Genomic DNA, 115343 nt, shown 5'->3' with positions numbered 1-115343 from the left:
GCAGGGTCTTGCTCGTCTTCTTCATACATGTCAGCAAAGGCTAGCGGGCTGGCCATCAGACCGAAAGATACACCGAGGATGCCTAGCTTCTTGAGAGATTCCGTTTTCATCATGATACTGCCTCCTGTTTGGCTTCATTTTCTGTTAAGAACGTCAGGCCTTCCTGCCCGTCCGTTCTTACCTGAATATCTGCAGCCAACATGCCAGCATTATCTAAAAACGAAAATATTATTTAAGGTCAATATTTTATAAGATATAATATCATGCCAATGGCGGTTTATTTTACGTCTGCAACCGCTTGATGGCTGTTTAACTGCGGCACATGCGCCCAAGTGAACAGAGATACATACTGCCAAAAGGGTTTCGTTTGAGAGCGAAGCTAACAGCAGACACACCCACCCTATCACTGGCCATAAAAGCAAGAAGCTCCTTCGCAAACTAAAGGCGATGACTCAACCAATGCCGGAGGCCATGCCCGTCACCAACATGTGCTTAGCGGCCAGCCTGGCGGTCATCACCTTTCCTTTTAGTTAATCAGTGCGAGTGACGCGGCACCTCCGCCCCCCGGCAGCCGACCAGGAAGTCGAAATCACAGCCTTCGTCCGCTTGCAGCACGCGTTCGATATACAGCTGCCGGTACCCGCCCTGGCTGGCGATCAGTGTCGAGGCGGCAGTGGGGTCGCTTTCGGCCAGGCGCGTGGCGAGTTCTTCGTCGCTGATATCCAGGTGCAGTCGCCCGCTTGCGCAGTCGAGCTCGATCCAGTCGCCGTTGCGTACCGCGGCTAGCGGGCCGCCCGCGGCGGCTTCCGGGGCGACGTGCAGCACCACGGTGCCGTAGGCGGTGCCGCTCATGCGCGCATCGGAGATTCGCACCATGTCGGTAATCCCCTGGGCGAGGATCTTGGGCGGTAGGCCCATATTGCCTACCTCCGCCATACCGTGGTAGCCCCGGGGGCCGCAGTGCTTCATGACCAGAATGTCGTTGGCTTCCACGTCCAGGTCCGGGTCGTTGATGCGCGCCTTGTAGTCGTCGAAGTCTTCGAAGACCACCGCGCGGCCGCGGTGCTGCATGAGTTCGGCTTTCGCCGCCGAGGGCTTGAGCACCGCGCCGTTGGGGGCGAGATTGCCGCGCACCACGCAGATGCCGCCGTCGGCGGTGAGGGGGTTGTCCAGCGGGCGGATCACCTCATCGTTGTAGTGCGGCGCGTCTTTGACGTTCTCCCACAGGGTCTTGCCGTTAACGGTGAGCGCGTCCTTGAACGGCAATCGGTCGGCCTCGCCGAGGCGCCTGAGTACCGCGGGCAGGCCACCAGCGTAGTAGAACTCCTCCATCAGAAAACGCCCCGAGGGCTGCAGATCCACCACCGTGGGCGTGCCGCGCCCGACCCGGCTCCAGTCATCCAGGGTGAGATCCACGCCGATGCGTCCGGCAATAGCTTTGAGGTGGATCACCGCGTTGGTGGAGCCGCCGATAGCGGCGTTGGTGCGGATGGCGTTATCGAGGGCTTCCTTGGTGAGGATTTTGGAGAGCTTGAGGTCTTCATTGACCATCTCGACAATCCGGTTACCCGAAAGGTGGGCCAGCACGTAGCGGCGGGAGTCCACCGCGGGAATCGCCGCATTGTGCGGCAACGAGGTGCCTAGCGATTCCGCCATGCAGGCCATGGTGGAGGCGGTGCCCATGGTGTTGCAGGTGCCTGCCGAGCGGGACATGCCCGCCTCCGCGGCCATGAAGTCGTGCATCGATATCTCACCCGCCTTGACCTGCTCGGAGAGCTGCCACACCACGGTGCCCGAGCCAATATCCTTGCCCTTGTGCTTGCCGTTGAGCATCGGCCCGCCGGTGACCACGATGGTGGGAATATCACAGCTTGCCGCGCCCATCAGCAGCGCCGGGGTGGTCTTGTCGCAGCCCACCAGCAGCACCACGCCATCCATGGGGTTGCCGCGAATGGCTTCTTCCACGTCCATGCTGGCCAGGTTGCGGGTGAACATGGCCGTGGGGCGCAGGTTGGACTCGCCGTTGGAGAACACCGGAAACTCCACCGGGTAGCCGCCCGCTTCCAGGATGCCCTGCTTGACGTGGTCCGCCAGCTTGCGGAAGTGGGCGTTGCAGGGCGTCAGCTCCGACCAGGTGTTGCAGATCCCGATAATCGGCTTGCCCTGGAACTCATGGTCAGGAATGCCCTGATTCTTCATCCAGCTGCGGTACATGAAGCCATTTTTATCGGCGGTGCCGAACCACTGGGCAGAGCGTAGGGGCGGCTTGCGATCAGACATGGGAGACTCTCCGTAAAAATCGGTGAAAAGGTCGTGGCTAGAAGGAATCGGAAAGTTAGCGTCAGGCTCGCTGACGGCGCGTGTGTTTCCAACGATCGAACATCACCGCCAGCAGCAGAATCGCGCCGCGCACCAGGTACTGGTAGAAGGTCGGCACGTTGAGCAGGCCCATGGCGTTCTGCACGCAACCCATGATCATCACCCCGACCAGCACGCCGGTGATCGTGGCGACGCCGCCCGATAGCGCCACGCCGCCCAGCACACAGGCAGAAATTACCGCCAGTTCCAGCCCCATTGAGGTATTCGGATCACCCAGCCCCATGCGCGATGCCAGCAATACACCAACCACGCCCGCAACGACGCCCTGGAGGCCGAAAACGATAATCTTCAGGCGACGGACGTTGACCCCGGCCAGCGCGGCGGCTTCGGCGTTACCGCCGGTAGCCAGCACGTTGCGGCCAAAAGATGTCATATTGAGTATCACGCCAAAGATCACGAAGCAGGCCAGCATGGTCCATACCGGCAGGGTCAGGCCCAGAAAGGAGGCACTACCCAGGTCAAAGAAGCTCGGCACGGTAATCATCACGGCATCGCCGCCGGAGGTGATGTAGGCCAGCCCACGCACAAACTCCATCGCCGCCAGGGTGGCAATCAGTGAGTTGATGCCGAACTTGGCAATCACCAGGCCGTTGAAGGCCCCTACCGCACCACCGGCGACAATGCCGCCCATCACGCCGATAAATACGCTACCGGTGTTGGTCGTCACCACCGCTGCCACCACCCCGGCAAAGGCCACGGTGGAAGCCACCGAAAGGTCCACCTCGCCCAGCGCCAATACCAGCATCATGGTGGTGGCCAGGCTACCGATCAGAGTGACCGAAAGCAGCAGCCCGACCATATTGCGCCCGGTGAGAAAGTCAGGGATAAGTACGGCAAGGGCCACAAACAGCAGCAAGAAAATGGCAATCAGCCCGGAAGTATCCAGCAGCGTGCGAAGCGGCTTGATAAGCCCCTGGCGCCCCGCCGGACGGGCAGGTGCATTCTCACCTTGGGTTACGTTGTCGGTTGTCATGGTGTTTGTCCTGAGCTTGTGTTTTGAAGAGCTTGAGTCCTGAAAAACATCTGCTCTGAAATTTGTGGTCTAAAAAGTAGGCATCAGGCAGGCAGTGCCAGCCCCAGTAGCCGTTCGGGGGTGGCTGATTCGCGTGGCACCACTTCCACCAGCTCGCCGTCGCGCATCACGGCAATGCGGTCACAAATGGAACTGACTTCCGCCAGGTCACTGGAAATCACCACCACGCTTTTGCCCTGCTCGGCCAGGTCGTAAAGCAGCGAGTAAATATCTCGGCGAGCGCCCACATCGATACCCCGCGTCGGCTCGTCCATTACAAACAGGTCGATTTCTTCGGCGAGCCAGCGGGCCAGAATCACCTTCTGCTGATTGCCCCCGGAGAGTTTGCCAATAGGCGATCGCGGGCCCGGGGTCTTGACGCTGAGCTGCTGGATATACGACTCGGCGTTGCGCCGCTCACGCCCGGGGTGGCGGAAGAGCCCCCAGCGTTTGAAAAAACGCCGACAGCTGATATTGAGGTTGTCGGAGACGCTTGCCACCGGGAAGATTCCCTGGGATTTGCGATCTTCCGGGCACATGGCAATGCCAGCACGAATCGCTTCGCCAGGACTCTTGAAACGCCGCGACTCGCCGTTAAAGGTGACGCTACCGGCTTTGGGGGATTCAACGCCGCACACCAGCCGAAGTAACTCACTGCGACCGGCGCCCACCAGGCCAAACAGCCCGAATACCTCACCGCGCTTGACGGAAAAGCTCACCGGTGCCTGGAGGCCGCGTCCTTCGATACCCTCGACGCTCAAGACCACGTCACCCTGTTCCCGTGGGCGATAGCCATACACATCGTCAATATCGCGACCGACCATTTCGCTCACCAGAAGGTCATGATTCAGGGACGACATATCCTCATGGGTACGAATATGCTGACCGTCGCGGAAGATGGTGACCGCATCGCACATCTCGAACACCGCCTCCATACGATGGGTCACGTAGAGCACGACGCGCCCTTCGTCACGCAGTCGTTGGACGATGCGCTTGAGTTGGCGGGTTTCCTGAATAGAGAGACTGCTGGTCGGCTCATCAAAGGCGATTACCTTAGCGTCGCGCAGCAACGCACGACCAATTTCAATCATTTGCTGCTGGCCGATGGAAAGCTCGCGTACCTTGGTCGAGGGATGAATCTCCCCCTCGCCCAGGTCGGCCAGGATCGCCATGGCTTTTTCCTTCAACTGACGGCGGTTCACGAACCCCTGCCGCGTGGGCAACTGGCCCAGCAACAGGTTCTCGGCCACCGACATATTCGGCGAGAGCGTCAACTCTTGATAGATGATGGCGATGCCTTCGCGCAACGCCTCCCGCGTGTTGCTGAAAACATGACGCTTGCCATCAATCCACAGCGCGCCTTCGGCAACGTGGTTAACGCCACTCAGCACCTTGAGAAGGGTCGATTTACCCGCGCCGTTTTCGCCCATCAACGCATGCACCTGGCCGGCGTGAGCATCAAAGCTCACGCCATCCAGCGCACGCACGCCAGGAAAAACGACACTGATACCATCGAAACGTAAATAAGCATCAGACATGCGAAAGCACTCCAGCAGACAATCTGTTACAGACCCAGCTCTTCGCGAACTTCCTGCCAGTTATCACGGGTCATCAAGGTGCCGGAGGTCTCGGTATTCGCCTGTGGCTTTTCATCCTCGGTAATCCAGCGATAGAGGTCTTCCGCCGTCTGACGGCCGTGCATGGTGGAGCTCACCGCTACGGTGCCGTGAAAGCCGGTCGGGTTTTCACGGGAGAACTCGGCAAAGGCCGCACCTGAACCGTTGATCCCAACCCCGATAACATCCTCAGCGGGTATGCCGTACTGTTCGGTCGCCCTGACCCCGCCAAGTACGCTCTCCTCATTGAGGGCATAGATCACCCAGTGCTCGTAATCGCCGTGCTGGGCGAGCACCGGTGAGGCGGCCGAGAAAGCGCTGGAGGTATCGGTATTTTGCTGGGGGGCGTCGAAGATGTTGTCTTCGGAGAAGCCCGATTCCAGCAGCGCCTCGGTGGCACCATCGGTGCGTTCAACGGCGGTGGGCAGTTCATTATTGGTAATACGCAGCGCGGCAACCTCTTCAGGGTTCCAGCCGCGGGCTTCCATTTCGTCGGCAATCGCATTGCCTACCTGCTGGCCGATCTTATAGCCGGACATGCCCAGATGAGGGACGCCCTCCATCGGCTCACCGCTGGAATTGACAAACTGATCATCGACGGTGATCACTTTCATGTCGTACTGCTCAGCACGGTTCATGATGGCTGGCCCCAGACGCACATCCGGCGGGCAGATGACAAACCCTTCAGCGCCCTGGGAATTGAGGTTATCAATGGCACTAAGCACTTCCTGGCCGTCTTCACCACCCAGCCGTACCACGTCGAAACCGAGTTCTTCACCGACTTCGGTAGCCGCCCGCTGTTCATTGATAAACCACGCCTGTTCCGGCTTCTTGACGATAAAGCCGATCTTCACCTCGTCATCCTGCGCCTGCGCAGTGCCCAGAGACGCCAGCATAACGGCGCTACCGAGGGCTAACCGGGTAAAAGTCGTGGTCAGGTTTGTTGTTAATTGCATGGTCGTACTCCTGATGTGTTAGCGAATCTTGTTGTTGATTGTGATGATGGCTGTTGATGTCTCAGGTTGCCGGGGCAAGCCACGACAGGTTACGAATCAAACGCTTCCTGAGCAGAAAAGCGATATACCGTGCGTGAGCGATACGTTTCGTCGGGCTCCAGGATCGTGCTGGGAAACGCCTCCTGGTTGGGGGAATCAGGATAATGCTGGGTTTCCAGGGCAAAGCCGGAACGGTGCCCGTAAGGCTCGCCCCGCTTGCCGGTCAGGTTGCCGTCGAGAAAATTGCCTGAATAGAACTGGATGCCTGGCTCCGTGGTTTCGATTTCCACCATGCGTCCGCTTTGCGGCTCCCATACCTTGGCAGCCAAGACAAGCTCATCCGACGCTGCGTTGTCGCGATCCAGCACGAAGTTGTGGTCATAGCCACCGCCAAAACCCAACTGCTCGTTGTCCTGATCAATCCGCTCACCGATCGGCGTCGGCTGGGTAAAGTCGAACGGTGTGCCGTCTACCGAGCGGATTTCGCCGGTGGGAATCAGGCTGTCGTTGACCGGTGTAAATTCAGAAGCGTTGATCAGCAAATGGTGATCAAGAATAGTGTCGCTGCCTTCGCCCTTCAGGTTGAAGTAGCTGTGCTGGGTCAGGTTGACCGGCGTGGCTTTATCAGTGGTGGCGCGATAATCCACCATCAGCTCATCGTTATCGGTCAGGGTGTAGGTGACTTGCGTCTCCAGCCTCCCCGGATAGCCCTCTTCGCCATCCTCGCTGGTATAGCGCAGCACAAGCCCCGTGCCCGACGCGTTATCGAACGGCTCGGCCTGCCACAAGACCTTATCGAAGCCCTGAGCGCCGCCGTGTAGATGATTGTTGCCATCATTGGTGGCCAGTGAGTAGGTCTCGCCATCGAGCGAAAACTGACCACCCGCGATGCGGTTGCCGTAGCGCCCGATGATGGCACCGAAATAGGGATTGGCCTGGCGGTATTCGTCGGAAAGATAGGCCTCAAGCGAGTCGAAACCCAGCGCGATATCATCAAACTCACCGTCTACATCGGGCGTCTTCAATGACAGGATGATGCCGCCGTAGTTGGTGACCTGAAGTTCGATACCATTAGCATTGGTAAACCGATAAACATCGACCTGACGGCCATCCGGCAATTGACCAAATACCGATTTATCAATGCTGCGTTCCGCGCCATTTCCAGCGGTGGTTTCTTCGCCTTGTGCCTGAGTAGCACCAAGCAATAGCATCGCGATACCGGCACTCAACAACAGGCTGGGCCTTGCGCTGGCCCTATGAGCGTACATGAGAGGCATGATATTGCTCCTTGAATTTTTGTTATTAGGGCGACGTTAGCGTCGCATATACAAGCGTTACAGTAGACACCTCTGCCATAACCAACCAATATACGAACATGGCAACTTTGATATGCTTATTGCTATTAATAACAACAAAAGGCTTATTCCATGGGCGTTCTCAGCGAGAACTGGTTTTTGGACGTGCGACTAAAGTTGCGCCATTTACAGCTTTTTTTAGCGCTCGACGAGCAGCGTAACCTTCACCGTGCGGCCGCTCAGTTACATATGAGCCAGCCCGCAGCCTCAAAGTTACTCAGCGATCTGGAAACCAACCTGGGCACTCGTTTATTCGACCGCCACCCCCGCGGACTGACGCCTAACTGGTACGGCGAGATAATGATTCGCCACGCGCACAGTATGTTATCGACACTGCGCCAAACGGGTGAGGAGTTGAATGCATTAGGTGAAGGCAATGCAGGTACGGTGGCCGTCGGCACGGTAATGGCCCCGGCGGTGACGCTACTGACCAGCGCTATCGAACGAGTACACAGAGACCGGCCGGGACTCAAAATCAGTGTCGATGTGGATGTCAGCAAGGCCCTGGTGCCACGCTTGCTTGAAGGCGAACTGGACTTCGCGATTACGCGGATTCCGGCGGGCTTTGACGTGGAGCGCTTTGTATTTGAAGAGATTGGCGAAGAGGAACTGTGTTTTGTCTGCCGCCAAAATCACCCGTTAGCCGATAAAACCACACTTAGCCTGTGCGACATGGCGGACTACCCGTGGTCGTTACAGCCCATTGGGGCGCTGATGCGTCAGCGGGTCGACAGCCTGTTTTTGCATCATCAGGTAACGCCGCCACGCCAAATCGTCGATACTGCGGATTTAATGGTGTCCCTCGCGCTGGTCGATAAATCCGACACCATCACAGTGACCACCCGCGAAGCCGCCAACCTGCTATGCAACCCGCAGCGCTTCCATCTTCTGCCCTTCAGCGAGACGCTCAACGTTCAACCCTATGGGCTGGTAAGTTTGCGCCACCAGCGGCTCTCCCCCGGCGCTGCGGCGCTGATGAGCACGCTAAGGGAGATTATTGTCCAGTCCGGTTAATGCGAGTGACGGGGCACATCAGAGCCCCGGCAGCCGACCAGGAAGTCAAAATCACAGCCTTCGTCCGCTTGCAGCACGCGTTCGATATACAGCTGCCGGTACCCGCCCTGGCTGGCGATCAGTGTCGAGGCGGCAGTGGGGTCGCTTTCGGCCAGGCGCGTGGCGAGTTCTTCGTCGCTGATATCCAGGTGCAGTCGCCCGCTTGCGCAGTCGAGCTCGATCCAGTCGCCGTTGCGTACCGCGGCTAGCGGGCCGCCCGCGGCGGCTTCCGGGGCGACGTGCAGCACCACGGTGCCGTAGGCGGTGCCGCTCATGCGCGCATCGGAGATTCGCACCATGTCGGTAATCCCCTGGGCGAGGATCTTGGGCGGTAGGCCCATATTGCCTACCTCCGCCATACCGTGGTAGCCCCGGGGGCCGCAGTGCTTCATGACCAGAATGTCGTTGGCTTCCACGTCCAGGTCCGGGTCGTTGATGCGCGCCTTGTAGTCGTCGAAGTCTTCGAAGACCACCGCGCGGCCGCGGTGCTGCATGAGTTCGGCTTTCGCCGCCGAGGGCTTGAGCACCGCGCCGTTGGGGGCGAGATTGCCGCGCACCACGCAGATGCCGCCGTCGGCGGTGAGGGGGTTGTCCAGCGGGCGGATCACCTCATCGTTGTAGTGCGGCGCGTCTTTGACGTTCTCCCACAGGGTCTTGCCGTTAACGGTGAGCGCGTCCTTGAACGGCAATCGGTCGGCCTCGCCGAGGCGCCTGAGTACCGCGGGCAGGCCACCAGCGTAGTAGAACTCCTCCATCAGAAAACGCCCCGAGGGCTGCAGATCCACCACCGTGGGCGTGCCGCGCCCGACCCGGCTCCAGTCATCCAGGGTGAGATCCACGCCGATGCGTCCGGCAATAGCTTTGAGGTGGATCACCGCGTTGGTGGAGCCGCCGATAGCGGCGTTGGTGCGGATGGCGTTATCGAGGGCTTCCTTGGTGAGGATTTTGGAGAGCTTGAGGTCTTCATTGACCATCTCGACAATCCGGTTACCCGAAAGGTGGGCCAGCACGTAGCGGCGGGAGTCCACCGCGGGAATCGCCGCATTGTGCGGCAACGAGGTGCCTAGCGATTCCGCCATGCAGGCCATGGTGGAGGCGGTGCCCATGGTGTTGCAGGTGCCTGCCGAGCGGGACATGCCCGCCTCCGCGGCCATGAAGTCGTGCATCGATATCTCACCCGCCTTGACCTGCTCGGAGAGCTGCCACACCACGGTGCCCGAGCCAATATCCTTGCCCTTGTGCTTGCCGTTGAGCATCGGCCCGCCGGTGACCACGATGGTGGGAATATCACAGCTTGCCGCGCCCATCAGCAGCGCCGGGGTGGTCTTGTCGCAGCCCACCAGCAGCACCACGCCATCCATGGGGTTGCCGCGAATGGCTTCTTCCACGTCCATGCTGGCCAGGTTGCGGGTGAACATGGCCGTGGGGCGCAGGTTGGACTCGCCGTTGGAGAACACCGGAAACTCCACCGGGTAGCCGCCCGCTTCCAGGATGCCCTGCTTGACGTGGTCCGCCAGCTTGCGGAAGTGGGCGTTGCAGGGCGTCAGCTCCGACCAGGTGTTGCAGATCCCGATAATCGGCTTGCCCTGGAACTCATGGTCAGGAATGCCCTGATTCTTCATCCAGCTGCGGTACATGAAGCCATTTTTATCGGCGGTGCCGAACCACTCTGCGCTACGCAGCGGACGTTGACGTTTGACCATGAGGTTAACTCCTTGTTTTGAATCAGTGACGGCTGAAGACCTGAGAGCGCCTGCGCCGAATGTGCAAAACCCTAAACTACCCACCCATACTGGTCGACCATACAAAAGTATATGTTGAACAATTTCATTTAATGTTCAACATTACCCTCGCACGAACTATCAAATAGTCGCTTCACAACAACAAAGGTGAGGAATTCGAGCCATGCTCAAAACGAAATACAGCTCGCTACTGACCGGCTCAGTGCTCCTGTTGGGTCTCTCCACGGCTCAAGCAGCCGAGTACGAATGGAAATTTCAGGCATCAGAAACCTCGGGCGAGCCCAGCTTCAAGATCAAACAGGAGTGGGCCGACAAGATCACGACAATGACCGACGGCCGGGTTGAGATCGAGGTCATGCCGATCAACTCCGTGGTGGGGCCGACCGAGACGCTGACCGCGGTTAGTTCGGGTATCCTTCAGGGCCATATGACCGACCCCAGCTACTTCTCCGGCCAGGATCCCGCTTTCGGCATGCTCGGCAACCTTGTCGGCGCCTGGCAGAACCCCTATGACTTCCTGGAATACATGAAGTATGGCGGCGGTGAAGAGCTCTACAACGAACTGGTCGAGCCCTATGGTACCCACCTGATAGCCGCCGCCACCTTCCCGTTAGAGTCGGTGCCTTCCACGGTTCCCATTGAGTCGATCGAGGATTTTGAGGGCCTCAAGATCCGTGCACCGCAAGGCATGGTGTACAACATCTTTGAGCGCATCGGTGCCACGCCGGTCAACCTGCCGGGTTCTGAGGTGTATACCGGGCTGGAGAAAGGCGTGATCGACGCCGCAGACTCCACGGTGCTCTCGAATAACGATGCCATGGGCCTGCACGCCTTCGCCCCTTACCCGCTGTATCCAGGCTTCCACTCCATGCCGATGATCGCCGTGTCGATCAATAAGGATATCTGGGATGGCCTCCCCGAAGAGTTGCAGACGACGTTACAAACGGCCTTTGACGGCATGGCCTATGACCTGATTGCCCGCCTCAAGGAGCAGGATATCGAGACACTGCAACGGCTTCAGGAAGACCCTGAGGTTCACCCCTTCAACTTGCCGGAAGAGGAACGCCAGAAGTTCCGTACCGCGGCAGAGCAGGAGTGGCAAGAGTGGGCTGGCGAGAATGAAATGACCCAAAAGATCTATGACTCAGCCACCGCCTTTTTGCGCTCGCGCAATCTGCTTTAACTCAGCGTCATTTAACTAACCATCGCATCGCTCGGGGAAGTCATCGACCCGAGCGATGTGCGTAGAGTCGCGCCATGTCTCAAAAAACTCCTGACAATCAATACCGCTCTCCTCCCACTCACGATCTTCCCGAGATCCTCGAAACAGAGGAGGTACCCCCCGAGCGTAACGCGCTTGACCGTCTGATCGTACGTGGTGGCCGGGCGATTTCCTGGCTGGTGCTGGTGGCGATGGGCATTAGCGTCGTGGAAGTTTTCATGCGTTACGGTTTTAACAATCCCACCTCCTGGGTACACGAAACCGTGGTATTCCTGATCGCCGTTATTTTCGTGCTGGGCGGCCCAGCAGCCATGGCGCGCAATAGCCATATTCGCGTCAAGGTGCTCTACGACAGCGCAGGGCCAACATTGAAGTGCTGGATGGATCGCTTTAATGACCTGCTGACGCTGATTTTTTGCATGTCGATGAGCTATGCCGCTTTTTATATGTTCTGGGGTGCAACGCATAACCCGCTCGGCGAATGGTCGCTGGAACGCTCCGGCACCTCCTGGAATCCGCCCTTTCCTGCCATGGTCAAGGGCATGATTTTCTTTGCTCTGACACTGATGACACTGCAGGCCTTGCTGCATCTATGGCAATCGATTAAGGCGAAGCCCCGTACCGGCACCGAGGAGACGCGCTGATGGATATTTCAACCGCAACGATCCTCATGGTGGGGGCTATTTTCGCGCTGTTGGTTACCGGTCTTCCATTGGCGTTTATCACCGGCTTGGTGGCCATGGCCTTTACCTTTGGCTGGTTTGGCGAGGCGGCGCTGCCGCTGGTCACCAGCCGTGTTTATGGGTTTATCACCGAGTATTCGCTGGTGGCAGTGCCCATGTTCGTGTTGATGGCATCACTCTTGGATCGGTCCGGCATCGCCAAGGATCTGTTTAACGCCATGCGCGTTTTTGCCGGCCGTCTCCCGGGTGGCGTCGCGGTGCAGACCATCGTGGTGGCCTTCTTCCTGGCCGCCCTTTCGGGCATTATCGGCGGGGAGATCGTCCTACTAGGGATTCTGGCGCTGCCGCAGATGCTGCGCCTGGGCTATGACAAGCGCCTCTCCATTGGCGTGGTGTGTGCCGGGGGCGCCCTGGGCACCATGATGCCACCGTCCATCGTGCTGATTATCTATGGCCTGATCGCCAGTGTATCGATTGCCGACCTGTTCGCCGCGGCCGTTACGCCCGCCATCATCCTGATGGGCTCCTATATCGCCTACGTGCTGGTGCGCTGCCTGAAGAATCCCGCGCTGGGCCCGCCGCTGGATAAAGACACCCAGGACAATCCTTTCGCCAGTAAGCTTGACGCGGTCAAAGCCATTCTGCTGCCAGGGCTAATTGCCTTTCTCGTGCTGGGCACTATCTACGGCGGTATCGCCTCGGTCACCGAGGCGGCGGCCATGGGCGTTTTCGGCGTACTGCTCGCCACCATTGTGCGCGGCGAGTTCACCCCCAGCATGCTGCATCATAGCCTCGGCCAGACCATGAACACCTGCGGCATGATCATCTGGATCGGCATCGGTGCCGCCGCCCTGGTAGGCGTCTACAACCTGATGGGGGGCAACCGCTTTGTGTCGAGCTTGATTCTCGGGCTCGACGTCGCGCCGATTGTGATCATCCTGGTGATGATGGCGATCATGCTGGTACTCGGGCTATTTCTCGACTGGATCGGGATCGCCATGCTGGCCCTGCCGATCTTTCTGCCCATCGTCACTCAACTGGGTTTCGACCCGATCTGGTTCGGTATTCTGTTCGCCGTCAATATGCAGGTGTCGTTCCTGTCACCGCCCTTCGGGCCCGCCGCCTTCTACCTTAAAAGCGTGGCACCGCCGGATATCAGCCTGAAGGATATCTATCTTTCCGTACTGCCCTTTATGGCCATTCAGCTGTGCATACTCGCGGCGCTATTGATGTGGCCGCAACTGGCCATTTGGCCACTATGATAACCGCCCCCTGCATGAGGAGAACGCCATGCGATTGATTCAATGTGACCACCAGGGCCAGGTTCGCGCCGCCCTGGTCGAGAGCGACGAGCAGGTCAGACTGCTCGACGGCGACACCTACACCCTGGCCAACCGGGCGATTAGCGCCGGTAAGCCGCTCAGCGAGATAGTGACAGAAGCGCTGACCGACACCCGCCTTGATTACCAGGCGCTGGTCGACGATAAGCGCCTGCTGCCACCGCTGACGCATACCGACCCGGCGCACTGCCTGGTGACCGGCACTGGCCTCACCCACCTGGGCAGTGCCGATACCCGCTCGGCGATGCACGCCAAAGCGCAAGCGGCTGAAGAGGATATGACCGATTCAATGCGCATGTTCAAGCTGGGCGTGGAAGGCGGCAAACCCGATGCAGGCCAGCTTGGTGCCCAGCCGGAGTGGTTCTACAAGGGCGATGGCCAGTGCGTGGTGGCGCCGGAAGCCGAGATCCCCTCCCCGGCCTTCGCCGAGGATGCGGGGGAGGAGCCTGAGCTGGCGGGCCTTTACGTGATTGGCAACGATGGCCAACCCTGGCGCGTCGGCTATGCTTTGGGTAACGAGTTTTCTGATCACGTCACGGAGCGCTTCAACTACCTGTGGCTGGCCCACTCCAAGCTACGCGCCTGCAGCTTTGGGCCCGAGCTGTTGATTGGCGAGCTGCCCGCGCACCTGGAGGGCACCAGCCGTATCCAGCGCAGTGGCGAAACCGTGTGGGAGAAACCCTTTTTAACCGGCGAGGCCAATATGGCCCACAGCTTGGCCAACCTGGAGTATCACCACTTTAAATACCCGGGTTTCCGCCGCCCCGGCGATGTGCATGTGCATTTTTTCGGCACCGCAACGCTAAGCTTCGCCGACGGCATCAAGGTGCGCGAAGGCGATCGCTTCGAGATCAATATCCATGAATTTGGCCGCGCCCTGCGCAACCCGCTTCGGGTTGAAGCAGACGCACCGGCCATCAGCGTGAAACCGCTTTAACAACTGAATTTTCACACCAGCAGGAGGCTGTATGACTCTGGAAGGCAAACTACTTATTGGCCAGCAGGCCATCAGCGGTAAACAGGCGGACATTCAAGCCGTCAATCCCGCCACTGGCGAGACACTAGACCCTGTCTACCCCGGCGGCGGCAAAGCGGAAGTGGAGCAGGCGTGTGAACTTGCCGAAGCGGCGTACGCCACTTACCGCGAAACCTCGCTTGAAGACCGCGCCGTGTTCCTGGAGACCATCGCCAGCGAGATCGAGGCAATCGGCGAAGAACTGACCGAGCGTGGCGTCGCCGAAACCGGACTCCCCGAAGCGCGCCTGCAGGGCGAACGTGGCCGCACCTGCGGCCAGCTACGCTTGTTCGCCAACGTGGTACGGGCTGGCGAGTGGCTCGATGTGCGCATTGACCCCGCGCTACCCGACCGCGAACCGATGCCGCGTGTCGACCTGCGCCAGCGGCATATTGGCCTGGGCCCGGTGGCCGTGTTTGGCGCCAGCAACTTCCCGCTGGCTTTCAGCGTGGCCGGTGGCGACACTGCCTCGGCATTGGCCGCTGGCTGCCCGGTAGTGGTCAAGGGCCACTCCGCCCACCCCGGCACCTCGGAGTTGGTCGGCCGCGCCATTCAGCGCGCCGTCGCCAAATGCAACCTGCCTGAAGGCGTCTTCTCGCTGCTGTTTGGTTCCGGAAAGGAGATCGGTCAGGCGCTGGTCGCCGACCCGCGCATTCAGGCGGTGGGCTTCACCGGCTCACGCAGTGGCGGTACGGCATTAATGGCCACCGCCCAGGCGCGGCCGCAGCCGATCCCGGTCTACGCCGAGATGAGTTCCATCAACCCGGTGTTCCTGCTGCCGGAAGCGCTCAAGGCACGCGCCAAAGCCATCGCCGAAGGCTTCGTCGGTTCCCTCAACATGGGCGCCGGTCAGTTCTGCACCAACCCTGGCCTGGTGATCGGGGTGAAGGGTGCCGATCTTGATGCCTTCATCGACACCGCTGGTGAAGGCGTCAAAGGTAGTGCCGCCCAGACCATGCTCACACCGGGCGTTCATGGTGCCTACAACGATGGCATCGGTGCCCTGGCTAATCATCCCAACGTTCGCAACGTCGCCCGTGGTCAGGCTGGCGAAGGCCCGAATGCTTGCCAAAGCGGGCTATTTGTCGCTAGTGCGACCGACTTCCTGGCGGATGAGGCTCTGCAAGCCGAAGTATTCGGTGCCAGCTCACTGGTCATTGAATGCGCCGACATCGACGAAATGCAGCGGGTCGCTTCCCAGGTCGAAGGACAGCTCACCATTTCGCTACACATGGATGACGGCGACCTGGCGACCGCCAAGCAACTGCTGCCCACCCTGGAACGCAAGGCGGGCCGGATTCTGGCCAATGGCTGGCCAACCGGGGTGGAAGTATGCCACGCCATGGTGCACGGCGGCCCTTATCCGGCGACGTCGGACTCCCGCACCACCTCAGTAGGCAGCGCGGCGATTTTCCGCTTCCTGCGCCCGGTGTGCTACCAGGCATTGCCGGAAGGGTTACTGCCCGAGGCGCTCCGTGACGGCAACCCCTATGGGGTATCCCGTTTGGTCGATGGCAAGCGTGAATAAACGAGCGTCACTTGAGACGTTACTCGATAAAGGCGTCGGTGGTTTCACGATGACCGTATAGAAACGCATCGGCAACCTGGCGCAGCGGGGCAATATCCACCTCGCTGCGTTTTTTTGCGATCAACTCGCCAAACCGCGCGTAGAGACCTTGATATTCGCGCTCTTCAGCGTCGATGAGGACGTCGCCGTCAATCACTAGACGGCAGCCGCCCTGAGTAAGGCTCAGGCGGCTTCCATCACTGTCGATATGCATATCCCAGGTGGGCGGGCCGGGCTGACGAAAGTCAAAATCAGCCTCAATCGCCGCGCCTTCTGGATCGGTGAAGGAGAGCTCCGCTGCAATGGGGGTTTGCGCATTACTGGGTACCTGCAGCCGTGCTTTTTGCAGGAAAAATGGCTGCGGCAATATAGCAGTGGCAATCGACAGCGCGTTAATACCTGGGTCAAATACGCCCATGCCACCGACCTCCCATATCCACGCTTGGCCTGGGTGCCATACCCGCACGTCTTCCTTCCATTCGATCTCTACCCGCTGCACATGACGCTCACTCAACCACTGCCGGGCCTGTGCCACGCCGGGGGCAAACCGCGAATGCCAGGCGGCAAACAGGCTAACACCCTGCCGGGAAGCGGTGGCAATCAGGTCCTCCACTTCGCTTAGCGTTGCCCCTGGCGGCTTTTCCAGCAGCACGTTCTTGCCGCGCAAGAGCGCCGCCCGCGCCTGGGAGTAGCGCAGGTGGGTTGGCGTACAGATCGCGACGGCGTCGATATCCGGATGGGCATCCAGCATCGCTTCCAGGCCTTGATAGCCAGGTAAATCCGGCAATGAAGCATAAGGATCCGCCGTGGCGACAAGCTGGCAATTTGGGGTGGCGGCTATCGCCGGCAGGTGCTGGTCGCGGACGATCTTGCCCACGCCAACCAGGCCAAGGGTGAAGTCAGACATACGCTTACCTCAATTGAAATGCTCACTCTAGAACAGCGATCGGGGGTCAGTGTGCGGTATGGAGCAGCTCAACAGAGCGCCCTAATGAGCTGGCGCTATGTTCAAGCCCCAGCGCCTCCGCGGTCCCCGCCAACACCGCTTGGGAAGCTAAAAAAGCCTCACGGGGTCGGCGCAACCGAATGCTCTCCATGAGATGTCGATGGCGCTCCAGGCTCTCTTCAGGGTCGGAGGCACTCTCGTTGGACATGGATATCAGCATATAGATGGAGGGCCGCAGGATATGCGATAGCTGCGCCCAGACAATATTGTGGGTCGCCCTGAAAATCGCTTCGTGAAAGGCGATATCGCATTCGCTATGCAGCCGTCGCTCTTCTTCGCAAGTCGCATTGCGCAGGTTCTGCCCCAGGCCTTCGAAGGCTTCCTCGATGGCAACCAGATCCCGCGCCTTGGCACGCTTGGCGGCGGTCATCGCCACATAGGGTTCAACGTCCAGACGAAAGGCGAGGATTTCGCGCTGAATATCCGGGTTGGGCGCCGCATAGCGGGTCAACCAGTCGGTCACCTGGGCATCGAGAATATGCCACTCCGAGTATTCACGCACCTTGGAGCCATGGCCGGAGATACGCTCGATAATGCCCGCATCCACCAACTGGCGCAGGTCGCTGCGCACCGCTGAGCGATTGATCGCGAAGCGTTCGCACAAATCCAGTTCACGGGGGACAAAATCGCCAGGATGATAACGTCCTCCAAAAATCTCCTCGGCGAGATGTTCGGCGATACTGGGGCGAGCGGCGGGTTTCCTTATAGATGAAGTCAATGCGGTAGGCCCCTGTTTCAATTCCTGTCAATCATAACGTATTTGAACGGTCGACTGTCACTGAAATGGCATCAAGCCCGGCTCGCTGTCTCAGCTCCAGCCGCCGTTCATAGAGGCCTTTAGCGCTCAACGTACCCAGTACCAGAACGCCGCCAACCATGGCCACCGGTGCTGGCTGTTCGGCCAGAATCCACCAGGCCAGCAGCGTGCCTATCACCACTTCCAGAAGTAACAGCAAACCGACTTCAGCGGACGGGAGATACAGCGGCCCGCGCTGCAGCAGCGTCACGCCGCAAGGCACAATAATCAGACAGAGCAGGATCACCACGGCTAGCTGGTTGGTGGCTGGCAGGGACGGTTCGCTCCCCGCCAGCCAAAACAGCCCGGCAATGCTACCCACGACGATACCGTTAAACACCAGCATGGGGCTCATATCCACCCCTGGGCGCGTCCGGCATAGGGTGAAGTTGATCGCCAGAGTTGTCGCCGCCATCAAGGCGAAAGCGTTACCCAACCAGGAACCAGCGCCCGCGTCATCAAGAGCGATCATGGCGATACCCAGCATGCAAACAAAGATGGCTAACCAGGTACGTCTGGGCAGACGCTCCTTGAGGATGATCCAGGAGAGTACCGCCGCCATTAACGGTGAACTGGCCAGTATCATCAGTACGTTGCCCGCTTTCGTGTACTGGTTGCCCAACACGAAGCCGCAGGTGGTCAGGCTGAACAGCAGCGCTACGGCGATGCCCGTCCAGCCACAGCGACGGTAGGCCGCCAGGGTGCCTCGCCCGTAGCGCAGCAGGGCGATCAGTAGAAAACCCAACCCTGAAAGAAAGCCACGCCACATCAAAATTTCTGCATCGGGCAGGTCGGCCACTTTGATCAGCAGGGCGTCAGGCGCCATGATGATCGCGCCACCCGCGGTCAACAGCAGGCCCTGCTGACGATGCGACAAGGTACTCAAATGACTCATTCTGGTGCTTGCCCTTTTAGTGCTAACGGCCTTTAGTGACCGCCCCTCTAATGATTGTCCCTGGGCGGATGCTGGCGGGCCACATCGCGATACTTGCTTGCTGTCTCCAGCGTCATACCACGATCCAGCGGCTCCACCATGCTGCGCTGGATCTCTTGCCAGGGCGTCTGGTGACCGGGGTAGCGATAGCCCCCCTGCTGGGCCAAGCGCTCCCGGCGCGCTTCCAGTTCACCGGCATCAATCAACAGCTTCACTTCGCCGCGCTTGAGATCGACCCGCAGCCGGTCGCCTCTTTCCAGCAGCGCCAAGCCGCCGCCGGTAGCCGCTTCCGGTGAGGCATTGAGAATCGATGGCGAACCGGAAGTGCCCGACTGGCGACCATCGCCGAGGCATGGCAGGGACTCGATACCTTGTTTGATCAGCGCTTCCGGCGGCTGCATATTGACCACTTCGGCACCACCGGGGTGGCCGACGGGACCTGCGCCACGCATCACCAGGATGGTGCGCGCGTCGATGTTGAGCGCCGGGTCATCAATACGCGCGTGATAATCCTCGGAGCCATCGAATACCACCACCTTGCCTTCAAAGGCATCGGGGTCGTTGGGGTCATTCAGGAAGCGTTCGCGGAAATCACGGGAGATCACGCTGGTCTTCATCAACGCCGAGTCGAATAGATTGCCCTTGAGATTGAGGAAGCCCGCGTGCTCGACAAGCGGGTCGGCATAGCGACAAATCACATCGGCGTCACGGGTTTCGCGGCCTTCCAGATTATCGCCAATGGAGCGGCCATTGACCGTCAGCGCATCGCCGTGCAGCTTACCGGCGGTATGTAGCTCATGGAGGATCGCCGGAACGCCCCCGGCGCGATGGAACTCTTCGCACAGGAAGGCACCCGCCGGCATGACGTTGGCCAGCAGTGGAATCTCATGGCCCAGCCGCTGCCAATCATCGTTATCCAGTTCAATGCCCGCATGACGGGCAATGGCATTAATGTGCACCGGCGCGTTTGAAGAACCGCCCAACGCCGAACACGCCACGATGGCGTTCTCAAACGCTTCCCGGGTCAGGATATCCAGCGGCCTGACATCTTCCCAGACCATATCGACGATTCGCGTGCCGGTATCGTAGGACACCATGGCACGCTCCTTGTAAGGCGCAGGAATGACCGCAGAGCCTGGCAGGCTCATGCCCAGCACCTCAGCCATGGAGTTCATGGTGGAGGCGGTGCCCATGGTATTGCAGTGGCCAATTGAAGGCGCCGAGTCGCTGGCCCGGGAAAGAAACTCGGCGTAGTCGATATCCCCCGCCGCCAGACGCTTGCGAAGCTCCCAGATAATCGTGCCCGAACCGACCCGCTCGGCACCGCGCCAGCCATTCAGCATCGGCCCACCGGACAGCACAATGGCCGGGATATTCACCGTTGCCGCCGCCATCAATGCCGCTGGCGTGGTTTTATCACAGCCAGTGGTCAATACCACGCCGTCCAACGGGTAGCCATGCAACACCTCCACGATGCCTAAGTAGGCGAGATTACGATCCAGCGCAGCGGTGGGCCGCCGGACATTTTCGTGGATAGGATGCATGGGGAATTCGAACGGCACCCCCCCGGCCGCGCGAATACCGTCTTTGACCCGCTTGACCAGCTCAATATGATGACGGTTGCATGGGGTCAAATCGGACCCCGACTGACAAATACCAATAATCGGCTTACCGCTGGTCAGCTCATCCAGCGTAATGCCGTAATTGAGGTAGCGCTCGATGCATAGCGCCGTGGTGCCGGGATGATCAGGGTTGTCGAACCAATAGCGTGACCGTAACTGCTCAGGGGTTATGCGTTGAAAATTGGCCATGGTGTCGCTCCACGCCTAGAGTGAATATAGAAGTTAGTAAGCAAGGTACGCTTTCTTCACTTCCAGGTCGACACATACAAAAGTATATGTTGAACATACAGTAGAAACGTTAGACATTAGCCTAGGGATTGCGGTGCTTACCTATCAGAGGCCACGCCGCTGACATACAACTACAACAGACACCACGCTGCAGTTCGCTCGCAAAATACCCTCAGTGAAGTGTTCTGCGGCACGCCAGGAGAGTAACAATGCATTATCTTTGGAAACGCACCCTGTTAATGACCGGTGCCACGCTGCTCAGTTCAGGCATGGCTTACGCGCAAACGCCTGATCTTTCCGACCCGCCCGAGATTGATGGCGAGAAGGTGGGTGACCATGGCAGCGTTACCTTACGCATGGGGCTTGGCTTGGCCGAAAGCTCGCCCCAGTACATCTCCAGCGAGTACTTCGCCGATATTCTTGACCAGCGTAGCGACGGTCGCATTACGGTTAACGTCTTCCCCAACAGCCAGCTCGGTGACGACGTGCAGATGATGGAAATGCTGCAAACCGGCACGCTGGATATGACCTATCCTTCCTCGTCTCCCGCAACGAGCTACGTCGAGGAACTGGCGGTATTTGACCTGCCCTTCTTGCTGCCCACCCGAGAAGCAGCTGTTGCGGCGATGCGCAGCGAAGCCGCCCAGGAGATGCTCGATGCCTTTGACGGTACTGGCATCAAAGCCCTCGCGTTCTCTGAAAATGGTTTCCGTCAGCTATCCAATAGCGCCCGGGAAGTCTCCTCGCCAGAGGATGTCGCAGGCCTGGACGTTCGCGGCTTGGCAATTCGCACCATGGAAAACCCGGTACATCTGGATATCTGGGAAGCGCTGGGCGCCAACCCCACGCCCATGGCCTTTGGGGAACTGTTCTCGGCCATGGAACAGGGCGTTGTTGACGGCCAGGAAAACCCCTGGAGCACTATCCTGACTTCCAATTTCTACGAGGTTCAGGAATTCGGTTCGGAAACCCGCCACGTCTACACGCCTTTTATCAAGATGATTTCCGAACGCACTTGGGACGATTTAGATCCTGAGTACCAAGCGCTTATTCAAGAAGCCGCGCTGAAAGCAGCCGATTACGAAATCCAGCTTTCTGCCGAGTACGACGACTGGTCGCGTAATCAGCTTGAAGAACGCGGTATGAAGATCACCCGCCTTGATGACGAGCAAATTGCCGCCTTCCAGGAAGCGGTACAGCCCGTTTATGAAGAGTGGGCACCCCGCATCGGCGAAGACCTGGTAGAGGAATTCCAGCAGATCGCCGAATCGTCCATGACGGAATAAGCGTCGCGTTACTTTCGCTCTGTTAGCCAAGACAAGGGGCACTGGCCCCTTGTCTTGTCGTTATTCGCCTCTGCGGAGAGCTTATGGACTTCCCCGATACGCAAATTCCAGATACGGCGGCCTTTCTCGACGACCCACAGCGCCAACCGTTGGAAATAGACCCCGAGCAGCGCCAGGGGCCCGCGTTGTTTCGCTGGCTGACGCTGGCCATGGAACACGTGATTGCAGCATTGCTGTTAGCGTTAATCATCTCGGTATCGGTCAATGTGGTGGGTCGCGCCGTGTTCAACAATTCCGTGCCCTGGGCCGATGAGCTGGCCCGCATGCTGTTCATCTGGCTGATTTTCCTCGGCGCGGCGGCGGCCTTTGCGCGCTTTGAGCACATCGCCGTGGATATCCTGGTTCGTCGGCTACAGCCGCGCGCCGCCCATATGCTGTATCTGCTCCAGCACGTCATTATCATTATCTTGATGGGTGTCATCATCTGGGGTGGCTTTCTGGTGATGTCGCGCGCATCCGGTCAAACGGCCATCCTGAATGTGCCCTGGAATCTCGTTAACGTCTCATTCGTGCTTTGCGCATGCTTTATTGGTGCAGTGTCTATCTGGCGCGCCTGGAAGAGCATCCAACAAATACGTTCCCCCAACGCAACGCCGAACGCCGATGGAGGCTGCTAAACCATGCTATGGATTTTTCTCGGCATCCTGTTTGTTTCGTTAGCTTTGGGCCTGCCGATTGCATTTGGCTTGGGCATCGCCGCCGTGGTGATGGCGGTGCTCTCTGATATACCACTCTCGATCCTGATCGAGCAGTCGATTCGTGGCGTAAACAGCTTTCCCCTGCTGGCCATTCCGTTCTTTATCATGGTCGGTGAAGTCATGAGCAACGGCGGCATCGCCCGTCGCCTCATGGAGCTGGCCGGTGCCCTGGTGGGTTTCGTGCGCGGCGGCCTGGGCCAGGTGGCGATTACCGGCTCGATGTTCTTCGGTGGGATTAGTGGCTCGGCCGTCGCCGATACCGCCGCCACCGGGGCGATGATGATCCCCTCGATGACCAAACAGGGGTACACAGCGCCACAGGCCACCGCCATCAACACCGTCTCGTCGGTCATCGGCATCATTATTCCACCCTCTATTCCGCTGATTCTGTTTGGCATTGTCACCGAGACGTCGATCAGCCGCCTGTTCATCGCGGGCATTGTGCCGGGGATACTGATCGGTTTCGGGCTCATGACGACCACCTTCATCATGGCCACCATCGGCCACGCAGGGCAGACCCGTAAATTCCGTTTTGATGTGTTATGGCAAGCCTTCAAAGCCGCATGGCTGGCGTTGGTACTGCCAGTGCTCGTCATCGGCGGCATCATCGGCGGTATCTTCACCGCCACCGAGGCGGCCGTTGCCGCCCTGCTTTACTCGCTGTTCATATCGCTGGTGGTCTACCGCGAATTCAAGATTACAGCGCTCTGGGGCATGCTGATCCGTACTGCCCGCTTGACCGGTATGGTCCTGCTATTGCTGGCCTTCGCCACCGTCATTGCCTGGTTTTTAACCATCAATATGGTGCCACAAACGCTGGTCACACAGGTCCAGGCGATCACCCAGGACCCCTTCCTGCTGTTGTTGATCGTTGCCGGGTTGCTGCTGCTGGTGGGGTTTGTCATGGACCTGACCCCCGCGATGGTCATCATGGCGCCGATGCTCACCCCCATTGTCGAGTCCGTTGGCATCGACCCGGTGTATTTCGGCGTACTGATGGCATTTATCCTCGGCATCGGCCTTTTGACACCCCCGGTAGGCACCTGCCTTTACGTCGGTTGCGGTGTCGGCAAGGTCTCCATGGAGCAGCTCGTCAAAGCCATGCTGCCCTACTACGCCACACTGTTGGTGGTGCTGGTCATTCTGATCGCTTTCCCGGGCATTGTGACCTGGTTGCCTGACCTCACCGCTGTTCGCGGTAACTGATAACTGAGTCTCTATATGGATAAGGCATGCAAACGATGATAAGTCCACACGAACTACTGCCGACTGACCTGGACAAAGCCTTGTTAGTTGGCCGCGTATGGCAGGAGGGCCCACGCCCTGGGCCCGCGCTGGTCGCGGTGCGCGATAGCCAGGTTATCGATATTTCCCAGTCGGGGCCGACCATGGCCGACCTGTTGGAACGTGACGATGTGCTGGATGTCGTGCGTAAAGCGGAAGGGCCGAGCCTTTGCAGCCTTGATACGCTACTCACCAACTCCCAACAGTCACCGCCACAGGCGCCTTACCTGCTCGCCCCCTGCGACGTGCAGGCCGTTAAGGCCTGCGGCGTGACCTTTGCTGTCAGCCTGCTGGAACGGGTGATCGAGGAGCAGGCGGGCGGCGATTCGGCCAGGGCGGCCGAGTTGCGCAGCGACTTACAGGCACTCATAGGCAAAGACCTTTCCAAGATCAAGCCTGGTTCCGAGGAGGCGATGTCGCTTAAAAAAGCGCTCCAGGAACGTGGCGGCTGGTCGCAATACATGGAAGTCGGCATCGGGCCCGATGCCGAGGTGTTTACCAAAGCGCAGCCGCTGTCCTCGGTGGGCTTTGGCACGACGGTAGGCCTGCACCCGGCCTCCCAGTGGAATAACCCCGAGCCGGAAATTGTCCTGGCCGTGGATAGCCGCGGCCAGGTGCGCGGCGCTACCCTGGGTAACGACGTCAACCTGCGTGACGTCGAAGGCCGCAGCGCCCTGCTGCTCGGCAAGGCGAAGGATAATAACGCCTCCTGCTCACTGGGGCCGTTCATTCGCCTGTTTGACGACCACTTCGATATCGACAGCGTGCGCAATTGCCAGGTATCGCTGTGTATCGAGGGTGAGGACGACGACTTCCTGCTCCAGGGCGAAAGCGATATGCGCGAAATCAGCCGCGACCCGCTGGACCTGGTCAGCCAGACCATCGGCGACCATCACCAATACCCCGATGGCTTCATGCTGTTTCTGGGCACCATGTTCTCGCCGATTCAGGACCGTGACGGTGAAGGTCAGGGCTTTACCCATCACCTTGGCGACCGCGTCACCATCGCCACTCCAGCCCTGGGCGCTCTGGTCAACCCGGTGGGCAGAAGCGATCAGTTGCCGCCCTGGACCTACGGCATTCGCGAACTGATGCGCCATCTGGCCTAACATCCCTATCATCAAAGAGTCGACAGATGGCAATGACGAACGACGACTTTCTTGACGAACTCAAAGCACTGCTTGGCGACAGCGGTGTATTGCGTCACCCCAATGATATAGCACGCTATGTCAGCGATTGGGCGGGGGACACGCTCGGTACACCGCTTGCCGTTGCCCGCCCGGCGAATACCGAGCAAGTCGCCGAGGTGGTCAGGCGCTGCTATGAACACGACATTGCGATGACGCCCCAGGGTGGCCACAGCGGCCTAGTCGCCGGGGCATTGCCCGCCGCAAATGGCCAGGAACTGGTGATCAGCCTGGAGCGTTTGAATCGCGTGCGCGCCATTGACCCGGTCAACTTCACCATCACCGTAGACGCAGGCTGCATTCTCGAAAACGTCAAACTTGCCGCCGCGGAACATGACTGCGACTTCCCGCTATCACTGGGCGCCCAGGGTAGCTGTCAGATTGGGGGGAATATCGCCACCAATGCCGGCGGGCTTAACGTGCTGCGCTACGGCATGATGCGCGAGCTGGTGCTGGGGCTTGAAGTGGTCCTCCCCGACGGCCGCGTCTGGGAAGGCCTTGACGCCCTACATAAGGACAACCGCGGTTACGACCTTCAACAGCTGTTTCTGGGCAGCGAGGGCACGCTGGGCATCGTCACCGGCGCGGCACTTAAACTCTCCCCACGCCTTACCCAGAATCGCACCGCGCTGCTCGGCCTGCCATCGGTACAGGCGGTGATCGATCTGTACGGTCTGGCACGCCGCGACTGTTGCGACCTGCTGACCGCCTTCGAGCTGATTCCCCGCCGCTGCATCGAGTTGGCCATCGAAGCCACACCTGAGCTGCGCGACCCGCTGGAAAGCGCCTATCCCTGGTATGTGTTGATGGAAGTCGCCGCCACAGGCCCGATCGACCTAAGCGCTATGCTTGAACAGCTGCTTGAAACAGGCATGGAGCGGGAGTGGGTACTTGATGGCGCCCTGGCATCAAGCGATACCCAATCCGCCCAGCTTTGGCAGTTCCGCGAAAGTATGCTGGAAGGCCAGCGACGGCGCGGTGAGCACCTGCGCACCGATATTTCCGTGCCCATCTCGGCACTTCCCGACTTCGTTACCCAGGCGAGCGAAACAGTGATGGCCGCTTCGCCCGAGTGCGAGATCATTGCCTACGGGCATGTCGGCGACGGCAACCTGCACTTCAATATCCTGCCGCCCATGGCCATGGCCGACAGTGAGAAAAAAGCCCACCTCCACGACCTTGAAGAACGACTGTTTGACGTGCTCGACGACTTCCATGGCAGCATCAGCGCCGAACACGGCATTGGTCGCACCAAGCAAGCGCCCTATCTGGCGCGCTTATCGCCACTTGAGCAAGAGTTGGTCCAGGGGGTTAAAACTTTGTTCGACCCCAAGGGATTGATGAACCCAGGCAGGATTTTGCCGGCAGATGACTAGCAAGCGGCCCGCCTGACATTGTCAGCGGGCGCTTTAGGTAAGAGCTAGGCAGGCCCCACCACATGCTTCACTTCCAGGTACGCACTGAGCCCCCAAGGGCCGAGTTCGCGGCCGATGCCGCTGCGCTTGAAGCCGCCCCAGCCGGTCTCGGGGAGTACCAGTTGCTCGCTGTTGTACCAGATGCTGCCGGCTTTGAGCTGTCGGCCAATGCGTTTGGCGCGCTCGGGGTCGCCGCTGATGACGGTGGCCGCCAGGCCGTAGTCGCTGTCGTTGGCGAGTTGGATGGCTTCAGCTTCGCTGACGACACTTCGTGCACAGAGCACCGGGCCAAAAATTTCTTCTTTCCACAGGCGGCTGTCCACCGGCACATCGCGGTAGAGCGTAGGCGCCAGGAAGTAGCCTTTTTCTGGCAGCGTGCGGTGTTTTACATCGCGCACTGCCTTCAGGCCTTCCTGTTCAGCCAGGTCCAGATAGCCCTGGACCGCGTCGCGCTGCCTGGCGCTGGTCATCGGGCCTAAGTCGGTGCCTTCCGCCAGCGGGTCGCCCAATGTCAGCGCATCCATCCGTTCGGCAAGGGCGGCGTAGAGCGCTTCCGCTATATCTTTGTGCACCAATAAACGCGAGGTCGCGGAACAGATTTGCCCGGCGTTGAAGTAGATGCCTGCCATCACCCAATCAGCGGCCTGAGCGGGGTCAGCGTCTTCCATCACCAGAACGGGGGATTTACCCCCCAGTTCCAGCGATACGTTGGCGGAGCGACTGGCCGCGGCTTTCATGACGGCTTCACCGACACGGTTGCTGCCCGTAAAGGAAATTTTGTCCACATCGGGATGGTGGGTCAGCGGCGCGCCAATGCCTTCGCCGTCGCCGTTGAGAATATTCAGCACGCCCGCGGGCAGACCGATTTCCAGAGCAATTTCTGCCTGCACCCGCTCGGGGAGCGGCGTCACTTCTGAGGGTTTGAGCACGGCCGTACAGCCCGCGGCCAAAGCGGGGGCCAGCTTCCAGGCGCTGGTCACCAGTGGGAAGTTCCACGGGGCAATCAGCCCTACCACGCCGACAGGGTCGTGGTAACAGCGGGCTTCAACACCCTCCATTTCCACGCTGACCAACTCGCCCTGGCGGGCATCCAGCGCCCTGGCCTGCCCGGCGTAGTAGCGATAGCAGGCAATCGCATCGTCAAGATCAATGCCCGCTTCCGCCAGCGGTTTACCGTTGTTGGTCGCTGAAAGCGTGAGGATCGAACCCCGGCGGGCTTCCAGCGCGTCGGCGAACTTTTCCAGGAACGCCGCCCGTGCGGCACCGCCGAGCGCCTGCCAGCCGGGCTGCGCCTGCTGGGCGGCGTTGACGGCGGCATCGACATCCGCCGTATCCCCAGCGGTCACCTGGGCAATGCGTTCTTCGCGGTAAGGGTTCATCACGTCGAGCAGACGGGTACCCTGGGAGACGACCCATTGGTTGTTGATGAATTGGTGATCAAGAATCTGGCTATCTGGCAGCGAAGCGTGTTCCGCGCTTGAAAACGTAGACACCGGGTGACTCCTTTAAAGGTCGTGTTGGCGTAGCCAATCATCGATAAGTTGCTTGAGATGCTGGCCGCTAAAACTGGGGAAGTGTCCGCCATGCACCGTGCGCACCGGCAGCTCTCTAAGCCGTCGCATACTGGCGGCATAGTCGGTGAGGTCGCTGTGCCACAGGTCTTCAATCAACGGACCATCGTAAATCAGGTCGCCCGAGATCAAGGTTTGCGTCGCGGATTCCCATAGCGCAATACCGCCGGGAGAATGCCCTGGGGTATGAATCACTTCCCACTGTCGATTGCCTAAATCCAACACCTCACCATCCTCTAATGGGCACACCATTTGCGGCGCGGTAATGCGGTAGCGTTCGTGGGAATAGGGCGCTGGCGGCAACGCTTCGAACATGTCGTCGCTGAGAAACTGCGCTGCCAGGGTGCGTGTATTATCCGGCGAATTCAGAATGTCTGCCTCAGCCCGATGCACATGGCAGCAATCAAATTCATGGGCCGCACCAATATGGTCAAAGTGGGTATGGCTGGCCACTGCCAAGATGTCACGCTGGCTAAGCAGCGCAACGTGTTGGCGCAGCGGTATGGCACCCAGAGCAAAATCCACCACCATACCGCGCTCGCTGCCCTGGACATGCCAGATATTGCAGCGATAAAACGGCTTGATCCACGGCTCGTCGATCAAGGTAATACCGTCCGCCTTGGCGGCGGTACGGTACCACTGGTGTTCGTCAATACGCGTCAAGTTCATGCTGTCGCTCGCCTGGTGATGGCTACTTTGCTGACAACGTAATAGAGCCCGCCGGTAATCACAAACACGGGCAGCGAAGCACCAAAGTCCAGCGGTGCCACCCAGTTCCAGTAATACGCCAAAAGCGCCCCTACCGCATAGCTGCCCAACGCCAGCCAGTTAAATGCAGGCAGGCTATCGGCCTGTTGAATCAGTTGCGCCGAGGTGTAGCGCTGGCGACCCAGCAGGAAGTAATCGACGATCATCAGCGAAAAGGCGGGAATAAAGACGCTGCCAATAATCAGTAGAAACGTCTGGAACTGATCGAGAATACCGGGGATCAGTGCACCGATCACGGACACGACGCCAATGATCAACGCTGGCTTCCAGAACGGCACCTTGGGGCGCACGCTCATGAATGAAAGCGTCGCGCTGTAGACACACATGACGTTCGTCGTCAGTACTGAAAAGAAAATCACCAGCGCCGCCGGCAGCCCAAACCCGAAACCGCTCAGCAGGGCGGTGGGATCGTAGGTCTGCTCCATGCCTTCGGCGATGGATAGCGCCGAGACCGTGGCGCCCAGCCCCATGGCAATCAAGGTGGCCGTCACATAGCCGCCCCAGGTACCGACGACCGCTGCCTTCAACGTACGGCAGTGGCGATTATAGTCCGCCGCGAGCGGTATCCAGGAAAAAGCAGTGGCCACGACGATATCGAAGATCACGCCGCCGCCCAGCACGCCTTCCGGCTCCAGTTGGGTAATGCTTGGCAGGTCGTAATGGCGATTGAGCGCAAACAGCACCACCGCCGATAGCCCCACCATTAACAGCGCTGCGATTTTCTCGACCTTTTCGATACCCAAGTGTCCGCGAAGGGCGATCAGCACCACCAGGGATTCGCACAACACCGTAAACAGCGCCACATTGGAATAGCCCGTCAGGCTCTCCACCGCGTAGTCGAGGCTCATGCCTGCCAAGAGCGCCTGAATCCAGCTCCACGCAATCAGCGCCAGCAGGTTCACCCAGGCAGGAAAGTTGGCGCCTTTTCTACCGAAGGTACCCCGCGCCAGCACCATGGTCGTCATCCCGGTTCGCTGGCCCATGACCCCGATCAACACCAGCGGGATAATGCCGATCGCCGAGCCTACCGCGATCAGCAGCATGGCATGCTGAAAAGTGAGATCCGGCACCAAGAACATACCGGTCAATATGGTGGTAACAACGACGTTGGCGCCCAACCACAGCGCGAAGGTTCCAGGCAGACCGAGACTGTGTTCCACGTCGTCTGCCGACAGCGTATCCTGGCCTAATACATGATTATTCTTCATTGTTGTCTCCTGTTTCGATCAGGTTTGTTTGCCATGCGGCGGCGTTTATCTCGATCAGTAACGGCCCGTTCGCTTCGTGGTTGGTGAGCGCTTTAGCCAACTCGGCGGGGCTTTCTACGAGCACCCCCGGGCAACCAAAGCCTTCGGCCAGAGTGAGAAAGTTCGGCGCCTGAAGGTCCACGCCCAGGCGGGCAACGCCGTTGGCATCCATATAGCGGCGAATCTCTTCGTAACCGGCGTTGTGCCACAGCACGATCACCACCGGCAGACGCTCCTCTACCGCTGTTGCTATCTCAGCGAGGGTAAACATCACCCCACCATCGCCTACCAAGGCCACCACCGGTAGATCAGGGCGACCCAACTGAGCGCCCAGCGCCGCCGGCAGCCCATAGCCCAAGGTGCCGTAGCCCGTTGAGGCGTTGAAATAACGCCTCGGCGCTGGCTGGCTAACCAGGTGATTGCCGGCATACACCGGCGCGGTGGAATCACCTACCAATATCGCCCCAGGCAGATGCTCGGCCAGGGTGTCGTAGAGCGGGACAAAGTCGCTGAAGGCAGGATCGTTTTCTAGATTCAGCGCGCTCAAGGCGTTAGCCGTTCGCTCAATGCCATTACGCTGCATTGCGTCTGGGAAATGCGCCAACAGACGTTCAAGACTGCGTCCGGCGTCCCCCACCAGCCCCAATGTCGTTCGCTGATTGCGCACCAGTTGCTCAGGGTCGAGATCGATCCGGATCAGCGCACCATTAAGATGAAAGCCACCATCAAACACCACGTCATAATCGGTCTCACCAAGCTCGGTACCCACCGCCAGAATCACATCGGCATTGACCGCCAGTTCACGCACCGCGGGTAGCGCGGCGTTAGCCCCCAGATCCAGCGGATGGTCACGGCCCAGCAGGCCTTTGGCATTGATGGTCGTGACCGTGGGCGCATCCAGCTGTTCTACCAGTGCTCGCGCCGCCTCTGGCGCTGCCACGCAGCCACCGCCCAACAGTACCAAGGGTTGCTTCGCTGCATGCAACAAACGGGCGGCTTCGGCAAGCCCTTCCGGGTCGGGAGCAGCACGATAGAGCGTAGGTGCCTGCCAACTGGCCGGTTCATTTACCGGCGCATTAAACAAGTCGATGGGGATTTCGATATGCACCGGGCCAGGGCGTGCGCCATTAAAGACCGCAAAGGCACGGGCCAGCACCTCGGGCAGCGTGTTGGCGTCCAGCAGCGTATGGCTGAATCGCGCCACACCACTGATCATCTGCTGCTGGCTAGGCAGCTCGTGGAGCCGCCCCTGGCCCAAACCCAGCGTATCGCGGCGATTGACGCTGGAGATCACCAGCATGGGAATGGAGTCCGCCAGGGCCTGGCCCATGGCGGTGGCCATATTGGTCATTCCTGGCCCGGTGATAATCAGGCAAACGCCCGGCTTGCCGCTGGCCCGGGCATAGCCGTCGGCCATAAACCCCGCACCCTGCTCATGGCGCGGAGTGATGTGCTGCACATCGCTGCCTTCCAGCCCGCGATAAAGCTCCACGGTATGCACGCCGGGAATGCCGAACAGTGTGCTGACACCGTAGGTATCGCGCAGCAAATGAACCAGCAGCTCGGCACAGCTTATGGTGGATTGATTGCTCGTTACGCTAGTGTTCATTGCAGGCCCCTTAGAAGAAAAACGTATGGGCCATAAAGGCAATGATCGGCAGCGTAATGGCGGTCCGCAGCAGGAAGATCGCCACCAGTTCCCAGAGCTTGATCGGGATCTTCGACTTGAGCAGCAGCGCGCCGATTTCCGACATGTAAATCAACTGAGTGAGCGACAGGCAGGCAATCACAAAGCGGGTCAGCTCGCTTTCGATATTGGTCGCCAGTACCGCCGGCAGAAACATGTCGGCAAAGCCCACCAGCGTCGCGGGCGCTGCCGCTTCTGCCTCGGGAATTCGCAGCAGCTCCAGCACCGGGACCATGGGATAGGAAAGCCAGGTAAACAGCGGGGTAAATTCGGCGAGAATCAGCGCTACCGTGCCAATGGCAAACACCAGCGGCAGCAGTGCGAGGAAAATATCCATGACGTTCAGCAGCGCCAGCTTTGCCAGCTCCCTTGGCCCCGGCGCACCGGCGGCGCGACGCGTGGCTTGCAGCAAGCTGTAACGCAACAGACCTATTTTAGCGGTGGGTTTTTCGCTGATCTGGCACCCTACCGGCTCATAGTAGTCATTGGCTTTGCGCGACAGTGGCGGCAAACGCGGCACGATCACCGCGGCGATCAACCCCGCCACGACCACCGTGAAATAAAACTGCACAAACAGGTGGTTAATATCCACAAAGCTGGTCACGAGCAGCGCAAAGGCAATCGAGACCACCGAAAAGTTGGAGGCAATCACCGAGGCTTCGCGGCCGTTATAGTAGCCCTGCTCATACTGTTGCGTGGTAATCAGTACGCCGACGGTACCCGACCCCATCCACGACGCGGTGGCATCGATAGCACTGCGACCCGGCAGGTTGAAAATCACCCGAAACGGCTTGCGCACCAGGCTGCCGATAAACTCCATGAAGCCGAACTCGACCAGAAACGGCAGCAGCAGCGCAGCAAAGAAGAAGAAGGTCAGTAGCACCGGCGCCAGATCGTTAAGCATCACGCCACCGGTAAACGATGCGGTGACGAATTCGGGGCCTACCTGAAAAAACGTCATCAAGGCAAACAGCGCGCCCAGGATGCGCATACCCAGCCATACAGGCCCGACGTGAAACATTTCGTTCAGCACGCCCGATTTCGCCCAGGAAGGGTTCACCAGTTTGGCGTACAGCGTGGCGACGACCGAGAAGCACAATACCACCGTGGCGATAGCAGGCAGCGCCGCTCCCAGCAGGTTTTGCAACCCATCGGCCATCAGGCCCATGCCGATGTTAATGGTGTCGCCTACCTGAAAGGGCACCAAGAACAACAGCACCCCAATCAGGGAGGGAATTAAGAATTTAATGAGATGGCGCCGCTGGATCGGTTCATCGGCGCTTGGCTCGTCTAACTGCACATGCGAGGACATGGGTTCACCTGTATTGAAGGTTTATTGGAGGTGAGCTGGCGATTTCTGAAGCGGCGGACAACACCGCTTCTTAACTTGCATCGTTATCGTCTACGCCTTGTTAAGTCGGCGCTTTTTATCGCAATTATCGAATTAACTGCCGGTCTTCACGCCCGGCAGTACGCAGAGCATTTCATACAGCAGCGTGGCCCCCATTAATGCCGTGTTGCCGCTTGTGTCATAGGGGGGAGAGACTTCCACCAGATCACCGCCGACAATGTTCAAGCCTGACGCGCCCCGGACGATCTCGAGCCCCTGGGAAGACGTCAGGCCGCCCATTTCCACCGTGCCGGTGCCAGGGGCAACCGACGGATCCAGGGAGTCGATATCAAAGCTGATGTATACCGGGATATCGCCCATCTGTTCGCGCACTTCCTTCATCAACGGCGCCAGCGAGCGGTACCAGCACTCTTCGGCGGGCACAACGCGGAAGCCCTGCTCACGACACCAGTCGAAATCTTCCGCGGCGTATCCCGTCCCCCGCAGGCCTATCTGCACGACCTTGTTGGCGGCCAGCAGCCCCTCTTCCTGGGCACGGCGAAACGGCGTGCCATGGGCAATCGGCTCGCCAAACATGTGCTCATTCACATCGGCGTGGGCATCGACGTGGATCAGCCCCACCGGGCCATGTTTCTTGGCAATGGAGCGCAGTATCGGCAGTGTCAGCGTGTGTTCGCCGCCAAGGGTCAGCGGAATGCAGTCATGCTTGAGCACCTCGTCGTAAAACGCGGTAATGATGTCGACGCTTTTCGGCAGGTGAAAGGTATTGATGGGTACGTCGCCGATGTCTGCCACCTGCAGGCTTTCAAAGGGGGCCGCGCGGGTCGCCATGTTGTAGGGGCGCAGCATGCGCGACTCATCGCGGATCTGGCGCGGCCCAAGGCGTGTGCCCGGGCGGTTTGACGTGCCAATATCCATGGGAATGCCGATAAAGGCGGCGTCCAACCCCTGAGCCGTCTCCTGCGTAGGCAGGCGCATCATGGTCGCGGGGCCGGCAAAGCGTGGCATGCTGTTGCCGCCCATCGGCTGATTAAAGTCCGACATACTCATCTCCAGCTTGTTATTGATTGAGCCATATCCGGCCTGACTACTGTTGAATACTGCAGGTACCGTGCCAACTTCCATTTCGCGCACAGACCGCCATTGAGCGTCGTTAAAAAGCTCTTGTGATGCAAAAATGCATTGAAAATAGGGCCGCTTGATTCAAGAATGCATTATCGATTCAGAAACGCATCAAAGGAGCCCCTGGTGAGCGACATCGATAGCTGCGTCCTGCAAACCATCGTGGAAACAGCCAACGACCATTTCTTCATCGTTGGTGGCGACGGCCGCGTGCTGGATATCAGCCCAGGCGCCGAAGCGGTTTACGGGTTATCACGGGAGGAACTGCTTGCCAGCAGCGTTCAACAGCTACAGGCCGCTGGGGTACTGAAGCCGTCGATTACGCTGGAAGTGATGCGCACGCGCCAACCTGCGCAGCTTATGCAGGTCACCGGGACAGGCCGACGCGTCATTGCTGAAGCCTACCCCGTCTTTGTGGAGGGTAAACTTGAGCGCGTCATCAGCCGCTCCCGGGATCTTACCGACCTGCAACTGCTGCAAGATGAATACGCCCTGCTGCAAAAACGCTTCAGCGAACACTTGAAGCGCAGCCATGCCGCCCCCGATGCCGAAGAACAGGCGCTGGATGACGCCCTGGATGACCTCCAGGTCAGAAGCAACGTCATGCGGGAAATTGCCCTGCTGCTCAAGCGCGTGGCGCCCTCGGATGCCAATGTGCTGATGCTGGGGGAGTCCGGCGTGGGGAAAACCGCCTTCGCCAGACAATTGCACCGCTGGAGCCAGCGCTGTGACGGCCCCTTTATCGACGTCAACTGCTCGGCCATCCCCGAGAACCTCTTCGAGTCGGAGATGTTCGGCTACCAGCCAGGCGCTTTCAGCGGCGCCGCGCGGCAGGGCAAAGCGGGCCTATTGGAGCAGGCCGAAGGCGGCACGCTGTTTCTGGATGAGATCGGCGAGCTGCCGCTACTGATGCAGACCAAACTGCTCAAGGTGATCCAGGATGGCAGCCTGACCCGCTTGGGCGATACCCGCCCAAGGCGGGTGAATTTCCGTTTGGTCGTCGCCACCAACCAGGACCTGGCCAAGCAGGTCGAAGCCGGGCACTTTCGGCTGGACCTTTACTACCGTCTTAATGTCATCCCCGTCACCCTGCCCCCGCTGCGAGACCGCCGCGAGGATATACCCGACTTGGTAGAGGCCTGTCTGAACCGGCTGAACCAGCGCTATGGGCGGCAGAAAATCCTGGGCAATCAGGTATGGTCGACTCTGATGGGCAGTGAATGGCCCGGCAACGTCCGCGAGCTGGAGAACTGGCTGGAAAGAGCCTGGCTTTCAAGCCCCACCGATCAAATCGAAACGCCGACCGTTCATCCCCAAGCGGAACACCCCGCCACGAATCTGGCAAACGCACCAACTTCCTCCAAGACGTCACCCATCGAGCCCCATGAAACCCTCAAACAGTATCTCGCGCGGCTGGAGCGGGAAACCTTTGAAGAATTAAGCACCACGCTGCCCAGCACCTACGCCATCGCCGAACGGCTGGGCATCAGCCAATCCAGCGTGGTACGCAGGCTCCAGCGTTATGGCATTAAAGTCGCCAAGTGATCTTCTGCTTGACACGACGGCTGTCATCAACCATCCATGTAAGTGTCATGCAACTGCAACACCTTCAACACAAGCTGGATCAATAACAACCAACAGCCGGTGATGAGTGTTATGGAGCAATCGCGTATCCGCCTGGAACGCGTTACCAAACGTTGGGACGCGACACCCGCCGTCGACGGTATCTCCTTCGATGTCACGCCCGGGCAATTTGTCATTCTGCTCGGCCCCTCGGGCTGCGGTAAATCAACCACCTTGCGCATGATCGCAGGCCTGGAAGAGGCCAGCGACGGACGTATTTATATCGGCGATCGCGACGTCACCCGCCTGCCGCCGGGGGATCGCGGGCTGAGCATGGTGTTCCAGTCCTACGCGCTGTTTCCGCACTTGAGTGTGGCCGACAACATCGTGTTTGGCCTGCGCAGCCGCAAGGTACCCAAAGCCGAGCAGCGCGAGCGGCTGGCCAAGGTCGCCGAACTCGTTGACCTCACCGACCACCTGAACCGCAAACCCGCCCAGCTTTCCGGCGGCCAGCGCCAGCGGGTGGCACTGGCCCGCTCGGTGATTTCCGAACATCCCATCTGCCTGATGGACGAGCCGCTATCCAACCTGGACGCCCGGCTGCGCAGCGATATGCGCCGGGAAATCAAGGCGTTGCAAAGCCGTCTGAACATGACGGTGATCTACGTCACCCATGACCAGGTCGAGGCCATGAGCATGGGCGACCGTGTGATTCTGATGCAGCACGGCAAGATCGTGCAGGACGGCACCCCTGACGAGCTTTACAACCGCCCGGCCAGTGCCTTCGCCGCCAGCTTTATCGGCAGCCCTGCCATGAACCTGCTGCCACTGGTGGCTGGCGAACACGGCGCTGTGATTGATAGCGAATCCGACATGCCGGTTGCCCCGCTGGAAGCGGCCAACGGTCAGTTGGGCATCCGCCCGGAAGATATCGAGCTACGCCCTGAATCAGCCTCCGGCGTACCGGCAAAGGTGCTCAGCGACGAATACCTGGGGGCCGACACCATCGCCCATCTGGCGGTCGGCCAACATACCCTGCGGATCCGGCTGCGCGGCCGCCATGCGATTACCGGCCAGCACTGCCGGATCGGCTGGCCTGCGTCCGCCGCGCACCTCTTCGCCGAGGATGGCCTGCGTCGTGACGACCTGACCGCTTACTCACTGATGCCCACTGCTCCGACGGAAAGCGAGTTACCCATCGGTTCATCGCAAGACGAAACCCGCCACTCCCAGCTCCAATCCCAACGTTGAGGTGTTCCCCATGCGTGCCCGTATCCCCTTTGCTCTTTCTGCCCTAACCGCTGGTCTGCTAAGCGCCGGTCAGGCCGCTGCCAACGACCCGGTCGAATTGACCATGTACTACCCGGTCGCCGTCGGCGGTGCGTTAACCGATGTAGTCGATGGCTTGGTAGAGGATTTCGAAAATGAGCATCCTGATATCGACGTCGAAGCCATCTACGCCGGCAACTACGACGACACCCGGGTGAGGGCGATGTCGGCGATGGAAGCGGGTGATACGCCACAGCTGTCGGTGATGTTCTCCATCGACCTCTACGAACTGCTGGAGCAAGATGCCATTGTGGCCTTCGACGACCTGGTCGAAAGCGACGCAGAACGCGAATGGCTCGACAGCTTCTACCCCGGCCTGATGGAAAACGGCCGATTGGACGGCAAGACCTACGGCATTCCCTTCCAGCGCTCCACCATCGTGCTGTTCTGGAACAAGGACGCCTTTGAAGCCGCCGGACTCGACCCTGAGACGCCCCCCGAAAACTGGGAACAGATGGCCGAAATGGCCGCCACCGTGCGCGAGGCTTCCGATGGCGAACAGTGGGGCGTCATGGTGCCCTCCACCGGTTATCCCTATTGGATGTTCCAGGCCTTCGCCTTCCAGAACGGCCACCGGCTGATGAGCGAAGACGGCACCGAGGTCTATTTTGATGACCCTGCCGCCATTGAAGCGCTTGAATACTGGGTATCGCTGGCCGATGAGCACGATGCCATGCCTGACGACACCATTGAATGGGGCACGCTGCGCCAGAACTTTATCGAAGAGTCCACCGCGATGATGTGGCACACCACGGGCAACCTGAGCGCCGTGCGTAGCGACGCCGATTTTGATTTCGGCGTCGCCATGCTGCCCATGAAAACCCAGCGTGGCAGCCCCACCGGCGGTGGCAACTTCTACGTCTTCAAGGATACGACGGAAGAAGAGCAGCGCGCGGCCATGACCTTCATCCGCTGGATGACCGCCCCGGAACGCGCCGCTGCCTGGTCGATCGAGACCGGCTATATGGGCGTCAGCCCCGCTGCCTACGAGACCGAGGCGCTGCGCGATTATGTTGAAGACTTCGCCCCCGCCGCCGTCGCCCGGGATCAGCTGGAGCACAGCACGGCGGAGCTCTCCACCTACCAGGGTGGCCGCGTGCGCCGCGCCCTGGACAACGCCGTGCAAGCCGCCCTGACCGGACAGATGAGCCCTGAAGAAGCCCTTACCCAGGCGCAGCAGGAAGCCGAAGCAGTGCTACGCCGCTACGCCCGCTAAGGCGCATTAGAAGAAAACAGGACGCTTCCATGTTCGCCGGGGTTCGCCCCGGCTTTTCCGACTCGCGGTGATCCGCCATGCCCCTAACCGCCCACGGTAAATTACAGCTGTACGGCGCGCTGCTGTTACTGCCCGCTGCCGTACTCCTGGCTGCCTTTGCCTACTTGCCTACCATCATGACCGTCATCAACAGTCTTTTTCTTCCCGGCTTTCGCGGCGAGCCCGCAGCGTTTGTCGGGGTCGAGAACTATCAGGTGCTGTTCGACGACCCAACCTTCTGGCAGGTAGCGCGTAACAACCTGCTCTATGCGCTAGGCACCATCCCCACCTCCATCGCCCTGGCACTGGGCATGGCGCTGTTCGTCAACGGCAAGCTGCCGGGTCGCGGCTTCGTGCGTATGGCCTATTTCACGCCGACCATCCTGCCGATGATCGCCGCCGCCAATATCTGGATGTTTTTCTATGCACCGCAGATCGGCCTGTTCAATAGCCTGCTGGAAACATTGGGATTTTCCGGCGTGAATTGGCTGGGCGATCCAAGCGTGGCCCTCGGCTCGGTGATCGTCATGTCGGTGTGGAAGGAAGCCGGTTTCTTCATGATTTTCTACCTGGCCGCGCTACAGAGTATTCCACCGGAACTCAAGGAAGCCGCTGACCTTGAAGGGACCGGCCGCTGGAGCTTCTTCTGGCGGGTTACCTTTCCGCTACTGATGCCCACCACACTCTTTGTATTGATCAATGCGCTGATCAACGCGGTACGCGTGGTGGATCACCTGTTTATCCTGACCAAGGGTGGGCCCAACAACGCCACCAACCTGCTGCTTTATTACGTCTACGAAAATGCCTTCTCGTTCTTCGACCGCACCACGGCGGCGACCATTACGGTAGTGATTCTTCTGGTGCTCGCCGTGGTCGCAACGCTGAAGTTCACGATCCTTGATCGCAGGACGCACTACCAATGAACACCACAACGACCACTGCGCCCCGCTCTCGTTATGTCTCCATTCCGTCGCTTGAAACGGTGGCCGCATGGCTGCTGGCGGTTATCTGGGTCTTTCCGCTGCTGTATGCGTTCTGGGCCGCCTTTCATCCCAGCGAATTCATGGTGAATTTTGAAATATTCGCCCCGCTGACGCTGGAAAACTTCACCGATGCCTGGTCACAGGCGCCCTTTGCCCGCTACTACCTGAACACCTTTGCACTGGTGACCGGCGTGGTATTCGCCCAGTTTGTGGTCTGTACCCTGGCGGCATTCGCGTTTGCCCGTTTTCCGGTGCCCGGCAAGAACGTCCTGTTCATGCTGGTGCTGATTCAGCTGTTCGTGTTTCCCGAAGTACTGATCGTCGAGAACTACCGTATCGCCAGCGGGCTGGGCTTGATCGACACCATCACCGGGATCGGCCTGCCCTACGTGGCCAGTGCTTTCGGGATTTTCCTGTTGCGCCAGACGTTCAAGACCATCCCCCGGGAGTTGGAGGACGCTGCGCGCATCGAAGGCTGCAACTGGCTGGAAATTTTGTGGAAGGTCTATGTACCGCTGGCCAAGCCCACCTACCTGGCTTACGGCCTGGTCTCGATCAGCCACCACTGGAACAATTTCCTGTGGCCACTCGTCGTCACCAACTCGGTAGAGAGCCGTCCGTTAACCGTCGGGCTGGGCGTCTTTTCGGCACCAGAAACCGGCGTTAACTGGGCGACGGTGAGTGCCGCCACCCTGTTGAGTATCGCCCCTCTACTGGTCGCCTTCCTGCTCTTCCAGCGCCAGTTCGTGCAGTCGTTTTTACGGGCGGGGATTCGCTAGGCAGACGCCCCTCGGGTTTTTCGTGCGACAATTCTCTCTCAGGCACGAGACAAGGAGAGCATTGATGCACGGCGACCCTCACCCGGCAGCCCTCAAGGTACTGCAGGAGGTATTTGGCTACGACAGCTTTCGCGGCCCGCAGCAGGCGATCATTGAGCATGTGATCGCCGGTGGCGATGCGCTGGTGCTGATGCCCACCGGCGGAGGCAAGTCGCTGTGCTATCAGATCCCGGCGCTACTCCGCGAAGGCACCGCCATTGTGGTTTCGCCGCTGATCGCGTTGATGCAGGATCAGGTAGCGGCACTTCAACAGAACGGGGTCAGGGCGGCTTACCTTAACTCCAGCCTCGATTATCACGAGGCGGTCGAGGTTGAGAACCGCCTGCGAGCGGGGGAACTGGATCTTTTGTATGTCGCGCCCGAGCGGCTGGCCACGCCGCGTATGCAGATGCTACTGGAGCAGACCCGGATTGCGCTGTTCGCCATTGATGAGGCCCACTGTGTCTCCCAGTGGGGCCACGATTTCCGCCCCGAGTATCGCCAGCTTTCCCAGCTTCATCAGCGTTTCCCCCACGTGCCGCGCATCGCCCTCACCGCCACCGCCGATGTGCCCACCCGGGGCGATATCATGGAGCATCTGCAGCTTCAGGAAGCGGCGCTTTACAACAGCGGCTTTGACCGGCCCAACATTCGCTACCATATCGCCGAGAATCAGGGTAACGCCAAGGAGCAGTTGCTGCGCTTTATTCGTGAGCACCACGACGGCGAGGCGGGTATCGTCTACTGCCTTTCCCGGCGCAAGGTGGAGGAAACCGCCGCCTGGCTGGAGCGCCAGGGGCTGACGGCACTGCCCTACCATGCGGGGCTTCCCCCCGAGCAGCGCCAGTACCACCAGACCCGCTTTCTGCGCGAAGAGGGTGTGGTCGTCGTGGCCACCATCGCCTTTGGCATGGGCATCGACAAGCCGGACGTGCGCTTCGTCGCCCACCTCAACCTTCCCAAGAGCATCGAAGCCTACTACCAGGAGACCGGCCGGGCCGGGCGCGACGGCCTGGCCGCCGATGCCTGGATGGCCTACGGGCTTCAGGACGTGATCACGCTGCGCCAGATGCAGCAGGACTCCAGCGCCGCTGACCATCAAAAGCGCATTGAGCAGCAGAAGCTCGACGCCATGCTGGGACTGTGCGAGATCATCAGCTGCCGCCGCCAGGCGCTGTTGAACTATTTTGGCGATCACCTGGACGCCCCCTGCGGCAATTGCGACAACTGCCTGACGCCACCCGAGACATGGGAGGCCACCGTGGCGGCGCAAAAGGCGCTCTCCTGTGTCTACCGCACCGAACAGCGCTTCGGCGTGACCTACCTCGTGGATGTCCTGCTAGGCAAAAGCAACGAGCGTATCACCCGCTTTGGCCACGACCGCCTCAGCACCTTCGGCATTGGTAAAGACCTCGCGGCCAGCGAATGGAAAGCGCTCTTTCGCCAACTGATTGCCAGCGGCTTTTTGAGCGTGGATATGGAGGGGCACGGCGGCATCAAGCTAACTGCCAATGCCAAGCCGGTGCTGCGCGGCGAGCAGACCCTCACCCTGCGCAAACCAAGCAAAGCCAAGGCAACTCGACGGGGAAGCAAAAGCACCTCTGTGCCGCAGGGCCACGGCCCGCTGTGGGAAGCCCTGCGTCAGCACCGCCGTGAACTGGCTGAAGCCCAGGGCGTACCTGCCTATGTGATTTTCCACGACGCCACCCTGGCCGAGATGGTCGAGCAGACCCCTCAGAGCCTGGCGGCACTGGGCGCCATCTCCGGCATCGGCGCGCGCAAGCTGACGGACTACGGCGAGGGCTTTCTGAACGTTATCCTGACGCATCAGGAAACCGAGCAAAGCAGCTGAACCCGCGTGTCCTCAGGCCATGGCATTGCTGATAGGCGCTACCGTGCTGATCTACATAAGTCACCAGCAGCGTCATCGGCGTTTGGTAAATCAACCGGGTTAGCCACCCAGATACGATTACGGCCCCAGCGCTTGGCTTGATAAAGGGCCTGATCGGCGTGGGAGAGTATATCGTCAGCGGTCATGTTTGCCTCTGGGGGCAGCACCGCCACGCCCACGCTGACCGTGACAACCGCCTGAGGCGAGACCCCGGCATTGGCTATCTGCAGGGCTTCGACGCCGCGACGGATACGCTCGGCCGCGGGCTCGGCAGCTTCCGGCGACGCTTCCGCCATGAGCACAACGAATTCCTCACCGCCAAACCGCACTACCAGATCGGCGCTGCGGCTATTCAGCTGCATAGCCCTGGCCACCTGACGCAAACAGTCATCACCCTGAAGGTGCCCATAACGGTCGTTGTAGGCTTTAAAGTGGTCGATATCGATCACCATGAGCCCTAGCCAGGCGTTTTTATCAACGGCCTCACGCCAGCGCGTCGCAAATTCCATATCGAGTTGGCGACGGTTGGCCAGGTTCGTCAGCGGATCGGTCAGCGACAGTTGGGAGAGCATTTCATTGTTTTTCAGGTAATGACCTGCGCGCAGCTTTTCCCGCAACACATGCAGATAGGCAAGCCGTTCGCTGCGCTCGAGACGATAGTTGGCCACCAGCGTGAAGGCCCCATTGGCCAGAAGGGTAAAGATGGCCAGTCGCTTGATTTCCAGCGGCATTGGGGCGTAGTTAATCACAAACGCCACGATAATCAGAACGCTGAGCACTGAGGACGCCAGCGCATAGCCGAAACGCAACGAATAGACGATATTACCCACCACCAGAATGAGCCCGAAGGAGAACACATCCAGGTAGGAGTAGCGCGCGGTGGACGAGACAAGAATCATGCAGGAGATTAGCGTGGCACAGATCACCGTGCTGGCCATCAGAAATTCGCGAGTTCGAGGCGAAACCCCGCGATATACCCACCAGAGGATAGTCAGCCCGACGGGCAGCATTACCCCCGCCCGCAACGCCACCGCGGTGGTAAACGCATCGGGACGAAAACTGAAGTCGTTGATCAGGAAGAGATTATAGATAAACGCCGCTATCAGCCCTGCCACCACCATGTTTCGGCTGCGCTGACGCTGCGTATCGGCCTCGAAATGCGCTTCTACATGGTCGGCAAAGCGTAATCGCCAGGAACCTCGTCCAAGCTCGTCTTCGACGTCTTTGAGCAACACGTCATTGACCATGCCTCACCCCTATGACCCAACCAGCTCACCTTTCGCATCAATGCCGCGTTAGTGGGCACAGTACTTTACTTTGAAGACGGTTATGCAAAGCCACGATAGCATCAAGTTATAATGGATACGCCGACGCTGATTAAACGCGTGTGACACTTTTGTATGAGGCGCTCATCAGCCTCTCGGCGAAAGCATCCGCTATTGATTAAGGAGAAAAGGCATGCAGCGCGAACAGGACCCCAAGACACGCGACTGGACGTTCACACTCGGACACAGGGAATTGGTGGTGCACCAACGCTATGAAGCGCTGAGCATTCTGAATGATTTCATGTTGGGGATCTGGTTCACCATCGGCAGCGTCTGCTTTTTCTACGAAGGCAGCCTCAGAACACTGGGCGTCTGGCTGTTCGTGATCGGCAGCGTGCAGCTGCTGTTACGCCCGGCGATTCGCCTGCATCGCTATATCTACTTCAAGCAACTGCCGGACACCAATCACGATGCCTAGCCGACTAGGAAGACCACTCAGCGCAGCTGGCTATCCTTGCTGCCTCGACGGTTATAGCCGCTGACGCTTGCCTGCTTCTTGTCCACGGCCGCCTGGCAGTCCACGCACAGCCGAACGCCAGGAATGGCCTTGCGGCGGGGCTCGGGGATCGGCTCGCCACATTCTTCGCAGGTGTCCAGGCTTTCGCCCCGGGGCAATTGGCTGCGGGCTCGCTGCACCGCGTCTTCCAAGGTGCTTTCTATCTGCGCTTGTTCAGCGCCGTCTTTTGCCCATCCACCGGCCATGGCCGCGCTCCTCGCTAGGTTAAAACCTCTTTCAGCATAGCAGCTAGGACGGGTCGTGTTGCTCGACGCCCTCGAACACCTCGGGGTATTTGCGCTTGGCGCGCGCCAGCCGAATGATGGTAATGATATTGGTGATCACGATCAGGGCTTCGGCAAGCGTGCCGCCAATCGTGCCGATCAGCAGGTTGTTGAGCATCCATGCCAGGGCCGCCAGCCCCAGGAAGACGCGCATGGCGATGCCGCGCAGCAGGAACATGCCCAGCGTGCCCAGCACCATGGCCGCTAGGGGCAAGACGTCGATCCAGCTCTGCCAGGTAAGCCATGCCGCGATACCGCTGACCGCCAGTACTCCCGCCATGACCGGCTTGCTGCCCAGAAAGCGCCGAGCCAGCACGATGCGTACGATCACCAGCACCGTCAGCGCAGCGGCGGTCCAGCTCCCGAAGAACACAAACTGCAGCGCAAAGGCCACGTTGGCCGAGATCAGCAGCACCAGCAGGCGGTCATCGTGCTTGCTTGAAAATGCCACCAGGCAAATCACCAGGGCGACCAGGCCAAAGAACTGACCAGCCAGGACGCTGTGGCTGAATGTTTCAAGCATAACGACAGGGCTCCTAGGTCGGCTTTGCCCCAGGCTACCACGTCGTTACCGTCACTGCCTCTGGCCAATGGCGGCCATTGGCAACAGCTAGAGCGGTGACCAACCCAAGCCTAAACGCTATTTGTTGAGTTTTTTGCGCCGCTGTTCGGCCCGCTTGATGGCGGATAGTTTTTCGGGCCGCTTCATCGACTTCCAGTGGCGGATCTCTTCAATACTGCGCCCACAGCCAGTGCACATGCCTCCTTTCAACTGGCAAGCCGAGATGCAGGGACTGTCGATTTTCTTGGCCATCAGTGCCTCGCGGCACGGGAGCGCAACCGGCGCTGCCAGTCGCCACCGTGAGTGTGCTGGCACGACTGCTCACTATCGAAATCGATATGCTGGCTAACGCTGTCGACTGCCACGCCCGCATCAACCAGGGCATTGGCCGTAAGGTCATGAAGGCGCTGCTTGTCGCCTCCTTTCAGCGCTGAAGCCAGGTGTGCATCAGTATCAAATACCCAGATAACGACAAGGCTTGCGGGGAAGTTCTGATAGTCAACGCAGTGGGTCAGCCAGACAAACCCAACCACCTCCGCTTTGGCCTGTTCGCAGGCATCGGTCAGCGCAGCAATTAGCTGGCGCTCCAGTTTGCCGCGTTCCCGTTTGGCAATCATGAGTGTTCCTGCTCGTTCGTGTGTGTAGAGAAGTAATCCGAACCGCTGGCCGACTGCCGGGAGACACCCGGCAACGCCTGCATCCCCGTGCCAAGCACCAGTCCGTTGCCATTCCCAACAGCTCGCCAAGCGCCTTGACGATCACCGCGTGGCATTTGCCAACCGGGCTCGGTACTGCCACACCAGCACCATCACGGGCACCAGCGCGACAGGCATCAACAGCAGGTTTAGCATTGCCCAGCCCAGGCTGCTGACCAATGGCCCCGCCATCAGAGCAGTGGTAGCGGCGGTGCCAAACACCAGAAACTCGTTGGCGGCCTGAGTACGGGCTTTATCCACCGGCCGGTAGCTTTCGGTGAGCAGCCCGGTGGCGGGCAGGAACGTAAAGTTCCACCCCAGGCCCAGCAGCATCAGCGCCACGTTGAAACCGGCGAGACTGATACCCAACTGAGCGACCAGTGCGCTTGCCACCAATAGCAGGCAGCCTACCACGATGATCCGTTTGGCACCGAAGCGAGTGGCCAAGTGACCCGTAAAGAACGAAGGCAAGAACATGGCCACCACGTGCCACTGAATGGTCATCGAGACGTGGTTGAAATCGTGCCCCGCTCCCGCCATGGCGAGCGGCGTTGCGGTCATGGCCAGATTCATCACGCCGTAACCGACCATCGCCGCGCTCACCGCCACAATAAACCCGGGCTGGCGGACTATCCTGCCCATCGGCAAGGCGGTGCCTTCACCGTGGGTGCGCGAAGAGGGCGGTAATTGCGTCAGGATCAGCACCACCAACGCCAGGGCGTAGATGGCAGCCAGACCGGCAAAGCTGCCCAGAAACGGCACCTCACCCAGTTCCCGGCTGACTCTTGCCAGCCACGGCCCGGCAAACGCGGCCAGGACACCGCCGCCCATCACCAAGCCAATCGCCCGATCACGCAGGTGCGCAGGCGCCGCCTCCACGGCGGCAAAGCGATACAGCTGACCAAAGCCAATGCCGATGCCGATCAACCAGGTCGCCAGCAGGAACAGCCCAAAACGTTCGCTCATCAACGCCTGAACGGCCACCAGCGCGCCCACCAATCCCACTATGTTGCCCAGCATGAACCCGCGCTTGCGGCCCAGCCTGGCCATGATCAGCGAGGCGGGAATGGTGGCGCACATCAATCCCAGCCACTGGGTGGCAACCGGTGCAGTGGACAATGACGCGCTGGGCGCCAGAGAGGCCCCGATCAACGGCGAAACGGCAATCAGCAGGACATTACCGGTGACCAGCAGCGCCTGGCAGAGCGATAACAGAGTGACGGTTAAAGGCATGAGTGATGCTCCAGGGTGGAATCCGCATGGGAAGACGCAAAGCGTTGGCGATAGACGGAGGGGGATACCCCGTAGTAGCGCTGGAACTGTCGGCGCAGCTGCTCGGCACCGCCCAGCCGCCAGCGCGCTGCTAACCGCTCCAACGCGACGGGCTGATGCGTGTCGAGTAAGGCAAGGCGAGCTTGTTCGAGCCGCAACTGCGTCAGATAAGCGCCCGGTGTGGTGTTCAGATACCGCCTGAACAACCGCGACAGATGGCGCGGCGTAACGGCCATGAAAGCCGCCATTTGATCCACGGCATGTTCGCCAGCGGGGTCGGCATGCAAGTGGTCAAGCAGGCGGCGCAGCGGGCCCGCGGATTGCTGGCCGCGCAGTATCTCGCTGAACTGGGATTGCCCGCCAGGGCGATGCAAGAACACCACCAGCTCGCGGGCCACGCGCCCGGCAAGCTCGGCGCCGTGATCGGCTTCCAACAACGAGAGTGCCAGATCGATCCCCGCCGTTACGCCAGCACTGGTGTAGCGTCCGCCGCTTTCAACGTAGAGTGCGTCCGGTGCTACCTTGAGTGACGGGTAGGCGTTGGCCAGCGCGTCGGCGTATCGCCAATGGGTGGTCACGCGCAGGCCGTCCAGAAGCCCAGCCGCCGCCAGCAAAAAAGCGCCACTGCAGATAGATCCCAGGCGTCGCACCTGCGGGGCGAGCGCGCGCAGCGTCGCCAGCATCTCGGGCGTCTCGCATTGACGGGCCACGCCGCTGCCGCCCGCCACCAGCAGGGTATCCAGCGGCGGTAACGCTGCCAGCTGGTCGAGGGAATGACTGGCATCAAGCGCCAAACCGCCATTGGTCATCAACTTGCCAGGCACATCGGCAGCAAGCGTCAATTGATAGAGCGGACGTTGGCTCAGTTCATTAGCCGTGGCAAATACCTGCCAGGGGCCGCTCACATCGAGCAGTTGGCAGTCGGGATAAGCGATTAGCGCAATATGGCGTGACACGGTGGTTCTCCCTTCAGCAGATAGAAGAGAGTGTCACCGTTTGGCAGAATGTCGGCAAGGACGATTACCCCACCGATTAAGACATTGGCCGATTAGCCCGTTTGGCTGACGGGCGCGCCTTCCATCCGGCGCACGCTGGACACAAAGTCGCTGAAGCGCTCGCCCTGGATCAATACGTGATAGCTGAGCGCCTGCTGGGCACGTACCGCATCGCCGCATTCGATGGCATCGAAAATAGCCTGGTGCTCGCTGAGCGAGTTGTGCACGCGCTGGCGAACCTGCAGTTGCAACCGTCGATACGGCTTCAGGCGCTGCTTGAGCTGGCGTGCCTCGCTGGCGAGAAAGGTGTTGTGGCTCGCCGTGTAGATACAGTCGTGAAAACCTTCGTTCTCGTAGTAATACTCATCGGTGTCCCCCGCCAGCGCTGCCGCTTCGCAGCGTTGATGCGCCTCACGCAGGGCAGACAACTCCTGATCGGTAATGCGCCGTGCGGCCAGCCGACCGCACATACCCTCCAGCTCGGCCATGACCTCAAACATCTCGATCAGTTGGTCGATGCCTACCCTGGCAACGAAGGTGCCCTTTTTGGGGGAGACCGTCACCAAACCACTGGCCACCAGTTGCTGAATCGCCTCTCGAACCGGGGTGCGTGAGACGTTGAACTCCGCCCCCAGGGTTTCCGGATCAAGCCGCTCGCCGGGCGAACGGCGTCCGTTAATGATGTCGTCTTCCAGTGAATCCTTGAGCCGCTGGGCGTTGGAGCGTTTCGAGCCTGGCATGCGTCACCCCCTTTATTGGCAGCGCTAAATTGTACATAAAGAATATGTCATAAAGTTGACATTAGCATACGTAGCGCCTATTGATGTATATATCAGCTCGGCTGATGAATACATAAAAGCCAATCCAAGACCACAACAACAACCGTTGGAGACGCCACATGCAACGTAACCACCTAGTCACTGCCGCCGCTTTAGGACTGGCAATCGCCGCTTCGCACGCCTCAGCCAATACCGTACTGCGCGCATCCCACCAGTTTCCTGGTGGCCAGGGCGATGTGCGCGACGAAATGGTCCAGATGATGGCCGAGGAAGTGGCCAACGCTGACGTCGGCCTTGAAATAGAAGTCTATCCTGGCCAATCACTGTTCAAGGCGCGCGAGCAATGGGGCGCGCTGGCGCGGGGACGGCTGGATATCACCTCACTGCCGCTCGACTATGCCAGCGGCCGTCACCCGGAGTTTTCCGCCACGCTGATGCCCGGGCTGGTGCGCAACCACGAGCACGCCCAGCGTCTTAATGATTCGGAATACATGGACATGATCAAGGATGTCATTCAGGAAGGCGGTGCGCGCGTGCTGGCCGATGCCTGGCTGTCCGGCGGCTTTGCCTCCAGCGAGCAGTGCATCACCTCGCCCGACACCGTGGACGGTCAGGTTTTCCGTGCAGCGGGGCCGGCATTTGAAGAAATGCTCGAGGCCGCCGGGGCGTCCATCGCCTCAATGCCGTCATCGGAAATCTACACCGCCATGCAAACCGGCGTACTCGACGCCGCCAACACCTCTTCCATGTCGTTTGTGTCCTATCGTCTTTACGAACAGGTCGAGTGCCTGACCGAGCCCGGCGATTTTGCCCTCTGGTTCATGTACGAACCCATCCTGATCTCCGAGCAAGTCTGGCAGGACCTCAACGATGAGCAGCAGGCGGCGTTGATGGACGCTGGCGAAAAAGCCGAGGCGTTCTTTGCCGAAGAGGCCGCCGCCATTGACCAGCAGATGGTCGACGTCTACGAGGAAAACGGCGTTGAGGTCGTCAAGATGACCGAAGAGGATTACAACGCCTGGCTCGAGATCGCCCGTGAAACCTCGTATAAAAACTTCGCCGAAAACGTCCCTAACGGCCAAGCCATCATCGATGCGGCGCTAGCCGTCGAATAAGTCACTCAGCATTCAACCTGTCCGACCATCCTGCGGGATGGTCGGCATGATTGACGACTTGCCCGATCTGATGACCCCGCTTGATGACACCGCTTGATGAGGGACGTATGGCAACAACAACGCACACTCCGGCAACACGCAGCGGCCTGATAGGTGGCTACATCCGGACAATGGACCAGCTTTCTCGCTTTTCAGCCTACATCGCCTGCGCCCTGTTTATCGCCGGGGTGCTGGCCATCTGTCACATGGTGTTCACGCGCTACGTGCTCGGCTGGAGCACCAGTTGGCAAACCGAATTTACGATTTTTTCCGTGACTGGGGCGATGCTGATGGGCAGCCCCTATGTACTCATGACCGGAGGCCACGTGGCCATCACCATCTTACCCGATGCCATTGGCGGCCTGGGCCGCAAGATCATGCTTACCATCGCCTCGCTGTTTGGCTTCGCGTTCTGCGCCGCGCTTGCCTACGCCAGTTGGGTCTACCTCTTCGAAGCGCTCCACGGCGAATGGACAACCGGCTCGGTGTGGAACCCACCGCTTTGGCCGGCGCTGCTTCCTGTGGCGGTCGGTACGACCTTGCTGGCGTTACAGTACGTCGCCGACATTCTGCGCGGGGAGGGCTGACCATGGATCCGATTACGCTGGGTATTATCGTGGCCGTGGGCCTGATCGTGCTGATGGCCATCGGCACGCCGATTGCCTTTGCCCTGGGCGGTGTCTCGCTGATGGCGCTGCTCTATGACCGCGGCCTGCCCGAACTGACTTACTTCGGGGAAACGTTTTTCGACCGTATTGCCGAATTCGGCTTTGTGGCGATCCCCATGTTCATTCTGATGGGCGCGGCCGTGGCGTCCTCGCCCACCGGGCGCGATCTGTATCGCTCGCTGGATTTGTGGATGGGACGGCTACCGGCGGGGCTTGCGGTATCCAATATTGGTGCTTGCTCGATTTTTGCCGCGCTGTCCGGCTCCTCCCCCGCCACCTGTGCGGCCATCGGCAAGATGGGTATTCCTGAAATGCGCACGCGAGGCTACCCCGACGGCGTCGCCGCCGGCTGTATTGCCGCTGGTGGCACGCTGGGGATACTGATTCCGCCTTCCGTGACCATGATTATCTACGGCATTTCCACCGAAACCTCCATCGGCCGTCTGTTTATCGCCGGCGTTGTGCCGGGCTTCATGCTGGCTGGGCTGTTCATGATCTGGACGATCATCGCCTGCAAGCTGGCGGGCGGCTACGCCAATCCTCTGGCGGCCTCCGCGGAAAAGCTCAAGAACACCGTCCAGCAGAATGTCGACAGCAACATGAAAGCCGTGGTGCGTGTCCTGCCCTTCCTCGGGGTGGTGGCCGGTATTCTGTTCGCACTGTACGGCGGCGTCGCGACACCGTCCGAAGCGGCGGGCGTCGGCGCCTTCCTGTGTCTGATGCTGGCTATCCTGATCTACCGCATGTGGCAGATCGGTCCGATCAAGCTGATCATGCGCGACTCCCTGCGCGAAAGCGTGATGATCATGCTGGTTATCGCCTGCGCCGAGGTGTTCGCCTATGCGCTGTCGTCGATGTTCATTACTCAGACCGTCGCCGCAGCAATCGCCGACCTGGAGGTCAATCGCTGGGTGCTGATGGGGGTCATCAACGTCTTCCTGCTGGTCGCGGGTTTCTTCCTGCCGCCAGTGGCCGTGATCGTGATGACCGCGCCGATTTTGCTGCCGATCATCCTGGCGGCAAACTTCGATCCTTACTGGTTCGCGGTGGTACTCACCATCAACCTGGAAATCGGCCTTATCACCCCGCCGGTCGGGCTCAACCTGTTCATCATCAAGGGCATTGCACCGGATATCTCGCTGCGCGACATCCTGATGGGCAGCCTGCCGTATGCGCTGTGCATGGTGCTGGCCATTCTATTGCTGTGCCTGTTCCCCGGCCTAGCTCTATGGCTGCCCAACCTGATCATGGGCTGAAAGGAGTACGATCATGAACATGATGTTTCTTCAGGAACTGTTCAACAACATTACCCAGCGCGACGCACTGTTGCGGCGGCGTCAGTCTGTCGCCTCCGCGGTGGACCATACGCATCTGGTCAAGGCCTGCCAGGCGCTACTAGAGAGCGACGGCGAAGCCTCCAGCATTGCCCTGGCCAGCCGCGCCCTGGCGATCTACCGGCGCCTTTCCGAAGAAGAAAAGCAGCGTTTCTTCAAACGCCTCGCCGAGGACTTCGCCGCCGAGCCCGAGCAGATTGACAGCGCCTACGAAGCCTACCGCGACGCGCGGGACAACCGCTCCCTGCAGACGCTGTTCGAAGCCTGCGAGCCGCTTCGCCAGGAGCTTTTCCGGCGGCTCAACTTCGCCAGCGACGGCACCTACGAACTGGTCAACATGCGTCGGGATTTATTGGGTATGCTGCGCGATCAGCCCGACCTTGCGCCCATCGACGACGACTTTGCGCACCTGTTCGGCTCCTGGTTCAACCGCGGCTTTTTGATGCTCAAGCGCATCGACTGGAACACGCCCGCATCGATTCTCGAGAAAATCATTCGTTACGAAGCGGTACACGAAATTCAGGATTGGGACGACTTGCGGCGCCGCCTGGACGCCCGTGATCGCCGATGCTTTGCGTTCTTTCACCCTGCCATCGGCGATGAACCGCTCATCTTTGTAGAAGTCGCCCTTCATAAAGGTCTGCCAAGCCGCATTCAGCCCATCCTTTCCGGGCAGGATGGCGTGGATGACCCCGACGATGCCGACAGTGCCGCCTTCTTTGGCATCAGCAACTGCCAAACCGGCTTGCGTGGTATTTCGTTTGGTAACTTCCTGATCAAGCAGGTGGTACAGGAGCTTTCCCAGGAGCTTCCCCAGTTGAAGTACTTCGTGACGCTTTCACCGGTACCCGGGTTTGCTCAATGGCTCAGCGAACAGCGCCAAAACGACCACTGGCCGTCCAGCGTCCGTGACACCCTGGCAGAGCTCGATACGCCGGGATGGCATCAGGATACACAGCGTCAGGAACGTCTCAAAGCAACGCTACAACCGCTCGCTGCCCACTATCTGGCCGACGAAAAAAACCGCCATGGTTTGCCCCTAAACCCCGTTGCCCGCTTTCACCTGGGCAATGGCGCCAAGCTTCAGCGTATCAACTGGCTTGGCGATATTTCCGAAAAAGGCCTAAAGCAGGCCGCCGGCCTGATGGTCAACTACCTCTATGTGCTCGACGACATCGAGCGTAACCACGAAAACTATACCGCCAAGGGCACCATTGCCTGCTCGAGCGACGTGCGCGACCTCGCCAAGCGGGCGCGCAAGCTGGCCAAGGGAGAACCTGCCAAATGAACCACAATCTGTTTGCCACCTTTGCCACTCAGATGCGCAAGCGCGGGGACGCCGACTTTATCACCACCCGCGAAGGCCGCCGCTATTCCTACGCCGATGCGCTGAGCCAAAGCGCCCGCCTTGCCGGCGCTCTGACCGCTCTTGGCGTACGCCAGGGGGATCGTGTGGCGGTCCAGGTGGACAAAAGCCCCGAAGCCATTTTGCTATACCTTGCCTGCCTGCGGATGGGCGGTGTCTATTTGCCCCTCAACACCGGTTACACCGGCGATGAAATTCGCTATTTTCTGAGCGATGCCGAGCCCGCGCTGTTTGTCTGTCGGCCTGCCGACGTCGACGAGGCACGCCGCATTGCCACCGACACCGGATGCCCGGCGGTTGTCACTCTGGGCAGCGCAGCCGATGGTAGCCTGATGGACGAAGCGGCGAGCGCCGCCCCCCATGATGAAATCGCCGAGCTGGATATTCGCGACCTGGCGGCGATTCTATACACCTCGGGCACCACCGGGCGCTCCAAGGGGGCCATGCTGACCCACCAGAACCTGGCCTCCAATGCCGAAACCCTGGCCAAGGCCTGGCACTTCAGCGCCGAGGATCGCCTGATCCACGCGCTGCCGATTTTTCATACCCACGGGCTGTTTGTGGCGTGCAACGTCACCCTGATGGCCGGTGCCAGCATGCTGTTTCTGCCCAAGTTTGACGCCGACGTAATTTTCGAGGAGCTGCCCCGAGGCAGCGTCATGATGGGCGTGCCGACCTTCTATACCCGCCTTGTGCAGGACGCTCGCCTGACCCCGGAGGTCACGGCCAATATGCGCCTGTTCGTGTCGGGCTCGGCCCCGCTGACCGCCGAAACCCACGAGGCCTTCGAGGCCAAGACCGGGCATGCCATTCTCGAACGCTACGGCATGACCGAAACCAACATGAACATCTCTAACCCCTACCATGGTGCGCGCCGCGCGGGCACCGTGGGTAGGCCGCTGCCCGGCGTGGAAATACGCATCACCGACAGGGAAACCGGCGATGAGGTCGCCCCCGGCGAGATCGGCATGCTGCAGATTCGTGGGCCCAACGTGTTCATCGGCTACTGGCGAATGCCGGAAAAAACTCGCGAGGAGTTGCTTGAAGACGGCTTTTTCATTACCGGCGATCTTGCCCAGGTGGACGAGCAGGGCTATGTGCATATCGTTGGACGGGATAAAGACCTGGTGATTTCGGGTGGCTACAACGTCTATCCCAAGGAAATAGAACAGGTCATCGACGAACTGGAAGGGGTATCCGAGTCTGCGGTGATTGGCCTGCCCCACCCGGACTTTGGCGAAGGCGTCACCGCCGCCGTGGTCACCCAGCCGGGGGCGGACCTCGACGAAGCCACCATCCTAGACCACCTGCAGGGAAAACTTGCCAAGTATAAGCAGCCCAAGCGCGTGTTCTTCATCGATACCTTGCCGCGCAACACCATGGGCAAGGTGCAAAAGAACGAGCTACGCAAACGCTTCCACGATACTTACCAGTCAGCTTGACGCAGTAAAGCAAACGCCCCGCTCCCTGCAAGGCACAGGAAACGGGGCGTTTGTCGGTTGGTCGAATCGTCGTGGCGCGCTTAACCGGCGAACGAGGCGTACATGATGATGACCAGCAGCACCAGTACGATACCGGCAGGCACCGCCCCTTTCCACGGGGTGAGGTCAACATCGCCAGAGTGCTCCTGGACCCAGTCGGTCTCGCGCGGACGTAGCTTGCCAATCACCAGCATCACCGCCACCAGCAGCACGAATACCGCCGCGACAAAGTGGAACTCATGCATGACGGCGGGTAGCTTGTCGAAGGGTGGCACGAAATAGCCCGCGGCGATCAGCAAACAGCCACCTACCAAGCCAATTTTCGCCGCCATCGGCGGTACACGCTTGGTCAAAAGCCCCACCAGCACCACCGCCAGGATAGGAATGAAGTAGATGGCGTTCATCTTCTGCAAGTAGCCGAACAGGCTTTCCTGACCTGCCAATAAGGGCGCAATGGTCATGGTGGTAATGGCCATGATCCAACCAAACACCTTGCCCGACTTCACCACCTGCTCCTCTGTGGCGTCTTTCTTGAGGACTTGCTTGTAGATACCCAAGCTGAAGATGGTCGTCGTGCTGTTCAGCGCGGAGTTGAACGACGACAGGATCGCCCCGACCATCACCGCGGCAAAGAAACCGGTGAGGTACGGCGGCAGCACGTTAAACACCAGATGGCCGTAAGCTTCATCGGCGCGAATGCCATCATCGGCGTACAGGTGGTAGGCAATGATCCCTGGCAGTACCAGATAAATTGGGCCCAGCAGCTTGAAGAAACCCGTCAGCAGGACACCCTTCTGGCCTTCCGCCAGGTTTTTAGCGGCAAAGGTCCGCTGGATGATCTGCTGGTTGGTCGTCCAGTAGAACAGGTTGATCAGGAAGACACCGGTGAAAAGCGTGAAGAACGGCACCTGTTGATCACTACCGCCGATCGAATTGAGCTTGTCAGGATTGCTGGTTTTCAGTGTATTCCAGCCTTCCATGATGCCTTCACCACCGCTGACGGCTTGCAGGCCGAAGTAGACGATCACAAAGCCACCGATCAACAGACCAACGCCGTTAAGAGTGTCGGATACCGCGACCGTGCGTAACCCGCCGAACAGCGCATAGATGGCGCCCACAATCCCTACGACCCATACCGTCAGCCAGAGTAGCGTGGTCGGTGATTCGATACCCGTCAGCGCGGGCAGGTCGAGCATGCCCTGCAGCCCTATCGCACCCGAGTAGAGAATAATCGGCAGCAAAATCACCGCGTAGGCAATCAGGAAGATCACGTTGGCGATCAGTTGCGTGCCTTTATCAAAGCGGATCAGCAATAGTTGGGGCAACGTCGCAATACCGCTTTTTAAAAAGCGCGGCAGGAAGAACAGCGCCAGCGCCACCAGGGCAATGACTGCCACCACTTCCCAGGCCATTACGCTCAGGCCATCGCTGAAGGCTGAGCCGTTCAGCCCCACCATCTGCTCGGTGGACAGATTGGTCATCAACAGCGACCCGGCAATCAAGGGAAACGTCAGCGTCCGCCCTGCCAGGAAATAGCCGCTGGTGCTGCTGTGATCATCCCGTCGCGTAATGCGCCAGGTAATAAAGGCCACTAAACAAGTGAAGAATAGAAATGACGCCAGGGTGAGGGCATGCATAAGAACATCCTTCGGGGCGGTCGCGCATGCTCGCGTGCTACACAAAACATCAGCGCAGTGGATTTAGGTAAATTTACCGAGTGGCGTTGGATTTTAGAACGGTGACTCGATTCTGCTATTCGTCTTTAGTCGCAATCAAGCGCCTAAAGAGGTGTTTTTCTAACAAAATTTTCTAAATATCAGACATTTGTACCCCACCTATCGACTGACTGCCCGTTGCCGCGTTTCACTACGTCGCTGGACGTTCACAGTGTTAGAGTGGCGCTATGGAATCGCTTTAACGCATCAAGAAACGCCAGCTATCTAACTTGGCCAAGATACAAGCCGCTGATGAAATGGCCGCTTCAGAGAGCGGAAGCTCACTGGAGGAACGCCTTGAATCGGCCGGTATCGGCGGCAGCCAGCAAGGGCGGCGACTTGCTGGCACGCCTGAAAGCCAAGAAACATGCCACGCAGTATTAACCTGCTGGTATAGCCCGCCCTGCCGGGTGGGCCTGTTCTAAAGGGGCTCGCAGTGCCTGTTCTATTACGTCTGTTCAAGGCGCTTCAGGCGTCTACGATCAATGTCAGTTGGATGTTTTTGTTGTTGATGGTCATCAGCCATGCGGCACTTTCATGGGCCTTTATGGCGATGAGCAGTGAAGCGGTAGCCGAGACTTTCGGAACATGGGTGTACTTTTACGTCACCACGGCGACAACGGTGGGCTATGGCGACTATAGTCCGGTAACGTCCAGCGGCCAGTGGGCCGCCGCCTTATGGGTGATTCCCGGCGGCATTATGCTGTTTGCCGCGTTTATCGGTAAAGCAACCGCTAATATCAGTTCAACATGGAGAATGCTGGTGCAGGGTAATGCTGATTACAGCCATCTTAACGGACATACCCTCGTCGTCGGTTGGCATGGCGAGCCAACAGCGCATATTATTCGCATCCTGCAGGCCGACACCAACCTCCCCGACGATATTGTGCTGTGCGTCGCCAAAGATATCGACAACCCATTGCCGGGCAGCATCAAGTTCGTCAAAGGCGATAGCTTTTCCGATACTGAACTGCTGGCACGAGCGGGCATTCAAGGAGCCAGCCGCATCATTATTTACGATGAGACCGATGAGCGCGTGGCCACCATTGCCTTATCGGTCTTCGATCAAAAGCCGGCTGGCTGCCACGTCGTCGCCCACTGCGATAACCCGGCAACGGCCAACATGTTGCGGCGTACCTTACCGGGTATTGAGTGTACTCAGGGGTTATCGATCGAAATGCTGGTCCGCTCCGCCACCGACGCAGGCATCAGCCGTGTGGTCAATGAGCTGCTCGCCATTGACCACGGCGCAACCCAGTTCCAGGGGTGCTTACCCAACACACTGCCAGCCGATCAAACAGCTCGCTACGGCGACCTGATGAGCCTGGCCAAATCAAGCGACAACATCACACTGTTAGGGGTGTGGCGCCCATCCATTGAGGCGCATCAAATGCTCAACCCTCCGGCTGATTTCGCGGTAGGCAAAGGCGACACTCTGTATTATATGGGTGACAAACGACTTACAGAGGCCGAGCTAACTCGCTTGTTTCAGTCTGCTGCGCAGGGGGCCGCCTGATGCTCAAGACGCTTAAGAGGTTATATCGCGCCACCACCGCTCCCTCTGCGCCACCTCCAGCACCGGGTTTGCCCAACGGTATGCCCCCAGCAGCGCTGGAAGGCTTGCGCCTCGATGGTCGCGTCAACATCCAACTGATTGACCTGTGCACCTACCCCGATGCCCTGTTTCACTGGGACAACGAGGCCTTTCATCATATCGCCGCTGTCGGGCATGTTGATCTCGGCCAAGGTGCCCACCTGGTGCGCTTTTACCTGGATAACGACACTTGGTTGCAAGCCAATATCGAGCAAGAGCAGGTAGTCGAATACAAACTGTTCGATTTCTATCGCGTCGCGCAGCTATCCCCTGTCGAGTTTGATACGCTGGTCAACGGCACTGACCCGCACACCAATCCAACAGGCGCGCAAACCGTTACGATTACCTCGACCGATACATCCGAACGTCGTTGTACTTACCAACGCGTGTGGGGTGATGACGCTCAAGAATGGTCGCCGCCGGCCGTATTCGAGGAACAGGTAGTCACCACTGACAGTATTAGCAGCCGCTACGTTACCCACCACGCCATGCTTTTTGAACGCGCTATCCAGGACGCTGAGCGCATGGAATACGCATTGGTCAGCGCCGAAAACGATGGCGACGGTGGTTTCATGGTGGTGTATAACGTCGGCGTTGACGTTGCCCCGATGGATATCGACGCCCTTTGACTTTTCTCAACCTTCACGAAGGAAACAACGTCCATGCTGCATTATCTGCAGGGTTTACCGTATTTTATTGCCTACCTGGTCGCGGCGATCATTTTGTTGGTCGCATTCATGTACTGCTATAGCCGCATCACGCCGCACCACGAATGGAAGCTGATTCGCGAGGGCAACGCGGCCGCCGCGACCGCCTACGGCGGCTCTATCCTGGGCTTTACCATCCCGCTGTACAGCGCCATGGCCAACTCCATCAGCTTTGTCGACTTCATTTTGTGGGGCGTGGTTGCGTTTATCGTCCAGTTGGCAACCTTCTTCGGCGTGAAGCTGTTCCTACGCAAGCAGGGAGAAAGCCTCTCGCAACATATTACCGAAGGCCACCAGGCTTACGGCATTTTAATGGCAAGCATCGCCGTGGCCGTTGGCTTGCTCAACGCCGCCTCGATGACGTGGTAAAAGGAAGCCGCTGACATGTCCAGATACGATCAAACACCGCATTTGCCGAGACGCAAACGCAGCGCACGCCTGTCACTCGCGATGATGGGCGCCAGCGCCTTTGGCCTGACTGCCTGCGGACAACCACCCCAGGAAGAACACATTACCGACATCGAGTTTGATGAGCCGCGCAGTTTCCAGAGCGTCGAGGATTGTGTCGCCGCAGATGTTTATACGCGCAATGCCTGCGAGGCTGCCTACGAGGCTTCGCTTGAGGACGTGCCGCGCTTTAACACCCTGGAAGAATGTGAGGCGGAACATGGCGAAGGCGCCTGTACCGAACCCACAGATGAGCAGTCACAGGCGGCAACCGGTAGCAGCGGCGGCAGCTGGTTCATGCCTGCCATGATGGGCTATATGGTCGGCAGCATGATGTCCAACACCAGCCGCGGGCGTTCGTTCGAGCGGGTTTATCAAGAGCCGGTGTACCGCAATCGCCAAAACCAGGGCAACTGGAACACCGCGTCAAGCCAGGCTACCCAACGGATCTCTCAGCGTAACGACGCCATGCGCAGTTCGGTGCGCGCGTCTTCACAGCGTAGTGGCTTTGGCTCGCGTTCATCCACACGGAGTGGCTGGGGCTCTTAACCGCCAGCAAAGCTCACCATGCTACGAATCGATATCCCTGAGCGGCAAAACTGGAAAGCCCTGGCCCACGAACTGGGCTTTCATTTCCATACCATTGAGGGCGAGCCTTACTGGAAGGAAAACGCCTACTACCAGTTCACCATGGAGCAGGTAGAGCGCGACATAGAGGCACCCACCGAGGCAATCCATGAGATGTGCATGGAGTTGGTCGACAAGGTCTGCCACTCCAATGCCTTGATGCAGCGTTTAGCGCTACCCGAGCACATGTGGGACAGCATCCATCACTCGTGGAGAGCCGGTCAGCCGCACCTTTACGGGCGTATGGATTTTGCCTATTCCGGCGATGGCCCGGCAAAGCTGCTGGAACTCAACTACGACACCCCGACCTCACTTTACGAAGCGGGCTTCTTCCAGTGGGTATGGCTCGAGCAAGCCATGGCACAGGGCATCCTGCCGCGTCACGCCGATCAATACAACTCGATACAGGAGCGGCTGATCAATGCCATGGCACATCTGGGCGACCGCCTCGAGGGCCGCACGCTATATTTCTCGTGCGTCAAGGATAACGCCGAAGAGCGTGCCACGGTGCACTACCTTCAGGATGTCGCGGTGCAGGCAGGCCTCAACGCCCCCTTTATCTACACCGAAGATATTGGCCAGCATCCGGCGGCCGATCACTTCGTCGACCTCGACGACCAGCCCATTCAGGCACTGTTCAAGCTGTATCCCTGGGAAGAAATGGCCGACGACGCTTTTGGTGAATTGATCCCCCAGTTAAACACTCACTGGTTTGAGCCGCCCTGGAAGGCGGTGTTATCCAACAAAGGTATCTTGCCGCTGCTGTGGGAACACTTCGAAGGACACCCCAACCTGTTACCGGCATTTTTCGAGAAAGCCAATAGCTCACCGCTACCCGCCGGCTGGGTGCGCAAGCCGTTTTTCTCGCGGGAAGGCAGCAACATCGAACTGATTACCCCTTCGGGCCAGCGCGAAGCGGTCGGTGGCCCCTATACCGATAGCCCCTGGATTCGGCAGGCGTATCACCCCATGCCACGCTTCGGTGATAATCACGCCCTGGTCGGCAGTTGGGTCGTCGGCGACCGTGCCTGCGGCATGGGCATTCGCGAAGACGTCGGGCACATCACCAAGGATTCTTCCTGCTTTGTGCCCCACGCCATTGTCTAACGGTTGATCATGCTTCAGCCCATCAGCCATAAACAGCTGACCGAATCACCCTGGGCGATATCGCGATGCGGCGGGATGACCGCCAGCGCATTGGCCTGAATACACGAGGACAGAACCGACGAGTTCTGATCATCAAACGCCTTGGCATGCGCACCTTGAGCATCAAACGTCAGGACCACGCGCATATAGTGCTGCCGAGGGCCAGTGGATGTTGAAAACTCTGCTCGCGCGGTGACACAAGGCAGCGCTGTCAGATCGGGGCAGCTTAATAGCGCGCCCATCAGCGGGCGTAAAAAAAGCCAGGCGCCGACAAAGCCGGAAACGGGATTACCGGGTAATCCGACAAAGTGCGCCTGCCCGCCTTCGCGTCGCGGCAAGTGCCCCAGCGCCAACGGCTTGCCCGGCCGAATGGCGAGCTTCCACATCGTGAGCTTACCCAGTGCCTCGAGCGAGGCTTTCACGTGATCCTCTTCGCCGACACTCACCCCGCCGGTGCTGACGACGACGTCGGCATCTTCCGCCGCCTGGGCGAGCAGCTCCCGAGTGCGTTCAGCATCGTCGGGCACGCTGACCTGGGTAACCACCTCAGCGCCAAAGGTTGTAAGCAACCGCGTGAGCATGGGGCGGTTTGAGTTATACAGCTGTCCCGGCTTGAGCGGCGTACCGGGGTCAACCACTTCATCGCCGGTAGACAACAGCGCTACCCGCGGCCGACGGCGAACGCCAACCTCTGTCACCCCCTGTCCGGCCAGGTGGCCTAGCGCTGCGGCCTCCAGGCACTGACCGGCGCTCAGCAGCACATCCCCCTGGCGCACATCGCGCCCCTTCAAACGCACATTGTCGCCAGCGGGGATATCCGCAGGGATCGTGGCAACATCGCCATCCACCTCGACGCGCTCCTGCATGACCACGCAGTCGGCCCCGGGGGGGATTTCACCGCCGGTAAAAATCCGCGCGCAGCTGCCCGGCGCCAGCGGCGTGGCAGGCGTGCCCGCCGCAATCCGCTGGCTGACCCACAGTCGCTGCCCGGCATCCCCCGCCCGCAGCGCGTAGCCGTCCATCGCGCTATTGGTATACGGCGGCACATCAAGCTGCGCGGTAACGTCTTCAGCCAGCACCCGCCCGGCCGCGTCGGGAAGCGCCACGCGCTCCGCCGTCATGGGCGTGACATCTGCCAGCAGCGCTGACAGGGCATCATCAATGGAGTGCAGCTCAGCCATGCTGGCCTCGCTCGGGGATCACCAGGTTGGCGAAGTTGCACGGCTTGTGGCGGCTGTCGAGCTGTTCGGCAAGAATGCCGTCCCAGCCGGTGCGACAGGCGCCGGTCGAACCCGGCAGGCAGAAGATCACCGTGGCGTTGGCCAGCCCGCCGAGACAGCGGCTTTGAATTGTGGAGCTGCCGATTTCCTCGCCGCTCAGCTGACGGAATCGCTCGCCAAAGCCTTCAATTGGTTTGTCGAGCAGCACCCGTACCGCCTCCGGCGTCGAATCGCGGCCGGTAAAGCCGGTGCCGCCGGTGGTGATCACGCCCTGCACCGCAGGGTCAGCAATCCATTGGGCCACCACGGCGCGAATGGTGTACACGTCGTCCGGCACGATACGCTTTTCTACCAGCTGGTGACCGGCCTGGGTCAGCCGTTCGACCAGGGCCTGGCCACTGCGATCGGTCTCATCGGTGCGCGTATCGGAAATCGTCAGTACCGCGATACGCAGCGGAATCATCGGCTCCATGGGCTACTCCTTGGCGCGCTTTTGCGCTTGCCGGGCCTCAAGCGCCGCCAGTTGTTCCGGCGTTGCCTTGCCTTGGTAGAGGTCTTTCCACTCATCGTAAGGCATGCCGTAGACGTACTCGCGGGCTTCTTCGTAAGTCAGCTGTTCACCCCGCGCTTCTGCCGCACTCACCAACCATTTGGACAGACAGTTACGGCAAAAGTCGGCCAGAATCATCAGGTCGATATTCTGCACGTCTTTATTGTCATCCAGGTGCTGTAACAGGCGGCGAAACGCAGCGGCTTCAAGCTCGGTACGGGTGGTATCGTCAAACTTGTCCATCTCTGTGACCTCTATGGTGTGAAATTAAGTTCAGCATAACAAAAGACACCGCCCGTAGGCGGTGTCTTTTGCAACATTCCAGCGCGCCTTACGAGGAGCGAGGAGCGGGTGATTCACCTGCGTCTTTTGAGGCTTTCCGGTCAGCCAGCTCCTGCTCGGAGACCGCCTGATCCTTGACCTCTTCGTACCACAGATTGTGGTGCTCCTTGGCCCAGGTTTCATCGACGTAGCCAGTGGTCATGCCTTCCAGCGAGCCTTCCGTACCCAGGGTACCGATGTAGATATGGCCGACCGACACGGCCGTCAGCCCCAGGGCGCCCACCGCGTGGACGAGGTTCGCCCACTGCATGGTGTCGCGTCCCTGACCGAAGTTGGGGAAGTCGAGGACAAAGCCGCTGGCAACTACCAGCAGTCCCACCGACGCAAGCAGCCAGTACCAGGCTTTTTCACCGCCATTGGCGAAGCCCGCATCCACGTGGCCTTTACCAACAAGGCCACCGCCTTTCTTGAACCATTCCAGGTCGTGCTTCTTGGGCATGTTGTCCTTGATCAGGCTGACCAGCATCACGATCAACAACACGCTGAAGATCGGCCCCAGATAGTTGTGCAGCAACTTAGAGGACGAGACCATCCAGCCCCAGAAGGCATCGCCAAACAGCCCCCGAAAGACAAACTTGCCAAACAGCAGGTTGAGACCGGTGAGCGCCAGGACGATAAACAGCGACGCCACGGACCAGTGCAAGGCACGCATGAATAGCGGCCAGCGGAACAGCTTGCGTCCCGATCGCGGCTCTTCAAGGTGTTTACGCCCGACGATGAGGTAGAACAGCGTAATGATCACGATCATGCCGCCAATCACGATCAGGCCGAAGGGTGACACCCAGCGGTTACGCCACTGACGCCAGGTTTCACCGCTGGCGTTGATCAGGTTGTAGTTACTGTCGGCTCGCGAATCACGGTAGTTGGGACCGGTCTCGCCGCTACGGACTTGTCGCCACTGGTCCGCATCGATGCCGGGCGCCGCCGTGCTCATTTCACGATTGGGGTCAGCTTCCTGGGCATGAGCTACCTGCGCCACGCCCAGACTGAACACCAGGGCGAAGGCCAACAGCAGCCAGCGCCAGACTCCTTGCCATTGAGACAGGTGCGGCACCCCACCGGGTGCCTGAGCAGTCAACTGGTTCATGGAGAGCCTCCTTACCCTTTACGGGCAGCATCATAGGCTAGGTTGTCGGCACTGGCCTGAGGGTTGTTGGACCAGGCGCCATCTTCATGGCCACGATGCACCACACGCTGACGGAAAATATCCGCCACGTCCTGGGCATCGCCTGCCAGAAGTGCCTTGGTGGAGCACATTTCCGCGCACAGCGGCAACTTGCCTTCGGCGATGCGGTTGGCGCCGTACTTCTCGTACTCTTCTTCCTTGCTTTCGGCAGGGCCGCCCGCACAGAAGGTACATTTGTCCATCTTACCGCGCTCGCCAAACGCATCCTGCTGCGGGAACTGCGGGGCGCCAAAGGGGCAGGCGTAGAGGCAGTAGCCACAGCCGATACACAGGTCTTTATCGTGCAGCACGATACCGTCGTCGGTCTTGTAGAAGCAGTCGGTCGGGCACACCGCCATGCAGGGGGCGTCGTCACAGTGCATGCAGGCGACCGAAATGGACATCTCGTCGGCTTCGCCGTCATTCAGTGTCACAACACGCCGACGCTGAATGCCCCATTCGACATCATTGGCATTTTTACAGGCGGTCACGCAGCCGTTGCATTCGATGCAGCGCTCGGCGTCACACATAAATTTCATTTGAGCCATGGTGTTCTCCTTATACGGTGCGGGATGTCGCCCGCACCGTGGATGCTGTCAGGTCTAGGCGAGCCTCAGGCACGCTCGATGCGGCAGATGGTGCACTTGGTCTCTTGCATCAGTGTCACCGGGTCGTAGCCATAAGTGGTCGCGGTATTGGCCGCTTCGCCGATTACGTAGGGAGCAGTGCCCTCAGGGTACATGCCCTCCAGGCTTTCGCCCTGGAACATGCCGCCAAAGTGGAATGGCATGAAGGCCACCTTGCGGTCCACGCGTGGCGTGACCATCGCCTTCACCTTCACGCGTCCGCCTTCGGCCCCTTCGACCCATACCTGGTCGCCATCGCTGATGCCGATATCATTGGCATCGGCCGGGTTGATCTCCACAAACATCTCTTGCTGAAGCTCGGCCAGCCACGACATGGAGCGCGTTTCTTCACCGCCGCCTTCGTATTCGACCAGTCGCCCGGAAGTGAGGATGATCGGGTAGTCATCCACCGAGGGGGCACCGTCCTGTACGCTCTTGTACATGGTCGGCAGGCGCATGATGGAGTCAAAGTCGTCCCAGGTCGGGTATTTGTCGACCAGGTCACGGCGGGTTGAGTAGAGCGGCTCACGGTGCTTCGGCACTGCGTCAGGGAAGGTCCACACCACTGCCCGCGCCTTGGCGTTACCGTACGGGGCGCAGCCGTGCTCGATCGCGACACGCTGAATACCGCCGGACAGATCGGTTTTCCAGTTCTTGCCTTCCGCCGCTTGTTTCTCGGCGTCGGTAAGGTCGTTCCACCAGCCAAGGTCTTTCAGCAGCTGGTCGTTGAACTCCGGGTAGCCATCGTCGATATCGCCATTCACCGGCGCGGAACCTTCAGCCAGCAGATTGACGCCGTCCCGCTCGATGCCAAACCGAGCGCGGAAGCCCATGCCGCCTTCCATCACCGGTACGCTTGGATCATAAAGATTGGGCGAGCCGGGATGATTGAACTCGGCCGTTCCCCAGCAGGGCCAGGGCAAACCGTAATAATCGCCATCCGCCGGGCCGCCTTGGGCGCGCAGGTTTTCAAAGCTGAAGGTGTGCCAGTTTTGCTGGTGTTCCTTCAGGCGCTCCGGGCTTTGACCGGTGTAGCCGACGGTCCACATGCCAGCGTTGATTTCCCGCAGGATATCTTCGATCAGCGGTTCGTCGCCGTTCATCTCATAGTTGGCGACCAGCTCGTCGCCAAAGCCGAGCTTGCGGGCGAACAGGTACATGATCTCGTGATCGGGCTTGGACTCGAACAGCGGGTCGATGACCTTGTCGCGCCACTGCAGGGAACGGTTGGTCGCCGTCACGCTGCCGGTGGTTTCGAACTGGGTCGCGGCCGGCAACAGGTACACACCGTCGGTGCGGTCGTGCATGACGGCCGCAACGGTCGGGTAGGGATCGACGATGACCATCATTTCGAGCTTTTTCATGGCCTGCTGCATTTCGACGCCGCGGGTCTGGGAGTTGACCGCGTGACCCCAATAGAACATGGCCTTGAGCGCCGTACGCTGGGAGATGTTCTCGTCTTCTTCCAGCACGCCGTCCACCCAGCGCGACACGGTGATACCGGCGCTGTTCATGGGCTTGCCATCGTTGTACTCGGTATCGTCGAAGCGGCCCTGCAGCCACTCGTAATCAACGTTCCAGACGTTGGACCAGTGCTGCCAAGCGCCTTCCGAGAGACCGTAGTACCCTGGCAGCGAATCGGAACCCAGCCCCAGGTCGGTCGCCCCCTGCACGTTGTCGTGACCGCGCAGGATGTTGGCACCGCCACCGGCCACGCCGATGTTACCCAGCGCGAGCTCGAGGATGCAGTAAGCGCGGGTATTGTTGTTACCCGTGGTGTGCTGGGTACCGCCCATGCACCAGACGACACACCCCGGACGGTTTTCGGACAGGGTCTTGGCCACGTCGAACATGTCCTGTTCGCTGACCCCGGTGATGTCCTCAACGACGCTCGGCGGGAAGTTGGCTACCTCAGCGCGTACATCGTCCATGCCGTAAACGCGCTGGTTGATGTATTCGCTGTCTTCCCAGCCGTTTTCAAAGATGTGCCACAGCAGACCCCAGACGTAGGCAACGTCGGAACCCGGACGCAGGCGCACGTATTTGTTGGCCTTGGCGGCCGTACGCGTGAAGCGCGGGTCGGCCACAATGATCTGGCAGTTGTTGCGTTCCTTGGCAATCAGGAAGTGCTGCATTGCCACCGGGTGCGCTTCGGACGGGTTCGAGCCAATGAACAGGATCGCCTTGCTGTTGTGCGTGTCGTTGAGCGAGTTGGTCATCGCCCCATAACCCCAGGTATTGGCAACCCCGGCCACGGTCGTGGAGTGACAGATACGCGCCTGGTGGTCGGTGTTGTTGGTGCCCCACATGGAGGCAAGCTTGCGCATCAGGTACGCCTGCTCGTTGTTGAACTTGGCCGAACCAAGCCAGTAAACGCTGTCGGGGCCGTGCTCGTCGCGCAGCTCAAGCAGCTTGTCGCCAATCTCGTTGACGGCATCTTCCCAGCTCATGCGCTCCCATTCGCCGCCTACCAGCTTCATGGGGTACTTCAAACGGCGGCTGGAATGGCCGTGCTGGCGTAGCGAAGCGCCTTTCGCACAGTGGGCACCACGGTTGATCGGGTGGTCAAAGGCCGGCTCTTGCTTGGTCCAGATCCCCTCTTGCACTTCGGCATACACGCCGCAGCCCACCGAGCAGTGCGAACAGATCGTGCGCTTGGTTTCCACGGGGGAATCCAGCACCGGCGTTTTGTCAGCCGATTCCGCGCGACGCATCATGGGCGCGCCCATAAAGCCTAGTGCGGCCACACCGCCCGTCGCTACGCCGCTGCGCTGTATAAACTGGCGGCGCGAAATACCCAGGCCGGGTGCTTTGGGAGTGTCTGTTTTGCGAGTTAAACGCATGGCAATTCTCCTGGCATTCCGCCGTCAGTCACGCAAGGAAGCGTAAAAAGCACGGACGTGATCGGTCTCACGATAATTGGTTGTTGGTTTTTCAACGTCGCTGGGAGCGCTATCGGCTTGCGCCAGGGTGACGTGTCCGACCGTAGCGGCCGCGCCTGCAGCGGCTGTTCCCAAACCTACGGTTTTCATGAACCGGCGGCGCTCAGGATTATGTGACTGTTGCATGGTGCTCTCCTCTCTTGCCATGGCCGTTGGCCGTTTTATCTTATGCTATGGCTGCTGCGCGCTCACCGGTGGGCGAATCAACGCATTAGCGCGTCACGTCAAGGTTCCACAATGTTGACTGGGGCATGGCTCGCCTCGATTGCCAGACGATCCTCTTCGCTTGTCATGAAAGCACTGCCCAACTGCCCGAGCGCTGCATAAAAAGCGGTATCGACTTGCCCTAAGTCGTCAAAACAGTCGCTTGCCCAAGGGGCAAGGTGATGCATAAAGAAGTGCGCCTGGTCGGGGCTCGTCGCGTCGATCAGCATGGCCATCACCTCGCACAGCGCGGCCAGGTGATCTTCGGGATCCTTTGTGTGCTCGCTGCGCTCGAAGCCCAGCGCACCAAGATCGCGACGTAGCGCGACCAGTGCCGCCTCCATCAGTTCACCGTTGCGGTACCAGGAGGCATAGGGCACCACATCGCCCTGGATCACGCCGACCAGATGACCAAAGTGCGCTCGCTTCAGGCTCGCTGCGTCAACGCTGTTCGCGGCTTGACTGAGCCCATGCCAGCATTCGGCCAGGCGGCTGCCGTCCTGCTCGATATCGAGCGACGCCAGCCAGCCAAGCAGCTCTTCGGTGGGCGCTTCGCGCAATAGCGCGGCGATAAGCCGGTAGATATCTGCTCGTAACGCATCGGCTTCGCTTAATGTCGGGGCAGCTTGCGTCATGGCTTATACCTTCAACTGGGCGTCGGGATCACGAATCATGGTTTTCCATACGTCTTTCACCCGACAGTCTTCGCACATCTCCAGGCGCAGCATGGCGTCGCCTGCAAAATAGGGATGATCAGCCAGCTTGGCCTTGATATTGGCGACCGTGCTCGCCGTGGCAAACGGCTTGCCGCAGCCGATGCACTCAAAGGGCGCTTCTTCGTGACACACATGGCGAGCCTCACGCTCGGCACTGGCCAGAAAGCCGGGAGTCAGGGTAATGGCATCTTCAGGGCAGGCCTGCTCGCAGAGCCCACACTGCACGCAATCCGCTTCGCGGAAGTTCAGCGACGGCGTATTGCCACCGGATGACAGCGCAGAGGTTGGACAATTGCTGACACAAGCGTGGCACAGGGTGCAGGCATCACTGTCGACCTGAATGCCGCCGTAGGCGGCACCCTCTGGCATGGCATGTCGCTGGCCGCTGGGCTCGCCAAGTTCGCCCAGGCGCGCGAGCACGATATTCAGGCGAGCACGCTTCTCAGGCTCATTCAACGACAGTGGCTGGTCGGTCAGTGGCGTTAGCAATGGCAGCGCGTCGCGTGCCTGAGCAGCGTCAGTATCCAGCAGTTGCACGCGCTCGGGGTTATGCCCCAGCGCCGACAGCAATGTCCGAGCCTGGGCCAACTGATCGGTCAGGAAGGCGCTAAGGCGCTGAGGCATATCGGCATGTCGCTGAATGCGCACCTCTGCCGCGCCGCTGGCAAGGGCGGTTAGCCACTGGTCATGACCGGCCGCACCCAGTTCTTCCAGGGGAATATCCAGCACGTGCCCGGCGGGTACTACACCCGCCGCTTTTTCGGCGTCCTGGGAATCGTGAGTGATAAAGCGCAGTACCGGTGCTTGACCGCCCGCCTCGCGGTAGGCGGCCAGCCAGCTTGAGAGCGTGTCCTGCTGGCGGCGTGTATCGGGCAAGCGAAATTCGATCGCGCCGGTGGGGCAGGCACTCGTGCAACTGCCTACGCCCTGGCACAGGTAGGGATCAATCTCGATCTGCGATTCGATACGCCCTTGATGGCTGCTGATGGCATCGGCAGGGCACACGTCCAGGCAGCGCGTGCAGCCAACATTGCCGCTGGCGGAATGCGCACAGAGATCGCTGTTGACCTGGAAATAGCGCGGCTTGTCGAATTCCCCGATCAGCTCGCCGACGCTGTCCAGCGCCTCGCGACGTCGTTCGGCATCCGTCCAGTCGAGGGTGACATAGCCCGGGGGTGGCAGCTCGCGCGCCAGTACCGGGCGAGCACTCAAGTCCAGCACCAGATCGAAGTGATCGCGATCGATCAATGCCCGGGCCAGGTTAAGCGGGCTGCCGTCATTATCAAACTGGACAGCAAAAGCGCCAAGATAACCTGAAATGCTTAACACCTCGGCCTGCCCTGGCGACATTTCATAGCGGACAAGCGGCTGTGCATGCCCCTGTGGCGCTGCGTCAGACGACAGAACGTCCTCAGAAGCGGCATCTTTGGATTCAGCGGAGTCGGCGGCGGCCTTTAGGGTCAGCAGGGTCAACGAAGCGAGCCCGCTGCCCTTCAAGGCATGGGCGGCTTTCTCGGCGGCGTCGCTCGAGCCAATCACCAACGCATGACCACGGCTGTGATAGGTCACATTGGCGGGCGTCAGATTCGCCGGCCAGGAGATGCGTTGGCGTACCGCTTCTCTGGCTTCGGCGTTACGCTGGTCGTCCAGGGACGCCAGCTGGATTCTTTGATTCATGCATTCTCACGGTCAGAGGATCATTTTTATTATATTGATGGATCATATTTTTTAGATATCTTGTCATATCGGCTGCACCAATGCATAACATTAGTACACAGCGATAAAATCATTTTTTCATTTCGCTGCTTATTGGCTCAGCTTATGGCGGTTTGGTCATTCATGCCAAGAAAAACGCACCTTGCACTTTCAACGCTGTTGTTCCGATACCAGATCAAGCCTTTGTTTTAAAAGGATTAAAAGCCGACTCATGCTTTCGTATGAGAGTTATCAGACTGGTCGTCTTGTGCCACTTCCTTCTCAGAACCAGGCGGATTGGGCGCATCGCTATCAGCGGAAGATACCTGCTCCGAATCGCCGTCTGTTGATGCTTGCTCACTCTGGGTATCGTTGGCATTGTCGGCCAGGGATTCATCGGCTTTCTTGGCCCACCGCCGCAACTTGCCCGCCAGCTCCGAGGCCATGGGTTTCAACTGCTGGCGATAGTCCAGATCGTAGTCATCCAGACCATCGCGCACATTGTAGTTACCGGTCGCCCAAAGGCGCTTTAACGCCCGCCGCCGCAGCGCTGAACTGACGCCGGGTACCATGTAGTCACTGAAATCACTGCCCGCTTCCAGCGTCTCGGGGTCGGGCAGGGTTTCATCCAGGCTACCGGGCGGGGGCGGAGCAGGCCGCACGGGCTCGCTGGCTTCAGTAGCGCCTGCCTCATGATTGTCCGCCGCTCCATCCCCGTTGGCCGGGTCCGCTTCATCCGGCGGCAGCGGTGGCTCACTGCGCTCTTTCGTCTCGGGATCTGCAACGGATGGTTGCTCGTCCGGCTCGAGCCCCCGCTTGATACGCGACCAGCGCTCTAAACGACTCATTGCGGTTTCTCCTTGGTGGGCGTTTCTTTGGCGCGCCCGGCCCCTTTGTTTTTCTTCTTGCGGATTTCCATCGGCGCTTCGCCGTGGCGGGCCAGATAGCTTTCGATCCATATCTGGATCGCCATCGGCATCGCCACTTCCAGCACCTGCTGCTCGCCATCCATCCAACCGGCTGCGACATCCTGACTCGCCGTAATCGCCGCAGGCTCGGGGGCCTGCCCGGTAAACCCGGCGCGCACGAACAGCCGTGGCGTGGCGGCCGTCAGGTTGAAGCGATAGGCAGCACGCTCGGTCATGAACAGCTGCAAGAACAGCACGTGCGGGCCCTGCTCACCCAGCGTCAGCTCACCGATACGCCATTGTGTCTGGCTGAAACGGTTGATCTGCTTGTGCTCGGCGACCAGCGTAATACTCAGTGGGCGGAGGTTATCGGTCATTACGGCGGCCCTTATGCTTTATTCGGAACGAAAGGTTCAGGTAGACAAGTAAGCCTTTCGAGCGCCATCATCGTCAACTCAAACCTTGTATGCACCATGAGGATCACGGATGCCCGCCTTGGAGCTAAGCCGAGCCCGCTTACCGGCCACCACCGAGATTGACGTGGTAGACGAATTTGGTGATACCCGCCGACAGGCCATTGCCGCCGAGCGGGCCTTGACCGTTTATCTCAACAAGCGTGAGATTGTCACGCTGATGACCCTTGGCGACGACCCGGAAGCGCTGGTGGTGGGCTATCTGCGTAATCAGGGGCTGCTGCGCGCCGCGTCTGATCTTTCCGTCGTTCAGGTGGACTGGGAGGTTGAAGCCGCCGTGGTCGTCACCGGCCACTTGCCTGACGACCTTGAGGCTCGCCTCAGCACCCGCACCGTCACCACCGGTTGCGGGCAGGGAACGGTATTCGGCAAGCTCCTCGATCAGACGGCACTCACCGAGCTGCCTGACACGCGGCTGGCTCAGTCCACGCTCTACGCGCTGCTGCAAAATCTCAATGCCTATAATGAAACCTACCGTAGCGCCGGGGCGGTGCACGGCTGCGCGCTGTGCTGGCAAAGCGACGTACTGGATTTCGTGGAAGATGTGGGCCGCCACAACGCCGTGGATACGCTGGCAGGCCGCCAGTGGCTGCAACAGGCAGACAGCGCCAATGCGGATATTTTCTATACCACGGGGCGACTCACCTCAGAAATGGTGCTTAAGGTCGCCCAGATGGGCATCAGCGTGCTGGTCTCCCGCTCCGGTGTGACCCAAAAAGGCGTCGAGTTGGCGGAACGCTTTGGCGTGATGCTGATTGCCCGCGCCAAAGGCAAGCACTTTCAAGCCATTAATGCCCAGCACCGCCTCACGCTGGATGCCATCCCCGCACGCCCGCCCCGCGCCCGGGCAGCCAAACAGGAGGCACGCTAATGATTGCCATCAAGCAACTTACCGGCATGATTCTCGCCGGCGGTGAAGGCCGCCGCATGGGCGGCCGCGATAAAGGCCTCGAACCCTTTGCTGGCCTGCCGTTGATTGCTCACGTCATTCAGCGTTTCGATGGCCGGGTAGCCGAACTGCTGATCAACGCCAACCGCAACAGCGACGCCTACGAGTTGTTCGCTGACCGTGTCATTGAAGACGCCGAAGGCGGTTTCAAAGGGCCGCTGATGGGTATCTACAGTGGCTTACGGGCGGCGAAAACGCCCTGGCTGCTGGTGGCGCCCTGCGACTCCCCGGCGCTGCCCAACGACCTGGTGGCACGCATGGTGGCGGGCATCGGCGAGCATGATATCGGCGTTGCCTTTGACGGTGAACGCCTGCACCCCGTGGTGGCCTTGATTCGCACCTCCCTGGCAGAGGATCTGGCAACAACACTGGCCGATGGGGAACGCAAGATCGACCGTTGGTATGCCCGCCATGCCTGGTGCAGGGTCGATATGTCTGACTGCCCGGACGCCTTTGCCAACCTCAACACCGAAGAAGAGAAAATCCGCCTGGAAACAGCGCTTGGCAATGACGCCAGCGCGAAAAAGGCCGCCACATGACGCTTTCCTGTTTCGAGCTCGGCGAGCAGATGCTCAGTGTGAGCGAGGCGCGAACAGCGCTCGCCACCCTGATCGAACGGCCCCTGGGCAGTGAGTGCGTCGCCCTCGCGAATGCCCATGGTCGGCGCCTTGCGGAAGACATTACCGCCACGATCAACGTACCGCAGAATACCAATGCGGCGATGGACGGTGTGGCACTGGCCTGGGAAAACAGCGCTCAAACCCACTGGGCACTGGCAGGCGATGCCTTTGCCGGGCAGGCGTTTGCGGGCAACGTCGCTGCCGGGCAGTGTGTGCGTATTACGACCGGCGCGCCGCTGCCGCCCGGCACCGATACGGTCATCATGCGTGAGCAGCTGGTCGAGCATCACGACAGCGTGGTCATTGAAGCGCCTGAGCGTGTCAAACGTGGCCAGAACGTGCGCCAGGCGGGAGAGGACATCACGATCGGCGACGTCGCGCTGCCCGCTGGCACGCGTTTAGACGCCGCGGCCCTCGGGCTGGCCGCCTCTCTGGGGTGGGCACGAGTACCTGTTTATCAGCGCCCCAGGGTGGCGATTTTCTCGACCGGCAACGAAGTCACGGCCCCTGGCGACCCGCTGCCCGGCGACGGTATTTATGACGCCAACCGCTTTACCCTGACAGGGCTGCTCATCGAACAGGGCGCTGAGGTCATTGACCTTGGCATCTTGCCGGACGACTTTACCGCGCTGACGGAAACCCTGGCAGACGCCGCGGCGAAAAGTGACCTGGTGATTTCCAGTGGCGGCGTTTCGGTGGGCCATGCCGATTTTACCCGTGATGCCCTCGAGCACCTTGGGCGGCTGGCGCTCTGGCGGGTGGCCCTGCGCCCGGGGCGCCCCATGGCCTGCGGCTGGCTGGGCGCGGCGCGTACGCCTTTCGTCGGCCTGCCCGGCAATCCCGTGGCCGTCATGGTAACCTACCTGCAGTTCGTGGTGCCGTTGCTGCAGCGGCTCCACGGTCGGCCGGTGACGCCACCGCGCCGACTCCAGGCGGTTGCCGACGACACACTGAAAAGTCGCTTTCAACGGACAGACTTTCTCCGTGGCGTCTACCATAATGATAAAGACGGACGGCTACACGTTCGCAGCACCGGTGCCCAGGGGTCGGGCATTTTAACCTCAATGGTGGCCGCTAACTGTTTGATAGAGTTAGCCGATGACCAGGACGGCGCGCAACCAGGTGAGGTCGTCAGCATACAACCACTAACGGACTGGCTATGACCGAGCAACTGATCGACAACTTTGGCCGCCGCATCAACTATGTGCGTATATCGGTAACCGACCGCTGCGACTTCCGCTGCGTTTACTGCATGAGCGAGGAGATGACCTTTCTGCCCCGCGCGCAGGTACTGACGCTGGAAGAGTTGGCCATGGTCGCCCGCGCCTTTACCGAGCTCGGCGTCGAGAAAATCCGCCTCACCGGCGGCGAACCCCTGGTACGCCGTGATATCACCCAATTGGTGGATGAGATCGGCACGATGCCGGGCCTCAACGACTTCACCATGACCACCAACGGCGCCAGCCTGCGCAAGCACGCCAAGCAGCTCTACGCCGGTGGCATGCGGCGTCTCAACATCAGCCTGGACTCGCTTGACCCGGAACGTTTCAAGCAGCTCACCCGCACCGGCGACCTGGAAAAGGTGATCGATGGTATCCACGCTGCCAAGGAAGCAGGCTTCGAGCGCATCAAGCTCAACGCGGTTATTCTCAAGGGCCGCAATGAAGATGAAGTGCTGGATCTGGTCGACTTTGCCCGCCGCGAAGGGCTGGATATCAGCTTTATCGAGGAAATGCCGCTGGGCGACGTCTCCGACCACTCCCGTGCGGAAACCTTCTACTCGAGCGACGATGTCCAGGCGCTGATCGAAACCCGCTATCCGCTGATCGCCACCCCGGAAACCACGCCCGGCCCGTCACGCTATTTCCGCATGGCCGACAGCAACAGCCGTATCGGCTTTATCTCGCCGCACAGCCATAATTTCTGCGATACCTGCAACCGCGTACGCGTCACCGTCGAAGGACGCCTGCTGCTGTGCCTGGGCAACGAGCATTCGGTGGATCTGCGTGCGGTATTGCGTCGTCACCCGGGTGATATGCAGGCGCTCAAGAACGCCATCATCAATGCCTTGCCGCTCAAGCCCGAGCGCCATCACTTCACCACCGATGGCGATGTTCAGGTGGTGCGCTTCATGAACATGACCGGCGGCTAACGGTGTCAGGGTTAACCAATGTGCCGGTGCATATCATCACCGGCTTTCTGGGCAGTGGCAAAACATCGCTTATCCACAGCCTGATCGAGCAAAAGCCTGTGGATGAAAAATGGGCGATTCTGGTCAACGAGTTTGGCCAGATCGGCATCGACCAGGCAATGTTTGAAGCGCGCGACGATGTGGTGGTTAAAGGCTTGCCGGGTGGTTGCCTGTGTTGCCAGTTGGCCTTCGTGATGCAGGCCGCTCTGGTCAATCTGTTGTCGCGTAGCCAACCTGACCGGGTGATCATCGAGCCTTCCGGCCTTGGTCATCCGGCAGGGTTGGTGGATCTGCTGCGTAGCGAGGCGTTTCAGGGTGTCGTAGACGTACGCGATATTGTGACGACGCTCGATCCACGTCGCCTGGATGAGCCACGCGTGGTCGCCCACGAAACCTTCCGCGACCAGCTCGAGATTGCCGACGCCATTGCCCTAACCATGCGCGACCAAAGCACCGCCGAGCAGCTCAGTGCGGCCCACGCCTTCGTTGCCGAACGTTGGCCACCGCGCAAGTGGGTCCATGAGGTCGATCATGGCCGGCTGCCACTGGCACGCCTGCTGGAAAGCGGCAGCGCTCAACGCGACGCGCTTGAAACGCCTGCGGCTCACCAACCACTGTCCGCCACTCCCAGCCTCGAAGGCGGCTTTTTCGACTTCCCGCCCGCTCCTGGCACGCCACAATGTGAAACCGGTGCATCGCTGGGTTACACAAGTATCGGCTTGCGCTGGCACCCGAGTGACTGCTTTGACCTGGACCGCCTGGCCGCCTATTTCGGCGAGCTTTCCCGGGACATGCGGATCAAGGGCGTCTTCCACACCCATGATGGCTGGCGACAGCTCAACCGCGCAGATGGCACGCTAAGCGTCACGCCATCCACCTGGCGTCAGGACTCACGCCTGGAAATCATTGCCCCCGAATCATCCTCTCCTCATATGCCCAGCGCTGAATCACTCAAAGCGGCGCTCGCCGACACCTTGAAAAGCTAAGGACTCATGCCTCAGCCACGCCTCAAGGACGTCCAGGGGCATGGGCTGCCCGAACAGGAAGCCTTGGTAAGTTTGGCAGCCATGGGCCGAAAGCCACGCCTGCTGGGCGTCGCTCTCGACGCCTTCGGCCACGATCTCCAGCGACAGGCTTTGTGCCAGCGCAATGGTGCTCTCCACGATGGCGGCATTCGCCTTGCTGTCGATCACCTGTTGGACAAAGGATTGATCGATTTTTAGCTGATCCAGAGGCAGGTGCGCCAAATAGGCCAGCGATGAGTAACCGGTGCCATAATCATCCAACGAAAAACGCACGCCCTGCTGCTTGAGTTGCCGCATTTTCTCACGGGCATCATCGCGCTCTTCGACAAAGAGCGACTCCGTCACTTCCAGTTTCAGTCTGTGACTGGGCGCGCCCGTGCGCTGCAATATCGACTCCACCTTGTTGACGAAATCGACCTGCCGGAACTGCAGTGGGCTGACGTTGACCGCCACGCTCAACTCGGCAAACCCAGGCTGATGGGCCCACTGTGCCAATTGCTGACAGGCCGCCTCCAGCACCCAATCACCTACCGGGTTGATCAGCTCGGTCGATTCGAGTAGGGGAATGAACTCGCCAGGCATGACCAATCCGCGTTCGGGATGCTGCCAACGCAGCAGACCTTCGACCCCTATGCAGCGGCCCTCCTGGTCAATTTGAGGCTGATAATGCAGCCGCCATTCTTCATTCGCCAACGCTTGACTCAGTTCGTTTTCCAGGCGAACCCGTGCCAACAACTCGGCTTGCATGGTAGGGTCAAAAAAGCTCAAGGCGCAGCGACCACTGCTTTTGGCCTGGAAAAGCGCCATGTCCGCCTGCTGCAAGTAATCATCGACTGAGCTGGCGTGGTCGTTTACCACCGTAATCCCGATACTTGCCGTGACGTTAAGGCTCTCGCCCCGGATCATCACCGGCAGTCGAATCAAGTCTTGAAGTTTCTGCGCGATATTTTCGGCAAGTTCAGCAGTGTGCTCCCGGCTTTGACTCATGCCTTCGATCAGCACGGCGAATTCATCGCTCCCCAGCCGTGCCAGGGTGTCCGTTTCACGCAGCGTTTGCCCCATTAAACGGGCGAGATGCTGCAGCAGTTGATCACCAACGTAGTGGCCCAGGGTATCGTTGATTTGCTTGAAGTTATCGATATCGATAAACAGCAAGGCACCCCAGCGAGCATGACGATTCACGTCCTTTAACGCCGCCTCCATGCGATCCATGAACAGACGCCGATTGGCAAGCCCGGTCAACGGGTCGTAAAACGCCAGCTGGTGAATTTCCTGCTCTGCCGCTTTACTCTCGCTAATGTCGCTCATGGTGGCCACGTAATGAGTCAGGGCGCCTTGCGGGTCGTAAACGGCACTAATGGTCAGCCATTCGGGAAACACATCGCCATTCTTGCGGCGGCTCCAGATTTCTCCTTCCCAACTGCCGGCTACCTGAACCCGCTGCCATAATTTGCGGTAGAAAGCGGCATCATGTCGGCCAGAGTTCAATATCCGCGTGCTTTTACCCACCAGCTCGTCTTCGCTATAGCCGGTAATCCGCGTAAAGGTGTTGTTGACTTTCAAAACATGGCCGTTTGCATCGGCAATCAACATGCCCAGATGGGTCTGGAAGGCCGTGGCGGAGATGCGCAGTTCCGCTTCACTTTGGTGTAACCGATGTTCAAAGCGCAGCCGGTTAAGGTAGTGACGCACGCCCCAGGCGCCCAGCAGCGCAATCAGCAGCATTACGCCTGCCAGTATACCGGCACGCTGTCGCCAGTTGGCCAACTGAAGCTGGACGTCTTCGCCTACGACCACGAGCAGCGGCAACTCTTCTATCCACTGCATCTGAAACAGGCGTTCGCGCTGGTCCAGCGGGGAGGTCAAACGCAGCGACCATGTATCAGCCCCGCGCTCAAGCATCATGCGTGTCTCGGGGCTTTCCACCTGCCACCCGGCGGTGATGGGTTCCTCAAGGGGGGGTAAACGGGCAATCAGCTTTAGCTCGCTATCCACCAGCGCAATACTCTCACCACTGGATAAGCCCAGCCTTTTCAGGGCACGCTCAAAGACAAGGGGCGATATACGCGCCACCGCAATGCCGCCAAACTCGCCGTTGTCACGGGTCAAGCGCCGCGCTTGATAGAGGTAATACTGTTCATCATCCGATGCCGAGTAGAGCGGCGTCACCATTTTGGTGCGATCATCCTGATCACGAAAGGCTTTAAAAAACGCGCTGCCGCTGAGATCAAGCCCCACCAGGTTGGCTCGCAGCGCGCTGGCTTGGACAATGCCGTTGGCATCGATAATGCCGATATCATCAATCCAATCGACGGAACGCGTTCGGTTACGTAGTACCTGCTGAATAGACGAAGGCGCGTCCTGCGGCGGAATGCCCTGCACCTGTACAAGTTCGGCAATACTCAACAGCGCTTGGCCGCTCTGCGCGAAAACGCCTTTCGCCCACTCGGTCACGACATCGGCACGGGCCGCGTTGCGCGTTTCAAGAGCTTGAATTTCCTGTCGATACTGTTCGTAGAGTACCCACACAAAGATACTCAGGAGCAGCAACAGCGCCACCCCGTAAAGCGTTAAAGCACCACGGCGCTGCTGGCGATACTTCTTCGCCAAATCGGCCGATAACGGGGTAACAGGTTGTGGCATTGCGCGGGCGCCTTGTCATAAAGTGGCACTAAACAAACAGAACCGTCCTAACATAAGCTCAAACGTCGATGATATTGAAGAACTATTTTTGAAAAGTACATCGGCCTTTTTCGATTCCTCTATCATTAAATCAACTGATTACCCGCCATGAGAGCTTGATATGCCCGCGCTTGGTCAAATGAGCGACTATGAGATTCGCCTGATTCGTGTTTTTCAAACGGTGGTGGAGTGCGGTGGCTTTACGGCGGCCGAGACCACGCTGGGCATCAGCCGGTCAGCAATCAGCCAGCATATGAACGACCTGGAAGGGCGGCTGGGCTTTTCGCTGTGTCAGCGAGGACGTGGCGGGTTCAGCCTGACCGAAGAAGGCAAGGAGATTTATCAGGCAGGCCTGACGCTGATTTCCGCGCTGGAAACCTTCAAAAGTGATGTCAACGCGCTGCATCACACCATCAGGGGCGAGCTGAATATCGGCATTACCGACAATCTGGTGACGCTACCCGCCATGAATGTCACCCATGCATTGGCCAGACTCAGCGCCCCGGAGCACGATGTCACGCTGAACATACACATGGAGCCCTCGGATGCGGTGATTCGCAGCGTGATGGATGGCCACCTGCATGTCGGGGTCGTGCCCGCGGTCAACCTGCCCACCAGCCTGGATACTCAGCATCTCTACGATGAACCTTCCTTCCTGTACTGCTCGGTGGGGCACCCGTTGTTCGATAAGGCCAGCGATCGCCTCACGCTGGCCGAGCTTGCGTACCATCCCGCCATATCGCCCCGCTATCCGCTGCCCGCTGAGGCACGCCAGGCCCACGATGCCCTCAACCTGCGCGCCTCCGCGTCTGACCGTGAGGGCGCGGCATTTTTGATTCTCACCGGACGTTTTATTGGTTTTCTTCCCGAGCACGTCGCGGATCAATGGGTCTCGGCCGGCAAAATGCGCGCCCTGAACAGCACAAGCCAGCACTACCGTATCCCCTTTGTGCTCATTGCCCGCCGCGACCGCCGCCCCAACCGTGTCGTTGACGCCTTTTTAAACTTCATCGATACGCCACAAACGCCAACACCCGGCATCTAGCCGGGTGTTGGTGAGGCATCTTGGTAAAGTGCGTGTCGCGCGACTAGGGGAGTTGCTCGGCAGGCTCCTTGTCCGCCACCGGCGACGGCCCCACCGACGGTGCGGAGGAAAGCACCTGACTGGCGACATAGTAAACGATCGCGCCAAGCGCCGAGCCGGTAAACCAGCCGTAGTCATAGAACCAGTACATCGTGCCGGTGGTCAGCGAAATCAGTGTCAGCGCCACGGGCACGCCAAAGGCGATAAAACCGGCAATATTGACAGCCGGATACGCATGGCTGTCCATATACAGGCTGGGCACATCCAGACGCTGCTTTTTAATCAGGAAGTAATCCACGGCCATGATACCGGCGATCGGGCCCAGCAGGCTGGAATACCCCAGCAGCCAGTTGGAGTACATCTGTTCAAGCGATACTCCCGGGGGAATGATGCCCGCTTTTTGTAGCAGGTCGTACCCCATCAGCAGCACACCCACCGCGCCAGTTAGAAGAACGCCTCGAGTCTGGTTGATCAATTTGGGCGCAATATTCTGGAAATCGTTGGTGGGTGAAACAATGTTCGCCGCCGTATTCGTCGAGAGGGTTGCGACGATAATCAACAACATCGCCAATACGACCCAAAACGGGCTATCGATCATGCCAATCAGATTGACCGGATCGGCAATCGTTTGCCCTACCAGCGACTCAGAGGCAGCGGTCATCACCACGCCCAGCGAGGCAAAGAAAAACATCGTCAGCGGCAGGCCGATCACCTGCCCGGCAATCTGGTCTTTCTGGCTTTTGGCAAAGCGACTGAAGTCAGGAATATTAAGCGACAGCGTGGCCCAGAAGCCCACCATGGCAGTTAACCCGGCAAAGAAGTAGCCATACACCGACGCCCCTTCAGGACGCGATGGCGGCTGCGCCAGCAGCTCGGTCATCGAGGTGTGCGGCCACGCCCACACCATCAAGCCAATACCCACCGCCAATAGCAACGGTGCGGCCAGGGTTTCCAGCCACTTGATCGACTCCGCACCGCGAATGACCACATAAAGATTCATGGCGCCAAACACGAAAAAGCCGATGACTTCACCAACGCCGCCCAGTGCCGCCCACGCGGGTATCAGTTCCGAGAGCAGCAAGTGAATGGCCAGCCCGCCGAACATGGTTTGAATACCAAACCACCCACACCCGACCAGGGCGCGCACCAGACACGGCACGTTGGATCCAAAAATCCCGAACGAAGAGCGCAGCACAACGGGAAAAGGAATCCCGAATTTAGTACCCGGAAAAGCGTTGAGCGTGAGTGGAATCAATACAATCACGTTGGCCAGTAATATCGCGAACAACGCCTCCCCCACACTCAAGCCAAAGTAGGCGGTCAACACACCCCCAAGTGTGTAGGTGGGTACACAAATCGCCATCCCCACCCAAAGCGCGGCGATATTCCACTTAGTCCAGGTTCGTTCACTCGCCTGGGTAGGCGCGATGTCCTTGTTGAAGCGCGAGCTATCGCGAACATCGTCCCCCACATCCAATTCAATCAGCCCTTCTCGATCTACCATTTGAGAGGTTGTTTTCGTCATTGGTCTCTCCTCAGTGTCATCCTGCTTCCCAGAAAACCCTCACGGTCTGAGGTTATTTCAAGCAATAAGCGTGCCGACTAAGCCGCCCTAGGCACTTAACCTATTGATCAAAAAACTGTCTTAAAGGACAAGAATTTTATTGTTTTCGTCATCTTTCCGACTTCTGAGTCACCGAATACCCGGCGGACTCAAAAAGGCTAGATCAAAAAAAATATTTGCACCAATTTTAAACATGAAAAACTGAATTTATTTCCATAATAAAAATACAAACCACTGATTCAAAATAATTAATTTAAAAATCCAAAACAGTGCGCACCTTCACCAGATTAGGGCTTCCTCAATTCTAAAATAAAAAAATCAATTTAACTCAATGAGTTAAACTCCATCTTAAAAAAACCACCAACTGACTTGCTAAAACGCACAACCTGACGATACTTTCTTAAAAGCTGTCTCAATGGTCAGTTTTTAAAACCACCCGCTTAAAACAGAACATCAAATAACATCAATATTTTGGCCTAACGCAAATAAGAGGGATTGTCTGATGCAGAAGATGAAAATCGGCCTGATTCAAATGGGCCTGAAAACCAGCACCGACCTGGAACCCGCGGCCATCCGCGACGCCATGAACGAAGCCCACCTGCCGATGATCGAGAAAGCGGCAGAACAGGGCGTGCAGGTGCTCTGCTTCCAGGAAGTGTTCAATCAGCCCTACTTTTGCCCCAGCCAGGACGGCAAGTGGTATGCCGCCGCCGAGCAGGTGCCGGAGGGCCCCACCTGCCAGATGATGCAGAAACTCGCCGCCAAGCACCGCATGGTCATCATCGTCCCCGTCTTTGAGGAAACCGAGACCGGCGTGTACTACAACACCGCCGCGGTGTTCGATGCCGACGGCAGCTACCTGGGCAAGTACCACAAAACGCATATCCCCCAGATCGCGGGCTTTTGGGAGAAGTTTTTCTTCAAGCCGGGCCAATCCAACTGGCCGGTGTTCGATACCGCCTTTGGCAAAATCGGCGTGTATATCTGCTATGACCGCCACTTCCCCGAGGGCTGGCGGGCGCTGGCACTCAACGGCGCCGAGGTGATTTTCAACCCTTCCGCCACCGTCGCCGGGCTCTCCCAATACCTGTGGGAGCTGGAGCAGCCCGCCTCGGCCGCCGCCAACGGCTGCTTTATCGCCGCCATCAACCGCGTGGGTACCGAGGCACCGTGGAATATCGGCAATTTCTACGGCTCCAGCTATATCGTTAACCCGCGCGGCAAGATCGAGGCCCAGGCCAGCGAAACCGAGGATGAACTGCTGGTCCACGAGATCGATTTGGACATGGTGCGCGAGGTACGCAACAACTGGCAGTTCTTCCGCGACCGCCGCCCGGAAACCTACACCCGTCTGACCGACGGCGAGTAGCCAGGCCACCTGATAAGCCAAGGAGCGAACAATGAGCCTATTGATCAAGGGCGGCACCATCGTCACCAATACCGATACCTACCGCGCCGACGTGCTCTGCGTCGACGGTAAAATCCACGCCATCGGCACCCATCTAGACGTTCCCGCTGATTGCGAGATCGTCGATGCCAGCGACCAGCTGGTGATGCCCGGCGGTATCGATCCTCATACCCACATGCAGCTGCCGTTCATGGGCACCGTGGCCAGCGAAGACTTCTACACCGGCACCGCGGCCGCGCTGGCGGGCGGCACCACGTCCATCATCGATTTCGTGATTCCTCAGCCAGGGCAATCGCTGCTGGAGGCTTTCGAAACCTGGCAGGGCTGGGCCGAAAAAGCCGCCACCGACTTTGCCTTCCACGTGGCGATTACCTGGTGGGACGATAGCGTGCGCGAGGAAATGGGCACCCTGGTGCAGAAGCACGGGGTCAACAGCTTCAAGCACTTCATGGCCTACAAGGGTGCCATTATGGCCACCGATGACATTCTGGTGGAAAGCTTCTCGCGCTGCCTGGAACTGGGCGCGGTGCCGACGGTGCATGCCGAAAACGGCGAGCTGGTCTATCACATGCAGCAGAAACTGCTCGCCCAGGGCATCACCGGACCGGAAGCCCACCCGCTTTCGCGCCCGCCCCAGGTGGAAGGCGAGGCGGCCAGCCGCGCCATTCGTATCGCCAGCACCCTGGGCGCACCGATTTATCTGGTGCACGTTTCCACCAAGGACGCGGTAGACGAAATTGCCTACGCCCGCGACCAGGGGCACCAGGTTTACGGCGAATGCCTGGCCGGTCATCTCATGATCGACGACAGCGTGTACCAGGATACCGACTGGGGCCGTGCCGCGGCGCATGTGATGAGCCCACCCTTCCGCCCCAAGGGCCACCAGGAAGCGCTTTGGCACGGCCTGCAGTCCGGCAACCTGCAGACCACCGCCACCGACCACTGCTGTTTCTGCGCCGACCAGAAAGCCGCGGGCAAGGACGATTTCACCAAGATTCCCAACGGCACCGCCGGGGTCGAAGACCGCATGGCCGTACTGTGGGACGAAGGCGTCAACACCGGCAAGCTGTCCCCCCAGGAATTCGTCGCCTTGACGTCGACCAACACCGCCAAGATCTTCAACCTCTACCCCCGCAAGGGCGCCATTCAGGTGGGCGCGGATGCCGATATCGTGGTGTGGGACCCCAACGGCACGCGCACGATCTCCGCCAAGACCCACCACCAGAACGTCGACTTCAACATCTTCGAAGGCAAAACGGTGCGCGGCATCCCCCGCCATACCATCAGCCAGGGCAAATGGGTGTGGCGCGACGGTGAGCTGCGCGCCGAGCGCGGCGCAGGCCGTTACCTAGAGCGCCCCGCCTACCCCGGCATGTTCGAGCTGCTGGCCAAGCGCGCCGAGCTGAATGCGCCGACGGCGGTCAAGCGCTGACCCATAAAGAACGACCAAGACCAACAGCTGTGCCCATAACAACAGCGGAGGCTCTACCGTGACTAGCCAACTGAACCATCTACCCAGCGCCAAAGAGGTCGGCACTTACGACCCATCTACGCTGGCAAGCAACTTTAGCGATCTTCACCCACCGCTGACGCACCGACAGGCGATGATCGAAAGCCAGCGCTGTCTCTACTGCTTCGATGCGCCCTGCGTGGAGGCCTGCCCGTCGGAGATCGACATCCCGAGCTTCATTCGCCAGATCAGCGAAAACAACATCAACGGCGCGGCGGAAACCATCCTGGAAGCCAACATCCTGGGCGGCAGCTGCGCCAGGGTGTGCCCAACGGAAATCCTTTGCGAGCGTAGTTGCGTGCGCAACCACGACGCCGAGTGCCAACCGGTGCTGATCGGCCTGCTTCAGCGTCACGCCACCGACAACATGCAGTTCGATGGTCACCCGTTCAAGCGGGCTGCCACCACCGGTCGGCATATTGCCGTGGTCGGCGCCGGCCCCGCTGGGCTCGCCTGCGCACACCGACTGGCGATGCTCGGCCATCAGGTAACCATCTTCGAGGCCGAGCAAAAGCCCGGCGGACTTAACGAGTACGGCATCGCCCGCTACAAGATGACCGATGACTTCGCCCGTAAGGAAGTCGAGTTTCTGCTCGAGATCGGCGGCATCGACATCCAGTACGGCCAGCGCCTGGGCGACAACCTGGAACTGGCCGCCCTGCATCAGCAGTACGACAGTGTATTTCTCGGCCTTGGGCTAGGTACCAGCCGCGCCCTGGGGCTTACCGGCGATGAAGCACCCGGCCTGATGCCCGCCGTGGACTACATCAAGACCCTGCGCCAAACCGATGACCTGGGCAGCCTAGCCGTGGCCAAGCGCTGCATCGTGATTGGCGCAGGCAATACCGCCATCGACATGGCGACCCAGATGGCCCGCCTGGGCGCCACCGAGGTGACGCTGGTCTACCGTCGCGGCGTCGAGGCGATGTCAGCCACCGACCACGAACAGGAGATCGCCAAAGCCAACGGCGTGCGCATGGTCACCTGGGCACAGCCCGACGACATCCTGCTGGACAGCCAAGGCCGGGTAGCCGGCATGCGCTTTGCCAAGACCCAGGAACAAGCGGGGCAACTGACGGCGACCGGCGACACCTTCGAGATTGCCGCCGACGCCATCTTCAAGGCGATTGGTCAGGGCTTTGAAGGGGCAAGCCTTCGCGACGCCACCGCCGCCGAACTCGCCCGCGACGGCGAGCGCATTCAGGTCGATGACATGCTGCGCACCTCGCTGCCCAACGTTTACGCCGGCGGTGACTGTGTAAAACCCGGCCAGGACCTCACCGTTCAGGCCGTGCAGCACGGCAAGCTTGCCGCCCACGCCATTCATCAGGCGCTCGTCGCCAAGCAGGAGGCCGCATGAATACCCTCAATTTTACCCCACCGGGCAAGCACGACAGCGGCGATAGCGTGGTCAACGGCGTTGATCTATCAGTCAATTTCGCCGGCATCAAAGCCCCCAACCCGTTCTGGCTGGCGTCCGCCCCGCCCACCGACAAGGCCTACAACGTGGTACGCGCCTATGAAGCGGGCTGGGGCGGCGTGGTGTGGAAAACCCTCGGCGAAGAGCCGCCCGCAGTGAACGTGTCGTCGCGCTATTCGGCCCACTACGGCAAGAACCGCGAAGTGATCGGTTTTAACAATATCGAGCTGATTACCGACCGCTCGCTTGAGATCAATCTCGAAGAAATCACCCAGGTGAAGAAGGACTGGCCCGACCGGGCATTGATCGTTTCCATTATGGTGCCCTGCAATGAAGAGGCCTGGGCCTATATACTGCCGCGCGTGGAAGCCACCGGCGCCGACGGCATCGAGCTCAACCTGGGCTGCCCCCACGGCATGCCCGAACGCGGCATGGGTGCGGCGGTGGGCCAAAACCCGGACCTGATCGAAAAAGTCACCTACTGGTGCAAGAAACACTACTCCAAACCGGTGATCGTCAAGCTGACGCCTAACATCACCGATATTCGCGTGGGCGCCCAAGCGGCACTGCGCGGCGGCGCCGATGCGGTGTCGCTGATCAACACCATCAACTCGATCACCAGCATCGACCTGGACAACATGGTCGCCAAACCCACCGTCGGCCACCAGAGCACCCACGGCGGCTACTGCGGCAGCGCCGTCAAACCCATCGCGATGAACATGGTGGCGGAAATTGCCCGCGACCCGGCGACGCCCACGCTGCCAATCTCTGGCATTGGCGGCATTGCCACCTGGCGGGATGCAGCAGAGTTTATCGCCCTGGGGGCTGGCAGCGTGCAGGTATGTACCGCGGCGATGCTCAACGGCTTTCGCATTGTGGAGGAGATGAAAGACGGCCTTTCCCGCTGGATGGCGGAAAAAGGCTACGACTCGATCGAGGCGTTCTCGCGCAAGGCGATCCCCCAGACGACCGACTGGAAGCATCTGGATATCAACTTCAAGACCATCGCCAAGATCGATCAGGACCTGTGCATCGAGTGCGGCCGCTGCTATATCGCCTGCGAGGATACCTCCCACCAGTCGATTGCCAAGCTCACCGAGCAGGATGGCGCGCGCCGCTACGAAGTCATCGAGGAAGAGTGCGTGGGCTGCAACCTGTGCCAGATCACCTGCCCGGTGGAGAACTGCATCACCATGGTGCCCCAGGAAACCGGCAAGCCCTTCCTGGCCTGGGATGACGACCCGCGCAACCCCTTCCGCGCGGCCTCTTGATTAACGCCCTATAAAACGCCAACGTCTCTACTGAGTGAGGGCGGTGGCGTTTTTCTGTGTCACCTCATCCATATGGGCCTCGGCCTGATTGAACGGCTCCCCCCCCCCGAACGTCAATGAGCGTGAACCTCCTCGCTTGACTGATCAATTCAGCGCCTTGATACATTAATGGCGGTAACAGAGACGATCACTGGATCGTCGGTTCTGCCGGAGACCAATGTGAGTTAGGGCTCAGGGGGCGAATAAATCGTTGGTTTACCTGCTCCGGGCACGTCATTGTACGGGGATAGAAGTTGCGCTTATACGCAGCTTCGAACGCCAACCATACTCGCCAGGGAGATTCCCATATGACAAAGCCTAATGTATTGGTGCTAATGGCCGACCAGCTCAACGGCACACTCTTTAAGGATGGCCCCGCCGACTTTTTGCATGCGCCCAACCTCAAGAAACTGGCCAAGCGCTCGGTCAACTTCAACAATGCCTATACGCCAAGCTACCTGTGTGCACCGGGGCGAGCCGCCTTCATGTCGAGCCAGCTGCCAAGCCGCACCGGGGTGTACGACAACGCGGCGGAGTTTCCCTCAAGCGTGCCGACCTGGGCGCACCATTTGCGCCGCGCCGGTTATTCCACCTGCTTGTCAGGCAAGATGCACTTCGTCGGCCCGGACCAGCTCCATGGCTTCGAGAAACGCCTGACCACGGATGTCTACCCGGCTGATTTCGGCTGGACACCTGACTACACCAGGCCAGGTGAGCGTATCGACTGGTGGTACCACAACCTGGGGTCGGTGACAGGCGCTGGCGTTGCCGAAATTTCCAATCAGATGGAATACGACGACGAAGTCGCGTTCCACGCCGAGCAGAAGCTGTACGACCTGTCGCGCGGTCATGACGAGCGTCCTTGGGCGCTGTGCGTCAGCTTTACTCATCCGCACGACCCCTATGTGGCGCGTCGCCAATACTGGGATTTATATAACGACTGCGAGTATCTAGAGCCCCAGCAAGGGCCCGTACCCTTCGATGAGCTGGATCCGCACTCCCAGCGGATTTTCGAAGCCAACGACTATACCAAGTTCAATATCCAGCCCCAGGACGTGCGCAATGCTCGCCAGGGCTATTTCGCCAACATCTCCTATATCGATGACAAGATCGGCGGCGTTCTCGACGTACTCGAACGCACCCGCATGCTCGACAACACGATTATCGTGGTCTGCGCCGACCACGGCGATATGCTGGGCGAGAAGGGCCTGTGGTTCAAGATGAGTCCCTATGAAGGCTCTTCGCGGGTACCGCTGATGCTGTCTGCACCGGGGATCGAACCGCGCAATGTCGAGGATCCGGTATCGATCATCGATATCAATACCACCATCGCCGACCTGGTCGGCATCGATCTGTCTTCTATCGCCCCCTATACCGATGGCCAGTCGCTACTTCCCTTGACCCGAGGCGAGAAGCGCGACGCGCCGGTATACATGGAATACGCCGCCGAGGCCAGCTACTCGCCGATCGTGACCATCCGCGAGGGCAAATTGAAGTTCAACTATTGCGAGATCGATCCACCGCAACTATTCGACCTTGAGACCGACCCGCTGGAGCAGCACAACCTGGCGGCGCATCCCGACTACGCTGAGGTAGTGGCCGACTATCAGGCCAAGGTGCACGAGCGCTGGGACATGAAAGCCTTCGATACCGACGTGCGCGCCTCCCAGGCGCAGCGCCTGATCGTCTACGAGGCCCTGCGCAATGGCCACTACTATCCGTGGGACTATCAGCCGCTTCAGGACGCTTCCGAGCGTTACATGCGTAACCACATGGATCTCAACGAAGTCGAAGAAGCCCAGCGTTATCCCCGTGGCGAATAAGGCCATGGCGAATCACCTCGCCTGAGCCGACTCGGCAAGCAACATAAACGCCCGTACCTTAGGTACGGGCGTTTTTTCTTGTGAGGATGGTAAAAGCCCCTCTACCGGACGTCTTGTCCGGCAAAGGGAAGATCACGTCAACTTGCGTGGCGCATACGGCGCAGCTCGCCGTTCAGGGCGCGGATGATGGCGTAGCACATCAGCAGCATCAAGATGGAAAAGGGGATGGCCGTCGCCGTGACACCCGCCTGAAGCGCCGATAATCCGCCACCGATCAACAATACAATGGCAATCAGCCCCTCCACCGTCGCCCAGAACATGCGTTGAGGCCGCGGTGCTTCGATCTTGCCGCCAGCGGTGATGGTATCGATCACCAGAGAGCCGGAATCCGATGACGTCACGAAGAAGGTCAGCGCCAGGATGATCCCAAGGGTCGACATCAAGCCCGTCAGTGGTAGCTCATTGAGCATGCCGAACAGGGCCAATTCGGGACGGTAGCTATCGATCACGTACTCCTTGACCAGACTGGCGGCGGGATTGGTATAGAGCTGATCCAGCGCGATGCTGCCGAATACCCCCATCCAGATAAAGATAAAAAGACTCGGCACGATCAGCACGCACAGCAAGAATTCACGCACAGTACGCCCTTTGGACACCCGCGCGACGAACATGCCGACAAAAGGCGCCCAGCTGACCCACCAAGCCCAGTAAAAGACCGACCAGGCTTGGCGATAGGCGTCATCGTCACGACCAAAGGGTGCCGATAGCGGAATGAATTCCGTCACATAATGGCTGATTCCTGTCCACATGCCGCTGATCGCCATCAGGGTCGGGCCGGCGAACAGCACGAAGAGGAAGAACAACACGGATGCCCCCATATTGATCTCGGAGAGTCGCTTGACGCCCCCCTCGAGGCCGCGCCATACCGACACCAGCGCCACCGCGGTGACCAGGGCAATGATAATGACCTGGGTCGTGGTATTGATGGCCATGCTGAAGACGAAATTCAGTCCCGCGTTGGCCTGCTGGGCGCCCAAGCCCAGTGCCGTGGCCAAGCCGAACAAGGTGGAAAACACCGCCAGGATATCGATCCCGTGACCCCACCAGCCCCATACGCGATCCCCCAGGATGGGAAAGAAGATCGAGCGAATAGAAAACGGCAGTTCCTTGTTATAGCTGAAGAGTGCCAGGGCGAGCGCCATCACCGCGTAGACGGCCCAGCCGTGCAGCCCCCAGTGTAGAAAGGTCCCCGCCAACCCCATGGCCGAGGCTTCGTCAACCGCGGCCAGATTCAGCGCACCGTCGGCGCCGAAGGGTGAAGGGGTGCCTAAGGGCGACGACACATTCGCATGATAAACCGGTTCCAGCACGCTGAAGAACAGCAAGGCGATCCCGATACCCGCGGTAAACAACAGTGCGAACCAAGACAGGTAACTGTGTTCCGGCCGGGCATCCGGCCCACCCAGTCTCACCTTGCCATGGGGAAGCACGATCAGCACCAGGCAGAAGAGAACGAAGAAATCCACCAGGATCATGAAGTACCAGTCCAGCGTGCGCGTCGAGAAGCTGACGATGGATTGGAAAAGCTCTCCTGCCTGCGCCGGAAACATCAGGGTCAGCACGATGAAAATCAACGAGGCGAGGGCGGATAGGACAAAGACACGGTTGTGAATGTCAAAGCCGATGGGCCCCACACTGCCCTTGATGTTGTCCTGCCCGACAACATAATCCGTCTGCATGTCGCTATCGTCGTACGTCGACGAAGCCCGTTTATTTAAGAAGCCCATAGGGTCTATCTCCTTATTGTAGTGATCGAGTTGTCGCTACTCTCTTATGGTCATTAAAGACCGCCTTGCGAAGTGAAATGACGTATTGCTCGAAACGTTGTCATCAGAAAAACCCGACCACGTCTCTCACAAGGTAATGGCCACAAATGGCCCGCTCGGTTGCGCGTCGCCGACCAGCCCCACGCGTTGTAGGCGGGCGACGACACTGGGCTTGATCCAGGCCAGGTGCAGCTTGCCGCCCCGGGCATGGCAAAGGCGCGCCTGGCGCTGTAGAAGATGAATGCCGTTGAGGTCGATGAAATTGATGCCCGCCGCCAGGATGACAAGATCGGGCTGTTCGCAACGCTCCAGCCTGCGGGCTATCGAGTCGCAAGCACCGAAAAACAGGGAACCGTCGATCCTGACAACATCGCAGTACTGCGCTTCCACGACTTGCTGAATCGTCAACGGCGCCTGGGACAGGTCGCTCTCCACCACCGGTGGCCGAGTGGTGCGGCGCAAATAAAGTATCAACGAGGCCAGCACGCCCAGGTAGATCGCGAACTCCAGCGCCACGATCAGCGTGCTTAAAAAGGTAATCAGCAATACCGTGGCTTCCGAGCGGCTTAGCGTCAGTGACTCGCGGATACTTTTCCAGTCGACCAGCTTGAAGGCGATCAATAGCAGTTGCCCCGCAATGGCCGGCATCGGCATGTATTTCAGTAATGGAGAGGCCACCAGCAGAATAGGCACCAGAAACAGCGCCGAGAACAGGGCGGCCAGGGGTGAACAGGCGCCTGCGCTGGCGTTGAGCCCAGAACGCGTCAGTGATCCTGAAGAGATAAAACCGGAGAAGAAAGCCCCGCCCAGGTTAGATAGCCCCTGGCCGATGAACTCCTGATTATTGTCGAGCCGTTGACCCGTTCGCGATGCGATGGCCCGGGCGATGGCAATCGACTGCACCAGCCCAAGCAGGCCCAACGCGATGGCGCCTGGCGTCAGCAAACGCAGGTTTTCCAGGGAAAGGTCGGGGGTTGATAGCGGAGGCAGCCCGGCCTGGACAGACGTGACGCGCTGGACGATCTCACGGCTTGGATCCAGCCAGGCGGCCAGTAGCGTGGCCGCCACAATCGCCACGATCATCCCCGGCCAGCGTGGCAGCCAGCGCTGAAATACCAAGCAGATGACAACGGTAAACACCGTGATGAAAAGTGCCGTGGGCTCTATCGCCTCGAAGCGAGCAATCAACTGAGGCCAGATAGCAAGAAAGTTGCCGCTTTCGATTTGCGCCAGCCCCAGCGCATGGGGTAACTGGCTGGCGGCAATGATCAGCGCGGCCCCTGCCGTAAATCCGGTGATGACGGAATGCGACACCAACTCGACCAGCGCGCCCAAGCGCGCCAGGCCTAACAGCAACTGAAAGAGACCCGCCAGGAACGTCAGTGTCATCGCCAGCGTAATGAACTCGCTGGAGCCTGCGTCGGCAAAAGGCTGCAGGGTGGAAAAGAGCGCGATCGACAGGGCAGCCACCGGCCCGCTGACCATCTGTCGGGACGAACCGAACAGCGCCGCCAGTATGACCGGCACAATGGCCGCATAAAGGCCGTACTCCGGGGGAAGACCGGCCAGTAGTGCATAGGCAACGCCTTGGGGGAGCACCAGTACCGCGCCGGTCAATCCCGCGATGGCATCGATGCGCAGTGAACGCGTCGTTTGCTGTGGCAGCCATTGTAGAAACGGCAAACCGTGCCAGCCGACTGTTGACCGGTTCCTACGGGGTGGCGACGTCATTTTGGTATCTCCGGGAGACGTTTCGCGGCACGCGCACGTCGCACAAGAGATTTCCGTTCACTGGGGTCATGGACGTCATGCGAGCCGCCCTGCCTCTCGGCGAGACAACGGTGACGTAGGGAAACGTCAGTTGTCTTGAAAGGCACGCCAGGAGACTGGCTTATCCCTATTGGGGGTGCTGTCATGGGGAAACCTCACTGGCGCGGATTGCCAGCGTTGAAACAGTTCATCGGGTCGACGTAAGTCTCTGTACGATGACGTGCTTGTCGCCAACAGACCAACGATTTATTCGGCACCTGAGCCCAAGCACACATTGGCCTCCGGGTCCCTTCACCACTCCGTTCTTCAAGACCTATCGAATTATCCCGGGCGGGTATAAAAAAAATGCATGGAATGGCATAAGAGAAAGACGCTACTCGCTTGGTTGCTCAATCGCTATGTTCCCCGTCATAGCAAACGAGCTAATCGCAACCCATCGAGGAGGACCGCCATGCCCAACCGCCATGCACTTATCGTCCATGAACAGCCCCCCTCCATTGTCATTGACGAAGGAGATCACTCTCAGGAAATCAGCCCACTGTGGCTACGTGAGCGAACACGCGCGCCTGATCAGTTAGAGTCAATGACACAGCAACGCCTATTCGACTCCCATGCCATCGATTCGGCGCTGACACTCGAGAGTGCAGTCCTGGTCGACGAGCATCACGTTGTTTTGGCGTTTAGCGATGGCCACAAGGAGACCTATGATCTTCGCGTACTCGCCGATGAGCTGGACGAAACCAGCCACTTCCCTTTCGCCGAGCCTTGGGACGCGAGCCTCAATCAAGACCGGCTTCGTTTTGACTGGCCCCGAACGCTAGACGATCCAGCCTACTTCCAGGCGTCACTGGACGCCTACTTGCGGTACGGCTACATCATCCTTCAAGGCGTGCCGACAGACCCGGAGCAAATCCTCCAGGTCGGCAGCCACTTCGGCTACGTCAAGGAAACCAATTTTGGCCGTTATTTCGAGGTCTACTCCCGCCCGACCGGCAACGACCTGGCTTATCGTAGCGTCGCACTGGGGCCGCATACCGATAATCCCTACCGCAGCCCGGTGCCGGGTATTCAACTGCTGCACTGCCTGGTTAACGAAACCACGGGGGGGCTGTCTACGCTCGCCGACAGCCTGAAGGTGCTCGAGCAATTGCGCGCGGAAAACCCCGAGGGTTACGCGCTGCTCAAGCGTACCCCGGTGCGCTTTCGCTTCATTGATGCCGGTACTGAGCTGGTCACCCATCGCACCATGATCCAGACCAACGACGACGGCCATCCCACCGGCGTTCACTACAGTCCTCGCCTGGATGCCCTGCCGCTACTCTCCGATGCCCAGACACGGCTCTTTCATCGGGCGCGTCAACGCCTCGGTGAACTGTTGACGGATCCCGCCTACGAAGTGCGTTTTCCCCTCGCCGCTGGCGATTTGATGATGTTCGACAACAGCCGAGTTCTGCACGGGCGAACGAGTTACAACACCGACGAGGGCCATCGCCATGTACAGGGGTGCTATCTCGACACCGATGGTCCGCGCGAACGCTTCGCAAGCCTGATGAAACAGCAAGGTTTAATGGGAAAGGTGGCTTAACATGGAACAGGTTCAGTTTCGGCAAATGAAAGACGGCACTCGCGAGGAATACGTCTTCCTCGAACAGCTTGAAGACGAGTTCAACCAAGGCTTGGTCGACCGCATCCTGCAGGCATTGCGTCATCTCGAGCTCGGTTTGAGCGGCTATCAGGTAACACGCCTGGAGCATTCGCTCCAGACAGCCGCCCGTGCCGAGGCAGACGGCGCCGATAAGGATATGATCATTGGCGCCCTGCTACACGATCTTGGCGACGAACTCGCGCCCTATAATCACTCGCAGTTGGCCGCGTCGATCATCCGCCCCTACGTCCGCGCCGAGGTCACCTGGATCGTGCACCACCATGGCCTCTTCCAGAAAGTCTACTACGCCCATCACTTCGGCGAAGATCCCAACGAGCGTGACCGCTACCGGGATCATCCCTGGTACCAGAGCTGCGTGGACTTCTGCGAGCGCTATGATCAGGCGGCCTTCGACCCTGACTACCCCACGCCTCCGCTTGAGCACTTCGAACCCATGTTGCGCAGCGTGTTTTCACGCACACCCTTCGATCCCGCCGTTATTGGGGAAGAGCATCCGTTGGCGTAATGATGACGCTCGCCACTGGCGTGGCGTGGCATTCACCCTTTCTCCTGAGCAGACGGGAGAACGCAATAGCCGGTCGGGCAGACCGGCTAACCGATGGCTTTGATGAGCCAATCGCTGACCGGCGCAATGACGGCACTGCGATGATGCTTGACGCTGAGCCAGTAGCCATAATCATCACGGGTCACACACGGGGAGAGCGCCACCAGTTGACCGCTTGCCAGATACTCCTTGACGAGAGGTGACCAACCCAGTGCCACGCCCTGGTGTGCGAGAGCCGCATTCAGCAACAGGGCATAATTATGGTAGGCAAAGACCTCGTCTCTTGGCGTCGTCAGGCCCATCCCCGCATGCTGACACCACTGTGCCCAATCGAGCCAGCGGGGATCTTTGATATCCTGGTGCAATAGCGCCAGACGGGAAAGCTGCGCTGTCGTCAGCGTTCCCGTCAAACCCTGCGAATGCGCGTAGTCAGGGCTGCATACGGGGAACACCGCTTCTTTGGCCAGCAACACCGCCTCTTCCTGGGGTATATAAGGGCCAAAACGGATCGCTATATCTGCCGCTTGCAGTTCAGGGTCGTCAGCACGATCAACCGTCACCAGCTTGAAGGTTAACGTCGGGAACGCCTGTTTGAGCGCTGGCAGCAATGGTAACAAACACAGGTGGGTAAACCCCGCACCCGCCGCGATTGAAACACAGGGCGCGGGCCGTGCTCCCTGGTGGATGACTCTTTCGCAGGCTTCACGAATCGCCTTGAGGTTGGGGGCCATCTCCCGATAGAAACTTTCTCCCAGAGGGGTAAGCACCAGGCGGCCGCCTTGACGATCAAACAGGGGCAATCCAAGCGTCTCTTCTAACGCGCGAATACGCTGCGAGATCGTCGGCTGGGTCGCGCGCTCCTCGTCGGCGGCTGCCGTCATCGAACCCAGCCGTGCCGTGGCCTCGAAGGCAATTAGCGACTTCATTGAAGGGGGTGGGTAGCACACCAGTGAGGCCTCCGTGTTTTAAGCTTCCGTCATCAGCCCAGCATTTAGCGTATTAATGGAGTCTGAGGAAGGCACTTTAGCAGACGGTAGGCGCATGGCCTCGACTTTTAGTCCGACGACTTCCTCTTGATCAACGCCCTATAAAACGCCACTGCCCCACAGAGTGAGGGCGGTGGCGTTTTGCGTGCGGACAAAAGGCCTGATATGCCCACCCGTATCAGTAACGATTATCATCTGCTATTGATGGCACCAGCGACTCTTCTTATGATACTTAAATCGTGCTCTCCGAACCTGTCTGGAGCTCTATCTGCGATCCACTCATCACTCATCCCCGTTCACCCGCGTTTGGCCAAAGCTCGTCGCTACATTCGAAGACGATAAGCATGACAATCGATCAGGGGCTTTGGTGGAATGACATCGCCCTTACTGCGAGGTTGATCATGTTACAAATGCGTTATCTGACCTATCTGGACGCGCTCGCCAGGGAAAGACACTTTGCACGAGCCGCCAACGTCTGTCATGTGACTCAACCCACCTTGTCCGCCGGCATCAAGCAGTTGGAAGATACCTTTGGTGTCTTGATCGTGGAACGAGGCCAGCGCTATCAACAACTCACCGCCGAAGGCGAGCAGGTGCTCGCCTGGGCGCGGCGCATGCTAGCTGACTACGATAGTCTGGTACAAAGCCTCCACGACTCGCGTACCCAGCTCGAAGGCCAGCTTCGTCTGGGCGTCATTCCGACGGCGCTACCCATTGTCCGCTGCCTATCCACGCAATTCGTCGAGCACTATCCGCACGCTAGCCTGTCCATTCAGTCCTGCACCTCCGATGCCATCCAGCAGGGCATCGATGATTTCGGCTTCGATGCGGGCATCACCTACCTCGATAACGAGCCGTTAAACCGCGTTCGTCGCTATCCTCTTTACCGGGAACGCTATTTTCTCGTCGGCCCACCCGCCGTCAAGCTGACCCATACCGACAGCATCGACTGGCAGGCAGCCGCGAGCTATCGACTGTGCCTGCTCACCCAGGACATGCAGAACCGTCGCATCCTCGATGCGCGTTTCGACGAAGTGGGCGTCAAACCGGCGCACCGCATGGAAACCGACTCCCTTACCACTTTGCTATCGCATGTTCGCTATGGCGGTTGGTACAGCATCCTGCCAGGTGCCAGCCTCTCCCTGCTCACTGGCGGTAGCCCATTGAGCATCGTTCCGTTACCCACCCTGATAACGGATCCGCTGATCGGGCTGATCGCCTCCGCACGGGATCCACTCCCCCCCGTGACCCATGCCTTGTTCAGCCTGGCTGGCGAACGGGACTGGCAACAGGAAGTAGAACCGCCCACCTTGACGACATGACGGCTACCCATCGCTTACTTTGATAAACGTTGTCGATCACCTCATCGAAACGTTCACTTTGCTGGAACCCGCTCGCTCTACAAGAGTGAAAAGAGCCAGCCCTCGCCCCTGCTGTTCACCATCGACACAATCAGAGCGACTGGCAATAACCCATTCAGCAACGGTCGCCCGACGACCGGGAGGCAATCCATCATGGCCAAGATTCTCTGCGTGCTTTACGACGATCCCGTAGACGGCTATCCGCAGTCCTACCCACGTGACGATCTACCCCGAATGGAGCATTATCCCGACGGCCAGCGACTGCCAACCCCCAAGGACATCGGGTTTCGCCCCGGGGAGTTGTTGGGCAGCGTTTCCGGTGAGCTAGGACTACGGCAGTTCCTGGAAAGTCAAGGCCACACGCTGGTCGTGACATCGGACAAGGATGGCCCGGACTCGACCTTCGAGCGCGAACTACCGGACAGCGATGTGGTGATTTCCCAACCCTTCTGGCCCGCCTACCTGACGGCAGACCGCATCGCCAAGGCACCTAACCTCAAACTGGCGATCACCGCCGGTATCGGTTCCGACCACGTCGATCTGGAAGCCGCTGCCGAGCATAGACTCACGGTCGCCGAAGTGACGTATTCCAACAGCATCAGCGTCTCGGAACATGCCGTGATGCAGATCCTGGCCTTGGTTCGCAACTATCTGCCTTCCTACCAGTGGGTCCTCGACCAGGGGTGGCATATCGCCGACTGCTCACAGCGCGCTTATGACCTGGAAGCCATGCAATGTGGCGTTGTGGCGGCAGGACGCATTGGCCTGGCAGTATTACGGCGACTGGCGCCTTTCGATGTTCACCTGCACTACACAGACCGCCACCGGCTGCCGACAGAAATCGAAGAGGAGCTCAACCTTACCTACCACCCGGACGTGGAATCGCTGGTTCAGGTGTGTGACGTGGTGAGTATTCATTGCCCGCTGCATCCGGAAACCGAGCACATGTTCAATGACACCCTGCTCGGCAAGATGAAGCGGGGCGCCTATCTCATCAACACGGCGCGCGGCAAGATTTGCGACCGGGAGGCCATCGTGCGTGCGCTTGAGTCCGGACAGCTTGCCGGCTATGCCGGTGACGTCTGGTTTCCTCAGCCAGCGCCCAAGGATCACCCATGGCGCACCATGCCTCATCATGGCATGACGCCCCACACCTCCGGCACCACCTTATCCGCACAGGCACGCTATGCCGCAGGGACGCGGGAAATTCTCGAATGCTGGCTGGAAGATCGACCCATCCGCGACGAGTATCTGATCGTCGATCAGGGCGGACTGGCCGGCGCCGGCGCCCATGCCTACAGCACGGGTAACACTACGGGCGGCGCCGACGAAGCCACTAAGTTTGGGGCAACTTGAACGCCGCACCGTCGAGTCGTCTTATCAACACAACCACCCAGCGGGATTACCTTGAGTCACCTTAAACGGACTCAAGCCGTTGGGTCGGTTCGTCGGATCTCTGACCCTGCCGGAGAGAACAACAATGACACCGCTACTCAGCAAGGAACGAATCATCGCCCGTCCCGGCTTCAACCGCTGGATGGTGCCCCCTGCCGCCTTATGTATTCACCTCTGTATTGGGCAGGTGTATGCGTTCAGCGTCTTCAACCTCCCCATGACACGCCTGCTTGGTGTCAACGAGCAGACACCCGCCGACTGGAAACTCACCGAACTGGGGTGGATCTTCAGTCTGGCGATCGTCTTCCTGGGCCTCGCCGCCGCCCTGACCGGCCGCTGGCTTGAGCGCGTCGGTCCCCGCAAAGCCATGTTCCTGGCCGCCTTCTGCTTCGGTGGTGGCTTGATGATATCCGCCATTGGCGTCTGGGCTCACTGGCTATGGCTCATCTACCTCGGCTACGGCGTGATTGGCGGCATCGGTATCGGGATAGGCTATATCTCGCCCGTCTCGACCTTGATCAAATGGTTTCCCGATCGCCCAGGCATGGCCACAGGTATGGCGATCATGGGATTCGGGGGAGGTGCCATGATCGGGGCGCCACTGGCAACCGACCTCATGGATCATTTCGCCAGTGCACAATCAGCCGGGGTTGGGGCCACCTTCCTTACCATGGGGATCATCTATTTCTGCTTCATGTGCCTAGGTGCCCTGATCGTGCGGCTACCTCCCGAGGGATGGCAACCAGAAGGCTACACGCCCGCTGAAACCTCCAGCAAATTGATCACGACGGCGAACGTCGATGTTGACCAGTCGTTGAAGACACCCCAGTTCTATCTTGTGTGGCTGGTGCTTTTCCTGAACGTCAGCGCGGGTATCGGGGTTCTGGGGCAAGCATCGGCGATGTCACAGGAAATGATGCCCGGAAAGATCGAAGCTGCTGCGGCAGCCGGTTTTGTGGGGCTGCTAAGCGTGTTCAACATGGCAGGCCGATTTTTCTGGGCGTCCATGTCCGACTATCTGGGACGCAAACATACGTACACGATCTTCTTCGTACTCGGCATGGGGCTCTATGCGGCGGTTCCGCCTGTCGCCTCGCTGGGCAACGTCTTCCTGTACGTGCTGTGCTACTGCATCATCATCAGCATGTATGGCGGTGGTTTTGCCACCGTTCCGGCATATCTCAAGGATTTGTTTGGCACCATGCACGTCGGGGCGATTCACGGACGACTGTTGACGGCCTGGTCCGCAGCAGGGGTGATGGGGCCGGTATTGGTCAACTATCTCCGAGAGATGCAGATTGAAGCGGGCGTGGCAAAGGCCCAGGCCTACACCATGACCATGTACATCATGGTCGCGCTGCTGTTGATAGGCCTGATCTGCAACTTGAAGATTCGTGCCGTGCATAGCAGACACCACCTGGCAGACCGGACAGACGAAGGACAAGATAGGAGTTTTGACCATGCAACAGACAACACATGAGGATACGACCCCCACCTGGCAACTAGGCCTAGTCTGGGTGCTCGTGCTGATTCCGCTGGGCTGGGGATTGGCGCAGACGCTCGGCAAGGCAGCGCCACTGTTCTTCTAGCGCTGCCCACAACCTGCCCCGTCCATAAAGGAAGAGTCGCCTCGCACCTTTGTGAGGATGGGCGCACTACAAAAACGCCGCCCCTGGAGGGCGGCGTTCCTGCCTCTAACAATGAGTCGTCACAGGCGCTTGACCTTAAAACTCTTCCCAGTCTTGATCGGCGGCTTCCCCGGCCTTTGTCTGCTGACTACCCCGTGCGGCGGGCTGCCTGAGTGCCGGTTGCGTTTGGGGCGCGGCGAGCGGGGCATGCTGAGTGCGGCTTTCCCCTTCCGCCAGACGAAAGGCCGAAACGACACTTTCCAGCTTGGCCGCCTGATCTTCCAACGAGCTTGCCGCCGATGAAGCTTCTTGAACCAGCGCGGCGTTCTGCTGGGTGACTTCGTCCATCTGGCTAACCGCCTGGTTCACCTGCTCAATACCTGAACTCTGCTCCTGAGAAGCGGCCGATATTTCATCCATGATATCGGTCACGCGGCGCACCGACGACACCACCTCGCGCATAGTTTCCCCGGCGCTTTCGACTAATACCGAACCTTCTTTCACCTGGGTTGATGACGCCTCGATCAATGCCTTGATCTCTTTGGCAGCGTCAGCACTACGGCTGGCCAGGTTACGTACTTCGCTTGCCACGACCGCAAAGCCGCGACCCTGCTCACCCGCGCGTGCTGCCTCCACCGACGCATTAAGCGCCAGAATATTGGTCTGGAAGGCAATAGAGTCGATAACACTGATAATATCCGTGACTTTCTTGGAGCTGTCCGAGATGCCGTGCATGGTGGTAATGACTCGCTCTACCACCTCGCCGCCACTGCTTGCCGTGGTAGACGCATCTTGCGCTAACTGGGTCGCATGACGAGCGTTATCGGCGTTCTGTTTCACCGTTGTCGTTAGCTGTTCCATACTTGCTGCGGTCTCTTGCAGCGATGCCGCCTGCTGCTCGGTACGCGAGGACAAATCGGCGTTGCCGCTGGCAATTTCCCGCGCGCCAATATGAATCGAACCGCTGCTATTGCGCACCTCGGTGACTGTTTTAACCAGGTTGCTCTGCATATGCTGCATGGCACTAAACAGCTTGCCAATTTCATTGCGGCCGCGTGAATCAACTTTTCCGGAAAGATCATTTTGGGCAATGCGCTCGAAGTGCCCTACCGCCTCATTGAGGGGGTTCACAATTGCCCTCACCATGGCGATGCGCACGAACAGCACTATCAAGGCTGCCAATATCAACACGGCGATGTCGATATAGCCAATCAACTGCATGTCACGTTCGAAATTTTCAACCATTTGATTGCGGCTCTCAGCCAAATGATCATTATATACGGTAGCTGACTCGACAAACTGCTGGTTAAGATCGCTGGACACTTCCCTTACCCTCCGAAACTCAGCGTCATCGCCTTCTTCCAGCGAGGCTTCCAGCGGCGTCAGCCCCTCTTCTACCAAACTATAAAAATTAGAACTCACTGTTTCAGCAAGTTCTGAATCTACTCCGTAAGATTCAAATTCTGAAAAATACGCCAGTGCCTCTTGCTTCATCTCCCTTGCACTATCCAGATAATTACGGGCCGCGCGCGCTTCACCTTCATAGGCTGAAACATAACTATTCACATAGGAAAGCTGCGCGTTGGCAACTGATAGTTGGCTTTGCTTAATAGCCACCGTTTGATCCGCCTCGCTCTCGACTTCATTGATCGACGTGCTACCTTCCTCGCCTGCCCGATGGCCAAGTAAAGCGATAATGATAATTAATATTGTAAAAATGGCGAGAACGAGGGTTAACCCTATTTTGACGGAAACGTTGTTTAGTAAACGGTTCATGGTGCGGTATTTCTCCAAGGCATATATTAGCTATAGATGCCATATATCTTAGCTGGAGACATACCAGCAGTTTTAAGTTATGGAACATCAGTTAGCTTAGGTGTGGATTATTTTTATCGGCCCGAAAAACACCTACTTTATATTAAGACAAAAAATAATTTTAATTATCATGCTAGCTCTTCATATAATAACAAAGAAGGTTTTAAAGCAACTAATCAATAAAATACTAATTAATCTAAGTTATCGACTTTTCTCTTTTACTATGAAACGACACGAAGAATTGCAACGATAAAACGCTTACGGATATCCAGCAGGCGTGATCAGAGGTATTGAGGCTTGGCAGGTAAATCACACCACCTCGGTTGGGTTAGCCAAGGCGGTGTGATGAAACAGGTGTCCAGGGGTTATGAATCCGCATGGATCTTGATGCGGTACAGTACACAGTAGACCACCGGCAACACCACCAGGGTCAGCAAGGTGGCGACGCCCAGGCCGCCGATCAGCGCGACCGCCATACTGGCAAAGAAGGCGTCGCTGATCAGCGGGATCATGCCCAGCATGGTGGTCAGCGCGGCCATGGCGACAGGCCTGACACGGCTGATGGCGGCGCGTACCACTGCATGGTAGCGGTCCTGGTGTAACGGTAGCTGTACGTTGATTTCCTCTACCAGCACGATGGCGTTCTTGATCACCATGCCGATCAAGCTCAGCGTGCCGAGCAGCGCCATGAACGAGAACGGCAAGCCAGTGAGCAGCAGCGCGCCCACCACGCCGATAATCGTCAGCGGCACCAGCGACCAGATGGCCAGCGGCTGGCGGAAATTGTTGAACAGCACCACGGTGATGATAAACATCATCACCAGCCCCAACGGCAGTGAGGAGAACAGCCCGCTCTGGGCTTCGCCTGCGGTTTCATACTCGCCGCCCCACTCCAGTCGGTAGCCTGGCGGCAGCTCCAGGTCTTCCACCTCGGGACGAACCTCGGCCAGTACGCTGGCGGCGGTCACGCCGCTTAACGGGTCCGGCTCGCCATATACCGCCAGCATGCGTTCGCGGTTGCGACGCTTGATCAGCGGGTCCGCCACCTGGGTCCTGATATCGCTGATCACCTGGTCGGCGGTGATATAACGCCCCTGCTCTTCGCTCCACACATTGAGCGAGCCGAGGTTGTCCACGTCGTGGCGCTGGCTGGGGATCGCCCGCGCCACCATGGGGATCAGGTCACTACCGTCGCGATAAATACCCACCTGGCTGCCGCTGGTGCTCAATGCGAGCGTGGCGGCCAGGTCTTCGCGGGTCACGCCCAGTCTGCGCGCGGTGTCTTCCATAAATACCGGTTCGATGGCCTGAACGCGATTACCCCAGCTGGTCCGCACACTGGTCATATGCGGCGTATCGCGGAACATGGCCTCAACCTGATCACCCAGCTGACGCAACACTTCCGGGTCGCTGCCGTAAAAGCGCGCCTCCAGCTTGGCTTTTGGCGCGGGGCCGACTTCCAGCGGGGCGATTTTATAGTCGATATCACCATGGTGGCGCTTCAGCACTTCCTCAACATCGGCCATCCGTTCACGCTGGGTGGCTTTATCGTCGGTTTCGACAATCAGCTGCGCGTAGCTCGAGTAGCGGTCTTCCGGCGAGTAGGTGAGCGTAAAACGCTGTGCACCGCCGCCCACGGTGGTGGTCAGATGGCGAATGCCGTCCATCGCCATCACGCTGTCTTCCAGCTCGCTGACGCGCCGCTGGGTTTCGAGGATATCCGTGCCTTCCGGCGTGCGGTAATCGACAAAGAAGATTGGCGTATTGGACGCCGGAAAGAAGGCGTTTTTCACCGAACCAAAGCCGACCACCGCCCCGGCCAGTATCGCCACCACCAACACCAGCGTGACCCAGCGAAACCGAATGCCGGTGATAATCACCCGGCTGAAAACGCGATACACAATGCCTTTATAGGGGTCCTCCTGGCCATCGCCGGGCGCCACATTGCGAAAGAACAGCTTGAAGTAAAAAGGGGTCAGCGTCAGTGCGGTAATCCAGCTGAGCAGCAGCGAGTAGAGCAGAACGAAAAACAGCGAGCCGATGAACTCGCCGGTGGTATCCGGCGACAGGCCAATCGGGGCAAAGGCGGCAATGGCGATGAGCGTGGCGGCCAGCAACGGCCAGGCGTTCTGGCGGATCACCTGATGGGCCGAATCACGGATGGTATGGCCGCGTTTCAACCCCACCAGCATGCCCTCGGTGACCACGATGGCATTATCCACCAGCATACCCAGGGCGATGATCAGCGCGCCCAGCGATATCTTTTCCAGTTGCAACCCATGGAAGCGCATCAGCATGAAGGTGCCGATAATGGTGATCAGCAGGATGAACCCCATCAGCAGGCCGCTGCGCCATCCCATAAACAGCATCAGCACCACGATGACGATGGCCACCGCCTGGATCAGGCTGACCAAAAAGCCCGATACGGCTTCATCGACCACCTGGGGCTGGTCGTAAACCACGTTGAGCTCCATTCCCAGCGGCGTGCGGGCCTGAAGTTCATCCAGACGCTGCTGCAGTCGCTCTCCCACCTCGACCACGTTTACACCGCTTTCAAAGGAGACGCCCAGCGACATCGCCGGCCGACCCATATCGCGGTAAAGCTGCTGGGGCTGCTCCGCCAGTTCACGCGATATGTCAGCGATATCGCTGAGCCGTACCAGTTCGCCATCGCCCTCGCTGACGATAAGCGCGCGCAGGTCATCGATATTTGCCGCGCTGCCAGTGGGGGTAATACGGAAGCGGCGTCCATCCTGTTCGAGATGCCCCGAGTCGGCGACCGCATTCTGCGTGTCGAGCAACTGTTGCAGGCGGGTTAACGGAATATTGAGCGCGCGTAGTTTCTCACGGTCGACCTCGATAAAAATGCGCTCTTCGTGCTCGCCGCCGAGCGATACCTTTTCAACCCCGTCGACCAGCGCCAACTCACGCTTGAGAAAATCGGCATGGTCAGCAAGGTCGGGCATGCTATAGCCTTCGCCGGTCAGGTTGACCATAAAGCCAAATACATCGCCAAAATCGTCGTTCACTCGAGACTGGCTGGCTCCCGGCGGTAACGCTGCCTGGGCGTCCTGAACGTTACGACGCAGCGAATCCCAAAGTTGCTCCAGCTCTTCGTTCTGTACCGTGCTTTCAAGCTCGACGGTAATCTGCGAGAGGCCGTCGGAACTTACCGAGCTGATACGCTTGATCGACGACATCCCCTGGATCGACTCTTCCAGCGTCGAAGTGACTTCCTGCTCTACTTCTTCAGGGGTCGCGCCGGGATATTGGGTGGTGATCAACGCATTGCGGATGGTGAACTCGGGGAACTCGAGCTGCCCCATACCTAAAAACGCAAGCGCGCCGCCGGCGAGCAGTACTACGGTCATCAAATAGCTGGCGGCCCGGTGGCGTAAAAAATAATCAACCATGTTATAGCCCCCGCTCTTTTTCCCACGGGGTCACCTGGATGTCCGCGTGCAAGCGATGTGCACCGGCGGCCACAATCCGGTCACCCGCGGACAAATCGCCGCTGACCTCAAGTCCTTTGGAGGTCAGGCGGCCGACATCGACAGGCACTGCCTCAACGCTTTGTGGTTCGATAAAGCGCCATACCTGGGCCTGATCAGGATTATCGCCTGCATAACTCACGGCTTCGGCAGGCAAGTACCACAGTGGCGCCGAAGGTTCAGACGATAGATCGCTCAAATCCAGGCGCACGGTGGCACTCATGCCATCCAGAAGCGTAATGTCATCCGGCTGGGGCAGCGTCAGCGTGACTTCGTACGCCAGACTCTGCGCGCTGGCTTGAGTGGTATAGGAAGCTAGCTGGGCAAGGTAAAGGTTATCGCTGTTACCAAAGCTCACTTCATAGGCTAACGCATCACCAAAGGGAATGCCGTTGCTGCGCGGCATGCGCTGGACAATCTGCTCGGGCAGGTGAAAGACCACGTCCAGTTGCCCCGGCTGCTGAATGACGGCGACTGTTTCCTGCACCTGGACAATCTGCCGGTTATCCACCGGCACCTGGGCAATCACACCATCGTAGGGCGCACGCAACTGGGTATGCTCGACCTGCTCTTCAGCCTGTTCAAAGGTGGCGCGGGCCGCCCGCCACTCGCTCTCTGCCTCATCAAACCGAGACTGGCTAACCGCGCCACGCTCCAGGGTATAACGCATGCGTTCCAGGTTTGCCTTGGCAAGCTCCAGGCGTGAGCGGGCGCTATCCAGCTCGCTTTGCGCATTACGGTTATCAATACGCGCAATGACCTCGCCTTCCGACACCTTTTGACCGGGACTTACGTTGAGCTCAATCAGTTCGCCTGCCATGCGAAACGAGAGGTTACTGCGCGTGGTGGCTTCAACGCGTGCCGGAAACTGCCTAAGCGCCGTGGCATTCGCCGCTTCCAGCGTTACCAATTTCACTGGCCTGGGCGCCTCGTTTGACTGCGCCTCAGGCTGATCACAACCCACCAGCACGAGCAAGACCATCATAACCGGCAGCAAGCGAAGAAAAGTAACGGGCACGATAAGCTCCTTGATGACGATCAAACGCCGCATTCCCAATGAACAGACAGTGGTATACACTTCACTGACATTCATGAATGTCAGTGAAGTGTATACTAATCACTCGCTGGCGACTTTGCCAGCGATCAATGCCAGAATAATGTCACGTATTGGATCAGGAGCCGCCATGAATCGCCGCAAGGCCGACGCGGAACGCACCCGGGAAACTATCCTGGACGCGGCAGAAACCACTTTTCTCGCCCAGGGGGTTTCTCGCACCACCCTCGCGCATATTGCCCAGGCAGCGGGCGTTACCCGTGGGGCGATTTATTGGCACTTTGAGGATAAGGCCGCACTTTTTGATGCGTTACTCGAGCGGGTGCGCATTCCGCTGGATGAAATCGTTGACCACGCCGTGCAACAGCTTGGCACGACACCGGTAGAGTGTTTGCGCGACATCGCTCAACGCTCGCTGGCGGGTATCTGCCACGATTTGCCGCTGCAACGGGCTGCCACCATCGTGCTGCACCGCTGCGAAAAACTTGAAGACGACCACCCGCGTATCAGCATGATTACACGGCTTTCCGAGCATGCAGAAGCCAGGGTCGAGCAACTGTTCGAACAGGTCCAGCAGCAGGGCCAGTTGCGTGCCGATTTGACGCCCGCAAGCGCTCGTCGACAGTTTCACGGGTTCTTGATTGGCACCTGCTTTGATTGGCTGCAAGACACCCATCACTATTCATTGGATGCCGACCGTGGCAGCATCGTCGAAACATTGATGCGCGGTCTCCTGTTGGAGAAATCACACTAAATTTAACCACTTTGGCATACGGTTTGCTTCCTACACTGGATGAATGTTCTTTCTCCTGGAGCTTGCCATGCATCATTCAGATTACCCCCTCAGCGAAGTCCCCCTCAGCGCCCGCAAGGGCCTGCTCTCCACTTCAGCGGTACTGCTCGGCTTTACCTTCTTTACCGCCACCATGTGGGCAGGGGGCACCCTGGGTCAGGCCTTCTCGATCGGCCAACTGCTATGGATCATTCTGGTGGGTAATCTTTTACTGGGTGCCTACGCCGCTACACTTGCCTATATTGCTTGTAAAAGCGGGCTTAATTCAGTGCTGATGGGGCGCTTCTGCTTCGGCGAAAAAGGCAGCAAGTTGTCTGATTTCATCCTCGGCTTCACCCAGATTGGCTGTTACGCCTGGGGCACGGCAACGATCGCTCTGGTATTGGTACGCACCACCGGGATGCCCGAATGGCTGGAAATCCCCTTAATGGTGCTGTTTGGCTTTGGTTTCTGCGTCACCGCCATGATCGGCTACAAGGGGATGGACTGGCTTTCACGCTTTGCCGTGCCCGCCATGATGCTGTTTATCCTGATCAGCCTTTTCACCGGGCTGGTGGATGCGCGCGGCTTTGCCGGGTTAAGCCAGCAAACACCCACGGAGAGCATGAGCGTGGCCGCGGCGATTACCGTCATCATTGGCACCTTTATCAGCGGCGGCACCCAGGCGACCAACTGGAGCCGCTTCGCCAAGACACCCAAAATTGCCGTCATCTCTACCATGGCGGCTTTTTTTATCGGTAACGGCTTAATGGTACTGACCGGGGCACTTGGCACCATGATCTACCAGCAAGCAGATATTGTTGATGTATTGATCGCCCAGGGCTTTGTCACCATCGCCGTGCTGATGCTGTTTCTGAATATCTGGACCACCCAGGACAACACCATTTACAACTTTGCCGTCGCGGGCTGCAATTTGCTACGCACCGAAAAACGCCGCCTGGTCACGGTAGGCGGTGCGGCGATAGGGACCGTGCTGGCGGTCGGCGGCATGTACAACCTGCTGATCCCCTTCCTGGTGCTTTTGGGCACCTTTATTCCGCCCATGGGCGGCGTGATCATGGCGGACTTCTGGCTCAAGCATAAAGGTCGCTATCCAGCGCTTGAACGCGCTCAGCTACCCGATTTTAACCGCCGTGGCTTAGCCGCCTATGCGCTAGGCGCTGGCGCCGCCTACTTTTCGCCGTTACTGCCGCCGCTAGTGGGCGTCGTGGTCGCAGCAGGAAGCTATGCTGTGCTGTTGCGCGTCAATCACGCTACGCTGGGTGATAGCCTTCCCTCCACTGCCAAACAATAAGTGAGCCGTTTTATATATGAGCATGCAGATTATCAACGCCCGGCTACGCCAGCGCCCCGAGCTTTATCGTATCGAGGTCGAGAACGGTAGCTTCACCGCGATTACAGCCCAGGGCGCGCCGCAAACGGCAGGCGAAGGACCCGCGCCCGAACAGATTGATGCAGGCGGTAAACTGCTTTGCGCGCCGTTTATCGAGCCCCATATTCACCTGGATGCTGCCCTGACGGCGGGCGACCCCGAATGGAACCAGAGCGGCACCCTGTTTGAAGGCATCGAGCGCTGGGGCGAGCGTAAGCCGATGCTCACCGAAGCCGATATTCGCGAGCGTGCGCTGAAAACGCTGAACCTGCTGATCAGTAACGGCGTGCAATTTGTACGCACCCATGCCGATACCAGCGACCCCAGCCTGATTGGCATCAAAACCCTGTGCGCCCTACGCGACGAGCTGAAAGACAAGATCGATATACAGGTGGTGGCCTTTCCCCAGGACGGCTTGCTCTCCTACCCGGACGGCGACAGGCTGCTGGAAGAAGCGCTGGAAATCGGCGCCGATGTGGTCGGCGGTATTCCCCACTTTGAATACACCCGCGAGCTGGGCGTGGCCTCCATGCAGCGGGTGATCGAGTTGGCGATCAAATACGATCGCCTGGTGGACGTCCACTGCGACGAGATCGACGACCCCAACTCGCGGTTTCTCGAAGTGCTGGCCCATGAAGCTCTGACGCATGACCTGGGCAGCCGCGTTACCGCCAGCCACACCACCGCGATGCATTCCTACGATAACGCCTACTGCTCCAAGCTGTTTCTGCTGCTCAAGCGCTCGGGCATCAACTTTGTCTCCTGCCCGACCGAGAGCATTCACTTGCAGGGGCGCTTCGACAGCTACCCCAAACGCCGCGGCGTGACCCGGGTGAAGGAACTCAACGAAGCGGGTATCAACGTGTGCCTGGCCCAAGACTCCATCGTCGACCCCTGGTACTCCCTGGGTAATGGCAAACTATTACGTACGCTGGATTTTGGGCTGCATATCTGCCACATGATGGGCTATCAGGACTTCAGCCAGTCGCTTTCGCTGATTACCGACAACAGCGCGCGCACCCTCGATATCGAAGGGCGTTACGGCATTGAGGTCGGTAAACCCGCCAGCTTCAACCTGTTGGATGGCGAGGACGATTACAGCGTATTGCGCACCCAGGGGGAAGTGCTCCTCTCGGTTCGCCACGGCGAGATCATCATGCAGCGCGAGCCTGCCAGAATCACCTCGCCACCGTGGCTTGGCTAAATCAACCAAGGCGCGTTAGGTTAGGCTTTCAGCCAACACGGGGATTTCACCATGAGCGTCGAGACCGTTCGCCAGTTTTTTGCCGAGCATGCGCCGGATATCACCATCGAAGAGCTGGAAACCAGCACGGCCACGGTGCAGTTGGCCGCCGAGGCCCACGGCGTGGCACCCGGGCAGATAGCCAAAACCCTGGCGTTCAAGGTCGGCGAAACACCGTTGCTGATCGTGGCCAGCGGCAACGCACGCATCGATAACCGCAAGATTCGCGACACCTTCGGCGGCAAGGCCAAGATGCTCGACGCTGAGACCGTGATGAAACTCACCAGCCACCCGGTCGGTGGCGTTTGCCCGTTCGGCCTTGCCACTGACCTGCCGGTGTACTGCGATGGATCCCTCCACGTCTATGACGAAGTGCTGCCCGCGGCGGGGTCATCCAACAGCGCCGTGCGCCTAAGCCCCAAACGCTTGGCCGAGCTCGTCAACGCCAAGTGGGTGGATGTGTGCAAGTTGCCGGAGAGTGTTGGTTAAACGTCCCTCTCAATGGCAGCGCTTACTTAATATCCAGTAAATAACCATAAAACGCGGTATTGCGCTGCCAACCCAGTGACTCGTAAAGGTGCTGGGCGCGCTCGTTCTCTACCTGGGTCATTAATATCAAACGTGCGACGCCGTGATCGCGGGCAAGCTGGGTGGCGGCTTCCATTAACGCCCTGCCCGTGCCCTTATCGCGACACTCCGGCAACACGAAAAGATCATTCAGCGTCCAGCGCGCATTCAAGCCCACCGTGGAAACGCCTGGGTATAGCTGCACAAAACCGGTGAGCGCACCTTCGCTGTTTTCGCTCACCAAAATAAAAGCGTCTCCAAGCCCCATGCGCTGGCGCAGAAAATCATGCGCCGCCTGAAGATCACTCGGCTGCTGATAAAACTGACGATAGCCATCGAGCAACTCGGTAAGCGTATCGATATCACGAATGGTCGCTAAGCGAATGGCCTGCATAAACGATACTCCTGAAGCGCGTCACGCCTAAGCCCTGCGCTGAACGCATTATCAATGGACAGCATACCGACATATTCTCGGGCAGCCTTCTTGTAGTAGTGTATCTTTCTTTACAGGCTTATTGATAAATCCAATTTAACGGGAACAACACCTTCCCAACGGGGTTAATGTGGCTCAATTACTCTCTTCGCACGCAGAATCCCGCGCATCGATATGCAAGGCATGGAGCGTCCATGTATTTACCGCCAGCGGCGTGCTGCTCGGCACCATGGCGCTGCTTGCCCTGGTCGACAATAACCCCGTCGCCTGCCTGCTCTGGCTGGGTGCCGCGATGATGATTGATGCAATCGACGGCGCACTGGCGCGCAAATATGAAGTGCAGACCATCCTGCCTCATTTTGATGGCTCGACACTCGACATGGTGATCGATTACCTGACCTGGGCCTTTATCCCCGCCCTTTTCATCTATTACTTCATTGAATTGCCGCCCTATTTAGGGTTGGCGTCAGTGTTCATCATTCTGCTGTCATCAATGTTCTGTTTCTGCAATGTCGACATGAAAAGTCAGGATAATTACTTCGTTGGCTTTCCTGCCGCCTGGAACATCGCCGCCGCCTATTTTTATATCCTCGACTTCCCGCCTTTCCTTACGTTCGCCACTATCGCCTTTCTGGCCATCCTGACCGTGACCCGGATGAAGTTTCTCCATCCCTTTCGGGTGCGCCTGTTCATGCCGCTCAATATCGCTGTCACGCTAGCATGGTGCGCATGCACCACATCACTGGTGCTCTCAACCCCAGAGCACGCCGCCTGGGCACTATGGGGATGGGGCATCGCTTCCGTCTACTTCGTCGCCATCTGCCTATGGCGCACTGCCAAAGAATGGTTCGACTGATAGGTGAGTCGCTAATGACCAGCAACTTTATCGCCCCTGATGGATATCCTCGCTGCCAATGGTGTGGCGGGGCGCCTGAATTTTTGCCCTACCACGACAATGAGTGGGGATTCCCGGTAGATGATGATCAGCGGCTGTTCGAGAAGCTGTGCCTGGAGAGTTTTCAGTCGGGCTTGAGCTGGCGCACCATTCTCAACAAGCGCGAGAATTTTCGTGCCGCCTTTCATCACTTCGATTTCCATCAAGTCGCCCGCTTCGGCGAAGCCGATGTGCAGCGTTTATTGCAGGACCCAGGCATCATTCGGCATCGAGGCAAGATTGAATCAACCATTAACAATGCCAGGCGGGCCCAGGAAATGGTCGAGCAGGAAGGTTCACTGGCCGCGTTTTTCTGGCGCTTTGAGCCGGACGCCTCTTCGCTACCGCCGCCGCAGTCCCAGACCACCTCGCCTGAATCTGTCGCTCTTGCCACGGCGTTAAAAATGCGCGGCTGGAAATTTTTCGGCCCTACCACCGCTTTTGCCTTTATGCAGGCGATGGGACTGCTCAATGATCATGCGGAAGGGTGTATCGTTCGCGAGCAAGCAGCTCGCGCCCGGGAGGGATTTTTGCGGCCATCCGGTCGGCAAAAAACCACCGCCTAGCGAACCAGGCGGTGGGAAAACATAACCTCAACCGAATAAATGTCATTATCCGATGTAAGCGGGACCCTTAGGGTAATAGCACGCTGTCGATAACATGGATGACACCGTTCGATTGTGCGACATCCACAACTGTAATGTTGGCACTATTGCCCTGAGCATCCATGACCATCAGGTTATTACCATTGCGCGAGACGGTAAGGTATTCACCCTGGACGGTTTTGAAAGCCACGGTGCCGTCGTTTTCCATGGTTGCTTCCCACAAGGCGTCCCGATTCATATTGCCAGGTACGACGTGGTAGGTTAGAACCGTTTGAAGCTGCTCCTGGTTCTCTGGCTGCAGCAGTGTATCAACGGTGCCATCAGGAAGTTTCGCAAAGGCATCATCCGTCGGCGCGAATACGGTAAAAGGACCTTCGCCTTGCAAGACATCGACCAACTCAGCGGCTTGAACAGCGGCGACGAGTGTTTCATGGTCACCTGAGTTAACGGCATTCTCGATAATGTTCCGCTCAGGCAGCATATTGGCGCCGCCTACCGTGGTAGGGCCGTGGTCGGCAACGGCAACGCCGGTAAATAAGGCAGCGGCACAAACGCCAGCGGTAAGTAGTTTGAGTTTCATTGGGGCATCTCCTGGTTGTCATTAAAAGAGCTCAGCAATGCAAGCTCACTGATACTTACGGCCCCAAGGCGTCAGTGGATGCAAACTCCCAACAATTTTTTATTCACCGCTGAGCACTCACCTATTGCCTTCAACGGCTGACTCCCGAAGACTGGCATTTCGGTTTACTGCGCAGAGATGCCCGAATGCTAGATGCCACGCAACGCCACCAGTATCTTATTGAGCAACTCAGCGGCTGCGCCCAGGGCGATCGCCAAGCGTTCGAGCGTCTCTATCGTGTCTCCAGTGCGCATCTGTATGCCCAACTGTTGCGTATAGTAAGAGATGAAGGTGCCGCTCAGGATTGTCTGCAACATGTTTTCATCCGAATCTGGCATGCCGCCGATCAATACGATGCCACGCGAGCCAAGCCGATGACCTGGCTTTCCACACTTGCTCGCAATATTGGCATCGACTGGCTGCGTCGCCAGAAGCCACAGGACACCACCACCGATGAACCCTTGTTGGCCACCCTATTAGGTACCGACGACCCTGAAGATGACAGCATCAGTCATCAGCAAAATGACAAACTGAACGACTGCCTCGACACACTCAGTCGACATCAGCGCCAGTTAATGGAAATGGCCTATTTTCAGGGCATGACGCACAGCGAGCTTGCTAACTCTCTGTCCCAACCGCTGGGCAGCGTTAAAAGCTGGATCCGCCGTGGACTCGAGAGGTTAAAAACATGTCTAACCAATGGGATCTAAGCGACCCAGATGATCGCCACCTTGCGGCTGGTGAGTACGTACTGGGCGTATTGGACATCGATCAGAAAGCACGCTTTGAAGCGCTGCTGGCGGTCAGCCATGACCTACGTAACGATGTGGAAGAGTGGCGAGAATATCTGCATCTATTCAACGAGCGACTGGACCCCAGGACACCGCCCAAGGAGGTCTGGCAGCGCATTACCCAGGCAACCGGAACAGCGCCTGCCCCCTGGTGGAAGCGTTTAGGGGCATGGCAGACCATGGCGGCAAGTTTTGGGGTAATCGCGATAGCGCTAGGCCTTCTTTGGCAACAGGCTGAACTGACCAAGCTGCCGGACGGAGAAGCCGTCTTCGTGGTCCAGGACGAATCGCGCACGCCAGGCTGGATCATCAGCGCAACCCAGGAAGGAGAGTTGATTGTGCAAGCGGTTCAACCGACCCAGGTCGACAGCGAACAGACCGGTGAGCTCTGGTTGATTGCCGACGGTACGCCCGTCTCGCTGGGCCTGTTACCTGATCAAGGGAGCCATCGCCTGGAACCCAGTGCCGAGCTGCGCGCGCAGTTATTCACTGCCGATCTGGCCGTCAGCGTTGAGCCCCAGGGAGGCGCTCCCGAAGGCCAGCCAACCGGTCCGATTATCGACCATGGGCGTTTGACGCCGGTACGCGGCAGCACCCTCAACCTATGAGGCATGACTCGTGGGACCGCGCGTCTGCCACCATCTCAGCGGCCAACTCACCCACGGTGCGCACGGCACTTTCGATCGCAGGCGTTAACGTAAACGCATAGTTCAGGCGCAGGCACTGGCGGAACTTGCCCGAGGCGGAAAACAGCGAGCCCGGTGCCACGTGGATAGCATGCTGTGCCAAGCGTTCATTGAGGCGCACACAGTCCACCGCTGCAGGCAGCTCCACCCAGAGCAGGAAGCTGCCCTGGGGGTAGCTGATGCCTGATCCCTCGGGAAAATAGCGCTGCACCCAACTAATCATGATGTCGCGCTGGCGCTGATACTGACGCGTAGCGAAACGCAGGTGGCGTTCATAATGGCCTTTGGCGGCGAACTCCGCCACGGCCAGCTGCGGCAGCGTCGCCGAGGCGCCGGTGGAGACATATTTCATGTGCATCGCCTGATCGCGGTAGCGCCCAGGCGCCAGCCAGCCCACCCGCAGCCCTGGCCCCACGGTTTTGGAAAAGCCGCTGCACAGCATGACGCGGCCATCGTCGTCGAAGGACTTTACGGTGCGCGGCCTGGGCAGAGTAAACGACAAATCGCCGTAGATATCGTCTTCGATAATGGCCACATCAAAACGCTGGGCGAGCTGAAACAGTGCCCGCTTGCGTGCTTCAGGCATGGTGTAGCCCAGGGGATTGTTGTA

101 protein-coding genes (2 of these 101 cut by a window edge) are annotated in these 115343 nt (G+C 59.1%); 53 read left to right on the top strand and 48 right to left on the bottom strand.

What is annotated here, in order from left to right:
- The 6 genes from R3F64_RS06820 to R3F64_RS06795 all read right to left on the bottom strand — a co-directional run.
- Nucleotides 1-113, bottom strand: the 5' end (the start) of a protein-coding gene (locus R3F64_RS06820) for a hypothetical protein (RefSeq protein WP_253026417.1). The gene continues 175 nt to the left of window position 1, outside the view; the window shows 113 of its 288 coding nt (coding positions 1-113); it begins with the start codon at nucleotides 111-113; the stop codon falls past the left edge of the window.
- Between the two features lie 421 nt (nucleotides 114-534).
- A complete protein-coding gene (locus R3F64_RS06815) occupies nucleotides 535-2280 on the bottom strand; it encodes an IlvD/Edd family dehydratase (protein ID WP_332610599.1) in 1746 nt (581 codons plus the stop codon).
- A gap of 61 nt (nucleotides 2281-2341) precedes the next feature.
- Entirely contained in the window at nucleotides 2342-3352 is a 1011-nt protein-coding gene (araH, locus tag R3F64_RS06810) for an L-arabinose ABC transporter permease AraH (protein WP_253026905.1), read from the bottom strand.
- A gap of 83 nt (nucleotides 3353-3435) precedes the next feature.
- Nucleotides 3436-4929 (bottom strand): L-arabinose ABC transporter ATP-binding protein AraG, encoded by a 1494-nt coding sequence (gene araG / locus R3F64_RS06805; protein WP_332610597.1) that lies wholly within the window; start codon nucleotides 4927-4929, stop codon nucleotides 3436-3438.
- Between the two features lie 26 nt (nucleotides 4930-4955).
- Nucleotides 4956-5963 (bottom strand): arabinose ABC transporter substrate-binding protein, encoded by a 1008-nt coding sequence (locus R3F64_RS06800; protein ID WP_332610595.1) that lies wholly within the window; start codon nucleotides 5961-5963, stop codon nucleotides 4956-4958.
- 89 nt (nucleotides 5964-6052) lie between these two features.
- On the bottom strand, nucleotides 6053-7279 hold the full coding sequence (locus R3F64_RS06795; protein ID WP_332610593.1) for an aldose epimerase family protein: 1227 nt from the start codon (nucleotides 7277-7279) through the stop codon (nucleotides 6053-6055).
- Between the two features lie 150 nt (nucleotides 7280-7429).
- On the opposite strand from R3F64_RS06795, the gene R3F64_RS06790 reads away from it, so the two are divergent.
- Nucleotides 7430-8371, top strand: coding sequence for a LysR substrate-binding domain-containing protein (locus tag R3F64_RS06790; protein WP_332610591.1), 942 nt, complete (start codon nucleotides 7430-7432; stop codon nucleotides 8369-8371).
- Here the strand turns inward: R3F64_RS06790 and R3F64_RS06785 are convergent.
- Nucleotides 8368-10113, bottom strand: coding sequence for an IlvD/Edd family dehydratase (locus R3F64_RS06785; protein WP_332610589.1), 1746 nt, complete (start codon nucleotides 10111-10113; stop codon nucleotides 8368-8370). The two genes, R3F64_RS06790 and R3F64_RS06785, sit on opposite strands and share 4 nt — an antisense overlap.
- 202 nt (nucleotides 10114-10315) lie before the next feature.
- Here R3F64_RS06785 and R3F64_RS06780 point away from each other — a divergent pair, with 202 nt between their 5' ends.
- From R3F64_RS06780 to R3F64_RS06760, 5 genes are all read left to right on the top strand, one after another.
- A complete protein-coding gene (locus R3F64_RS06780; RefSeq protein WP_253026083.1) occupies nucleotides 10316-11335 on the top strand; it encodes a TRAP transporter substrate-binding protein in 1020 nt (339 codons plus the stop codon).
- Nucleotides 11336-11409: 74 nt separating this feature from the next.
- Complete coding sequence (locus R3F64_RS06775; RefSeq protein WP_253026082.1) at nucleotides 11410-12018, top strand: TRAP transporter small permease subunit; 609 nt, start codon at nucleotides 11410-11412, stop codon at nucleotides 12016-12018.
- Entirely contained in the window at nucleotides 12018-13319 is a 1302-nt protein-coding gene (locus R3F64_RS06770) for a TRAP transporter large permease (RefSeq protein ID WP_253026081.1), read from the top strand. The genes R3F64_RS06775 and R3F64_RS06770 overlap by 1 nt, the downstream gene beginning before the upstream one ends.
- 28 nt (nucleotides 13320-13347) lie before the next feature.
- Nucleotides 13348-14334 carry an AraD1 family protein gene (gene araD1 / locus R3F64_RS06765; RefSeq protein ID WP_253026080.1) on the top strand — a complete coding sequence of 329 codons (987 nt, stop codon included), beginning with the start codon at nucleotides 13348-13350 and terminating at the stop codon, nucleotides 14332-14334.
- Nucleotides 14335-14365: 31 nt separating this feature from the next.
- A complete protein-coding gene (locus R3F64_RS06760; protein WP_332610583.1) occupies nucleotides 14366-15940 on the top strand; it encodes an aldehyde dehydrogenase (NADP(+)) in 1575 nt (524 codons plus the stop codon).
- A 19-nt stretch (nucleotides 15941-15959) separates the two neighbouring features.
- Here R3F64_RS06760 and R3F64_RS06755 read toward each other — a convergent pair whose 3' ends face one another.
- From R3F64_RS06755 to R3F64_RS06740, 4 genes are read right to left on the bottom strand one after another with little or no spacing between them, the layout of a single operon-like run.
- Complete coding sequence (locus tag R3F64_RS06755; protein WP_332610582.1) at nucleotides 15960-16886, bottom strand: Gfo/Idh/MocA family protein; 927 nt, start codon at nucleotides 16884-16886, stop codon at nucleotides 15960-15962.
- 46 nt (nucleotides 16887-16932) lie between these two features.
- Nucleotides 16933-17703: a FadR/GntR family transcriptional regulator gene (locus tag R3F64_RS06750; protein ID WP_332610580.1), complete on the bottom strand. Its 771-nt coding sequence runs from the start codon at nucleotides 17701-17703 to the stop codon at nucleotides 16933-16935.
- A 31-nt stretch (nucleotides 17704-17734) separates the two neighbouring features.
- Nucleotides 17735-18676 (bottom strand): DMT family transporter, encoded by a 942-nt coding sequence (locus R3F64_RS06745; protein ID WP_332610578.1) that lies wholly within the window; start codon nucleotides 18674-18676, stop codon nucleotides 17735-17737.
- Between the two features lie 47 nt (nucleotides 18677-18723).
- A complete protein-coding gene (locus R3F64_RS06740) occupies nucleotides 18724-20526 on the bottom strand; it encodes an IlvD/Edd family dehydratase (protein ID WP_332610576.1) in 1803 nt (600 codons plus the stop codon).
- A gap of 248 nt (nucleotides 20527-20774) precedes the next feature.
- On the opposite strand from R3F64_RS06740, the gene R3F64_RS06735 reads away from it, so the two are divergent.
- The 5 genes from R3F64_RS06735 (at nucleotide 20775) to R3F64_RS06715 (ending at nucleotide 26456) form a co-directional block, all read left to right on the top strand.
- Nucleotides 20775-21851 carry a TRAP transporter substrate-binding protein gene (locus tag R3F64_RS06735; RefSeq protein ID WP_253026073.1) on the top strand — a complete coding sequence of 359 codons (1077 nt, stop codon included), beginning with the start codon at nucleotides 20775-20777 and terminating at the stop codon, nucleotides 21849-21851.
- An 83-nt stretch (nucleotides 21852-21934) separates the two neighbouring features.
- Nucleotides 21935-22528 (top strand): TRAP transporter small permease, encoded by a 594-nt coding sequence (locus R3F64_RS06730; RefSeq protein WP_332610574.1) that lies wholly within the window; start codon nucleotides 21935-21937, stop codon nucleotides 22526-22528.
- Nucleotides 22529-22531: 3 nt separating this feature from the next.
- On the top strand, nucleotides 22532-23815 hold the full coding sequence (locus tag R3F64_RS06725) for a TRAP transporter large permease (RefSeq protein WP_253026069.1): 1284 nt from the start codon (nucleotides 22532-22534) through the stop codon (nucleotides 23813-23815).
- Between the two features lie 26 nt (nucleotides 23816-23841).
- A complete protein-coding gene (locus R3F64_RS06720) occupies nucleotides 23842-25002 on the top strand; it encodes a fumarylacetoacetate hydrolase family protein (protein ID WP_332610571.1) in 1161 nt (386 codons plus the stop codon).
- Between the two features lie 26 nt (nucleotides 25003-25028).
- Nucleotides 25029-26456: an FAD-binding oxidoreductase gene (locus R3F64_RS06715; protein WP_442908817.1), complete on the top strand. Its 1428-nt coding sequence runs from the start codon at nucleotides 25029-25031 to the stop codon at nucleotides 26454-26456.
- A gap of 44 nt (nucleotides 26457-26500) precedes the next feature.
- On the opposite strand, the gene R3F64_RS06710 is transcribed toward R3F64_RS06715, so the two are convergent.
- From R3F64_RS06710 to speB, 6 genes are all read right to left on the bottom strand, one after another.
- Nucleotides 26501-27988, bottom strand: coding sequence for an aldehyde dehydrogenase family protein (locus R3F64_RS06710; protein ID WP_332610569.1), 1488 nt, complete (start codon nucleotides 27986-27988; stop codon nucleotides 26501-26503).
- Nucleotides 27989-28000: 12 nt separating this feature from the next.
- Nucleotides 28001-28735: an MBL fold metallo-hydrolase gene (locus R3F64_RS06705; RefSeq protein ID WP_332610567.1), complete on the bottom strand. Its 735-nt coding sequence runs from the start codon at nucleotides 28733-28735 to the stop codon at nucleotides 28001-28003.
- Complete coding sequence (locus R3F64_RS06700; protein ID WP_085919980.1) at nucleotides 28732-30042, bottom strand: purine-cytosine permease family protein; 1311 nt, start codon at nucleotides 30040-30042, stop codon at nucleotides 28732-28734. Before R3F64_RS06700 ends, R3F64_RS06705 begins: the two co-directional genes overlap by 4 nt.
- Entirely contained in the window at nucleotides 30032-31690 is a 1659-nt protein-coding gene (locus R3F64_RS06695) for a 5-guanidino-2-oxopentanoate decarboxylase (protein ID WP_332610564.1), read from the bottom strand. The genes R3F64_RS06700 and R3F64_RS06695 overlap by 11 nt, the downstream gene beginning before the upstream one ends.
- 10 nt (nucleotides 31691-31700) lie before the next feature.
- Nucleotides 31701-33080 carry a YjiH family protein gene (locus R3F64_RS06690; protein ID WP_264824797.1) on the bottom strand — a complete coding sequence of 460 codons (1380 nt, stop codon included), beginning with the start codon at nucleotides 33078-33080 and terminating at the stop codon, nucleotides 31701-31703.
- A gap of 132 nt (nucleotides 33081-33212) precedes the next feature.
- Nucleotides 33213-34163 carry an agmatinase gene (gene speB, locus R3F64_RS06685; RefSeq protein WP_085919983.1) on the bottom strand — a complete coding sequence of 317 codons (951 nt, stop codon included), beginning with the start codon at nucleotides 34161-34163 and terminating at the stop codon, nucleotides 33213-33215.
- A gap of 204 nt (nucleotides 34164-34367) precedes the next feature.
- On the opposite strand from speB, the gene R3F64_RS06680 reads away from it, so the two are divergent.
- From R3F64_RS06680 to recQ, 6 genes are all read left to right on the top strand, one after another.
- Nucleotides 34368-35786, top strand: coding sequence for a sigma-54 interaction domain-containing protein (locus tag R3F64_RS06680; protein ID WP_332610560.1), 1419 nt, complete (start codon nucleotides 34368-34370; stop codon nucleotides 35784-35786).
- A 111-nt stretch (nucleotides 35787-35897) separates the two neighbouring features.
- Nucleotides 35898-37055: an ABC transporter ATP-binding protein gene (locus R3F64_RS06675; RefSeq protein ID WP_253026047.1), complete on the top strand. Its 1158-nt coding sequence runs from the start codon at nucleotides 35898-35900 to the stop codon at nucleotides 37053-37055.
- 10 nt (nucleotides 37056-37065) lie between these two features.
- On the top strand, nucleotides 37066-38349 hold the full coding sequence (locus tag R3F64_RS06670; RefSeq protein ID WP_253026046.1) for an ABC transporter substrate-binding protein: 1284 nt from the start codon (nucleotides 37066-37068) through the stop codon (nucleotides 38347-38349).
- A 77-nt stretch (nucleotides 38350-38426) separates the two neighbouring features.
- Nucleotides 38427-39311, top strand: a complete 885-nt coding sequence (locus R3F64_RS06665; protein ID WP_332610557.1) for a carbohydrate ABC transporter permease — start codon at nucleotides 38427-38429, stop codon at nucleotides 39309-39311.
- The gene (locus R3F64_RS06660; protein ID WP_199284052.1) at nucleotides 39308-40150 is read left to right on the top strand and encodes a carbohydrate ABC transporter permease; all 843 of its coding nucleotides are present in this window, start codon (nucleotides 39308-39310) and stop codon (nucleotides 40148-40150) included. Before R3F64_RS06665 ends, R3F64_RS06660 begins: the two co-directional genes overlap by 4 nt.
- A gap of 64 nt (nucleotides 40151-40214) precedes the next feature.
- On the top strand, nucleotides 40215-42041 hold the full coding sequence (gene recQ, locus R3F64_RS06655) for a DNA helicase RecQ (RefSeq protein WP_264824793.1): 1827 nt from the start codon (nucleotides 40215-40217) through the stop codon (nucleotides 42039-42041).
- Nucleotides 42042-42079: 38 nt separating this feature from the next.
- Here the strand turns inward: recQ and R3F64_RS06650 are convergent, their stop codons facing one another.
- Nucleotides 42080-43327 carry a GGDEF domain-containing protein gene (locus R3F64_RS06650; protein ID WP_332610554.1) on the bottom strand — a complete coding sequence of 416 codons (1248 nt, stop codon included), beginning with the start codon at nucleotides 43325-43327 and terminating at the stop codon, nucleotides 42080-42082.
- Nucleotides 43328-43538: 211 nt separating this feature from the next.
- Here R3F64_RS06650 and R3F64_RS06645 point away from each other — a divergent pair, with 211 nt between their 5' ends.
- Nucleotides 43539-43823, top strand: a complete 285-nt coding sequence (locus R3F64_RS06645; protein ID WP_085918971.1) for a YrhK family protein — start codon at nucleotides 43539-43541, stop codon at nucleotides 43821-43823.
- Nucleotides 43824-43840: 17 nt separating this feature from the next.
- Here the strand turns inward: R3F64_RS06645 and R3F64_RS06640 are convergent, their stop codons facing one another.
- The 7 genes from R3F64_RS06640 to R3F64_RS06610 form a co-directional block, all read right to left on the bottom strand.
- The gene (locus R3F64_RS06640; protein WP_085918970.1) at nucleotides 43841-44107 is read right to left on the bottom strand and encodes a DksA/TraR family C4-type zinc finger protein; all 267 of its coding nucleotides are present in this window, start codon (nucleotides 44105-44107) and stop codon (nucleotides 43841-43843) included.
- A gap of 43 nt (nucleotides 44108-44150) precedes the next feature.
- On the bottom strand, nucleotides 44151-44708 hold the full coding sequence (locus R3F64_RS06635) for a YgjV family protein (RefSeq protein ID WP_332610551.1): 558 nt from the start codon (nucleotides 44706-44708) through the stop codon (nucleotides 44151-44153).
- A gap of 117 nt (nucleotides 44709-44825) precedes the next feature.
- Entirely contained in the window at nucleotides 44826-44999 is a 174-nt protein-coding gene (locus R3F64_RS06630; RefSeq protein ID WP_085918968.1) for a DUF1289 domain-containing protein, read from the bottom strand.
- Nucleotides 44999-45364, bottom strand: coding sequence for a hypothetical protein (locus R3F64_RS06625; RefSeq protein WP_264824790.1), 366 nt, complete (start codon nucleotides 45362-45364; stop codon nucleotides 44999-45001). The genes R3F64_RS06630 and R3F64_RS06625 overlap by 1 nt, the downstream gene beginning before the upstream one ends.
- A 141-nt stretch (nucleotides 45365-45505) precedes the next feature.
- Nucleotides 45506-46675, bottom strand: coding sequence for an MFS transporter (locus R3F64_RS06620; RefSeq protein WP_332610549.1), 1170 nt, complete (start codon nucleotides 46673-46675; stop codon nucleotides 45506-45508).
- Complete coding sequence (locus R3F64_RS06615) at nucleotides 46666-47670, bottom strand: GlxA family transcriptional regulator (RefSeq protein WP_332610547.1); 1005 nt, start codon at nucleotides 47668-47670, stop codon at nucleotides 46666-46668. The genes R3F64_RS06620 and R3F64_RS06615 overlap by 10 nt, the downstream gene beginning before the upstream one ends.
- 92 nt (nucleotides 47671-47762) lie before the next feature.
- Entirely contained in the window at nucleotides 47763-48449 is a 687-nt protein-coding gene (locus R3F64_RS06610; RefSeq protein ID WP_332610545.1) for a GntR family transcriptional regulator, read from the bottom strand.
- A gap of 158 nt (nucleotides 48450-48607) precedes the next feature.
- On the opposite strand from R3F64_RS06610, the gene dctP reads away from it, so the two are divergent.
- The 5 genes from dctP to R3F64_RS06585 all read left to right on the top strand — a co-directional run bounded on the left by dctP (nucleotide 48608) and on the right by R3F64_RS06585 (nucleotide 54452).
- Entirely contained in the window at nucleotides 48608-49603 is a 996-nt protein-coding gene (dctP, locus tag R3F64_RS06605; RefSeq protein WP_264824785.1) for a TRAP transporter substrate-binding protein DctP, read from the top strand.
- Nucleotides 49604-49710: 107 nt separating this feature from the next.
- Entirely contained in the window at nucleotides 49711-50229 is a 519-nt protein-coding gene (locus tag R3F64_RS06600; protein WP_085918962.1) for a TRAP transporter small permease subunit, read from the top strand.
- Nucleotides 50230-50231: 2 nt separating this feature from the next.
- Nucleotides 50232-51566, top strand: coding sequence for a TRAP transporter large permease (locus R3F64_RS06595; RefSeq protein ID WP_085918961.1), 1335 nt, complete (start codon nucleotides 50232-50234; stop codon nucleotides 51564-51566).
- 13 nt (nucleotides 51567-51579) lie between these two features.
- Nucleotides 51580-52932, top strand: coding sequence for a malonyl-CoA decarboxylase (locus tag R3F64_RS06590; RefSeq protein ID WP_264824783.1), 1353 nt, complete (start codon nucleotides 51580-51582; stop codon nucleotides 52930-52932).
- Nucleotides 52929-54452, top strand: coding sequence for a malonate--CoA ligase (locus R3F64_RS06585; RefSeq protein ID WP_332610542.1), 1524 nt, complete (start codon nucleotides 52929-52931; stop codon nucleotides 54450-54452). Before R3F64_RS06590 ends, R3F64_RS06585 begins: the two co-directional genes overlap by 4 nt.
- An 80-nt stretch (nucleotides 54453-54532) precedes the next feature.
- Here R3F64_RS06585 and R3F64_RS06580 read toward each other — a convergent pair whose 3' ends face one another.
- A complete protein-coding gene (locus tag R3F64_RS06580; RefSeq protein ID WP_085918958.1) occupies nucleotides 54533-56128 on the bottom strand; it encodes a solute:sodium symporter family transporter in 1596 nt (531 codons plus the stop codon).
- Between the two features lie 514 nt (nucleotides 56129-56642).
- Here R3F64_RS06580 and R3F64_RS06575 point away from each other — a divergent pair.
- The 5 genes from R3F64_RS06575 to R3F64_RS06555 are packed head-to-tail and all read left to right on the top strand — an operon-like array spanning nucleotide 56643 to nucleotide 60688.
- On the top strand, nucleotides 56643-57722 hold the full coding sequence (locus tag R3F64_RS06575; RefSeq protein ID WP_268901602.1) for an ion channel: 1080 nt from the start codon (nucleotides 56643-56645) through the stop codon (nucleotides 57720-57722).
- Nucleotides 57722-58429: a DUF2491 family protein gene (locus R3F64_RS06570; protein WP_085918956.1), complete on the top strand. Its 708-nt coding sequence runs from the start codon at nucleotides 57722-57724 to the stop codon at nucleotides 58427-58429. Before R3F64_RS06575 ends, R3F64_RS06570 begins: the two co-directional genes overlap by 1 nt.
- A 33-nt stretch (nucleotides 58430-58462) precedes the next feature.
- Nucleotides 58463-58876, top strand: coding sequence for a DUF350 domain-containing protein (locus tag R3F64_RS06565; protein ID WP_085918955.1), 414 nt, complete (start codon nucleotides 58463-58465; stop codon nucleotides 58874-58876).
- Nucleotides 58877-58891: 15 nt separating this feature from the next.
- Nucleotides 58892-59503, top strand: coding sequence for a DUF1190 domain-containing protein (locus R3F64_RS06560; protein WP_085918954.1), 612 nt, complete (start codon nucleotides 58892-58894; stop codon nucleotides 59501-59503).
- 18 nt (nucleotides 59504-59521) lie between these two features.
- Nucleotides 59522-60688 (top strand): glutathionylspermidine synthase family protein, encoded by a 1167-nt coding sequence (locus tag R3F64_RS06555; protein ID WP_268901603.1) that lies wholly within the window; start codon nucleotides 59522-59524, stop codon nucleotides 60686-60688.
- 14 nt (nucleotides 60689-60702) lie between these two features.
- On the opposite strand, the gene R3F64_RS06550 is transcribed toward R3F64_RS06555, so the two are convergent.
- The 11 genes from R3F64_RS06550 to R3F64_RS06500 form a co-directional block, all read right to left on the bottom strand.
- Nucleotides 60703-61908: a molybdopterin molybdotransferase MoeA gene (locus R3F64_RS06550; RefSeq protein WP_264824780.1), complete on the bottom strand. Its 1206-nt coding sequence runs from the start codon at nucleotides 61906-61908 to the stop codon at nucleotides 60703-60705.
- Nucleotides 61901-62419 carry a molybdenum cofactor biosynthesis protein B gene (moaB, locus tag R3F64_RS06545; protein ID WP_085918951.1) on the bottom strand — a complete coding sequence of 173 codons (519 nt, stop codon included), beginning with the start codon at nucleotides 62417-62419 and terminating at the stop codon, nucleotides 61901-61903. Before moaB ends, R3F64_RS06550 begins: the two co-directional genes overlap by 8 nt.
- A gap of 3 nt (nucleotides 62420-62422) precedes the next feature.
- Entirely contained in the window at nucleotides 62423-62740 is a 318-nt protein-coding gene (locus R3F64_RS06540) for a DUF1244 domain-containing protein (RefSeq protein WP_268901604.1), read from the bottom strand.
- 88 nt (nucleotides 62741-62828) lie between these two features.
- The gene (locus R3F64_RS06535) at nucleotides 62829-63926 is read right to left on the bottom strand and encodes a formate dehydrogenase subunit gamma (RefSeq protein WP_309781770.1); all 1098 of its coding nucleotides are present in this window, start codon (nucleotides 63924-63926) and stop codon (nucleotides 62829-62831) included.
- 11 nt (nucleotides 63927-63937) lie between these two features.
- Complete coding sequence (fdh3B, locus tag R3F64_RS06530) at nucleotides 63938-64552, bottom strand: formate dehydrogenase FDH3 subunit beta (RefSeq protein WP_085918948.1); 615 nt, start codon at nucleotides 64550-64552, stop codon at nucleotides 63938-63940.
- A 65-nt stretch (nucleotides 64553-64617) separates the two neighbouring features.
- On the bottom strand, nucleotides 64618-67473 hold the full coding sequence (locus R3F64_RS06525) for a formate dehydrogenase subunit alpha (protein ID WP_085918947.1): 2856 nt from the start codon (nucleotides 67471-67473) through the stop codon (nucleotides 64618-64620).
- A 24-nt stretch (nucleotides 67474-67497) separates the two neighbouring features.
- Complete coding sequence (locus R3F64_RS06520; RefSeq protein WP_085918946.1) at nucleotides 67498-67698, bottom strand: twin-arginine translocation signal domain-containing protein; 201 nt, start codon at nucleotides 67696-67698, stop codon at nucleotides 67498-67500.
- Nucleotides 67699-67796: 98 nt separating this feature from the next.
- Entirely contained in the window at nucleotides 67797-68411 is a 615-nt protein-coding gene (locus tag R3F64_RS06515; protein WP_085918945.1) for a TorD/DmsD family molecular chaperone, read from the bottom strand.
- 3 nt (nucleotides 68412-68414) lie between these two features.
- Nucleotides 68415-70169 carry a 4Fe-4S dicluster domain-containing protein gene (locus R3F64_RS06510; protein WP_332610530.1) on the bottom strand — a complete coding sequence of 585 codons (1755 nt, stop codon included), beginning with the start codon at nucleotides 70167-70169 and terminating at the stop codon, nucleotides 68415-68417.
- A 248-nt stretch (nucleotides 70170-70417) separates the two neighbouring features.
- Nucleotides 70418-71035, bottom strand: a complete 618-nt coding sequence (locus tag R3F64_RS06505) for a DUF3306 domain-containing protein (RefSeq protein WP_332610528.1) — start codon at nucleotides 71033-71035, stop codon at nucleotides 70418-70420.
- Nucleotides 71032-71472 carry a DUF3305 domain-containing protein gene (locus R3F64_RS06500; RefSeq protein WP_092824350.1) on the bottom strand — a complete coding sequence of 147 codons (441 nt, stop codon included), beginning with the start codon at nucleotides 71470-71472 and terminating at the stop codon, nucleotides 71032-71034. Before R3F64_RS06500 ends, R3F64_RS06505 begins: the two co-directional genes overlap by 4 nt.
- 109 nt (nucleotides 71473-71581) lie before the next feature.
- Between R3F64_RS06500 and R3F64_RS06495 the strand changes: the two genes are divergently transcribed.
- From R3F64_RS06495 to R3F64_RS06475, 5 genes are read left to right on the top strand one after another with little or no spacing between them, the layout of a single operon-like run.
- Complete coding sequence (locus R3F64_RS06495) at nucleotides 71582-72439, top strand: formate dehydrogenase accessory sulfurtransferase FdhD (protein ID WP_332610525.1); 858 nt, start codon at nucleotides 71582-71584, stop codon at nucleotides 72437-72439.
- Complete coding sequence (mobA, locus tag R3F64_RS06490; protein ID WP_332610523.1) at nucleotides 72439-73056, top strand: molybdenum cofactor guanylyltransferase MobA; 618 nt, start codon at nucleotides 72439-72441, stop codon at nucleotides 73054-73056. The genes R3F64_RS06495 and mobA overlap by 1 nt, the downstream gene beginning before the upstream one ends.
- Complete coding sequence (gene moeA / locus R3F64_RS06485; RefSeq protein ID WP_332610521.1) at nucleotides 73053-74300, top strand: molybdopterin molybdotransferase MoeA; 1248 nt, start codon at nucleotides 73053-73055, stop codon at nucleotides 74298-74300. Before mobA ends, moeA begins: the two co-directional genes overlap by 4 nt.
- Nucleotides 74297-75289, top strand: coding sequence for a GTP 3',8-cyclase MoaA (gene moaA, locus R3F64_RS06480; RefSeq protein ID WP_332610519.1), 993 nt, complete (start codon nucleotides 74297-74299; stop codon nucleotides 75287-75289). The genes moeA and moaA overlap by 4 nt, the downstream gene beginning before the upstream one ends.
- Before the next feature lie 2 nt (nucleotides 75290-75291).
- Complete coding sequence (locus R3F64_RS06475; RefSeq protein ID WP_332610517.1) at nucleotides 75292-76314, top strand: CobW family GTP-binding protein; 1023 nt, start codon at nucleotides 75292-75294, stop codon at nucleotides 76312-76314.
- On the opposite strand, the gene R3F64_RS06470 is transcribed toward R3F64_RS06475, so the two are convergent.
- Nucleotides 76276-78996, bottom strand: coding sequence for a bifunctional diguanylate cyclase/phosphodiesterase (locus R3F64_RS06470; RefSeq protein WP_332610515.1), 2721 nt, complete (start codon nucleotides 78994-78996; stop codon nucleotides 76276-76278). The two genes, R3F64_RS06475 and R3F64_RS06470, sit on opposite strands and share 39 nt — an antisense overlap.
- A gap of 160 nt (nucleotides 78997-79156) precedes the next feature.
- On the opposite strand from R3F64_RS06470, the gene R3F64_RS06465 reads away from it, so the two are divergent.
- Nucleotides 79157-80080: a LysR family transcriptional regulator gene (locus R3F64_RS06465; protein WP_332610513.1), complete on the top strand. Its 924-nt coding sequence runs from the start codon at nucleotides 79157-79159 to the stop codon at nucleotides 80078-80080.
- Between the two features lie 43 nt (nucleotides 80081-80123).
- On the opposite strand, the gene R3F64_RS06460 is transcribed toward R3F64_RS06465, so the two are convergent.
- Nucleotides 80124-81644 carry an NCS1 family nucleobase:cation symporter-1 gene (locus tag R3F64_RS06460; RefSeq protein WP_332610511.1) on the bottom strand — a complete coding sequence of 507 codons (1521 nt, stop codon included), beginning with the start codon at nucleotides 81642-81644 and terminating at the stop codon, nucleotides 80124-80126.
- Between the two features lie 541 nt (nucleotides 81645-82185).
- Between R3F64_RS06460 and R3F64_RS06455 the strand changes: the two genes are divergently transcribed.
- From R3F64_RS06455 to betC, 5 genes are all read left to right on the top strand, one after another.
- Nucleotides 82186-83052, top strand: coding sequence for a nitrilase-related carbon-nitrogen hydrolase (locus R3F64_RS06455; RefSeq protein ID WP_253025976.1), 867 nt, complete (start codon nucleotides 82186-82188; stop codon nucleotides 83050-83052).
- Between the two features lie 31 nt (nucleotides 83053-83083).
- A complete protein-coding gene (gene hydA, locus R3F64_RS06450; protein WP_332610508.1) occupies nucleotides 83084-84523 on the top strand; it encodes a dihydropyrimidinase in 1440 nt (479 codons plus the stop codon).
- Between the two features lie 58 nt (nucleotides 84524-84581).
- Nucleotides 84582-85961 carry an NAD(P)-dependent oxidoreductase gene (locus R3F64_RS06445; protein WP_332610506.1) on the top strand — a complete coding sequence of 460 codons (1380 nt, stop codon included), beginning with the start codon at nucleotides 84582-84584 and terminating at the stop codon, nucleotides 85959-85961.
- Nucleotides 85958-87292: an NAD-dependent dihydropyrimidine dehydrogenase subunit PreA gene (gene preA, locus R3F64_RS06440; RefSeq protein WP_085919774.1), complete on the top strand. Its 1335-nt coding sequence runs from the start codon at nucleotides 85958-85960 to the stop codon at nucleotides 87290-87292. The genes R3F64_RS06445 and preA overlap by 4 nt, the downstream gene beginning before the upstream one ends.
- A gap of 347 nt (nucleotides 87293-87639) precedes the next feature.
- The gene (betC, locus tag R3F64_RS06435; RefSeq protein WP_332610504.1) at nucleotides 87640-89154 is read left to right on the top strand and encodes a choline-sulfatase; all 1515 of its coding nucleotides are present in this window, start codon (nucleotides 87640-87642) and stop codon (nucleotides 89152-89154) included.
- A gap of 137 nt (nucleotides 89155-89291) precedes the next feature.
- Here betC and R3F64_RS06430 read toward each other — a convergent pair whose 3' ends face one another.
- Nucleotides 89292-90893 carry a BCCT family transporter gene (locus R3F64_RS06430; protein WP_332610502.1) on the bottom strand — a complete coding sequence of 534 codons (1602 nt, stop codon included), beginning with the start codon at nucleotides 90891-90893 and terminating at the stop codon, nucleotides 89292-89294.
- A gap of 174 nt (nucleotides 90894-91067) precedes the next feature.
- Nucleotides 91068-92711, bottom strand: a complete 1644-nt coding sequence (locus tag R3F64_RS06425; RefSeq protein WP_332610500.1) for a SulP family inorganic anion transporter — start codon at nucleotides 92709-92711, stop codon at nucleotides 91068-91070.
- Nucleotides 92712-93201: 490 nt separating this feature from the next.
- Here R3F64_RS06425 and R3F64_RS06420 point away from each other — a divergent pair, with 490 nt between their 5' ends.
- Together R3F64_RS06420 and R3F64_RS06415 are read left to right on the top strand one after the other, a co-directional pair.
- Complete coding sequence (locus R3F64_RS06420; RefSeq protein WP_199284075.1) at nucleotides 93202-94335, top strand: TauD/TfdA family dioxygenase; 1134 nt, start codon at nucleotides 93202-93204, stop codon at nucleotides 94333-94335.
- 1 nt (nucleotide 94336) lies between these two features.
- Nucleotides 94337-94921 (top strand): HD domain-containing protein, encoded by a 585-nt coding sequence (locus R3F64_RS06415; RefSeq protein WP_085919770.1) that lies wholly within the window; start codon nucleotides 94337-94339, stop codon nucleotides 94919-94921.
- 86 nt (nucleotides 94922-95007) lie between these two features.
- Here R3F64_RS06415 and R3F64_RS06410 read toward each other — a convergent pair whose 3' ends face one another.
- Complete coding sequence (locus R3F64_RS06410) at nucleotides 95008-95907, bottom strand: LysR substrate-binding domain-containing protein (RefSeq protein ID WP_139839385.1); 900 nt, start codon at nucleotides 95905-95907, stop codon at nucleotides 95008-95010.
- Nucleotides 95908-96290: 383 nt separating this feature from the next.
- Between R3F64_RS06410 and R3F64_RS06405 the strand changes: the two genes are divergently transcribed.
- The 4 genes from R3F64_RS06405 (at nucleotide 96291) to R3F64_RS06390 (ending at nucleotide 100291) form a co-directional block, all read left to right on the top strand.
- Entirely contained in the window at nucleotides 96291-97268 is a 978-nt protein-coding gene (locus R3F64_RS06405) for a LysR family transcriptional regulator (protein WP_332610494.1), read from the top strand.
- A 192-nt stretch (nucleotides 97269-97460) separates the two neighbouring features.
- Nucleotides 97461-98663 (top strand): NAD-dependent formate dehydrogenase, encoded by a 1203-nt coding sequence (locus R3F64_RS06400; protein WP_332610493.1) that lies wholly within the window; start codon nucleotides 97461-97463, stop codon nucleotides 98661-98663.
- A 124-nt stretch (nucleotides 98664-98787) separates the two neighbouring features.
- Entirely contained in the window at nucleotides 98788-100182 is a 1395-nt protein-coding gene (locus R3F64_RS06395; RefSeq protein WP_085919766.1) for an L-lactate MFS transporter, read from the top strand.
- Nucleotides 100163-100291 carry an MFS transporter small subunit gene (locus tag R3F64_RS06390; protein WP_332610491.1) on the top strand — a complete coding sequence of 43 codons (129 nt, stop codon included), beginning with the start codon at nucleotides 100163-100165 and terminating at the stop codon, nucleotides 100289-100291. Before R3F64_RS06395 ends, R3F64_RS06390 begins: the two co-directional genes overlap by 20 nt.
- Before the next feature lie 135 nt (nucleotides 100292-100426).
- On the opposite strand, the gene R3F64_RS06385 is transcribed toward R3F64_RS06390, so the two are convergent.
- The 3 genes from R3F64_RS06385 to R3F64_RS06375 all read right to left on the bottom strand — a co-directional run bounded on the left by R3F64_RS06385 (nucleotide 100427) and on the right by R3F64_RS06375 (nucleotide 106654).
- The gene (locus R3F64_RS06385; protein ID WP_332610489.1) at nucleotides 100427-102106 is read right to left on the bottom strand and encodes a methyl-accepting chemotaxis protein; all 1680 of its coding nucleotides are present in this window, start codon (nucleotides 102104-102106) and stop codon (nucleotides 100427-100429) included.
- A gap of 404 nt (nucleotides 102107-102510) precedes the next feature.
- A complete protein-coding gene (locus R3F64_RS06380; RefSeq protein WP_332610488.1) occupies nucleotides 102511-105558 on the bottom strand; it encodes an efflux RND transporter permease subunit in 3048 nt (1015 codons plus the stop codon).
- 1 nt (nucleotide 105559) lies between these two features.
- A complete protein-coding gene (locus tag R3F64_RS06375) occupies nucleotides 105560-106654 on the bottom strand; it encodes an efflux RND transporter periplasmic adaptor subunit (RefSeq protein WP_332610487.1) in 1095 nt (364 codons plus the stop codon).
- A 166-nt stretch (nucleotides 106655-106820) separates the two neighbouring features.
- Between R3F64_RS06375 and R3F64_RS06370 the strand changes: the two genes are divergently transcribed.
- The 4 genes from R3F64_RS06370 to R3F64_RS06355 all read left to right on the top strand — a co-directional run bounded on the left by R3F64_RS06370 (nucleotide 106821) and on the right by R3F64_RS06355 (nucleotide 110587).
- Nucleotides 106821-107444: a TetR family transcriptional regulator gene (locus R3F64_RS06370; protein WP_332610485.1), complete on the top strand. Its 624-nt coding sequence runs from the start codon at nucleotides 106821-106823 to the stop codon at nucleotides 107442-107444.
- Nucleotides 107445-107511: 67 nt separating this feature from the next.
- Entirely contained in the window at nucleotides 107512-108777 is a 1266-nt protein-coding gene (gene codB, locus R3F64_RS06365) for a cytosine permease (RefSeq protein WP_332610483.1), read from the top strand.
- A 16-nt stretch (nucleotides 108778-108793) separates the two neighbouring features.
- Nucleotides 108794-110059, top strand: coding sequence for a cytosine deaminase (codA, locus tag R3F64_RS06360; RefSeq protein WP_332610482.1), 1266 nt, complete (start codon nucleotides 108794-108796; stop codon nucleotides 110057-110059).
- 51 nt (nucleotides 110060-110110) lie between these two features.
- Nucleotides 110111-110587 carry a YbaK/EbsC family protein gene (locus R3F64_RS06355; RefSeq protein ID WP_332610480.1) on the top strand — a complete coding sequence of 159 codons (477 nt, stop codon included), beginning with the start codon at nucleotides 110111-110113 and terminating at the stop codon, nucleotides 110585-110587.
- Nucleotides 110588-110609: 22 nt separating this feature from the next.
- Here the strand turns inward: R3F64_RS06355 and R3F64_RS06350 are convergent, their stop codons facing one another.
- Nucleotides 110610-111059: a GNAT family N-acetyltransferase gene (locus R3F64_RS06350; RefSeq protein ID WP_332610478.1), complete on the bottom strand. Its 450-nt coding sequence runs from the start codon at nucleotides 111057-111059 to the stop codon at nucleotides 110610-110612.
- A gap of 169 nt (nucleotides 111060-111228) precedes the next feature.
- Between R3F64_RS06350 and pcsA the strand changes: the two genes are divergently transcribed.
- Complete coding sequence (gene pcsA / locus R3F64_RS06345) at nucleotides 111229-111954, top strand: phosphatidylcholine synthase (protein ID WP_332610476.1); 726 nt, start codon at nucleotides 111229-111231, stop codon at nucleotides 111952-111954.
- A 14-nt stretch (nucleotides 111955-111968) separates the two neighbouring features.
- Nucleotides 111969-112598, top strand: a complete 630-nt coding sequence (locus R3F64_RS06340; RefSeq protein WP_332610475.1) for a DNA-3-methyladenine glycosylase I — start codon at nucleotides 111969-111971, stop codon at nucleotides 112596-112598.
- 67 nt (nucleotides 112599-112665) lie between these two features.
- On the opposite strand, the gene R3F64_RS06335 is transcribed toward R3F64_RS06340, so the two are convergent.
- The gene (locus R3F64_RS06335) at nucleotides 112666-113217 is read right to left on the bottom strand and encodes a fasciclin domain-containing protein (RefSeq protein ID WP_066314939.1); all 552 of its coding nucleotides are present in this window, start codon (nucleotides 113215-113217) and stop codon (nucleotides 112666-112668) included.
- Between the two features lie 185 nt (nucleotides 113218-113402).
- Here R3F64_RS06335 and R3F64_RS06330 point away from each other — a divergent pair, with 185 nt between their 5' ends.
- Both R3F64_RS06330 and R3F64_RS06325 read left to right on the top strand, forming a co-directional pair.
- Nucleotides 113403-113966, top strand: coding sequence for a sigma-70 family RNA polymerase sigma factor (locus R3F64_RS06330; RefSeq protein WP_332610472.1), 564 nt, complete (start codon nucleotides 113403-113405; stop codon nucleotides 113964-113966).
- Nucleotides 113945-114655 (top strand): anti-sigma factor, encoded by a 711-nt coding sequence (locus R3F64_RS06325; protein ID WP_253025959.1) that lies wholly within the window; start codon nucleotides 113945-113947, stop codon nucleotides 114653-114655. The genes R3F64_RS06330 and R3F64_RS06325 overlap by 22 nt, the downstream gene beginning before the upstream one ends.
- On the opposite strand, the gene R3F64_RS06320 is transcribed toward R3F64_RS06325, so the two are convergent.
- Nucleotides 114645-115343: the 3' portion of an aminotransferase-like domain-containing protein gene (locus R3F64_RS06320; protein WP_332610467.1), read on the bottom strand. It continues 747 nt past the right edge of the window; the window shows 699 of its 1446 coding nt (coding positions 748-1446); the start codon falls outside the window, past its right edge; it ends in the stop codon at nucleotides 114645-114647. The two genes, R3F64_RS06325 and R3F64_RS06320, sit on opposite strands and share 11 nt — an antisense overlap.

Origin of the sequence: Halomonas sp. 5021, assembly GCF_036663435.1 — a bacterium.
In the GTDB taxonomy this organism is placed as follows: domain Bacteria; phylum Pseudomonadota; class Gammaproteobacteria; order Pseudomonadales; family Halomonadaceae; genus Vreelandella; species Vreelandella janggokensis.
The sequence above is the reverse complement of the archived record's forward strand: the minus strand, read 5'-3'. Positions and strand labels throughout refer to the sequence as shown.

Excerpts from the sequence above, each read along its gene's own strand:
- R3F64_RS06670 (WP_253026046.1), top strand. The coding sequence starts at position 37,066 with ATGCGTGCCCGTATCCCCTTTGCTCTTTCTGCCCTAACCGCTGGTCTG.
- R3F64_RS06455 (WP_253025976.1), top strand. The coding sequence starts at position 82,186 with ATGCAGAAGATGAAAATCGGCCTGATTCAAATGGGCCTGAAAACCAGC.
- R3F64_RS06730 (WP_332610574.1), top strand. The coding sequence starts at position 21,935 with ATGGACTTCCCCGATACGCAAATTCCAGATACGGCGGCCTTTCTCGAC.
- R3F64_RS06665 (WP_332610557.1), top strand. The coding sequence starts at position 38,427 with ATGCCCCTAACCGCCCACGGTAAATTACAGCTGTACGGCGCGCTGCTG.
- moaA (WP_332610519.1), top strand. The coding sequence starts at position 74,297 with ATGACCGAGCAACTGATCGACAACTTTGGCCGCCGCATCAACTATGTG.
- R3F64_RS06570 (WP_085918956.1), top strand. The coding sequence starts at position 57,722 with ATGCTCAAGACGCTTAAGAGGTTATATCGCGCCACCACCGCTCCCTCT.
- R3F64_RS06550 (WP_264824780.1), bottom strand. The coding sequence starts at position 61,908 with ATGGCTGAGCTGCACTCCATTGATGATGCCCTGTCAGCGCTGCTGGCA.
- R3F64_RS06420 (WP_199284075.1), top strand. The coding sequence starts at position 93,202 with ATGCCCAACCGCCATGCACTTATCGTCCATGAACAGCCCCCCTCCATT.
- R3F64_RS06500 (WP_092824350.1), bottom strand. The coding sequence starts at position 71,472 with ATGACCGATAACCTCCGCCCACTGAGTATTACGCTGGTCGCCGAGCAC.
- R3F64_RS06340 (WP_332610475.1), top strand. The coding sequence starts at position 111,969 with ATGACCAGCAACTTTATCGCCCCTGATGGATATCCTCGCTGCCAATGG.
- R3F64_RS06630 (WP_085918968.1), bottom strand. The coding sequence starts at position 44,999 with ATGGCCAAGAAAATCGACAGTCCCTGCATCTCGGCTTGCCAGTTGAAA.
- recQ (WP_264824793.1), top strand. The coding sequence starts at position 40,215 with ATGCACGGCGACCCTCACCCGGCAGCCCTCAAGGTACTGCAGGAGGTA.
- R3F64_RS06330 (WP_332610472.1), top strand. The coding sequence starts at position 113,403 with ATGCTAGATGCCACGCAACGCCACCAGTATCTTATTGAGCAACTCAGC.
- hydA (WP_332610508.1), top strand. The coding sequence starts at position 83,084 with ATGAGCCTATTGATCAAGGGCGGCACCATCGTCACCAATACCGATACC.
- R3F64_RS06695 (WP_332610564.1), bottom strand. The coding sequence starts at position 31,690 with ATGAACACTAGCGTAACGAGCAATCAATCCACCATAAGCTGTGCCGAG.
- R3F64_RS06635 (WP_332610551.1), bottom strand. The coding sequence starts at position 44,708 with ATGCTTGAAACATTCAGCCACAGCGTCCTGGCTGGTCAGTTCTTTGGC.
- R3F64_RS06390 (WP_332610491.1), top strand. The coding sequence starts at position 100,163 with ATGCAACAGACAACACATGAGGATACGACCCCCACCTGGCAACTAGGC.
- dctP (WP_264824785.1), top strand. The coding sequence starts at position 48,608 with ATGCAACGTAACCACCTAGTCACTGCCGCCGCTTTAGGACTGGCAATC.
- R3F64_RS06505 (WP_332610528.1), bottom strand. The coding sequence starts at position 71,035 with ATGAGTCGTTTAGAGCGCTGGTCGCGTATCAAGCGGGGGCTCGAGCCG.
- R3F64_RS06460 (WP_332610511.1), bottom strand. The coding sequence starts at position 81,644 with ATGACGAAAACAACCTCTCAAATGGTAGATCGAGAAGGGCTGATTGAA.
- R3F64_RS06405 (WP_332610494.1), top strand. The coding sequence starts at position 96,291 with ATGACAATCGATCAGGGGCTTTGGTGGAATGACATCGCCCTTACTGCG.
- R3F64_RS06325 (WP_253025959.1), top strand. The coding sequence starts at position 113,945 with ATGTCTAACCAATGGGATCTAAGCGACCCAGATGATCGCCACCTTGCG.
- R3F64_RS06380 (WP_332610488.1), bottom strand. The coding sequence starts at position 105,558 with ATGGTTGATTATTTTTTACGCCACCGGGCCGCCAGCTATTTGATGACC.
- R3F64_RS06625 (WP_264824790.1), bottom strand. The coding sequence starts at position 45,364 with ATGATTGCCAAACGGGAACGCGGCAAACTGGAGCGCCAGCTAATTGCT.
- R3F64_RS06395 (WP_085919766.1), top strand. The coding sequence starts at position 98,788 with ATGACACCGCTACTCAGCAAGGAACGAATCATCGCCCGTCCCGGCTTC.
- R3F64_RS06465 (WP_332610513.1), top strand. The coding sequence starts at position 79,157 with ATGCCCGCGCTTGGTCAAATGAGCGACTATGAGATTCGCCTGATTCGT.
- R3F64_RS06775 (WP_253026082.1), top strand. The coding sequence starts at position 11,410 with ATGTCTCAAAAAACTCCTGACAATCAATACCGCTCTCCTCCCACTCAC.
- R3F64_RS06540 (WP_268901604.1), bottom strand. The coding sequence starts at position 62,740 with ATGGACAAGTTTGACGATACCACCCGTACCGAGCTTGAAGCCGCTGCG.
- R3F64_RS06535 (WP_309781770.1), bottom strand. The coding sequence starts at position 63,926 with ATGAACCAGTTGACTGCTCAGGCACCCGGTGGGGTGCCGCACCTGTCT.
- betC (WP_332610504.1), top strand. The coding sequence starts at position 87,640 with ATGACAAAGCCTAATGTATTGGTGCTAATGGCCGACCAGCTCAACGGC.
- R3F64_RS06355 (WP_332610480.1), top strand. The coding sequence starts at position 110,111 with ATGAGCGTCGAGACCGTTCGCCAGTTTTTTGCCGAGCATGCGCCGGAT.
- R3F64_RS06735 (WP_253026073.1), top strand. The coding sequence starts at position 20,775 with ATGCATTATCTTTGGAAACGCACCCTGTTAATGACCGGTGCCACGCTG.
- codB (WP_332610483.1), top strand. The coding sequence starts at position 107,512 with ATGCATCATTCAGATTACCCCCTCAGCGAAGTCCCCCTCAGCGCCCGC.
- R3F64_RS06740 (WP_332610576.1), bottom strand. The coding sequence starts at position 20,526 with ATGGCCAATTTTCAACGCATAACCCCTGAGCAGTTACGGTCACGCTAT.
- R3F64_RS06675 (WP_253026047.1), top strand. The coding sequence starts at position 35,898 with ATGGAGCAATCGCGTATCCGCCTGGAACGCGTTACCAAACGTTGGGAC.
- R3F64_RS06520 (WP_085918946.1), bottom strand. The coding sequence starts at position 67,698 with ATGCAACAGTCACATAATCCTGAGCGCCGCCGGTTCATGAAAACCGTA.
- araH (WP_253026905.1), bottom strand. The coding sequence starts at position 3,352 with ATGACAACCGACAACGTAACCCAAGGTGAGAATGCACCTGCCCGTCCG.
- R3F64_RS06705 (WP_332610567.1), bottom strand. The coding sequence starts at position 28,735 with ATGAACTTGACGCGTATTGACGAACACCAGTGGTACCGTACCGCCGCC.
- R3F64_RS06495 (WP_332610525.1), top strand. The coding sequence starts at position 71,582 with ATGCCCGCCTTGGAGCTAAGCCGAGCCCGCTTACCGGCCACCACCGAG.
- R3F64_RS06700 (WP_085919980.1), bottom strand. The coding sequence starts at position 30,042 with ATGAAGAATAATCATGTATTAGGCCAGGATACGCTGTCGGCAGACGAC.
- R3F64_RS06785 (WP_332610589.1), bottom strand. The coding sequence starts at position 10,113 with ATGGTCAAACGTCAACGTCCGCTGCGTAGCGCAGAGTGGTTCGGCACC.
- R3F64_RS06650 (WP_332610554.1), bottom strand. The coding sequence starts at position 43,327 with ATGGTCAATGACGTGTTGCTCAAAGACGTCGAAGACGAGCTTGGACGA.
- R3F64_RS06580 (WP_085918958.1), bottom strand. The coding sequence starts at position 56,128 with ATGCATGCCCTCACCCTGGCGTCATTTCTATTCTTCACTTGTTTAGTG.
- R3F64_RS06795 (WP_332610593.1), bottom strand. The coding sequence starts at position 7,279 with ATGCCTCTCATGTACGCTCATAGGGCCAGCGCAAGGCCCAGCCTGTTG.
- speB (WP_085919983.1), bottom strand. The coding sequence starts at position 34,163 with ATGTCGGACTTTAATCAGCCGATGGGCGGCAACAGCATGCCACGCTTT.
- R3F64_RS06555 (WP_268901603.1), top strand. The coding sequence starts at position 59,522 with ATGCTACGAATCGATATCCCTGAGCGGCAAAACTGGAAAGCCCTGGCC.
- R3F64_RS06425 (WP_332610500.1), bottom strand. The coding sequence starts at position 92,711 with ATGACGTCGCCACCCCGTAGGAACCGGTCAACAGTCGGCTGGCACGGT.
- R3F64_RS06815 (WP_332610599.1), bottom strand. The coding sequence starts at position 2,280 with ATGTCTGATCGCAAGCCGCCCCTACGCTCTGCCCAGTGGTTCGGCACC.
- moeA (WP_332610521.1), top strand. The coding sequence starts at position 73,053 with ATGACGCTTTCCTGTTTCGAGCTCGGCGAGCAGATGCTCAGTGTGAGC.
- R3F64_RS06755 (WP_332610582.1), bottom strand. The coding sequence starts at position 16,886 with ATGTCTGACTTCACCCTTGGCCTGGTTGGCGTGGGCAAGATCGTCCGC.
- R3F64_RS06400 (WP_332610493.1), top strand. The coding sequence starts at position 97,461 with ATGGCCAAGATTCTCTGCGTGCTTTACGACGATCCCGTAGACGGCTAT.
- R3F64_RS06515 (WP_085918945.1), bottom strand. The coding sequence starts at position 68,411 with ATGACGCAAGCTGCCCCGACATTAAGCGAAGCCGATGCGTTACGAGCA.
- R3F64_RS06720 (WP_332610571.1), top strand. The coding sequence starts at position 23,842 with ATGCAAACGATGATAAGTCCACACGAACTACTGCCGACTGACCTGGAC.
- R3F64_RS06470 (WP_332610515.1), bottom strand. The coding sequence starts at position 78,996 with ATGCCACAACCTGTTACCCCGTTATCGGCCGATTTGGCGAAGAAGTAT.
- moaB (WP_085918951.1), bottom strand. The coding sequence starts at position 62,419 with ATGGAGCCGATGATTCCGCTGCGTATCGCGGTACTGACGATTTCCGAT.
- R3F64_RS06745 (WP_332610578.1), bottom strand. The coding sequence starts at position 18,676 with ATGAGTCATTTGAGTACCTTGTCGCATCGTCAGCAGGGCCTGCTGTTG.
- R3F64_RS06525 (WP_085918947.1), bottom strand. The coding sequence starts at position 67,473 with ATGCGTTTAACTCGCAAAACAGACACTCCCAAAGCACCCGGCCTGGGT.
- R3F64_RS06370 (WP_332610485.1), top strand. The coding sequence starts at position 106,821 with ATGAATCGCCGCAAGGCCGACGCGGAACGCACCCGGGAAACTATCCTG.
- R3F64_RS06715 (WP_442908817.1), top strand. The coding sequence starts at position 25,029 with ATGGCAATGACGAACGACGACTTTCTTGACGAACTCAAAGCACTGCTT.
- R3F64_RS06610 (WP_332610545.1), bottom strand. The coding sequence starts at position 48,449 with ATGCCAGGCTCGAAACGCTCCAACGCCCAGCGGCTCAAGGATTCACTG.
- R3F64_RS06725 (WP_253026069.1), top strand. The coding sequence starts at position 22,532 with ATGCTATGGATTTTTCTCGGCATCCTGTTTGTTTCGTTAGCTTTGGGC.
- R3F64_RS06350 (WP_332610478.1), bottom strand. The coding sequence starts at position 111,059 with ATGCAGGCCATTCGCTTAGCGACCATTCGTGATATCGATACGCTTACC.
- R3F64_RS06335 (WP_066314939.1), bottom strand. The coding sequence starts at position 113,217 with ATGAAACTCAAACTACTTACCGCTGGCGTTTGTGCCGCTGCCTTATTT.
- R3F64_RS06620 (WP_332610549.1), bottom strand. The coding sequence starts at position 46,675 with ATGCCTTTAACCGTCACTCTGTTATCGCTCTGCCAGGCGCTGCTGGTC.
- R3F64_RS06565 (WP_085918955.1), top strand. The coding sequence starts at position 58,463 with ATGCTGCATTATCTGCAGGGTTTACCGTATTTTATTGCCTACCTGGTC.
- R3F64_RS06560 (WP_085918954.1), top strand. The coding sequence starts at position 58,892 with ATGTCCAGATACGATCAAACACCGCATTTGCCGAGACGCAAACGCAGC.
- R3F64_RS06600 (WP_085918962.1), top strand. The coding sequence starts at position 49,711 with ATGGCAACAACAACGCACACTCCGGCAACACGCAGCGGCCTGATAGGT.
- R3F64_RS06790 (WP_332610591.1), top strand. The coding sequence starts at position 7,430 with ATGGGCGTTCTCAGCGAGAACTGGTTTTTGGACGTGCGACTAAAGTTG.
- mobA (WP_332610523.1), top strand. The coding sequence starts at position 72,439 with ATGATTGCCATCAAGCAACTTACCGGCATGATTCTCGCCGGCGGTGAA.
- R3F64_RS06430 (WP_332610502.1), bottom strand. The coding sequence starts at position 90,893 with ATGCAGACGGATTATGTTGTCGGGCAGGACAACATCAAGGGCAGTGTG.
- R3F64_RS06585 (WP_332610542.1), top strand. The coding sequence starts at position 52,929 with ATGAACCACAATCTGTTTGCCACCTTTGCCACTCAGATGCGCAAGCGC.
- preA (WP_085919774.1), top strand. The coding sequence starts at position 85,958 with ATGAATACCCTCAATTTTACCCCACCGGGCAAGCACGACAGCGGCGAT.
- R3F64_RS06415 (WP_085919770.1), top strand. The coding sequence starts at position 94,337 with ATGGAACAGGTTCAGTTTCGGCAAATGAAAGACGGCACTCGCGAGGAA.
- araG (WP_332610597.1), bottom strand. The coding sequence starts at position 4,929 with ATGTCTGATGCTTATTTACGTTTCGATGGTATCAGTGTCGTTTTTCCT.
- R3F64_RS06640 (WP_085918970.1), bottom strand. The coding sequence starts at position 44,107 with ATGGCCGGTGGATGGGCAAAAGACGGCGCTGAACAAGCGCAGATAGAA.
- R3F64_RS06660 (WP_199284052.1), top strand. The coding sequence starts at position 39,308 with ATGAACACCACAACGACCACTGCGCCCCGCTCTCGTTATGTCTCCATT.
- codA (WP_332610482.1), top strand. The coding sequence starts at position 108,794 with ATGAGCATGCAGATTATCAACGCCCGGCTACGCCAGCGCCCCGAGCTT.
- R3F64_RS06510 (WP_332610530.1), bottom strand. The coding sequence starts at position 70,169 with ATGAATCAAAGAATCCAGCTGGCGTCCCTGGACGACCAGCGTAACGCC.
- fdh3B (WP_085918948.1), bottom strand. The coding sequence starts at position 64,552 with ATGGCTCAAATGAAATTTATGTGTGACGCCGAGCGCTGCATCGAATGC.
- R3F64_RS06800 (WP_332610595.1), bottom strand. The coding sequence starts at position 5,963 with ATGCAATTAACAACAAACCTGACCACGACTTTTACCCGGTTAGCCCTC.
- R3F64_RS06780 (WP_253026083.1), top strand. The coding sequence starts at position 10,316 with ATGCTCAAAACGAAATACAGCTCGCTACTGACCGGCTCAGTGCTCCTG.
- R3F64_RS06645 (WP_085918971.1), top strand. The coding sequence starts at position 43,539 with ATGCAGCGCGAACAGGACCCCAAGACACGCGACTGGACGTTCACACTC.
- araD1 (WP_253026080.1), top strand. The coding sequence starts at position 13,348 with ATGCGATTGATTCAATGTGACCACCAGGGCCAGGTTCGCGCCGCCCTG.
- R3F64_RS06690 (WP_264824797.1), bottom strand. The coding sequence starts at position 33,080 with ATGTCCTCGCATGTGCAGTTAGACGAGCCAAGCGCCGATGAACCGATC.
- R3F64_RS06760 (WP_332610583.1), top strand. The coding sequence starts at position 14,366 with ATGACTCTGGAAGGCAAACTACTTATTGGCCAGCAGGCCATCAGCGGT.
- R3F64_RS06590 (WP_264824783.1), top strand. The coding sequence starts at position 51,580 with ATGAACATGATGTTTCTTCAGGAACTGTTCAACAACATTACCCAGCGC.
- R3F64_RS06385 (WP_332610489.1), bottom strand. The coding sequence starts at position 102,106 with ATGAACCGTTTACTAAACAACGTTTCCGTCAAAATAGGGTTAACCCTC.
- R3F64_RS06770 (WP_253026081.1), top strand. The coding sequence starts at position 12,018 with ATGGATATTTCAACCGCAACGATCCTCATGGTGGGGGCTATTTTCGCG.
- R3F64_RS06595 (WP_085918961.1), top strand. The coding sequence starts at position 50,232 with ATGGATCCGATTACGCTGGGTATTATCGTGGCCGTGGGCCTGATCGTG.